Origin of the sequence: Novosphingobium sp. B 225 (assembly GCF_002198665.1) — a bacterium.
Taxonomy (GTDB): Bacteria; Pseudomonadota; Alphaproteobacteria; order Sphingomonadales; family Sphingomonadaceae; genus Novosphingobium.
Genome location: NZ_MWLM01000064.1, coordinates 287,977 through 400,854, shown reverse-complemented (window position 1 = coordinate 400,854; position 112,878 = coordinate 287,977). Strand labels below are relative to the sequence as shown.

The window sequence follows — 112,878 nt, the reverse complement described above, 5'->3', positions numbered from 1 at the left end:
GCCTTATCGATGAGTGGAAGCCACCAGCCTGACATTTATGGGTTCACAACCTAATTCGCATTAAGCATTTTCTGCATCCGTACGCTTAACCATCACCCGATATATCTCGAACAGTAGCGCTGGCGATAACCCCAAAGACGGTTGTTTGAAGCGAGTTGGTGGCTGTCGGGCCGGCAATAGCCAGGTCGCGAAGATGAGCGAGATCGGATTCTGCTGTGACGGTTGGCTCCAGTGCACAACACGCAATGATCGATATTGCAGTTCTTCCGCTTAGTCGCTGCGAAGGACGGTGGGTCGCCGAATGCCTCATCGAGGCTCGCGGAGCTCATCCTGTGCGATCTGGCGCCCGGGTCTCCTCTCTTTCCGCTACAGGCTGTAACGTTCGGCATGAGCAGGTGGCACTCCGCGCTGGCCAGTTTGTCGAGTTACATTTCTCGAATATCGCTGCCGTGTCAGGCTTGGTCAGGTGGTCTCGTGGTCGCAGCATTGGAATCGAATTTCTGCGGTTGATCGATCAGCGGACCTTCAAGCTGCTTGGCAATGCCAGGTGAGAATGTCCTTAGCTCAGGGTCGCAGGTCGCGCGCCATGGCGATACTTTGCCTTCTGCAGGCCCCGCAGGGACGTCCATGCTGAGATGAACGCGCCGTCATCATCGTTCATGTCCCGGTTTTCACGCAGTCCGCCAGCCAGCGGAACGCCGGTCGGCGTCGGCGCGCCCGAGAAAGTTTCGGCGAAATTTTGCCAGGTCTTCGAGAATCTCGCGCTGGGCGGAGTGTGGGTGACGGACGCCGCAGGTCAGGTGACCTACCTGTCGAACCTCATTCAGAAAATTCTGGGCGATGTGCAGCTTGGGCCAGGCATGCATCTGTGCTCCTTGTTCGAGCGGAGCGATCATGAAGGCGACGCGGTTGGCTCGCTTCGCTTGGCGCTGACACGAAGGACGCGCTTCGATCGATTGCCATTGCCAATCACGATTGACGGCGAAACACGCTGGTGCTCGCTTTCCGGAGAGGCGCAGTTCGATGCTACCGGCGAGTTTGAAGGCTTTTTCGGCTTCTGCTCGGACATAACCGACGATCGGCGGGCGGCCGAAGAAACGGCCCAGCTCGCCATGCATGATCCTCTGACTGGCCTGCTCAATCGGCGCCGAATGACTTCGATGCTTGAGCGAACTCTGGCATCGTTTCGCCAACAAAACCGCCCTTGTGCGACCATGCTCATTGACCTCGATCGCTTCAAGCAGGTCAATGACACACTTGGTCATGGCATTGGCGATGCTTTGCTAAAACAGGTCGCCGAGCGCCTCGTCACCATCGTCGGCGATCGCGAAAAAGTGTGCCGACTGGGCGGCGATGAGTTTCAGGTCCTGCTGCCTGGCCAGGAGGACCGCGGTGTCCTCGGGGACTTGGCAAATCGCATTATCGCAATGTTGTCTCAGCCATACACCGTTGAAGGCTCGCGGTGCATCATTGGCGCGTCGGTCGGCATTGCCGTCAGCCCGTTCGATGGGGCAGAGCGGAGCGAGCTGGTCAGAAATGCGGACCTTGCCTTGTATTCCGCCAAGCATGGCGGAAGAGGCAGGTTCTGCTTCTTTTCGCGCGAACTGCTTGAAGCGGCCGAAGAACGACGCCTGCTCGAACAGGATCTCCACGATGCGATCGAGCGCGGAGAGCTGGAACTGTTTTACCAACCGGTCGTTGGTGCCCAGTCTAACAAGGTATCCGGTGCAGAAGCGCTTGTGCGCTGGAACCATCCAACGCGGGGCCGGATATCCCCTTCGACCTTTATCCCGATTGCGGAGGAATCAAGCCTGATTTGCCGAATTGGCGAATGGATCCTGCGCAAGGGCTGCGAAGATGCCGCTAAGTGGAAGACACCGCTGCGCCTAGCGGTGAATGTCTCGCCTGTGCAATTCGTCGATGCAGGATTCCCCACGATCGTGGCCCAGGCGCTTGCCGCAACGGGCCTTTCCCCCGAGCGACTTGAATTGGAAATAACCGAAGGCGTCTTTCTCGCCGATGACGCTTCTACCGATGAAACATTTTCCGCCCTGAAAGGGCTTGGCGTGCGCCTGGCGCTCGATGATTTTGGCACAGGCTATTCATCTTTGGCCTATCTCAAGTCTGCGCCTTTCGACAAGATCAAGATCGACCAGAGCTTCGTGCGGGGGGCGACAGTGGATGGCTCGCGCAACCGGGCCATTATTGCTGCGATCATTGGTCTCGCCACAGCACTCGGCATGGAGACGACCGCCGAAGGCGTCGAGACATTCGATCAGCTCGCCATGGTCAGGGAGCAAGGGGTCAGCCACATTCAGGGTTATATCTATTCGCCCGCGATACCCGATGGAGAGTTTCAGACCCAGGCCTATCACGCCGATTGGGGCATTGAACCGACTGGCTATGCCAAGCAGCGCCATGAGCGCATGACTATGTATCGCAAGATTGGCGCGATCCACGATGACTTCTACTACACGGTGATGCTGCGCAATCTTTCTGCTTCGGGCGCCTTGATCGAGGGGCTGCTGGATGTCCCCATCGGCACTCAATTTGTACTCGATTTTGGCGAAGGACAGTTGGAAGTGGCGACCGTGCGCCGCAGCCGAGGTTCGCAACTGGGCATCGCGTTTGAAAATCACCTCGTCAGCGACGGCAACGGCGGGCTCTGTACGCGCTGCCGGGTAACGCCGTACCTGCTCGCCGCTGCCGGCCTACCGGACTTTTCGAGTTCGACCGGACCAAGGGCGGTTGTCGGGCAGAAAGGCGCAAAGGTCAGTATTCCGAGCTTCGCCTCAGCGATCGAATTGCGCGCACAAAGCAAGAGCCGCGAAGCAACGGCGTAGAATTTGGCGAGCAGCCTGAAGCGCTACCAACCCGATCGCGAAGAAAGACCTTCTGAACCCGACTGACCGGTTGCAGACGGACGGAACCCTCGGCCGCATTGCGCCGGAGCCTGACCAGGTTGAATTCGCTCTGTTATGGATGCGTAACCAGCGGCGCAATGTTGGCATATTTGCGGTGATAGTGGTCAAGGACCGGGCCATATATCGGGCGAGCGAATACCGCGCCAAATTGATTTCCACAGGACCATTGAACCGTTGCTTCAAGGACGCCAAGCCCGTCCGGACTAACCAGGATTCTGGAACCGTTCCTAGGTAACCGACTTTCTACCGCGATAGTGCAGTTATTGGTCGACAAATCGAGCAACCTGCCCGGTATGCGCAAGCCATTTTCAGTGCGGATATGCACAGTCCAATGGTTCGAAAGGCAGGTATGCTTGCTGGGCGACACGCCACCGGGCTATCGAACAAAAATATATCATTGGTTAACATGGTAAGGCTTGATTGGGGTTAGCCAGAAGCTAGCCTTGGCGTGGATTTGCGTCCGTTCTGACTTAAGGGTGGACGCGTTCAAGGCAGTGCAGGTTGCAGTGCTACCGGCTTCGCTGCACAAGACAGCCGCCCGGCACTCGAGCGCTGCAAAGACCAGCTCCAATGCAGTGTTTGTGCGCAGGCTCCCATCTCCATGCTGGCCCAACGATCGATAGGCAGCTTTTCGTTGGTGAGCGAACGGACCAGATGGCGATTGAGCGCAAATGGGCGGCCTTTGCGTCCATGGATTCGGGTGTCTTGTCCTGGGCCAGGTAGGATTGGAAAATTCAACCTGCGGAAAAGAAGCCGTCTATCCTCGCTGCAAAAAGTGAGCATGCATTTACCAAATGGTAACTATCAAACGATATACCGTCCAAATGCTTGGTGCACCCACCTGGCAGGAATCCGGTGGCCGCGCAATCTCACTCCCAGGTCTGATTGCGCGGCCATTGGTCTATGCACCAAGCCTTGCTCGCATCTGTTCGGCCGCACCTATCGCATCAAGCGAGTAAAGCTGGCTTTCCGCAAAGGTCGGCCGGTGCGGGGAGATCACCTTCTTGCAGAGCTTGCTCGACCAGCGGACTGGCCGCACATCCGATGCTTGGTTGTCAGAACTTTCGCCAAGGCAGCAATGCAGGTCGATCGGGCGCGCGCTGTTCAGGCAAGTTCGCTGCGGGCATTGAGGCAACTATCAGCAAGCGCCTTGCTTTCAGGGCGGCGATAGTGAGTTTGTGCGGCGAAAGTGAGTTTGTCGGCTCCGGATTTGCCTTTGGTAGGCACCAAATGGCCGCAAGCTGAGTTGCTGTCCTGATCAGCAAGGGCATCCGGACTCGTAGGGTCGAAACTTCCATGAGCAGCTGCCGAAGCTCTTGCAGACGGCGTGAACCTCCAAGCTGGCGATGTCACACAGAAGGTCGGTACGATGATCTCCTGGTGCCGGTTAACCTGCATGCCGCTTTGCGAAAGACCAGCAATTTTGCGTCAATGCGATGTTCGTTCATGCATGCTCACCTATTGGAGCTTGCGGCCAAACCACAGCACCCTTCCGACGATGTGGACTGCCCTGCGATCAAGGCTATTCCAGCTCGGATATGCCGGGTTATCGCTGACAACTGAAATCTTGCGACCTTGTGGTTCGATCGCTATCCGCTTGACGTTGAGGCTGTCGTCCATCCGCAAGACATAGATCCCGTCGCGCAGCCGACTCTGGTTATCGCCCAGATCGACCAGCACGTCATCACCATCGCTCAGTGTCGGCTCCATCGAGTCCCCTCGCACGCCGATAATCGACAGGCCCGAGGATTTGGTTGCGGTGAGCTTGCGCAGCCAGTTGGGGTCAAACCCGAACTGTGCGCTCTTGGCTTCCATTTCTGCGAGCGCGCCGTGCCCGGCTGAGGCTTCGACCGAAAGCATGGGGACATGAACAAGATCAACCACCGGGCCTGTCTGGCGATTGGGTCCCCCGAGCAAAACTTCTTCGACCCCGAAGAACCGCGCAAGGATCGCGCGATCGCGCTCGTCGAGCTGGCGCGGACTGCCTTTGCGCAGGAACTGCTGGATATAGGTGGTGTTACGGCCAAGCAGGCGTGAGATGCCCGAATACTTGCAACGCCGCTCAGCGATCAGTCGCTCAAGCGTCTCGCGAACTTCGATGTCTCGCGGCCCCAATGCATGTTTCATAGGAATATTTCCTAGACTCTAGGATTTCCATCCTATACGGAACAAAAGAAGAACGCAAGCCTTAAGTGAGTCATGCGATGATGGAACTCCTGGATCAGATCAAGCTCTACCTCGCACAACACCGAATGCCGCCGAGCAAGTTTGGGAGGCTTGCCGTCAGGGACCCGAGATTTGTCGAAGATCTGAAAGGGGGAAGGGTGCCACGGGCCAAGACATGCCGGCGAGTGCAAGCATTTTTGCGACGCGCGGAAAGTCCACCCCCGCAGGAGATGCACTGAAGCACGCTCAAGTATAAACGCCAGGCTTGAATTTCCTCGCAAGACAACTTCGAAGCGGGGTTGCCAGCAAGACCGGCGGTGGGTCAGGCTTCTGATTGCGTCTTGGGCAGGCCAGGTTGCTTGACCAAAGCCGGAATCGACTTTCACGCTGCTCTGCAGGTTGTTCCGCTGTCATGCGCGCGCCAACGACTGGTCGCAGCGGGCGATGCTGAATGCTCAATCTGTAGCAATGCGCAGTGGGCGCTCCGGGGCCTCGTTCGAATGTGCTTGCGATGTCCTTTGTTGGACGATTTGCGCAAATAGGTAGTCACCCGGAGCGTGCAACTGAGTGTTAACTACATTCCCGTATGTGGAAGGCATGACAAGAAAGAATGGCCTTCGATCGCGCATCTGGCTGATCAGCTCAGCAGCAATGCTGGGCTTGGCGCCCCAAGCCGCATCCGCCACGGGCGTAACGGCGGGTACCCTGATCCAGAACACCGCTACAGCGACCTATACCGCTGGTGCTGCCAGCGGATCGGTCACTTCGAACACGGTAACCGTCAAGGTGGACGAGCTGCTCGACGTCGCCGTCGCCGGGCTCACCACCACGCCGCTGGCAATCGGGGCGGCCAATGCCGTGCTGGAATACCGGGTGACCAACACCGGCAACGGCCCTGAAGCTTTCAACCTGACGGTCAACCCGACGGTGGCTGGCAACAATTTTGACGCCGTGGTGCAGTCGATCGTGGTCGATAGCAATGGCAACGGAACCTACGAACCCGGCGTGGATACGATCCTGGCCAGCGGTTCGTCGACGCCATCGATCGCGGCTGACGGTTCGCTCAAAGTCTTCGTCATCGTCTCGCTTCCGGCGGGCGCAACCGATGGCCAGAGCAGCCAGGTCCGCCTGACCGCCGATGCGGTGACCGGCACCGGCACGCCGGGCACGGCCTTCACCGGCCAGGGCGATGGCGGCGGCGATGCCGTGGTTGGCGCCTCGGGTGCCAGCGCCAACGGCCTCGACGCACTGATCGCCAGCCTGGCCAGCGTATCGCTGAGCAAGTCCGCGACGATCCTTGATCCGTTCGGCGGATCCAAGGCCGTTCCCGGCTCTGTCGTCACCTATACCCTGGTCGCGACGATCAGCGGTTCGGGCCAGGTTGGCAGCCTGCACGTCACCGACAGCTATCCGTCGGGAACCACCTATCAGGCCAACACACTCAAGCTTGAAGGCGCTTCTCTGACCGACGTCAGCGACACCGACGAAGGCGTGGCCACCGGCACCGGGATCGATGTGAACCTGGGCAGCGTTGCCGGGGGCACCACCAAGACGATCAAGTTCGACGTCAAGATCAATTGAGGAGCAAGCACATGAAAGCCAGACTGTTAGTCGCGCTGATTGGCGCCATTATCGCAAGCAGCGCCGTTCCGGCCGCCGCCGTACAGGCAGCACAGCCGTTCGAACTGGTCAGCGACGTCAAGGTCGACAAGGTCACCATGGCCGATGGCAAGGAAGTCCACTCGCTGGTTGAACCAGCCGTCGTGGTTCCGGGCGATCGCCTGGTATTCTCGACCCGCTATCGCAACAACGGGGCGGTGAAGGCGGAAAACATCGTCGTCACCAATCCGATCAAGCCGGGTATTGCCCTGGCATCGGACGGTTCGAACAACCTCGATGTCTCGGTTGATGGCGGCAAGACCTGGGGCAAGCTTGCGCTGCTCAAGGTTGCCGATGGGCAAGGGGGCCAACGCGGTGCCCAGGCCACTGATGTCACACATGTTCGCTGGGTACTCGCCTCGGTCGCTCCTGGAGCTTCCGGCACGCTCAGCTTCAACGCCATTGTCCGCTGAACCACGGACTGAACCGCCAAGGCTCGCGGGCGGAAGTGATCACGGGCCACTTGTATGGATAGGGACCAGAAAATGAAAAAGTCAGGCAGACTGCTTGGGACGGTCGGTGCTGCTGCACTTGCCTTCCTGATTGCAGACCCCGCACTGGCGTCGGGTACGACAGCGGGATCGACAATCCAGAACGACGTGACCGTCAGCTTCCAGGTTGGCGGTTTCTCGCAGACGGCTTCGGCCGCGTCGAACACCTTCACGGTTGACCGCAAGATCGCGATCACCGTGGCCGATGCCGATGGGGCCACCACTACCGTTTCGCCGGGGCAAACCTCGGCGGTGACCAAGTACACGGTGACCAACAATTCGAACGCTGCACTGGATTTCGGCCTTGCCGTGACTCAGCAGACCGGGGGGGCGGGTGCCCATTCGAACACCGACAGCTTCGATTCCACCAACGTCACGATCTACCTCGATGACGGTGACGGGGTATTCAACTCTGGAACGGATATGGTCGTAGCCTATCTGGACGAAGTTGCGGCGGATGCGACGAAGACCGTATTTGTCGTTTCGGACATCCCGCTCAGCCTCGCCACCGGTTCGGTCGCGGCGCTGACCCTGACGGCCACTGCCCGTGAAAACGGCGCCAGCGGCACCCAGGGCGCGGTGGTCACCCAGACCAGCGGTGCCAACACTTCGGGCATGGACACGGTGTTTGCCGACGCTGCCGGTGCGACCGATTCCCAGTATGATGGCACCCATTCGGCCAAGGACGACTACACCGTTCTGGCCGCAGCGCTGTCGGTTACCAAGACCAGCACGCTGATCAGCGATCCGGTCAACGGCACCAGCAGTCCCAAGGCGATTCCCGGGGCGACGATCGAATACTGCATCATCGTCTCGAACGCGGCGGGCAGTGCCACGGCGACCGGCATCACGGTAAGCGATCCCTTGCCGTCAACGGTCACCTACGTGACCGGCACGACCTATGTGGATGGTTCGGCAACCAGCGGCGTGTGCAACTCTGACGGTTCGCTTGGGGGCAGCTTTGCCTCTGGCACGGTCAGCGGCACGCTCAGCAATANCTCAGCAATATTGCCGCCAGCCAGACCAAAACGTTGCGCTTCCGCGCAACCATTAACTGAGGATCCGGACGGGCAGCACGGTGCAAGCCGCGCTGCCCGTCCATCCTGTTCCCCCGCTCAGTCCAACAGGCTCCATGGTCGCTCTCAGGAACCTCGGCATCTATCTGGTCGCGCTGCTGCTTGCGGTGCTGCTGATTGCCGTGCCTGGTGCGCAGGCGCAGACCATCACCAATGTCGCCGCAGCCAACTGGACCGATGGCGGCAAGGCCTTTTCGGTCAATTCCAACACCGTCAGCTTTGATCTTCAGCAGCAGCCGATCACCATCGATACCTTTGTCGGCGGGTCGGGCAATGGCAATCAGCTGGCGTTCAATCCCTCTGCTTGCGGAGGCCAGACAATCGTGGTGCCGGGCGGTTTGCCGGGCGGCTCCTCGGTTGCCTCGCTGCAGCAAACCTCCACGATCCGGATCGGCAACACGCTGTTCTTCCGGCTGGTCTCGCCCGGATCGAACGCCGATCCGACCAAGATCGATACGGTCCGCACGATCCTGACCACTACCTCGGGCGACCGGGAAGAAATCACGATCAGCGAAACCGCCGTAAACAGCGGTGTGTTTATCGGCGCGATCCCGACCACGGCGATCCCGCCCAAGCCGGTGCAGGGCGATTGCCGCCTGTCGGTTTCGCCCGGCGATCACATTTCGATCGAATGCCTGCGGACCGGCGGATTCTCGATCCTCGCCACCGCGCAGGTGGAAATCCTGGCCGATCCGTTCGGCCTGTTCTTTGACAGCGAAGATGGCACCCCGATCGATGGGGTAAGGGTAACCCTGGTTGATGCGGCTACCGGCGCGCCCGCGCGGGTCTTTGCCGATGACGGGGTAACTCCCTGGCCATCTACCGTCGTTTCTGGCGCCAGTGTGACCGATGGTGCTGGCAATGTCTGGCCGATGTTGCCCGGCGAATACCGCTTTCCGCTTGCCGCGCTGGGTCAGTACCGCCTGGTAGTGACTCCGCCAGCGCCTTACAGCGCTCCGTCAAAGGCCAGCCCCGGGCAGCTCGCGCTGTTGCGCCGTCCTGATGGAGCCCCGTTGGAAATCGTGCCAGGCTCGTTTGGCGGCACGATCACCCTGAACAGTCCCGCAGCGGTGCGCGTTGACGTTCCGCTCGACCGGCCGGCCGTGGCGGTCTCGCTGACCAAATTCGTCTCGAAGCCAACCGCCCTGCCGGGTGAAGTGGTGTTCTATACCGTCACGGCACGAAATCCTGATTCCGCGCGGACCAAGCGCGCCGTCTCGCTGGTCGATACGCCTTCCGCGCTGCTGCGGCTGCGCAAGGATAGCGTGCGGCTGGATGGTGCGGCCAATCCGGCGGCGGTTCAGGCCAGCGCCGATGGCCGCCAACTGACCGTGGCCCTTGGCGATATTGGCCCGGGCGCAAGCAAGACCGTGACCTATGCCATGACGGTGCGCGCCGATGCGCCGGCCGGGCAGGCTGTTAACAAAGCCGTTGCAACCGATTCCCGCGGCCTTTCTTCCGTCGCCAGTGCCGTGCTGAAGATCAGCCAGGACAATCTGGGCGCCCGGATGACACTGATCGGCCAGATCACCGATGGTGGCTGTGCGATCGAAGGCCAGCATATTGGCATTCCCGGGGTCCGCGTGGTGCTGGAAGACGGCAGTTTTGCGATTACTGACGCCGATGGCCGCTATCACTTTGACGGCCTGACGCCGGGCAGCCACGTCGTTCAGGCTCTGACCAACACTCTGCCCAAGGGCGGACAGTTCGTCGATTGCGCCCGCTCGACCCGCAGCGCGGGCAGCGCCAGTTCGCGCTTCATCATGGGGCAGGGCGGATCGCTGGCGGTCGCTGATTTTTCCGCGACTTTGCCTTATAAGCAGGTCGTAAAGTCATCAGAAGAAATCAAAAAATCGAAAGACGATGCTGACGTTTCAGACAGCCGCATCGCTGCTGGTGCGGAAACCAACTGGCTCACCCAAGGGGACGGTCCGATTGACTTCCTGTTCCCCGCACTTGACCATAACCCGCGCGCTCCGGCCGTGCGCGTGGTGATCCGCCACCGTCCGGGGCAGAAGGTTGAATTGTCGGTCGATGGTAAGCCGGTCGACAAAGTCGCTTTTGACGGGCTCCACACCGCTCCGGCCGGGACCCATGCGGTCAGTGTCTGGCGCGCGATCCCGATCTTCGGTGAAACCACCCACCTTACGGCAGTCGTCCGCAATGCCGATGGCTCGGTCGCGGCGAACCTGACGCGTGACGTTCACTATGCCGATGCTCCCGCTCAGGTTGAGTGGCTTCCCGCCCAGTCCAAGTTGACCGCCGACGGTTCGACCCGCCCGGTGCTGGCAATTCGTGTGCTCGATCGCAACGGCCGCCCGGTTCACGACGGTATCTCGGGCGAGTTCACGCTGGGCGCTCCCTATGAAAGCGCCGAAGCGCAAGACGCCATGCAGTCACGCGCGCTGACCGGGCTGGGCCGCGCCGCGCCGCGCTGGACGGTCAAGGGCGATCAGGGCGTGGCTCTGGTGGAACTGGCGCCGACCATGGTCAGCGGCAAGCTGCACATGGAATTCACTTTTACCCACGACCAGCAGCGTCGCCGCCAGCAGCTCGACGCCTGGGTTGTGCCCGGCGAGCAGCCCTGGACTCTGGTCGGGCTGGCCGAAGGTTCGGTCGGCGCGCGCAGCGTGGCCGACAACATGGAACGCACTGGCCGGCTTGACAGCGATCTGGGCCAGCATGCCCGGGTGGCGTTCTATGCCAAGGGCCGGGTGCTCGGCAAATTCCTGCTGACCGCAGCCTATGACAGCGCCAAGCAGCGCGACGATCAGCGCCTGCTGGGAGCCATCGATCCGCGCGCTTACTACACGGTATTCGCCGATGGTTCGGAACGCCGGTTCGATGCCGCCAGCCGCGAAAAGCTGTATGTCCGGGTTGAAAGCAGCATCTTCTATGCGCTCTACGGCGATTTCGACACCGGCTTCGACCAGACCCAGCTCGCCCGCTATCAGCGCACCGCGACCGGGTTCAAGGGCGAACTCAACACCGGCGGCTTCCATGCCCAGGCTTTCGCCGCCAAGATCGCCGCGAGCCATCGCCGGGACGAGATCCAGGGCGGCGGGATCAGCGGACCCTATCGCCTGTCGAGCCGCGCGATCGTGCCGAACAGCGAACAGGTCAGCATCGAAGTACGCGACCGGTTCCGTTCGGAAGTGCTGGTCGATCGCCGCAGCCTGACCCGCTTCATCGATTACGACATCGATCTGCTTTCCGGCACGATCACCTTCAAGGAACCGGTGCTGAGCCGCGATGTCGATCTCAACCCGCAGTTCATCGTGGTCGACTACGAAATCGATGAAACCGCGCGCGGCGGGGCGATCAATGCCGGGCTGCGGGCGGACTATACCACCGCAAACGGCAAGCTGCGCCTGGGCGCCAGCGCGATCACCGACACCGGATCGGGCGGGGCCGATGCCACCCGTACCAACCTGGGCGCGGTCGATCTGCGGGCCAAGCTGGGTGAGAACACCGAGGTTCGCGCCGAACTGGGCATGAGCTTCAGCAAGGGCGAGCAGGCCAAGGCCTGGCTGATCGAAGCCGAACGCCATGACGGCAAGCTGGACCTGTTGGCCTATGCCCGCTCGGCCGACAAGGACTATGGCGTGGGCCAGCTGTCCGGGGCAGAGCGCGGTCGCCGCAAGTACGGGGTGGATGCCCGCTATCAGCTGAGCGAGCCGGTCTCGCTGACCGCCAGCACCTGGTACGAAGACAGCCTGACCGACACTTCGCACCGCTTTGCCACGCAGGTGGGGGCACTCTATCGCACCCCCAAGACCGACGCGCGGCTGGGCGTGGCGATGATGCGCGATCATCTGGCCGATGGCACCGATGCCAATTCGACCGTGCTCGAAGGCGGGGTGACCCAGCGCATGGCGGGCAACCGGCTGGAACTGGGGATCGCCAGCAGCATCGCCCTGGGCAAGGCTGAATCGGTCGATCTGCCCGAACGCCACCGCCTGACCGCGCGCTATACCCTCAGCCCCGCGGTCAAGCTGGTCGGGACCTATGAGATCGCCAAGGGTGAGAGCATCGATGCCCGCACCGCCCGCGCCGGGCTGGAGCTGACCCCCTGGGACGGCGCCCGCGTGGTGACTGCCGCCGGGCAGCAGCAGATCGGCGAACTCGGCAAGCGCAGCTTCGCCGCTTTTGGTCTGGCCCAGTCGTTCAACGTCACCAAGGACCTGACGATCGACGCTACGCTGGACGGCAGCAAGACCCTGGGCGGGATTGATGCCGCCAAGCTGATCAACCCGCAGCACCCCGCATCGAGCGGCGGCAACCTGGGCGAAGACGGCACTCTGGCCGAAGACTTCACCGCCATGACCCTGGGCGCCACCTGGCGGACCGGTCGCTGGAGCGCGTCGATGCGCGGCGAACTGCGCAATGGCCAGCTGGCCGACCGCAAGGGCTTCACCTTCGGCGCGATCCGCCAGCTGGGCGAAGGCTCGATGGTCGGCTCGGGCTTCACCTGGACCCGCGCGACCGGGGCCAATGGCCTGGCCAGCGAGATCTTCGACGGCGCGATTGCCGCTGCCCATCGCCCTTCGCGTTCGCCGTTCGCGTTCCTGTCCAAGCTGGAGTTCCGCAGCGACAGCGTGAGCCATGCCGTTGCGGGTGAAGCTGGCCCGGCCGGCCGCACCGCGCTGACCGTCGATGGCGATGCCCGCTCGCGCCGCCTGATCGGGGCCGTCTCGGCCAACTGGTCACCGCGCGGCAAGCAGGACGGCCAGTTCGTCCAGCGCACCGAACTGGGCCTGTTCGCCGCGGTGCGCCACAACTTCGATGGCTATCAGGACTTCAATCTGGCCGGAACCACGCTGATCGGCGGGCTCGACGCGCGGCTTGGCCTTGGCGAGCACTTCGATCTGGGTGCGGTTGCCACCGTGCGCCACAACCTGGACGACAAGACCACCAGCTTCGCCTTTGGCCCACAGATCGGGATCAGCCCGGCCAAGGACGTGTTGCTGACCGTGGGCTACAACATCACTGGCTTCCGCGACCGCGATTTCTCCGCCGCGCGCAGCACCGACAAGGGCCTGTTCGCCACGCTGCGGATGAAGGTGGACGCCGATACCTTCGGCTTCCTAGGGCTGCGACGGTAAGGCCCGATCTTCCCCGAAAAGGGGAGGGGCAGGCCTGGCCAATCCGCTCTGGCCAACCCCACCCGTTTAGGCTCTACTCCCCCCGATGCCGGAGCAACCGGCGCTACAGGGGAATGGATGCCATGACTGACCAGACCACGCCGCCCGCCGCTGCGCCGGGGCCGCTTGCGGGCCTTGCGCTGACCGTGATTGTCCTGCTGATCATCATCGCCTGGGTGGCGCTGGGGCTGCAGTTCCTGACCGATACCTCGCTGTTCGGCGGGTTCCTGCTGCTGTGGTTCTGGGCCAACAACGAACAGCTTGAGATCAAGCGCTTGCCCACCGCGATCGTCGGGGCGCTGGTGGGGATCGGCCTCGCCTGGTTCGTGGTCTTTGCCGCGACCAAGTGGGGCGGGGCCGGGCTGGCCGCGGGGCTGGGGCTGATGGTGCTGGCGCTCTATCTGGACGTGATCAAGGCCGTGCCCTTCGCGATCAACGCCTCCACCATGCTGTTCCTCACCGTCGCCGCCGCGCCGTTGATCCAGCTGAAGGTCAACTGGCAGGAACTGGTGCTTTCCACCGTGGTCGGGGGCCTGTTCTTCGGCCTGGTGGTAGAAGCCCTGAAACGCCTCGCCGCCCGGTTCGCCCCGGCTGGTTAGGGGCCGGGTGGTTGACACGCAACAGCGGGAGAAAACGACCTGATTCTGTGCCTGAACTTGATCGGTGAATTATCTGATATAGCGCAATAAATGCGCTTCATTCAAACCCGAAAGGTCACACCGAAGTGTGACCTTTCGTTTCACCAGCGTAACGCTGTTTCCAAGGCCCTTTTCCCTGCGCGCCAGACATCACCCCGGAACCCTGCCAAGCCATCTCGCATCGACGATGTCAAAGAAGCCCCACGGCGATTCGCCGGAGCCGGGGGGAGTGTGACAGGATGGGGGCGTGTAGGAAAATGGTTTGGACATGAGATGGGCTATGCTCAGTTGGAGCATTTCGTAAACTGTCGCCGAAATCGGCCAGCGCAATGCGATTCCGGGGCTCTGCTGTGGCTATCGCGCGCGCTTGTTGCTCCGAACTTGCGAAAGAATATCTTGCATGCCCAACGAACCAGAACGCAAGCTGAGGACAAAGTAATCAGCCCAGGCGCGGTAGTTCGCATATTCCGATGGAGACATAGCAGCGAGGTCACGAAGCAACTCTTTGTCGCCAAGTTCTTGCAATTCCTCAAGTGCAGACTCTTCGTGCGCAATCATTCGCTCAAACTCTGCGTCATCGCGCGCGCGTTCTGCACGCCAGCGCTCATCTTCCCGTCGCATCTCCATTTCAAGCTGAGCCCGAAACTTAGTGAAAGCGGGCAAGCTGCGGGGCCAAGGCACGCGACCCGTAGTCGGACGCATTCGCGTCACCTCGGCAAGTACCAATTCTTCAGTCCGCATCAATGCAGATTCAAGTTCTGCTAACTCCTTAATGCGTTCTTCCCTTCTGCGCTCATGGCACTCATTGCGTTCGCGGTTCGTGGCGAGATTCGCTTGAACCGGATAGCTGTCCCACTCGTGATTTTGATAAAAGCGCGCTGCGAATGCTATCGGATCTTCTTCGTAGGCATCAACCCGCGCCCGGCTCTGCTCATAGTTCTTCTCGGCGTAAACGATCCCAAGACGCTTTTGCCTGACCCGTTCTTGTGCGGCGCGGATGCGAGCGGCCAAACGTTTCGGCAAGTCAGTACGCTTCGCCATAAAATCTCGCAATCTGGCGGACAGGGTGGAGGCAAGGGTATTTGCTCAACCAATTGAACAGACGAGTGATTTCTTTGGGGCTATGGTGCTGTCCCCCACATCTACCCCACCTGATCCACGTCGCACTGGCCGGAAAAAATGAGAGCTTTCTTCTAACCTAGAATCCCTAGCATCCTGGCTCTGGCGACCACTTGCTGGCGGCTGAAGGCATCAAGTTTTCCAAACAGGTTCTTGAGATGCCATTTGATCGTCTGTTCCCCGACATCGAGCGCCAGCGCGATTTGCTTGTTTGATAGATTGGCGGAAAGATGTGCGAGAATTTCGCGTTCTTTTGGTGTCAGCAGCACGCTTGGATGGACCCGTTCGGGCTCAGTGGTTGAAGGTGTTGGGATTCGAGCTGGGGGACTATTGCTTTGGCTGCCTGGCTCGCGTGAATGGGAGGCCAAACCCTGCTTCCATTCGCTCAAGCTGTGATGAGTTTCCAGCAATAGTCCATCGAGACCAATTGTTTCGGCTAGGCTCATGGCTTCAGCAAACACGGTTGCTCCGTCCCGGCCAAGGCGCTGCAATGCTACCGAGTACATCATCCTGAAACTCAGGACGTCTCTGGCCCGCCGCAATTGCCGGGCCAGCGGCTCACCTGCGGCGTAGTGGGTGAGCACGGCATCCCAGTCAAATCGCGCAAGGGCGGTGGTCGCACGGGCTAGTTCGAGCTGTACAGCAATGACCGGCCCTGCATCCCCCCATGTCGCTGACGTTTTATCGGCAAGAGCCTCAAGGCGCCCCATCGCAACGACAGCCGCCTCGCCCTGAAGCCTGGCGGCATGGAGGCGGATTTGTTCGCCCAGCGCCATAACTCCAATCCGGGGGAGCCCGCGCCGTTCGCCCAGGCTGGCAAGGTGAGAGAGCAGGTCGAGCGCTTTGCCATGCTTGCTTTCCGCAGACGCCAGGCGGGCCTGGGTTACACAACCCAGAATGATGGCATCGGGCGGCGCATGCCGTTCGAGCACATCGAGGCGCCCGGCCAGGAGTGCAGCCGCCTCGGTCCGTTTGCCCAGATCCCACAAAGCATTTGCGAGAGTCGCCGCGAGCATGACTGCAATCGGCGAACGGCGGCCCGCGACTTGCTCCGCATGGGTGAGTGCCGGTTGAAGCGCCGCTTCGGCCAGGCGCACCTGTCCCTGCCAGATGTGGCTCAGGCCAAGAATCCAATCGGTCCACCCGGCCGCATAGCCCAGACCCGGCACATCGTGAGCTTGAGGCAGCGCTTCAAGCAAATAGCGCGCGCCTTCCGGGTCGCCCCTCAGCAGCTTTACTACCGCGCGAATATTGGTGCCGACCACCTGCTGGAACAATGGCAGCCCTTCCAGCCGATCCGCCCAGGGCGCAATCAACCGGTCCATCTCTCCCAGATCCTCGGTGAACAGAGCTGCAGTCGCGCATAGTTCCGATGCATCGCAGCGAAGGAGATCGCCTGCATCCGGCTCGGCGATGATCGGCCCGACCAGCGTCGCGGCTTCGGCGTGACGTTCGCTCTGCGCCAATGCCCAGCCGACCGCGAGCCGCAACTGCGGTCGCCGTTCGATCTCTTGAGGAGGAAGGCGCTCGATCCAGTCCTGGATCAGCGCCATGTCGCCGCGTTTGATGGTGTCATAAAGACAGCGCTCAACCAGATCGTAGGCCATGGCGGGCTTACCCGCTTGCAAGGCATGATGGGCGGCCTCTTCCGGCATGTCGTGTTCGGCTAGCCACTGTGCGGCACGGCTGTGGATTCCGGCACGCGCCTCCGCAGGAAGCTGATCGAACCGCCGCAGCAGAAATTCGCGGGCAAGTGGGTGAATTCGCAGCCAATTGCTGGTCACTGCCCCCTGAAAGATCGGCGTGGATGCCAGCAATTGTGCAAGCTGCCCTGCGGCATTCTCCAGCCCTGATACGTGGCGGCACAAGGTGGGCTCGATCATGTCGAGGCAGGAAATGGAAACGAGCAGATCGGTCGCTTCGGCCGAAAGCTGGCGGTCAAGACAGTCTTCGAAATAGCGTTGCAGATCGCCCTGAGTCGAAGACAACCGGGCGATTGCAAGGTTGAGGTCGCTGCTCTTGATCAGGGTGGTTATCGCCAGTTGCAATCCCAGAGGCCAGCCTTCGGTTCGATCATGGATATGCGAACATTGGTCTGCATCGATCCGGTCACCAAACCGCGCAGCCAATGCGGATGCGGTCTCGTCGGGCCGGAACCGCAGTTGCTCGGTATCAAGGATCATCAGCCGCCCGCTGGCCAGCAATTCTGAGAACGCCAGAGGCACCGCACGCCGCATCGCCAAGACGATACGCAGGTTTGGCGGGGCATTGAGCAGCAGATAGGAAAGCGAGTTCTCCAGCGTATCTTCGGGAAGCGCATGGACGTCATCGAGAACCAGCAGGATTTCGACTGCCATTTCGGCCACGCGCGCTAGCCATGCGGTCAAGGCTTCGATGCCTTCATCGGCTAACGCTGATCCGGCTTGGGCGCCGCCGCTACGGCCGCCAGCGATCCGCAGCGCCACATCCAATCCCTGCACAAAGCGCTGTGGATGGTCACGCTTGTCAAGCGTGAGCCAGGCGACGATCCCGCCAGCGGCCAAGGCCTCGCGCCGCCACTGGGCGAGAAGGGTGGTCTTGCCAAACCCTGCCGGTGCCTCGACTGCAATGACCGACATGTCAGCCAGATCGTTACTGCTAAGCCCCAGCCGGACGCGCTGGAGCATCATGCGGGACGCCTTGGGCGCAGTCGCCTTGAGGATCAGGCCAGGATCAGTCATCGCATGGGTTGTCACCTGCTTTGCACGGCAAGTCTATCCTTCAGGCCTAAGCAGGCGGTCAGAAATTACCGCGCAAGGATTGTGATAGCGACGACCGCTTCTTCGATCCCCTGCAACCCGCCGCCATTTTCCTGAACGGCTAACCTTGCGCCTTCAACCTGCCGCACGCCCGCTTCACCGCGCAGCTGGCAGACCAGTTCGTAGAGCTGGCCGATCCCGGTCGCTCCCAGCGGATGCCCCTTGGATTCAAGTCCGCCCGAAGGATTGACCGGAATGCGCCCGCCCAGCGAGAATTCCCCGCGTTCGGCTGCCGGTCCGCCTTCGCCCAGTCCGACAAAGCCCAAGTTCTCAACCTGGATGATCTCACCCATTGCCGAAGCGTCGTGGACTTCGGCGACGCTGATATCTTGCGGTCCGACAGCGGCAATTTCATAGGCCTGCTGTGCGGCAAGGCGCGATACGTGAAGCTCTGGAGCATCGAGTGCGCGCGTGCCGAAGCCCCGGATCACGCTGGCGGCCACCTTGACGCAGCGCGTTCGACTGATCCCCAGCCGCTTGAGTCCGGCTTCGGTGCAGACAATCACGGCCGCGGCTCCATCCGACAGCGGAGCGCACATCGGTAGCGTGAGCGGGTAGGTGATCGGCGGTGCGGCCAATACCTCGTCGATCGTGAACGGCTTGCGGATCTGCGACAGCGGATTGTGAACCGAATGCATGTGGTTCTTGGCGCTGACTGCCGCAATCTGGCGCTGGGTGGTGCCGAAGCGCTTCATGTGGAACCGGCACATCGCCGCATAGATCGCCATGAACTTGCTGTAGGGCTTGTCGGATTCGCTGCCCGGCGGCACTGCAACGCCTTCACCCATCTTGAGCAAGGTCTGGTAGTTTTCCTCGGCGCGCGACACGTCCCAGCCACCTTCGAAAATCGCGAAGGCACGGGTCTTGTCGGGCACGTTCATCTTTTCCGCGCCCAATGCCAGCGCGACATCGGCGGCGCCTGCTTTCAGGGCCTGCACTGCAAGGTGAAAGGCTGAACTGCCCGATGCGCAGGCGTTTTCGACGTTGAATATCGGGATCGAATGCAGGCCAAGCTGGGCGAACACCACTTGTCCAGGGATCGCCACTTGCCCTTGCAAGGGGCCGTTGGTCATTCCGGCATAGAAGGCCGTCTCGACATCACGCGGCTGGCAACCTGCATCCCGGAGTGCGCCGGCGAAGGCCTCTGCGGCCAGGTCAGCCAGATTCCGCTCGGGATGTCGGCCGAACTGGGTCATGGCGATGCCTGCAATGAAGATATCGCCCATGCCTGTTTCCTAGATCTTGCGATCCGCGCCTTGCCAATAGGCTTCGCGCAAATCCTTCTTGAGCACCTTGCCTACTGGGCTGCGCGGCAAGGCATCGATGAAATCGATCGACTTGGGCGCCTTGACCGAGCCAAGCTGGGCCTTGCACAGCGCGATCAGTTCATCGGCTGTCACGGATTGGCCCGGATTGAGTTCGACCACAGCCTTGACCGTTTCACCCCAATCGGGATGCGGCACACCGATCACCGCGCAGTCCTGCACCGCAGGATGGCTCCAGATCACCTGCTCGACCTCGTTGGGATAGACGTTGAACCCGCCCGAGATGATCATGTCCTTGATCCGGTCGGTGATGTGCAGATAGCCCTCGACATCGATATGGCCAACATCGCCGGTGTGCAGCCAGCCGTCGACAATCGCCTCGGCTGTCTTTTCGGGCTGCTTGTAATAGCCCTTCATCACCAGGTCGCCGCGCACGCAGATCTCGCCGGTCTCTCCTTTGCCTAGCACCTGCCCGGCTGCATTGAGGATTTCGACCGCGATCAGGGGATTGGGACGACCCACCGATGAGAGGCGCTGATCGCTGGCCAGCGCGCCGTCAACGAAGTGCTCATCCGGCCGCAGATACGAAATCGATGCCGGTGCTTCGGTCTGGCCATATCCGCCGGTCATCACCGGCCCCAGCACCTCGATCGCCTTCTTGAGCTTGTCGAGCGACATCGGGGCTGCGCCGTACATCAGATAGCGCAGCGAAGAGAAATCGGTGGTTTCAACCCCCGGAGTTTCCAGCAGGCGATAGATCACCGTGGGGGGCAGGAACAGCTCCGTCACCCGGTGCCGTTCGATTGCTTCGAACATGGTCGCCGGGTCAGGCTTGGCCAGGATCACCACAGTCCCGCCGCGCGCCGTGCAGGGCAACGAAAGCAGGCCCGCTGTGTGCGTCATCGGTGCGGCAGCCAGGTTTACTGGCCGGTCATCCGCGCCATAGGTTACCGCGATCAGATAGTGCGCCACGAACGTCTGGATCGATCGGTGGGTATTCATCACGCCCTTGGGCAAGCCGGTCGTGCCGCCGGTCGGCATCACGGCGGCCACCCCGTCCATCGTCAGGTCAAGTGAGGGGGCGCTGTTGTCAGCCGCGCCGCACCAGTTGGCCAGCGATGGCGCGCCCGGCAGGTCCTGGTCGATACAAATCCACCGTCGCACCCGGGGAAGCAGCGGGCGGACCTGTTCGATCGCTGCGGCATAGCCGGATTGGAAAAACATCACCTCGCAATCAAACGCATCGAGGATTGCGGCATTCTGTTCGGGCGGGGCGGCCGGACCAACCGGAATCCAGGCCAGCCCGGCGCGCCACAGCCCCAGCGTGCAGGTCCAGGCAATCGGATCGTTTTGCGACCAGACCCCGCCCTTGGTCTCTGGCGCGAAACCCTCTGCCAGCAACTGGTTTGCGATCTGGCACGAAAGCGCGCGCACTTCGGTGAAGCTGTAGGCAGTCTCACCCATTACATAGGCGGTGCCGCCCGGATTGGCGCGCCAGCCGCGATCGAAGAAGTCGATAATCGCCATGGGGACTAGAGGTCCGTCACGCTCGCCCGGGCCAACCCGCGCTGTTCGAGGAAGCCGAGCAGGTAGTGGTGACCGAACGCCTTGACCGCCGAAGCAAAGCCGACCTTCGCGGTTTCGCCGTCGAGCAACTTGATCACCGCCGCCGTCTGCAAAGCCCCGGTCGCGATGTAAGGCGTGACCCCGTGGATCGTTGCGCGACATGCGGCCAGTTGGCCGCGCCCGATGGCAAAATCGACCGAGCGGTTGATCGTGGTGCGCTCACGCGGCGGCATCGCGGGGGTGGTTGAATCGACCATCTGCCGGATGACTGCGTCCTGCTGTTCGACCGGCAAATTCTGGTATTCCGCCTCCCATTGCTGGGCCAGGCCATGGATCATCCGCAGCATCGGCTGCGCGTCGTAGAAACTAACTGACGAGAGGCAGCTACGGACCCGGGAATCGTCCTGATAGAAGATCGGCAGCGAGGTTCCGCCCCAGGGCAGCGCCAGCATGGTCTGCATGAAGTCGGGCGCGACCAGATCGAACCCGGCATCGGGGCCATGCGGCTGGAGCTGGTTGTCCCACAGGTAGTACGAGGGATTGCGCATCAGTTCGAAGATCGAGGCAGTCGAACCGACTGTAATCCCGGCGCTACGGGCGCGGTCGAGCCGGCAAATGGTCGCGGTTTCGAGCGCGTCGATTCCCGGTGTTTCGAGCACCAGCTCTGCAGCGATCTCGGCGAACGAGAACATGTACGAGGTCGAGGGTGCGACCAGCAGGCCAGCTTCGGCATAGGACGCGCCGAAGCGGTCGCGGACCTGATGTATATAGCTTTGCTCGCCGGTGGTATCGAGGTGATGGCATCCGGCCTTGAGCGCCGCCTCAACCCCGGCAAGGCCATAGTTCACGAACGGACCGACAGTGTTGCAGACCACCTTGGCGCCTTTGAAAGCGCGGGTCAGCGATTCGACATCGTGCTCGGCCTCGATCACTTCGTAGGTCGCGGATTCGAGCCGGACGACGCGCTGGGCCATCATCTCGTGGATCCGCGCTGCGCTGCGGCCAACGGCGGTGAACGGGATGTTCTGGTCGATCAACCAGTCCATGATAAGCATGCCGGTGTAGCCGCTTGCGCCATAAACAACGACGGGATGCTGTGCCATGATCTGCTCCTATTGCTTGATGTTGCAAGACTAGGAACTGGTGCAGATTGTTCGCCCCCCCATTGGAGGGGGGAAACTCGCGCGGCATGAAGTAGCTTTGGGAACCAGAAGACGAGAGGGAATGGCAATGGAAGCGCAGACAGGGCAATTGCAGAAATCAGCCTTGGTCATGAAGTTGGTCGGATGGACCTGCCTGCTGCTGGGCGGAGCCCTGCTGATCTACCCGCCAGGCTTTATCTGGGGTATGCTGCCCGAAGGCGTGCCGCATGTTGGTCCGGCCCATGCAGCGTCGCCCTATGACGGGCTGCATCCCTATCTGTTCATGTTGCTGGCGCTCTACATCGGGTTTGGCCTGTGCCTGGTGCGCGGGGCCAGCGATCCCAAGCGCAACGTGGCGCTGTTCGATTTCGGGATTGTCGGTAATCTGCTGCACGCGCTGGTGATGATCCCGCAATCCTTCCTCTATCCCAACGAGCACGCCCATATGTGGGCCGATATTCCCGCCGCCTTCCTGATCGTCTGGGCGCTGTGGCGTTGGCACCCGGACCGCGTGGCCGCAGCGTGAGCACAGCGCTGGACTTCGATGTCATCGTCATCGGCAGCGGGTTTGGCGGGGCGATTTCGGCTGACTTGCTGAGCGGTCAAGGCCACAAGGTCCTGGTGCTGGAGCGCGGACCGTGGCGCGATACCTTGCCGGTTCGCTCGATGGGGATCGAGGATCGCGCAGCCCTGCCACTGGGCGGGCGGGTTTTCACCCATGCCCTGCGCAGTGTCAGGATCGGCCGGTTCCGGCTCCCACTCAATCGCAAGGGCTTGTTCGAAGTCCAGTCCTTCAAAGGGCTGCACGTTGCTTCTGCCTCATCGGTTGGCGGGGCGACCATCGCCTGGGGGGCGCTGGTTGAACGCCCGGAGGACCCGGCCTTCTGGCAGGACCGTCACCCCGATCTCGATGCCGCTGCGGTCGAGCAGCACTACGCCAAGGTTATCGCCGATCTGGAAGCGGTTGAGCTTACGCCGGACACCCCCATTCCGACTTCAATCTGGGACCAATTGCCCGCGGGTGGCAACCGGGCCTGTGTTGCAGCGCAAGAGCAGCCAAGACTGGCCATGAAATTCGCTGCATCGATCGATCAGGCCGGTGCCAGCGACACCGATGCGCATGGAATTGAACGCCAAAGCTGCACCTTCGATGGCGATGGCTTTCTTGGCTCAGCAGGCGGCGCCAAGGCATCGGTGGATTTCATCTACCTTGCCCGGGCCATGCGGCAGGGTGCAAAAGTGCAGGCACTGTGCGAAGTCAGCGCGATCGTGCCGATCCCGGTTGATGATGGTCCGGCCTATGAAGTGCGGTTCAAGAACTTGCGGACTGGCAAGAACGAGACCTGCAAGGCCCGCCGCGTGGTCCTGGCTGCGGGTACGCTGAACAGTGTTCAGCTTCTGGCGCGGAGCGGCGGGCTTGCGGCTATGCCTGCGTTGGGACAGGGATTTGGGGCTAACGGCGACCTGCTGGGGCTGTGGACCCGCGATGAGGATGCACCCAGCGGGCTGGTTGCACCGCCGTTCATTGGTAACATCAACGCGCCCGAACAGGGCGATGCGGCGCTGGGCATTGCCAGCCTTGCCTGGCTCAAGGATCTTCCGGTGCTGCGCCACTTGCACAAGGCGCTCAGCCGCCGCTTCCTGGTGGTCGGGATGGGGGCAGACAGCGGGTCCGGTCGCATTGGCTTCAAGAATGGACGGCTCACGGTTGACTACGATGCAGCCCGCGAATCGGTCTACTCCCGGATCCGGGGCAGCTTTGCTCGGCTCGGCAAGGAAACCGGATCGAAGGTCTGGCTGATCGGCAAGCCGCTCACCGTCCACCCCTGGGGCGGCGCCCGGATCGGTCCCGATCCCCGACAAGGGGTGATCGACCATCGCGGAGAGGTGTACGGCAATCAGGGGCTATTCGTCGCCGATGGGTCAGCGCTTCCCGCCGCGCCGGGGCGTCCACCCGCACTCGCGATCGCCGCCTGGGCGCACCATGTTGCCGGACAGGTAGCGAGGTCGCTCGAAGTTTAGGCTGACGTCTGACCAAGGCGCTCCACATCGCACGGAAACGATTTGGCTGCGGCGAAGAAGAAGAGCCCGCCAGCCACGGCCAGAACCGGAATAATCCCCAGCGCCAGGCTCAATTCGCTGGCGTCGGCGAGGTAGCCGGTCAGGATCGGTCCGGGCGCAGCGCCCAGCAGCATGTAAGCCAGCGAGATCAGCGCGTAAGTGGTGGCGTGGTTCGCCTCCGGCGTAACGTCCCCCGCCGCAGCGAGGGCAGGCCCAAGGTAGCTGGTGCTGACCGCAAAGCCCAGGGCGATCAGGGCCAGTTGCAGCGGCCCCAGCGGCAACAGGAATGCTGCCAGCATCGCCAGCCCCAGAATCAGTGCGAACAGCCCCGACAGGCGCAGACGGTTGGCCGGGCGCTCGCGCGCGAACCGGTCGACAATCGCTCCGCCCGCAATCGTCCCCAGCGCTCCGCACAGGATAATTGCGCCGGTCCCCAGCGACGCCGTGGCCGGATCGAGCCCGTAGTAGCGATTGAGGTAGCTGGGCATCCAGGCCAGGAAGCTGGTCTGCACGAACATCCCGCAAGCCCCGGCTGCGGCGATCCGGAGCAGCGTCGGTGTGCCAGCCATGCGCTTCAGGACATCGCGGATTGGCAAGACTTGCTTGGGTAGCAGCACGGGCCGCGCGGGCTCGCGGATAACCAGCGGGAACATCACGGCAAGGGCGACCCCGAATACCCCGATCAGGATGAAGGCCATGCCCCAGCCGAGGCTCTGGGCCGCGTAGCCGCCCAGGACGACACCAATTACCGATCCGATCATGCCGGCCGACAGGAACGATCCGATCACGGTGGCATGCATTCGCGCCGGAAAGGACTGGGTCAGGATCGCAGCGCCCGCACTGCCGTATCCGGCTTCGCCCGCGCCGACGAGCGCTCTTGCCGCCAGTAGTTGGTAATAGCCTCCCGACAATCCGCAAGCCACCGTCGCCAGACCCCAGACCAGCGCCATCACGGCCGCACTGCGCACCCGCCCGAAGCGGTCCGCCATGAACGAGATCGGCACCGACAGAACTCCAATCGCCAGCGCAACCACTCCCACCAGCGAACCCAGTTGGCCATCGCTGAGCGACCATTCGGCCTTGAGGAACGGGAACACCGCATTGATGATCTGTCGCGACATGTAGTCGGACAGCATCAGCGCGAAAGTCATCGCAAAGGCCAGCCAGGCATAGGCCCGCGAAACCGGATAGCCTTCATGCGGATCACCGGGACCGGAAGCGGGGGTTGGGGGCAGTGCCATTGCTCTAGCCGCGCGGGTCAGCCACGCTACTTCGCGCCCTCAAGCGGCAGGTTCGCCTTCCACCACGCCAGCATCCCGCCCTGCAATTGGCAGGCATTGGCAAAGCCATGCTTGCGAAGAGTGCGAACCGCCGGGATGCTGCGATGCGCCGAGCGGCAGATCGCAATGATTGGACGCGACGGATCGAGATTAAGCTCACCGATCCGCTCACCAAGCTGGGTGACCGGGATATTGATCGCCCCCGGCACCCGGCCCGCGCGCCATTCCGCGCCCAGCCGCACATCGATCACTTGCGGACGGGTCGTGCCGTCGCTGACCATGGCGTGAAGCTGCGCCGGAGAAACCTCGGGAACCTTGCCGAACGGCAACCACGAAAACATACCCATCGTCTGACCCCCTAGTTTGGCGTGAATGGCATCACGGAATGTAATTAGCGCTGGTATCGTGACCATAGCCGCAGGCCTGATAGGTGCAGCCCAGATCATCACGGATGATCGAGGCCCAGGCATCGCAAGCCATCGTATCAAGCACCAGGTCCTTGTCGAGAAGCTTGGTCTCGAAAGTCCATCCCTCGGGCAGATTCTTCAGCTTGCTGCCGACCTCGTGCAGGTTATCGATGGTCAGAGTGGGATCGGTTGCGGTCGTATATTCCTGCATCACCCAAACCGGCCCGCCCGGTTCGCGCAGGATCTGCACGGTCTTGCCGGCGTGGAAAGTCCACTTGGTGTAGCGCTTGATCAACGAGGGCAGGTAGGGGTTCTGGAATTGCAGGAACAAATCCTCGGCAACCATCTCGCCAACCCAGGTCATCCGCACCCCGTGAAAGTCAGCGATGTAGCCGCCAACCAGCTCGATCTCGTCGATGGTCCAGACCCGGCCGCGGTTGACCGCGCACATGTCGGCGCCCAGTTCGACCGCGAGGCGTTCGGGATCGATCATGTTCGGCGTATCGGCGGTGACTTCGGAGATCCCGGTCGTCGCATGCATTTGCGAACGCGCATTGCGCCCGCTGCCAATGATCACCGCGCAGCCGCAAAACGCCTGCCCGCGCTGATCCTTGACGTGGATCCGGTTGAACAGATCCGGCCCTGGGCGCAGCTTGAACTCTTGCATCTTTCTTCCTCTCCTGATGTCCGATCCATCACCCAATCGGCAAGAATCCTGACCCCCGCTCAACTCGCTCAGCCTGACTGCTTGTCCGGATTGCGAATTCTATGCTGAGCCTATCCGTTTTGTGAAGCAGGTAACCCCCTCTGCTGGGGTAGGGACCCATTGAACAGTCGGACCCGCTCCATGGATTCATCGTTGCGCTGGTTTGAAGGGAACGGACTCTATGATCGCTGATCGGCAGCAGAACCTCGCGGATCAGCAGGCCTTCGATGTCGTTGACCAGACGGTTGCCGAGCAGCGGGAAGGCAAATCGCTCCAGCGTAGTGATCCACTGGTCCTGGTGCTTGCCGTTCTTCCAGCTTGCCTTCTGTTCGGCATGAACGCGCAAGGCTGCCGCTTTGAAGGTCAGGATCTCCAGCTTCCGTCGTTTGCGCTCCGCCACGGGATCGATCCCGCGCTGGATATCTCGGCGCAGCTCGAAAGCCGCATCGCGGGCTTCCTGCAACGAAACCAGCACCAGCGAACCCAATCCTGTATCGCGCCGCCTGCCATTCACAGTGGCGCGGAGCTGCCAGTTGCCTTTGTCGGGTCCCGTCAATTCCAGGTAAAGGCCGTCGCCATCACTATAACGCCCGGGTTCCTTGAGGTTTCGAATCTGCAGTGGCGTGAGCCGGCCCATGACCTTCCATCCTGTTCCGCCCCCACAATCTCCCCCACACNAACAATATAAGAACATAGAAAGCGCAATCAAGTCCGAAGAACCGCAGCAATCTGCGGCTTTCTGGGACCAATCAGCCTTTCCTGGGATGATATAGATGGCGGACAGGGTGGGATTCGAACCCACGGTGAGCTTGCACCCACGGCGGTTTTCAAGACCGCTGCCTTAAACCACTCGGCCACCTGTCCGTTCTGGCGCGGCTAGCGCTCTCGTGGGCGATTGTCACGTGGTTTGGCGTTTCCAAACCGCCAAGCATGTGCAAAACAGGGGTGATGTCGCTGTATCGCAAGCTCAAACTGGCCATGCCGCTGGGTCTGGCCGTGGCCATGCTGTCGCCGCCCGCCGCACCGGTGAGGGCGCAGACGCAGGTTTCGGTGGGGTTTGACGGCTATCTGCAATTGCTGTCCGCGCGGGCTCGGCGTGAAGGGGTGAGCGAAGGGACGATCGCGGCGATGACCGCGGGGCTGACGCCGAACCAGCGGGTGATCGATCTGGACCGGGCGCAGCCGGGGGCCTTGCCGGGGGTCGCGCCCAGCTTTGCGGGCTATTTCCGCAGCCATGTCGATAATGTCCGCATTTCGGGCGGGCGTTCGATGCTGCAACAGACCGCCGGTCTCGCCCCGCAGATTGAGCGGGACTATGGCGTGCCGACCAAGATCGTCCTGGCGATCTGGGGGCATGAAACCAATTACGGGCGCTACAAGGGCGATTTTGATCTGGCGCGCAGCCTCGCCACCTTGGCCTGGGAAGGGCGGCGGCGGGAACTGTTTGCCGATGAATTCATCGCCTTGCTGAAAATGGTCGATCGCGGGGTGCCGCGCAGCCGGCTTTATGGCAGCTGGGCCGGGGCATTCGGCAATCCGCAATTCCTGCCCAGCGTGTACCTGCGGCTGGCGCGCGACGGGGATGGTGACGGCGATGCCGATATCTGGAACGACCGCGCCGATACGCTGGCATCGATTTCCAACTATTTTCGCGATGCGGGCTGGCGAACGGGCGAACCATGGGGTGTGCGGGCCAGCGTTCCGGCCGGATTCGATGCGACTGCGGTGGTCACCCGGCTCGAAGCGCCCAGTTGTCCACGGGTTCACGCCCGGCAATCGGTGTGGAAAACCGTGGCGGAATGGCGCGCTTTGGGAGTGCAGCCGCTGGGCTATCTGCCCGAAAATACGCTGGCCACGCTGATCGAACCCGATGGGCGCGGAACGGGCGCATTCCTGTTAACCGGGAATTACAAGGTTATCCTGCAATATAACTGCTCGAACTACTACGCACTGTCCGTGGGGTTGCTTGCAGATGAGATTGCCCGTTAACAAAAGCCTGCCGCTTGCGGCACTTGTTCTCCTTGCCGCCTGTGGTGGCTCTGGCGGCGGAATCGACGAGATTCCGGTCGCGCCGATGGGGCCTGCGGGGGATTACCCGATGGTTCTGGGCCCGGCCTATAGTGTCGGCGGGGTCAGCTATACCCCGGCCGATGTGATGAATTACGACGCGGTCGGCGTGGCCGTGGTCAGCGGAGAAGGGGGCCCGGCGATTACCGTGGCGCACCACACGCTGCCGCTGCCCAGCTATGTCGAGGTCACCTCGCTCGACAGTGGCCGCACGATTCTGGCGCGGGTGGAGCGGCGCGGACCGATGACAGGGACGCAGCTGGTTCAGCTTTCGCCCGGTGCGGCCGCACAGCTGGGCCTGACCACTCAGCCCAGCGCCGAAGTGCGCGTGCGCCGGGTCAATCCGCCCGAACCCGAACGCGCGATGCTGCGCAGCGGCCAGCCGGTGCCCGCGCGGATGGATACGCCCCGCGCGCTGCTTGACGTGCTGCGCCGCCGCCTGAGCCAGCAGAACACCGAACTGACCCGCGCCGCCGCGCCGGTCCCGCCCGTCGGGGCCGTGTTGCCGCCCAAGCTGGCTCCGGTAAAGCCCGAACCGCAAGTGGCTCCGCCCGCGCCGCCGCCGCCGAAAGTGGCCAGGCCGGTCGCAAAGCCCGAACCGGCCGCCATCCCGCGCGGCAGCCTGATCGTACAGGTCGGCGCGTTCTCCAGCCCGGACCGCGCCAATGCGGTGGCTGGCAAGGTGGGCGCGCAGGTCAGCTCTGGCGGCGGGGTGTACCGCGTGCGGATGGGCCCGTTCCGGACCCAGGCCGAAGCCGATGCCGCGCTGGCGAAGGCCAAGGCAGCGGGCTATAGCGAAGCGCGAATCCAGCACGCCAACTAAGGGACGCTTCCCGGTCGTGCCGGAATACCGGGACGACAGGAACTGCGTTTGAAGCCTTCCCCCTTGCTGCTGCTGCCGCTGACCCTGGCCCTGCCGATCACGGCAGGCGGGGCCGCGCCTGCGCCGGTGCCCGCCGTGGTTGGCAAGGCCCCGGTCGCGCTGCTGGTCGATCTCAGCGCAGGGCAGACGCTCTTTGCGCGCGACGCCGAAAAACGCTTCCTCCCCGCCTCGATGACCAAGGCGATGAGCGCGCTGGTCGCCTTTGACCTGATCAAGGCGGGCAAATTGCGCGAAGATGCCACGTTCACCGTGCGCCCGGAAACCGCGGCCCGGTGGGCGGGGAAGGGGACCACCCTGTCGCTCCGCCCTGCTGAGCAGGTGCTGGTGCGCGACCTGCTCATGGGCGTGACAACCGTTTCCGCCAACGATGCCTCGGTCGCGCTGGCAGAGGGTGCGCTGGGCAGCACCGAGGCGTGGACCGCTGCGATGAATGCGCGGGCGCGCGAACTGGGGATGACCGGCAGCCACTTTGCCACGCCCAGCGGCTATCCCGATCGCGGCGCAACCTATGTCACCGCGCGCGATCTGGTGCGGCTGGCCAAGGCCCTGATCGAGCAGCACCCCCAGCTTTACCGCCGCTATTTCGGCCATCAGGCAATGGACTGGCGCGGTGAACGGCTGGTCAGCCACGATCCCTTTGCCGGGGTCATGCCGGGGGCGGACGGGATCAAGACCGGCCATACCTTTGAAGCCGGGTTCAATTTTCTGGGTGCGGTGGAACGCGGCGGGCGGCGGCTGGTGCTGGTGGTGGCAGGCTCGTGGAGCGAACCCCAGCGCGCCGATGCGGCCAAGGCGCTGGCCGAATGGGGCTATCGCGAATGGGATGCGCGGCCGCTTGGCGCGGCAGGGCAAGTGATCGGCGAAGCGCGGGTTCAGTTGGGCGATGCGCGGCGCGTGCCGCTGGCGCTGGAACGCGGCTTTTCGCTGACCGTGCCCAAAGGAACCACACCGGCGGTGACCACGCGGATCGTCTATACCGGGCCGCTCAAGGCCCCGATCGCCAAAGGCGCACAAGTGGCCGGGCTGGAAGTGACAATCGCCGGGCAGCCGGTCCATTACCTCCCGCTGGTCACCACGCGGCCGGTCAATCCGGCAGGGCCAATCGACAGGCTGGTCAATGGCCTGCTAGGGGCGTTCGAATGACGCGCGGCATGTTCATAGCCTTTGAAGGCGGGGAAGGGGCAGGCAAAAGCACCCAGGCCCGCTTGCTCGCCGAAGCTTTGCGCACGCGCGGGCTGGAAGTGGTTGTAACGCGCGAGCCGGGCGGCACGCCGGGGGCAGAGGCGATCCGCGCCCTGCTGCTGGGCACCGCCGGTGAAGGCTGGCACGCCCGCGCCGAAGCCCTGCTGTTCGCCGCAGCGCGCTCTGACCATGTCGAGCGGCTGATCGTGCCCGCGTTGGAACGCGGCGCCTGGGTGGTGTGTGACCGGTTCGTCGATTCAAGCCGCGCCTATCAGGGCGGGGGGCTGGGATTGTCTGATGCGGAAGTGCGCGAATTGCACCGGATCGGCTCGGGCGGGCTGCTGCCGGACCTGACCTTGCTGGTCGAGGTTTCGCCCGATGTTGCCGCCGCGCGGCTCGACCTGCGCGATGCCGGAAATGCCGATCGGATCGGCGGGCGCGATGCGGCCTTTCACGCCAAAGTCGCCGCCGCCTTTGCCCGCTTTGCCGAGGAAGAGCCCGCGCGCTTTGCCCGGATCGATGGCGATGGTCCGGCGGCGGAAGTCCACGCGGGCGTGATGTCCGCGCTGGGCGGTCTGCTGCCATGACCTTGCTCGGCCACGAGGCGGCCTGGCACGAATGGCGTGAGGCCATGACGTCAGACCGCATGCACCACGCCTGGATCCTTACCGGCCTGCAAGGCCTGGGCAAGGCGCAGTTCGCCAAAGCCGCCGCCGCCGAACTGGTGCGCGAAGCAGGCGTGCCGCAACCGCCCGCCGACCGCCACCCCGACATCCTGATCCCCGAGCATCCGCCCGAGAGCAAGGAAGAAGCCAAGAAGCGCGAGGACGGCCAGCCCTATCGCCGCAAACGCTCGATCCCGATTGACGAAATCCGCACGCTGCAACAGCGGCTTAACACCCGCCCGACGCTGGGTAACCGCCGCGTGGTGATCATCGATCCGGCCGACGATCTGGAAAAGAACGCGGTCAACGCCTTGCTGAAAAGTCTGGAAGAACCTCCGGCCGGGACTTTTTTTCTGCTGGTCACGCACCGGCTAGGGCGGCTTTTGCCGACGATCCGTTCGCGCTGCCGCCTGCTGCGATTTGCGCCGCTGCCCGCTGGTCAGGTCGATGACATCCTGCGCCGCGAAGCACCCCAGGCTGATAGCGCAACCCGCGCCGCAGCAATCGCGGCGGCAGAGGGATCGCCAGGTGCGGCGCTGGCCTTTGTCGAACAGGACCTTGGCGCGCTGCATCAGGTGATGGAGCAGATCCTGGCCGATGGCGACGATGGTTTTGCCCTGCGCGGAGCCCTGGCTGAGGAAATCGGCGCCCGGCCAAGCCGCGAGCGCCAACAGGCCGTCTGCGATCTCGCCCGCGCAGTGGTTGCTGCGCAACTCGCCCGGGGCAGCCGCACCCAGCAGGCCCGCGTCATCGCGGCGCATGGCGATCTGGTGCGGCTGGGCGCGCAGTTGCCCACCTTCAACTTCGATCCCGGTCTGGTGGCGATGGAAATTGGCGGGTTGCTGGCATCGCTTGCCATGCCTAGAGAGGCGGCTCGCTAATTCATTGAAAGATTGCCACGGCCATGGCCGAACCGTTCTATATCACCACCGCAATCAGCTATCCCAACGGCAAGCCGCATATCGGCCACGCCTATGAAGCGATCGCAGCCGATGTCATCGCCCGCCACCAACGCCAGCAAGGCCGCGATGTGCGGTTCCAGACCGGAACGGACGAGCACGGACTGAAAATGGCGCAAAAGGCGCGTGACCTGGGGATAACTCCGGCCGAACTCGCCAACGAAATGTCGCAGCATTTTATCGATATGTGTGACGGACTGAATGTGTCTTATGACGTCTTTCAGCGCACCACCGAGCCGCGCCATCACGCCGCGACGCAGGAATTGTGGCGGCGGATGGAAGCCAATGGCGATCTCTACCTCGATCGCTACGAAGGCTGGTACTCGGTTCGTGACGAGGCCTATTACGACGAGAGCGAGCTGGTCCAGGGGGAAGGGGGGGACAAGCTTTCGCCCCAGGGCACCCCGGTAGAATGGACCGTGGAGGAAAGCTGGTTCTTCCGCCTGTCCAAATATGCCGAACCGCTCCTGAAACTCTACAACGATCAGCCAGACTTCATCCGACCGGACAGCCGCCGCAACGAAATCATGCGCTTCGTCGAAGGCGGGCTGCGCGACCTGTCGGTCTCGCGCACCAGTTTTGACTGGGGGGTGAAGGTTCCCGGCAACGAAAACCACGTCATGTACGTGTGGGTCGATGCTCTGACCAATTACCTGACCGGGCTCGGTTTTCCGGAAGAAACCGCCGAATTTCAAAAGTGGTGGCCCGCGAACCTCCACCTGATTGGCAAGGACATCACCCGGTTTCACACGGTCTACTGGCCGGCCTTTCTGATGAGCGCCGGGATCGATCTGCCGCGCCACGTGTTCAGCCACGGTTTCCTGCTCAACCGGGGGCAGAAGGAATCGAAGTCGCTGGGCAATGTCACCGATCCGATGGAACTGGCCGATCGGTTCGGCGTGGATGTGCTGCGTTTCTTCCTGATGCGCGAAGTCGCATTCGGGCAGGACGGCAGCTATTCACCCGAAGCCATTGTGATGCGCGGCAATACCGAACTGGGTAACGCATTCGGTAACCTGGCGCAGCGCACGCTGAGCTTTATCGCCAAGAACCTGGAATGGCTCCCGCAAATCCGGGGCCATGACGCCGCCGATGCCGAGCTGTTCGAAGCAGTCGGCAAGGCGGTGCAGCAACAGATCCCGGCGGCGTTTGACGATCTGGCGTTGCAACAGGGGATCGATGCCTGGCTGCAGGCCGTATTTGCCTGCAATGCCTATATCGATGTTCAGGCCCCGTGGAGCCTGCGCAAGACCGATCCGGAGCGGATGGAGACCGTGCTGGCCACGCTGTACATCTGCATCGCCCAGCTTGCCGTTGGCATTCGCGCAGTGATCCCGGTCAAGGCCGACGCGCTGCTCGACGTGATGGGAATTCCGGCGGAAAACCGCACCTATCAAGCGATTGGTGCACACTGGTATTCGCCGCTGGCGGAAAGTGATTTCAAGCTGGCGGCGCCGAGCCCGCTGTTTCCCCGGCTTGAGCTGCCCGCCGAAGACGCCTGATGCTGATCGATTCCCACTGCCATCTGGAATACAAAGGTCTGGTCGAGGATCAGGCCGGGGTGCTGGAGCGCGCGCGGGCGGCGGGGGTGACGGGGTTCCTTTCGATTTCTACCCGTCAGCGCGAATGGGATCAGGTGATTGCCACGGCGGAGCGCCACAGCGATGTCTGGGCCAGTGTCGGCATCCACCCGCACGAAGCGGACGGCCATGCCGATCTGGGCGAAGCCGCGCTGCTGGCAGCAACCGCCCATCACAAAGTCATCGCGATTGGCGAGACCGGGCTGGACTATTACTACGATCATTCCGATCGCGACATGCAGAAGGCCCTGTTTCGCAGGCATATTTCCGTCTCACGCCAAACCGGGCTGCCCTTGATCATCCACACCCGCGATGCCGAGGATGATACGGCTGCAATCCTGACCGAGGAAATGGAGCAGGGGGCCTTTCCCGCCTTGATTCACTGCTTTACGGCCTCTGCAGATTTTGCTGCGAAAATGCTCGATCTGGGGCTGACAATCTCCTTGTCAGGCATCGTAACTTTCAAGAATGCCAAAGACTTGCAAGAGATTGCGGCCGGGCTGCCTGAAGATCGCCTGCTGGTGGAAACCGATGCCCCGTTCCTGGCCCCGGTGCCGCATCGCGGGCGGCCGTGCGAGCCTGCGTTCACTGCTGATACCGCGCGCTTCGTGGCGGCGCTGCGCGGGGTAACGCCAGAGCATCTGGCCGAAGTGACGACGGCGAATTTCCGGCGGCTGTTCGGGAAAGCCGGGCTGTGAAAGTTACGATCCTCGGTTCCGGGACATCAACCGGGGTGCCCAGGATCGGTAACGATTGGGGCGACTGCGATCCCGCCGAGCCGCGCAACCGGCGCACCCGGGTTTCGATCCTGCTGGAAAGCAACGCGGGCCAGCGGATCCTGGTCGATACGTCAACCGATTGCCGCGCGCAGCTGCTCGCCAACAATGTGCCGGGCATCGACGCGGTGTTCTGGACCCACGATCACGCCGATCATTGCCACGGGATCGATGATCTGCGCCCGTTCCGCTATGGTCGCGGCGGGCCGATCCCGGGCTATGGCTCAACCGAAACCGTGCGGCGGCTGCGCAACCGCTTCAGCTATGTCTTCGCCGGGGAATTCGGCTACGCGACGATCATCGACATCGAACCGCTTGACCGGCTGCGGATGTGCGTCGGCTTTGGCGTGGCCTGGTGCCAGATGCCGCATGGCCCGGCGCAAAGCACCGGCTACCGGTTTGATTGTGACGGTAAATCCATCGGTTACGCGACAGACTTCAGCGCGATTACGCGGGAAATGGTCGAACTGTTCGACGGCGTGGACCTGCTGGTGGTCGATTGCCTGCGCCGCGAACCGCACCCGACCCACGCGCATCTGGGCATGGCGCTGGAACTGACCGAGGCGGTCCGCGCCGGACAGGCCGTGCTGACGCATCTCGACAAGAGCATGGATTACCGCACATTGTGCGCCGAAGTGCCGCCGCACGTGGTGGTCGGCTATGACGGACTGGAGATCGCACCATGAGCAATACTGCGATGATCGTTTCGATCGTGTCGGTGCTTGGCTGGCTGCTGCTCAGCCTGGGTACGGTTGGAGACGTGGTGGAACGATACGGCCGCGTCGGAACCATCAAGATGGTGCTGGCCTGGGCCGCGATCATCGGCCTGGTCGCCTGGGCTGCGGGGCGCATTCCCGCGTGAGAGGGGGCTTTGGCTCCATCTATAATTTAACATAATATATATTATCATTCCAAGATAGCCGGATCAGCCATGCCCCCCTTAGACCGCCTCCTCTCGATCATGGCCCGCTTGCGCGACCCGCAGCGCGGCTGCGAATGGGATTTGGCACAAAGCTTCGCCACGATTGCGCCGTACACGATCGAGGAAGCCTATGAGGTTGCCGACGCGATCGAGCGTGACGACATGGCCGCGCTCAAGGACGAGCTTGGCGATCTGTTGCTCCAGGTCGTGTTTCACGCGCGCATGGCCGAGGAACGCGGCTTGTTTGATTTCGCCGCCGTGGCTGACGCGATCAGCACCAAGATGGAAGCGCGCCATCCGCACATTTTTGGCGACGCGCCTGATCAGGGCCAAAGCCGCGAGGAACGCTGGGAACGGCTCAAGGCCGAGGAACGCGCTGCCAAAGGCGCCAGCAGCGCGATGGACGGCGTCGCCCTCGCCCTGCCCGCGCTGATGCGCGCCGAAAAACTGCAAAAGCGTGCGGCGCGGCAGGGGTTTGACTGGCCCGATCCGAGTGGCTCTGCGGCCAAGGTGTTTGAAGAACTGGACGAATTGGCTGCTGCCGGAACAGATGCGGAACGCACAGAAGAGGCCGGTGACCTGCTGTTCGCCGCCGTCAATGCCGTACGGGCCTATGGCGTGGCCCCGGAAGAGGCCCTGCGCGCGGCCAATGCCAAGTTCGAAACGCGGTTTCGCGGGATGGAGGCTCTGGCGCAGGCGCGCGGGGCAGATTTCACCGCGCTCTCGCTCGATCAGCAGGAAGAACTGTGGGTCGCGGTGAAACGGTCAGAGCCGGGTAAACCGGCCTAGCTCGCGCGGTTCCAGCCGCACTTCCAGGTGCCGCAGCGGGCCGCGTTCATCCTCGCCCGCATCCTCATCGACCAGCACTTCGCCGTGGGCGTGCAGCCAGGCGAGCCGCTGGCCGTCGCTGGCCGGGAGCGTGAACAGGTGGACCCGGGCGGCGGAGGTCAGCAGACGGCTGACCGCCGCGAGCAATTCGTCACACCCCTCTCCGGTCACGGCGGACATCGGCACGATCACTTCATCCGGGTGATGCGCGATCTGTTCGGTCAGGTCTGCGGCGCGTTCGGCGTCGAGCAGGTCCCATTTGTTCCACGCCTCGACAATCGGAACGGTCGGCGCCCCGCCGTCTTCCGCGATAAGGCCCAGGTCTTCTAGCACGCCCAGCACTTCACGCTTTTGCGCCAGGCTGTCCGGATTGGCCACGTCGCGCACATGAACGATCACGTCCGCTGCGGTCACTTCCTCCAGCGTCGCGCGAAAAGCGGCGACAAGCTGGGTCGGCAGGTCGGAAATGAACCCCACCGTGTCCGACAGGATCGCCTTGTCCACGCCGGGCAGGCGGATCCGGCGCATGGTGGGGTCCAGCGTGGCGAACAGCAAGTCTTCCGCCATCACTCCTGCCCCGGTCAGGCGGTTGAACAGCGTTGATTTGCCGGCATTGGTATAGCCGACCAGCGCGATCACCGGCCAGGGCGCTTTCTCGCGGCGGCTGCGGTGGAGCCCGCGGGTGCGGCGGACCTGTTCCAGCTCGCGGCGCAGGCGGGCCATCCGGTCGCGGATCATCCGCCTATCGGCCTCGATCTGGGTTTCGCCGGGGCCACCGAGGAAGCCAAAGCCGCCGCGTTGCCGCTCAAGGTGGGTCCAGCTGCGCACCAGCCGCCCGGCCTGATAATCGAGGTGGGCCAGTTCCACCTGCAACCGCCCTTCGGCAGTCGCCGCGCGCTCACCGAATATCTCCAGGATCAGCCCGGTGCGGTCGATCACCTTGCGCTTCAGCTTTTCCTCAAGGTTGCGCTGCTGGATCGCGGTGAGCGAACCATCGACGATCACCAGTTCGGCATCGCCCAGGTTGCAGGCAACATCGATGTTCTGGATCTGCCCTTCCCCGAACAGCGTGCCCGCGCGGGCTTCGCGGATCGGGATCGCCAAGGCTTCGACCACGTCGAGCCCGATCGCAAGGGCAAGGCCCTTGGCCTCCTCGATCCGCGCGGTGGTGTCGATCGCGCCGCCGCCGCGCACCCGGAATTCCGGGTACACGACCACGGCCCGTGCCCCGCGGGTTACCTCTTCACGATTGTCTTCAAGAAAGCTCAGGCGTCCTCGCCTTCTTCGCCTTCCCAGCCATCGCCGGTCAGATCGACCGGACCGAGGGGCTGGATGGTTGATACGGCATGCTTGTAGGCCAGCTGCACATAACCTTCGCGTTCCAGCAGCATGCAGAACAGGTCATAGGCCGCGACCCGGCCCTGCAGCATCACGCCGTTGACCAGGAACATGGTGACCTGCACCCCGGCGCCGCGGACGCTGGACAGGAACACATCCTGCAACAGTCGCACCTTCTTGCCCCCTTCCCCGCCGCTGCCGAACTGACCGGCATCGATCGGCTGGCTGGGCATGATGGTGGAAACGGCGTGCTTGTAGACCAGTTGTGACTGGCCATCGCGGCGCAGCAGGATCGAAAAATTGTCAAACCAGGTGACGATCCCTTGCAACTTCACGCCCTTCACCAGGAACATGGTGACCGGCACCTTGTGCTTGCGCAGCAGGTTGAGGAACTGGTCCTGCAGGTTCTGGCCCTTGGCGCTTCCACCGTTCAGCGGTGCGGCGGCTGCGCCGGTTTCACCGGCTTCAGCTTCGGCTTCGGCCTTTGCCGAACGCGGGCGGGCGGTGAGAGTGCGGGAGGTCATCACTTGGCTCCTTGTTGTTGGCGGCCGCTTCTGCGGTCCGCATTCTGGCCGCCCCGCAAGGAGGCAAGCCGCAATCAGTCTCGAAAGCTACCCCGATCAGGCCTATGCTGCAATGCAGAAATGCCCGCTCAGGCGCTTTCCTCCTCTTCCTCATCCTCGCGCCGGTCAACCATGCCCAGCAGCTTGAGCTTGCGGTGCAGCGCCGAACGCTCCATCCCGATAAAGCTGGCGGTGCGGCTGATATTGCCGGAAAAGCGCCGGATCTGGACCCGCAGATACTCCCGCTCAAAACTCTCCCGCGCCTCGCGCAGCGGCACGCCCATCAGCGCCGAAATGCCCGAATCCCCGGTCATCCGCCCGTTAAGCACTTCGCCCGGAAGCATGTCCGCCTCGATCCGGGCGATCCGTTCACGCGGGGTCAGGATGATCGTGCGTTCGACCACATTGCGCAGCTGGCGTACATTGCCCGGCCACTCATAGCTTTGCAGCGCGGCCATCGCCTCCATGCTGACTTCCGGCGGCGGCACGCCCTGATCGGTGGCGAAGCGGGCGAAGAAATGATCGACCAGCATCGGAATGTCGTCGCGCCGCTCGGCCAGCGAGGGGATCGTCACCGGCACCACGTTGAGCCGGTAGAACAGATCCTCGCGAAATCGGCGTTCGGCGATTTCCTTCTCCAGTTCGCGTGCAGTCGAGGAGACGACCCGCACATCAACCCGGATCTGGCGGTGCCCGCCGACGCGGACGAAGGCCTGCTCGGTCAGCACCCGCAGGATCCGCGCCTGGGTGGACAGCGGCATGTCGGCCACCTCGTCCAGATAGAGCGTCCCGCCATCGGCCATTTCGAGCAGTCCGGCTCGCACCAGCTTGCCGTTCGATTCCTCGCCGAACAGTTCCTGTTCGAACCGTTCGGGGGTGATCCGGGCCGAATTGACCGTGACAAAAGCGCCGCCCGCGCGCGGACTCCAGCTGTGCAGCAGCCGTGCGGCCACTTCCTTGCCTGCCCCGGCCGGGCCGGAAATCAACAAACGGCTGCCGGTGTTGGCGACCCGCTTCAACGTGGCACGGACCTGGTTGATCGCGCTGGAATTGCCGGTGAATTCATCCGAAGTGACGAACCCTTCGCGCAGCCGGGCGTTCTCGCGCCGCAGCCGCTCGGTCTCGGTCGCGCGGGCGACCAGCAGCAGGAGGCGTTCGGCCTCGAACGGCTTTTCGATGAAGTCCATCGCCCCGCGCCCGATCGCGGAAACGGCAGTATCGATATTGCCGTGACCGGAAAAGATGATCACCGGCAATTCCGGCTCGCGGCTTTTGATGGCGTCGAGCACTTCAAGCCCGTCCATCGGGCTGCCGTGCAGCCACACGTCCAGCAGCACCAGGCTGGGGCGGCGCTGGTCGATCATGTCGAGCGCGGTGGTGCTGTCTCCGGCGGTGCGGCATTCATAGCCTTCATCGCTCAGCACGCCGGCCACGAGTTCGCGAATGTCGCGTTCGTCATCGACGATCAGAATATCGAGCGCCATCTTGGTGTTCCCGTACGTTATTCGGCTGCTTCGCTGGCCCGCTCGTTGCCGAGCGGGTCACGGGCAAAGCGCATGGTGACAATGGTTCCATCGGGGTCCCCGGCAGCGAAGCTCATTTCGCCGCCGTGTTCCTCGACAATCTTGTTGACGATCGCGAGCCCCAGCCCGGTCCCCTTCTCGCGCGTGGTAACATAGGGTTCGATAATCCGGTCACGGTCCTGGGGCAGTCCCACGCCGTTGTCCGCAATCACGACCAGAATGTCCTCATCCTGCTTCTTGAGGGTCAGGGTAATCCGCCCGCGGTAATCGGCATCGGCTGATTTCTGCCGCGTCTCGACCGCCTCGACCGCGTTTTTGAGCACATTGGTCATCGCCTGACCGAACTGGTGGCGATCGCAGGCAACAATCCCGATGTCAGCATCGGCGGCGAAGGCAAAATTGATGTCGCTGCGCGATACTTCCTGCAGAAACAGTGCCTGCCGCGCCAGATCGACCGGATCCTCGCCCCGGAACACGGGCTTGGGCAACCGCGCAAAGCTGGAGAATTCGTCGACCATTTTGCGCAAGTCACCGACCTGACGAATGATCGTGCTGGTCAGTTCATCGAACAGTTCGGCATCGGCGGTGATCAGTTTGCGGTAACGCCGCTTGAGCCGCTCGGTTGCGAGCTGGATCGGGGTCAGGGGGTTCTTGATTTCGTGCGCGATGCGCCGGGCCACATCGGACCAGGCGGCCTGACGTTGATCAACCAGCTGGCGGGTGATGTCTTCAAAGGTCACCACATGCCCGCCGCCTTCGCGGCCAACCCGGACCGCCAGAGTCAGCAGATCGGTGCCCTTGGCATATTGCACAATCCCGCCATCCTTGCCCTCTGCCGTCAGTGCCGCGATCGCCGGGGCCACATCGGCGAGCCGCGCGCCGGGTTCCAGCTGAACATCCATATCCAGCAGCAATTTGTGCGCCGAACCGTTCATCAACTGGATCACGCCGTCATCGGCGGTGGAAATCACCCCGGCTGTCACCGATTCGAGCACCGCCTCGATAAAGGCCCGGCGCTCATCAAGCTGCTGGTTCGCCCCGACCAGCGCCTGGGTCTGGCGTTCCAGTTGCTGGGTCATCCGGTTGAACGCGCGGTTGAGCAGACCGATTTCGTCGGCCCCGGTGCGCCCTTCGACCCGCATCGAAAAATTGCCCGCCCCCACTTGCCGCGCCGCATCAACCAGATCGTACAGCGGCTTCACTTGCCGGTCGGCAAAGCGCAGCGCGAACCAGATCGACAGTCCGACCAGCGCCAGCGAGGCGACAAACAGCGCGACATTGACCTGCAGCTGCTGAATTCGCGCCCGTTTGGTCAGCTGATCATAGGCGCGCACGATATTCTGCGCGCGCTGCCCCTGGCTGAGACTGAGCAAGTCAGACTTGCGTGCGGTATAGAGGTAGATCCCGCTGCGCCGGTCAATCGGGGTCACAGCTTCGATCTTGTCAGGCTTGGCATCGATCACGATGTCCGCGCCGCGATCCAGCTGGCGCACCACATCGATCGAAACCTGTTCGGCCAGCGGATTGTCCCCCCGGGCAAAGGCCGCCCGGCTGAGCGAGCCATCGGGCAACTTTTGCAGGATGGTCGATTCGTTGATGTTCCGGTTGGTGATCTGGAACTGATAGTAATTGAGGAATTCCTGGCTGACCGGCGCCTTGCGGCTAAGGAAGTCCCCCAGATCCGCCGCCATCGCCAGCGAGGAGTACTTCATGTCGTTCTGGGTCTGCTCGTAATAACCGCGCGCCAGCTTGTTGGCGTTTTCGAGCATCCCGCGCGAACGGTCCGAGAACCAGAATTCAACCCCGGTCTGGAACAGCACCGAAGCAAAGATCACCACCAGCAAGGTCGGGATTGCGGAAATCAGCGAGAAGAAGAACACCAGCCGGACGTGCAGCTGCCCGCCCCCGCCCGCGTGCTCCGCCGCGCGTTGCAGCGCCAGGCGGCGGCCCAGCAAGACCAGGATCGCCATGGCCGGAACCAGCGTGCCGACCAGCAGACTGGCCGTCAGATTGGTCGGCATGACCTGGTTGCGTTGCGCCGGAGAGGCCAGGACATACCAGGTCAGTCCGGTCATCAGCAGGAAGCTGGCCACCGAGACCACTTCCATGATCGCAAAGAAATTGGCCCGCCGCGCGGCAATCTGCACGCGCCTCCACCAACGTGGTGGGGCCTTGGTCCTGTCGATCAGCATCGTTGCATCGTTACAACACTACTGTTGCAACTTTGCAAGGGGCAATCAGCCGGGCTGGTGCAGTTCGGCCGGATCAATACCCAGATCGCTGAGCCGCTTGCGCAGCGTGTTGCGGTTGATCCCCAGCATTTGCGCGGCGCGCAGCTGGTTGCCCTGCGTTTCGCGCAGCACCGCGGTAAACAGCGGGCGCTCGAAAGCGGCCAGTGCAGCATCATAGACGGTGCCGGGAGCAGGACGGTTGATTACCAGCCATTCGGCCACCGATCCGGCCAGATCACCGGCACTCCCCGCTTCCGCATCGGCCCGGGCGGTCTGCTGGATCAGGCTGGCCGTGCTTTCCGCGTCGATCGCATCTTCGCGCGCCAACAGCGCGAGGCGGTAGATGAAATTGCGCAGTTCACGGACATTGCCGCGCCAGGGCTGACGGCTGAGCAAGGCTGCAGCTTCATCCGACAGCTGATGCCGAGGCAGCCCTTCAACCGCAGCGAGCTGGAGGAAATGGCGGGCCAGTGCCGGAATATCGTCTGCCCGTTCGCGCAGCGGCGGCAGTGTGATCGGCACCACGTTGAGCCGATAGAACAGGTCTTCGCGGAACTGCCCCGCCGCGATCATCGGTTCGAGATCGCGATTGGTCGCGGCGACAATCCGCACATCGACCTTGATTTCCTCACGCCCGCCCACGCGCCGGACCGAGCCCGATTGCAGCGCGCGCAGCAGCCGGGTCTGGGCCTGCATCGGCATGTCACCGATCTCGTCAAGGAACAGCGTGCCGCCATTGGCCTGCTCAAACTTGCCGATATGCCGCGCGACGGCGCCTGTGAAAGCGCCCTTTTCATGCCCGAACAGCTCGCTTTCGATCAGTTCGGCGGGGATGGCCGCAGTGTTGACTGCCACAAACGGGCCGTCCTTGCGCTGGCCCAGCTGGTGGATCGCTTCGGCCACCAGTTCCTTGCCGGTGCCGCTTTCGCCCAGCACCAGCACGGTGAGATCGTTGCGCAGCACGCGGGTGATCATGCGGTAAACCGCCTGCATCGGCGCAGAACGGCCAACCAGCGGCAAACCCGCAACGGGCGCATCCTCTTCCGTCCCGCCTTTTGCACTCGCCGCGCCAACTGCCTGGCGGACGGTGCGGGCCAGTTCATCAATGTCGAACGGCTTGGGGAAGTATTCAAACGCGCCGGTATCACTCGCCCGCACAGCGGTATCGAGTGTGTTTTGGGCCGAAAGGATGATGATCGGCATGTCCGGCGCCATGGCCCGGACCTGACCGATCGTTTCGATCCCGTCCCCATCGGTCAGCATCACATCGGTAACCAGCGCGGCAAAGCGGTGCAGTGCCAGCAGCCGGTCACGCTCGGCAATCGAATCGCAGTGGGTGACGCCAAAGCCCTCTGCTTCGAGCGCGGCGGTGATCACCAGCGCGATCGAGGCGTCATCTTCGACCAGCAGCACGTTCATGGCAGATCCTCGCGGTTGGTCTGGCGGCGTTCGGCGGCCATCGGCAGATGAACCCGGAAATGGGTCCAGCCGGCAGCCTCCTCGCGGTCATGGCCGATCCGCCCGTTCATGTCGCGGACCAGACGGCGGACCAGCGCCAGGCCCAGGCCCTGCCCGCTCTTCTTGGTAGTGACGAAAGGTTCAAACACATGATCGCGCATTGCGGGATCGATCCCCGGCCCGTTGTCGCTAACCCGCAGTTCGATTGGTAGGCGCACCGGCAGGCCATCTGCCCCGCGGTGGGTCTGCAGCCCGCTGGCAAAACGGGTGCGAACCGCGATCCGGGGGGCGGCCGTATCGCGGCAGGCGTCGGCGGCATTGGCAATCAGATTAAGCACCACCTGTACCAGCGCATCGGCATTGCCGAGCACCAGCGGCAGTGAGGGATCGAACTCCTCGACAATCGGCGGCGCATTGCCGGTGGCTTCCAGCACTGCAATCGCCCGGCGCACCGCTTCGTGCAGATTGCACGGAGCAAGCGTTTGGGGCGTTCGGCGCGAGAGTGACTGCATCTGGTCGATCAGCTTGGCGATCCGGTCCACCTCATCGGCGATCAGCCCGGTCATGGCCAGGTCATTGCCTTGCAGCTTGCGCCCCAGCAGCTGCGCCGCGCCGCGAATGCCCGCCAGCGGATTTTTGATCTCATGCGCCAGAATGTCGGGCGCGCGCAGGATGTTGTCGTCGGCGGAAGCAGAGTTGTCGCTCATCGCTTCGGCCCCGGAAATGTCGTGCAGGGTCAGCACTTGCCAGCCCGGCTGATCGATCAGCGGTGCGGCGGTGACGTCAAGCCGCCGCGGGCCTTGCCCGATCACATGGACATTGGTGGCCCGCGCCGAAACGTGCGCATCGCTTTCGGTTAGCCGTGCGGCAAGGCGGGGTTCCTCGAACCGCACCAGATCGGTCAGGCAACGATCCTGCAAACGCCGAAAGCTTTGCCCCAGGAACTGCTCCGCCGCCGGATTGGCCGCCGCGATCCGCTGTCCCGGAGCCAGCAGCACCACGGCCAGCGACAGGCTGGACAGCTGCCGCTGCGGATCGATCATGCCTAGGCCGCCTGGCGCGAAAGGAACGGATCGTAGAATTCGCGCAGCGCCTGCATCACGGCCTGCGGATCATCGACGAAGTTCACCGTATTGCGGAAATGCGCCGACCCGTGCAGCCCGCGCGTGTACCAGCCGAGGTGTTTGCGGGCGAGCTTGACCCCGGTATCCTCGCCATAAAGGTCCAGCATCCACTGGTAATGCTCAAGGATCAGCGCAAGTTGATCATCCAGTGAAGGATCGGCCAGTTGCTGCCCGGTCCCCAGCCAGTGCATCACCTGCGCCAGCAGCCACGGCTTGCCATAGGCCCCGCGCCCGATCATCACCCCGTCCGCGCCGCTTTGATCCAGCGCCGTGGCAACATCGTCGATCCCGCAAATGTCGCCGTTGACGATCACCGGGATGCTGACTGCATCCTTGACCTTGCGGACAAAGGCCCAGTCGGCACTGCCCTTGTACATCTGGTTGCGGGTGCGGCCGTGGACGGTGACCAGCTTCGCGCCCAGATCCTCGGCCCGGCGGGCGAGTTCGGGGGCGTTGAGGCTGTCATGGCACCAGCCCATCCGCATCTTGACCGTAACCGGCACCTTGACCGCCTTGACCGTCGCTTCGATCAGCGCGGTGGCCAGCGGCAAGTCACGCATCAGCGCCGACCCGGCATCGCCATTGACCACCTTGCGCACCGGGCAGCCCATGTTGATATCGATGATTGCCGCACCACGATCCTGAACCAAACGCGCGGCGTCAGCCATCTGCGCCGGATCGCACCCGACCAGCTGCATCGACACCGGTTCTTCCGCCGCATCCCACATCGCTTTTTGCTGCGATTGCCGCGTTTCGCGGATTGCCGCCGGGCTGGCGATCATTTCGGTGACGTTGAGGCCCGATCCGAACCGCCGCACCATCCGCCGGAACGGCAGATCGGTTACGCCGGTCATCGGCGCCAGGATCACCGGGCAGTCGATCCGTTCGGGCCCGACCATGATCGGGGCCAGCGCAGGAGGAGAGGGAAGCGGGTTCATTGCGATGTGCCTAAAATTTGGGCAGCACATAGGGAATTGCCGAGCCGAGAGCAAGGCACTACCGCAGACCGCGCAATGAGCGTGCCCTCCCCTTCTGTCGCTGCCGTGATCGTCGCCGCCGGGCAAGGCCTGCGTGCGGGCCAGCCTTTGCCCAAGCAATTCGCCCTGTGGCGTGGCAAGCCGGTGGTCCGGCATTCGGCAGAAGTGCTGGCCGCGGCGGGGATCGCCCCAATCGTCGTCGCAATCCCCGATGGCGCGGACACGGCAGCAGCGGCGGCACTGGCAGGCATCCCTGGCGTGCGGCTGGTAACTGGCGGCGCAACCCGGCAAGGGTCTGTACGCAGGGCGCTGGAAGCCCTTGCAAAGGATGCCCCCGATCTGGTCCTGATCCACGATGCTGCACGCCCTGGCCTGACTGCGCCAGTGATCGCGCGCCTGCTCGCCGCGCTGACGCAGCACCCCGGTGCGATCCCCGTCCTGCCCGTGGTAGACAGCCTGACCCAGGCCGACGGCCCCCTGATGGGTGAACCCGCCCGGCGCGAGGAGCTGCGCCGGGTGCAGACACCGCAAGCGTTCCGCTTTGCCGGGATCCTGGCCGCGCACCGCAGCTGGGACGGCGCGATTGAGGCCGGCGATGATGCCCAGGTCGCACGGGCCGCTGGCCTTGCCGTGGCGCTGGTCGATGGAGACGAAGCCTTGCACAAGTTGACCTTTGCCAGCGATTTCGATGCCGCCGCCCTGCCCGCTTTGCGGGTCGGCACCGGCTATGACGTTCACCGTCTGGCCGATGGTGAGGAACTGTGGCTGTGCGGGATCAGGATCGATCATCCACGCGGTCTGGCCGGACACAGTGATGCCGATGTCGCGATCCACGCGCTGGTCGATGCCGTGCTGGGTGCAATTGCCGATGGCGATATCGGCAGCCACTTTCCGCCCAGCGATCCGCAATGGAAAGGCGCGAGCAGCGATCGGTTCCTGGCCCACGCGGTTTCACTGGCGGCGGCGCAGGGCTACCGGATCGGCAATGTCGATCTGACGATTATCTGCGAAGCCCCCAAGATCGGCCCGCACCGTCAGGCGATGCGTGAACGGCTGGCCGAAGTGCTGGGCGCGCCGCTCGCCACGATCAGCGTCAAGGCAACTACCACCGAACGGCTCGGCTTTACCGGGCGCGGCGAAGGGATTGCTGCGCAGGCTGTCGCCACGCTGGTGCGGGGCTGACATGCTGCGGCTGGTGTTTTGCTCGGCAATGCTCGCCCTGCCCGGCCTGGCCCAGGCTGCCGCCCCGCCACCGCCGTGCCTGACCGCGCAGGAATTTTCCGCCATGTCGATTTACACGCTGCCTGCGATGGTGCGCGGCGCGGCGCAGCGCTGCGGGGATGTCTTGCCGCCCAAGGCCTATCTGCGCACCGACGGCGAAAAGCTGGCCCAGCGTTATACCAAGGGGCGCGACCGGCAGTGGCCGATGGCCCGCAAGGCGGTGATCAAGGCCGGCGGCACGCTTGATCCGCAGGCCGGACCGGTGTTGGGCCAATTACCCGATGAAACGATGAAGCCGATGCTGGATGACATGGTAATTGCCATGGTCGATCAGCAGTTTCCGGTCGAACGCTGCAAAAGCCTTGATCGGCTTTTGCTGCTGCTGTCACCCCTGCCCGCCCCGCTGGCGGCAGAGACGATTGCCCTGACCACCGGCCTGGCCGCACGTAGCGGAGCGAATCGGGTTGGCGCACTGCGCATCTGTCGTGCTTGACCTTGGCGACAGACAGGTGAAAGGCGCGTCCGCGTCCGCGAATCGGACCTGACAGGATTACTATGTCGCTTCTTCCCGCCGATATTGTCGAACTGGCTGCCCGGGTCGTGGCCGAAAACAAGGCCGCAGGCCGGGTTGTCGCGCTGGCAGAAAGCTGCACCGCAGGGTTGGTCAGTGCCGCGTTGACCGAGATCGGCGGATCATCAGCCGTGCTCGATCGCGGCTATGTGACCTATTCCAACGAAGCCAAGCACGAGATGCTGGGCGTGTCGAAAGACATCATCGAAACCTTTGGCGCAGTTTCGATCGCCTGTGCCTGGGCGATGGCGCAAGGCGCATTGAAGCGCAGCAAGGCCGACGTTGCGGTGGCGATCAGCGGGATTGCCGGGCCCGATGGCGGCAGCGAACAAAAGCCGGTTGGCACCGTGGTGTTCGCCCGCGCAATTCGCGGCCAGAATGAGGAAGACGCCCTGGCCGAAGAGCGCTTGCTTGACGGATCAAGCCGCGAAAGCGTGCGCCATCAGGCGGCGCTGGTCGCGCTGGAACTGCTGCTGCCGTAAAGCTGGTCTGCGCGGTCTTCAAAGGCCTGGACCATCTTGCGGAACGCACGGTCAAAATACTGCCCGGCCAGCTTTTCGAACATGGCGTTGCGGAACGTGAATTTCACGTCAAATTCCACCTCGCAGCCGTTTTCCACGTCGCGGAACAGCCAGACATTGTCGAGATCGCGCATCGGCCCGTCGATATAGTGGACCTTGATCCGGCCTGGCCGCTGCTTTTCCACGCGTGAAGTAAACTTTTCGCGCAGCGCGTTAAAGCCGACCAGCATATCCGCGATCATTTCATGTTCGCTGTCGCTCTTGACCCGCGTTGCTACGACCCACGGCAGAAATTCGCCATAGCGTGCCACATCGGCCACCAGATCAAACATCTGGGTGGCGCTGTATGGCAGGCGCCGCACTTCGTGGACGCCTGGCATCAGCTTTTGCGCGCCAGCCCGACCTGCGCCTGCCGCGCAGCGCGCATTTCCTTGAAATCGTCGCCCGCGTGATAGCTCGACCGGGTCAAGGGGCTGGCCGCGACCTGCAGGAAGCCCTTGGAACGGGCAATAGCGGCATAGCTCTTGAACGTATCAGGCTCGACAAATTCGCTGACCGCGACGTGTTTCGGGGTGGGCTGCAAATATTGCCCCATGGTCATGAAATCGATGCCTGCACAACGCATGTCATCCATCACCTGATGCACTTCCAGCCGTTCCTCGCCCAGCCCCAGCATGATCCCGCTTTTGGTGAAGACCAGCGGATCGTGGTGCTTGACCTCTTCCAGCAACCGCAGCGAGGCATAGTACCGCGCGCCGGGGCGGATCGTGGGGTAAAGCCGGGGGACGGTTTCCAGGTTGTGATTGTACACATCCGGCCCGGCCATGACGATTGCTTCCACCGACTCGCGCATCTTGCCGCGGAAATCGGGGGTCAGGATTTCGATCGTGGTGTCCGGGGTTTCGCGGCGCAGCGCCTTGATTACCTTGACGAACTGGCTGGCCCCGCCATCGGGCAAGTCATCACGGTCAACCGAAGTGATGACGATGTGTTCCAGTCCCATCTTCGCGGCGGCCACGGCAACGTGATCGGGTTCCAGCGGATCGACCGCGCGCGGCATGCCGGTCTTGACGTTGCAAAAGGCGCAGGCACGGGTGCAGATATCGCCCAGGATCATCACCGTGGCGTGCTTCTTGGTCCAGCATTCGCCGATGTTCGGACAGGCCGCTTCCTCGCACACAGTATGCAGTTTCAGATCGCGCATCAGCTGGCGGGTTTCGCCATAGCCCTTGCTGGTCGGGGCCTTGACGCGGATCCAGTCAGGCTTGCGTTGACGCTGCGGCTTGGGCTCGGAAGCGATATCGTTCATGGCTGCCAGATAGGCGCTTGCCTTGCCCCTTGCCAGAGGCAATTTCCATCCCCATGTGCGGGCCCATGAGCGACCCATTCTCCCCTGAACTCGGCCGGCTCGTCGCCGGATACCGCCGCTTCCGCGCCAATGGCTGGGCTTCGAATCGCGAACGCTGGGCGGATTTGCGCGAAAGCCAGGAACCGCAAGTGATGGTGATCGCCTGCAGTGACAGCCGGGTCGATCCATCGCAGATCTTCGACGTCGATCCGGGCGAGATCTTTGTGGTCCGCAATGTCGCGGCGATGGTCCCGCCTTATGAAACCACCCCCGGCCACCACGGCGTTTCCGCCGCGCTGGAATTTGCGGTGCAGTTCCTCAAGGTCAAGGAAGTGGTGGTCATGGGCCACGGCATGTGCGGCGGGTGCAAGGCCGCGCTGACCCGGCAGATGGAAGGGGCCGAGCATGGTTCCGGCGGGTTTGTGGCGGACTGGATTGCACTGCTGGACGAAGCGCGCGACGAGGTTACCGCCACCCACGGCACCGAAGGGCGCCCGGCCGAGCGCGCGATGGAGCAGGCCGGAGTCAGGGCCAGCCTCAAGAACCTGCGCACGTTCCCCTATATAGCTGCCAAGGAGCAGAGCGGGGAACTGCGGCTGTCAGGCGCCTTTTTCGCGATCAGCGACGGCGTGCTGCACGTGCTGGACGAAGCCGAAGGGCATTTTCATCCGGTCGAATAGAAAAGGGCGGAGGTTGCCCCCCGCCCTTCGCTGTTTTCCAGGCGATCGCAGCCTTAGCCGCCCTTGGCCTTGATCCCGGCCTGCACGGCCCAGACCTGCGCCACCGGAGCGCGCGCGCCGGTGACCTTGGCAAAGCTGGCCTCGGCTTCGGCGAACTTGCCCTGATCATACTGGGCAATCCCCATGCGGCTGAAGACCAGACCCTGATCGGCCCCCGGCATGGCACTGGCCAGCTTGTAGAATTCTTCCGCCTTGGCCGGCTGGCCATAGGACAGGAACGAATCGCCTGCACCAACCACCGTGGCAACCTTGGCCGTGGGCAGACGCCCATCGCGATCATAACCGCCCAGCAGGTTCTGCGCCGTATCGGTCTTGATGCGGGCATTGGCCACGTTGATGGCATCAGCCACGGCAATATCGCCGCGGTTGAGCTTGCCTGCGGCCACTCCGGCTTCGACCGCCTTCAGCACTTCCTTGGGCAGGCCCAGGTTGGTGCCGATCTGGACCATTTCCATATAGTCCGAACCATTGGCGTAGCTGGCAGTGCGGTCCGCCAGGCGGGCGATGTCCAGCAGGACGTATTTGTCATACTTGCCCGCGCGGCGCAGCGCTGCCAGCGCATCGCCCCAGTTTTCGGTGTTCGGCTGTGCCTTGATCAGTTCGCTGCCGAAGTAGCCAACGTTGGTCACGTCGAGCACGTCATTTGCAACCTTGAGCCCACGACGCAGCCCTTCGGTCGAAGCGGCGCGGCCCTGGGTTCTGGCCAGTTCGTTGGCATCGCGCAGGATCTTCATCCCGCCGGGGCCATCGTTCTGCGCGAAATAGGTTTCGGCGAGATAACGGTCTGCTTCACCATCGTGATAGCCGCCAGCGGTTGCAGCCTGCAGCGCGGTGCGTGCGGCCATATAGTCCTTGGCACCATAGGCGAACTTGCCGACATAATAGTTGAACAGCGGCACCTTGTCCGCCGGGACGAAGCCGCTCTGCAACTGCAGATCCAGCCCCTTGCGCTGCAAGCCCTGGCTGCTGGTGAACAGCCCCATGTCGAGCGCGATCGCGCCGGCCTGGTACTTGTCATCATTGCCGACAACCTTGGTCATCGCACCGTCAAGCGCATCGGTATCCGGCTTGACCAGGGCAACCAGTTCGGCCGCCTTGGCATCATAGACCTTTTGCGCTTCGGTCTGGGCACGGCGGGTGGTTGCCGCCATCAGGGTGCTTTCCGCAGCCTTCAGTTCGGCCTGCTTGGCCAGCACATCGGGGCGCTTCTTGGTGTTCGTCCAGGCAGCCAGCACCGCGTTGGACGCGACCTGGAATTCCTTCGACAGTTTGAGCTTGAGAGCCGCAGGGGCCTTCTGCTTTTCGGCGGCGATGGCCGGGCTGGCGATCAGGCTCGCCCCGGAAACGGCAGCAAGTGCAAGCGCGATGCCCAGCGCCGGGCGCGAAAGAAACGTGGCGCGGATCATGGACCTTATTCTCCTTGGCAACCGGCGTTGCGGACCCGTTTCCGCCTTGCGCCGGGGCAAAACTTCCATCCCTGCCAATGGCGCGAAATCGCCGGTTTGGCAACTGGTGCGCTAACTGCATTACCAGCGTTTAACCTTGATTGAACGCAACTTGGCCAATCCGTTCATAAACGGCGTGAAGAGTGTGGAAAAACCCGCCCTGAACCGGGCTTGCAGTGGCCTTGCGGCAGCCATTCGCCTAGGGCCTGAGCACTCGCAAATTTCCCGACAACAATTGATCGAACAGCCGCGTGAGCGAAGACCAGACCACTCCCGAATCCCCGAACCCGATGGGCGAATTCACCCGCGTTGACATCGTCGACGAGATGAAGACCAGCTACCTCGATTACGCGATGAGCGTGATCGTAAGCCGCGCGCTGCCCGATGTGCGCGACGGGTTGAAGCCGGTCCACCGCCGTATCCTGTTCGCCGCCCAGGAAGGCGGGATGGTCGCCGGGCGGCCCTATCGCAAGAGCGCGAAGATCGTTGGCGACGTGATGGGCAACTATCACCCGCACGGTGACAGCGCGATCTATGACGCGCTGGCGCGTATGACGCAGGACTGGTCGATGCGGCTGCCGCTGATCGACGGTCAGGGCAATTTCGGCTCGATGGACCCCGATCCACCAGCTTCGATGCGTTACACCGAAGCGCGGCTGGCGCGGGTGGCCAATGCCCTGCTCGATGATCTCGACAAGGATACGGTCGATTTCACCGACAACTATGACGGTTCGCGGCAGGAACCGACCGTTCTGCCCGCACGCTTTCCCAACCTGCTGGTCAACGGCGCGGGCGGGATCGCAGTGGGCATGGCGACCAACATTCCGCCGCACAATCTGGGCGAAGTGATCGACGGCTGTCTGGCCTATATGGACAATCCGGAGATCACTTCGGAAGAACTCGTCCAGATCATCCCGGGGCCGGATTTCCCCACAGCCCCGCTGATTCTGGGCACCCACGGCGCCCGCTCGGCGTACCTGACAGGCCGGGGCAGCGTGATCATGCGCTGCCGCCACGAGATTGAGGAAGGCCGGGGCGATCGCCGTTCGATCGTGCTGACTTCGATCCCCTATCAGGTCGGCAAGAACAGCCTGGTCGAAAAGATTGCCGAAGCCGCCAAGGACAAGCGGATCGAAGGCATTTCCGACATCCGCGACGAATCAAGCCGGCTTGGCGTGCGCGTGGTGATCGACCTGAAGCGCGATGCCACGCCCGAGGTGGTGCTCAACCAGCTGTGGCGCAACACGCCCGCGCAGTCGAACTTCCCCGCCAACATGCTGGCGATCCGCGGTGGCCGCCCGGAAACGCTGATGCTGCGCGATTTCATCAGCGCTTTCATCACCTTCCGCGAAGAAGTCATCACCCGGCGCACCAAGTTCGAACTGAACAAGGCGCGTGACCGGGCGCATATCTTGCTGGGTCTGGTCGTCGCGGTCACCAACCTTGACGAAGTGGTCAAGATCATCCGCGGGTCGCGCAATCCGGCCCAGGCGCGCGAAGCCTTGCTGACCCGCGAATGGCCGATTGGTGAAATCGCGCCCTATATCCGGCTGGTCGAAGCGATCGAACCCAGTGCTGAGGAAAGCGGCGGAACCTATCGCCTGTCCGAAGTGCAGGTGAAGGCGATCCTCGACCTGCGCCTCCACCGACTGACCGCGCTGGGCCGCGACGAGATTGGTGACGAGCTCAAGGAACTGGCGATCGCGATCGAGGAATACCTCTCGATCCTGGCCGACCGGGCCAAGCTCTACGGCGTGATGCGCGATGAGCTTTCGGCAATTCGCGCCGCATATGCCACGCCGCGCCTGTCTGAAATCACCGCCGCCGCCGACGGGATCGATGATGAGGACCTGATCGAGCGCGACGACATGGTCGTCACCGTCACTATGGACGGTTATATCAAGCGCACCCCGCTCTCCACCTTTCGCGCCCAAAACCGCGGCGGCAAGGGCCGGGCCGGCATGGCGACCAAGGACGAGGACGTGGTCACCACCATGTTCGTCACCAGCACCCACAATCCGGTGCTGTTCTTCTCGACCGCGGGCAAAGTCTATCGGCTCAAGGTGTGGAAGCTGCCCGAAGGCGGCCCGGCCACGCGCGGCCGCCCGATCGTCAATCTGCTGCCCGCGCTGGACAAGGACGAAACGATCCAGACCGTGCTGCCCCTGCCCGAGGATGAGGCGGAATGGGGCCAGCTCTCGGTCGTGTTCGCCACGGCCAAGGGCAATGTCCGCCGCAACGCGATGGACGCCTTCGCCAACATCCCCAGCAACGGCAAGTTCGCGATGCGGTTTGACGAGGACAGCACCGACCGGCTGATCGGCGTCGCCCTGCTCGAAGCCAGCGATGATGTGCTGCTCGCCACCCGCAGCGGCAAGGCGATCCGCTTTGCCGGGGACGAAGTGCGCGAATTCACCAGCCGCACCTCTACCGGGGTGCGCGGGATGACGCTGAAGGGCGATGACGAGGTGATCAGCCTGTCGATCCTCCACCGTGTCGGAACCACCAGCGAAGAGCGTGAGGAATACGTCAAGTTCGCGCCATGGAAGGGCGAGAAGGACGGCGAACCCGCGATGAGCGCGGAACGCATGGCCGAACTGCGCGAACGCGAACAGTTCATCCTGACGGTCTGCGCCAATGGCTATGGCAAGATGAGCTCGGCCTACGAATACCGCCGCACCGGGCGCGGCGGCCAGGGCATCACCAATATCGATAACATCGGCCGCAACGGCCCGGTGGTGGCGAGCTTCCCGGCGGTGCAGGCCGATCAGCTGATGCTGGTCACCGATCAGGCCAAGCTGATCCGCTTGCCGCTGGAAAGCCTGCGGGTGATCGGGCGCGGCTCGGCCGGGGTGCGGCTGTTCAACGTGTCGGATAACGAACACGTGGTCAGCGCGGTGCGGCTGGCCGAGGCCGAAGGCGATGAGGAAGTTGAAGGCATTGCGCCGGATGCTCCCGCAGCACCTGCTGACGAAGGCGGCACGGACTGATGCCGCTGCGGGTCGAACCATCCGGCGGGGCGTGCGGGGCGCGCGTCACCGGGCTCGACCTGAAGCAGGTGCCTGATGCCGAGACCATGGCCGCGATCCGCGCGGCCTGGCTGCAGCATCATGTGCTGGCCTTCCCCGATCAGGGGCTGGATGACGACCAGCTTGAGCGTTTCACGCTGGCCATGGGCGGGTTTGGCGAGGATCCGTTTTTCGCCCCGATCCCCGGCCGCCAGCACATCGCCGCGATCCGGCGCGAAGCGGATGAGCAGAGCCCGCTGTTTGCTGAAAACTGGCATTCTGACTGGAGCTTTCAGGCCCGTCCGCCTTCGGGCACCTGCCTCAACGCGGTCGATATTCCGCCGGTGGGCGGCGATACCCTGTTCGCCAACCAGCATCTGGCGTGGGAGGCCCTGAGCGCGGAACAGCAGGCCCGGTATGCCGATCTGATCGCGGTCCATTCGGCCAAGCTGCCCTATGCGCCCGACGGCACCTATGGCGCGAAAGACAAGGGCCGCAGCATGGACATCCGCCCGAGCGAGGCGGCGCTGGCCACGCAGACTCATCCCTTGGTGCCCGCCCACCCCGAAACCGGGCGGCGCGGCTTCTATTCCACGCTGGGCTATATCATCGGGATCGAAGGCATGGCGCAGGACGCAGCGATCGCCCTGCTGATGGAACTGCAGCACTGGCAGGGCGATGAACGCTTCGTCTTCGCGCAAAAGTGGGAACCGGGCATGCTGGTGATGTGGGACAACCGCAGCGTCCTGCACCGCGCCACCGGCGGCTATGCAGGCTATCGCCGCGAGCTCCACCGCACCACGATTGCCGCCTGGGCAGGCTGAGCGCGGGAACGTTTTCCTACAAGCTGCGCATTTGCTATGATTCGGCGATGCGGTGCATTTTCAGCCTGCATAGGTAACGAAGGTCACAAAGGTCACACTGAAAAACCGCGATTCCGCGTGACCTTTGTGACCTTTGTGACCTTCGTGACCTATGCANGAAAAACCGCGATTCCGCGTGACCTTTGTGACCTTTGTGACCTTCGTGACCTTTGTGACCTTCGTGACCTTTTTGACCTTTGTCACCCCGGCGCGCGGGACTTGTGCAGCTCTCCGATCACGCCGGTGCAGATCAGGAACTGGCCAAAGTAATAGAGCGGCCAGATCAGCAGGCCCGGCAGCGCGCTGTGCGCCAGCGGGCCGATCCGGGCAAAGATCAGCAGGTCAGACACCACGAACAGTATCGCCCCCAACCCTACGCGGTAGCGCGGAAAGCTGCTGGTCCAGGCCATCGCGGCCATGATCGCAAGGCCGGTGGCATAAAGCGCCACGCCCGGTCGCTCCATCGGGTTTGCCGGCAAGGACCACGCGATCAGCACCACCAGCGGCACCAGCACTATGGCCAGCAAGCGCTGACTGGGGGTCAGCGCGGCCCGGCGGTGACGTGCATAGAGCCAGATCGCCAGAATGTGCCCCGCCAGGAACGCCAGCGCGCCATAGATCAGGTCGATCTCAATCAGCACATCGCCCAGCGCGCCCAGCGCCATCACGCCAGCAATCTGCCGCGAATCCGCGCCGTGGTGGCGCAGCAAGGCATAGACCGCCAGCAAGGCCACCCCTGCCCCCTTCCACGCCATCTGGTACAGCCCGGCCAAGTGGCTGTCCTTGACGAAGTAAAAGCTGATCCCGGCGGCCAGACTGGCCAGCAACCACGGGCGTTTCTCGATCAAGGCACGTTTCGGCATAGCGACTTCCCCTTCACCCAATCCCTATCCGTTCGTGTCGAGCGAAGTCGAGACACTTTTGCGCGACGTGTCTCGACTTCGCCGGGCACGAACGGCATGGGGGCAAAATGACTTATGACGTCCACATCATCGGCGGCGGCATGGCCGGGAGCGAGGCCGCGTGGCAGCTTGCCCGGCGCGGCCTCAAAGTACGCCTGTCCGAAATGCGCGGCGGCGGAGACAGCACTGCGGCGCACCAGGGCACCGGGCTGGCCGAACTGGTCTGCTCCAACTCGTTCCGCTCCGACGATCACGAAAAGAACGCGGTCGGCCTGCTCCACCACGAAATGCGGCAACTCGATTCGCTGCTGATGGCCGCCGCCGCCAAGGCGCAAGTGCCCGCCGGATCGGCGCTGGCAGTGGACCGCGATGTCTTTTCGGCCGAGGTCGAGGCGGCGCTGGCCGCGCAGCCGACACTGACCGTGGTGCGCGAACGGATTGATCGTTTGCCCGACGCCGGACTGACCATCATTGCCACCGGCCCGCTCACCGCCGGAGCGCTGGCCCAGAGCATTGGCGCGGCGACGGGGGCGGAAAGTCTGGCCTTCTTCGATGCGATCGCCCCGATCGTCTATCACGACAGCATCAATATGGACGTCTGCTGGATGGCCAGCCGCTGGGACAAGGGTGAAACCAAGGACTATATCAACTGCCCGATGACCCGCGAGGAATACCAGGCCTTCCACGCCGGGCTGCTGGCGGGCGAAAAGACCGAATTCCGCGAATGGGAGGCCAATACCCCCTATTTCGATGGCTGCATGCCGATCGAGGTCATGGCCGCGCGGGGCGAGGATACCTTGCGGTTCGGGCCGATGAAGCCGGTCGGGCTCGACAACCCGCACAGCGCCACGCCCGAATTCCCCAAGGGGCGCTGGCCCTATGCCGTGGTCCAGCTGCGGCAGGACAACAAGCTGGGTACGCTGTGGAACATGGTCGGGTTCCAGACCAAGCTGAAGCACGCCGAACAGGTCCGCCTGTTCCGCACCATCCCTGGGCTGGAGCAGGCTGAATTCGCCCGGCTGGGCGGGCTGCACCGCAACACCTTCCTCAATTCACCCGAATTGCTGGACCGGCAATTGCGCCTGAAAAGCGCCCCGCACATTCGCTTTGCCGGGCAGATTACCGGCTGCGAAGGTTATGTCGAAAGCGGCGCGGTCGGCCTGCTGGCGGGTCTGATGACCGCTGCCGAACTGACCGGCCGCGATTGGACGCCCCCGCCCCGCACCACCGCGCTCGGCGCGCTGCTCTCACACATCACGGGCGATGCTGAGGCCGCGACCTATCAGCCGATGAACATCAACTTCGGCCTGTTCCCGATGCCGCCGGAAGAGGTCAAGAAGAAGCAGCGCAAGGAAGCCTACACCGCCCGCGCCAAGGCGGATCTGGCGCAGTGGTTGGCTTCAGCCTAGCACTTGCAGCCCGGCTTCTTCGCCGGCTTGGGCTTGGTCGTGGCAAATTCCGGCCGGGTCAGCTGGCCATCGCCATTGGCATCGGCGCCCTTGAACCGGTTAGAGGTCAGCACCGCCCATTCCTCAAAGCTCAGCAGATTGTTGTGGTCGGTATCAAGCTTGCGAAATGCCGCAACGCGGGGGGCCAGCACCTCGACCCGGCTGATCTGGTTGTCGCGGTTCTTGTCGAGCCGGTTGAAGCGCTTCTCCTCACGCGTGGCCTCATTCGCCTGGGGCAGACTGCCGCCCATCAGGCCTTCGCCATCTTCGGTCGGGATCTCGTCAGGCACTTCGCCCGCGTCGCTTTCCGCCGCAGTGGGCGGCGGCGGGGCCTGAGCTTCGGTGGCGGCGCGGCCCTGCCACCAGAACAGGCCAGATGCGACCAGCAACAAGGCCGAAACCGCGCCCAGGATCGTCCGGTTCATAGCGTGCTCTCCATCCAGCCCAGCATAGCCTAGCGCCCGGTCAAGCCAAGCCTGATTGCGCAAAGCAGGCTGACCGGCCCTTCGATCAAGGGCCTTGCCCCGCGCTGCCGCCGGGCAAGGCCATGGAGCACCGCAAGCGGCCGCATGCTGCGCGGCAAAGCCGGCCTGCCCCAGTCCTGGGTGGCGATCAGATCCAGCACCACGGCCCGCTCTGCCGGGTTCGAAACGCGCGCGGCCAGATCGGCCAGGGCCCAGTTGCGCCCGGCCCGCTCGGCCTCTGCCGCAGGGCAGCCCAGTGCCTGCGCCATGGCGGCCATACCCGCCGCACGGCCCGCCGCGAAGGTTTCTGCCGCAGCGTGGTTCAGCGTCTCACCCAGCAAGGCTTCCCAGCCATCAGCCGCTGCGACCAGTGCAGGGCCTTGCTGCAACACCGGGGCCAGCGCGATCAGCACCGGATCGGCCCCGCCGCCGCCCTCCCCCAGCCGGTCGCGCCACCAGGCCAGTCGCAGCTGCGCCAGCATCGGCTCCCGCGCGGCGCGGACGATACCCGCCAGGCGCGTATCAAGCGCGAACAGCCCCGCAAACAGCCCCCGCGCCGCCACCGGAGCATAGGCCAGGGCCAGGCGCTGTTCGACTGGAAGGCCATCAAGAAGCGGGGAATCGGGCGTCATCCGGGATGGTCAATAGCCCGCCGCCGCGCGCCGCGCAAAGCATTGGCTGTCCACGCCGATTTGTCAGCCTCTACCGGATGTTAACCAGTTTGCTTGAAAGTCCGCTCACCAGTCACGCTTATGGGATGATCGATTCCATAGCTTTAGGGTGCAACATGTTCGCCACGCTACGTCGAAAACTCACCGAGTTGCGAACCAACACCAGCGGCAACGCGACCATGCTGGTGGCGCTGGGCCTGCCGGTGCTGATGGGCGGTTCGGGCCTCGCGGTTGATACCGCGCAGTGGTACATGTGGCGCAATGAATTGCAGTTCGCGACCGATCAGGCCGCCCTTGCTGCCGCTTGGGCGCGGACGAGTTCGGACTCGACCGTGCAGGCCACCTACAAGACCCGCGCAGAGCAGGAATATTCAGCCAACCTTTCGATGGTTGCCGATTTCGACAGCTTTGACAGCTCCACCAATGTGAACCTGGCCAAATACAAGGGATCGAGCACCAACAACAGCGTGATCGTCACCGCCTCGGCCACCAAGGCGCTGCCGTTCTCAAGCTTCATGACCGGCAGTCAGGCGACTGTGAAAGTCATTTCCCAGGCCAGCTTTACAGTCGGCACGACTTACGAAGCCTGCATGCTGGCGGTCCACCCATCGGCGGATTCGGCCTTCAAATTCGGCGGCAGCGTTGGCGGGACATCGACCTGCGGCGCCGGATCGCTGTCCAACGATTCGAACGCGGCGATGAAAGAGGTTGGCAACACCTCGGTTCCGCTGGGCAAGCTGATCGCGACGGGCGGGATTGACCAGGGCTTTGCCAATAACGGCACGATTTATGAAAACCAGTCGGGCCTGTCCGATCCCTATGCCAGCCTCGAACCACCCAGCGCGAGCACATCGAGCAACAAGGAATACTCCTGCCCGACCCCGCAAGAGGGGGGCACCACCTATACCGCCACCTATTACACGCGCACCTACAACTCGTACAAGTACTACAAGGGGTCCAATTCCAACAGCTGGACCGAGCAAAGCCCTTATACCGGTGATGGTTACATTGCCGATGGGTATGAGGATTCAAGCTCAAGCACCAAAACAGTCACCAGCAGCGCGGTGACCGGATGGCAGACGCCAAGTTCAACGACGACTGAAGGTGCTGTAGACATTGGCGGCAAGGGCACCAAAAAGATGTGGCGCGTAAAATCCTACTATACCAGGGACAATTACACCAAGATCGATCAGCGCGAAACGCTGGCCGTCGATGGCACCGCCCGCCCGGAGCCCGGGATTTATGGTTCGATCGAAATCCAATGCAAGACCGAGTTCTCGGCCGGGGTCTACTTCATCAGTGGCGGCATCGATTTCGGACAGAACCAGACTGTCACTGCTGCGGGCACATTGTTTGTGATGACCGGCAACAGCGGGTCGATCAAGATCAACTCGAACTCGGTGCTGGACCTCAAGGGCATTTCCGCGACCACACTGAAGGACAATTACAGCTATGATCCCGCCGCTGCGGACAAGTTGGCGGGCATGCTGTTCTGGGACGAGAATTCCACCAGCGCATTCAGCATGGAAGGCAATGCTTCGGTCAAGATCGATGGCACCATGTACATGCCCAATCGCGACGCGACCTTTAACGGAAACGTCAATGCCGCCACCGGGGGCTGCATGATGGTTGCGTCGCGGACGCTGTTCATCAGCGGCAACTTCAACATCACGAACTTCTGCAAGCCTTCCGGGTCAAGCGCAATGTCGCTCGGCGGCGGTGCGCCGACGGTCAAGCTGGTGGGATAACGATGTTCGGACGGCTCCTTCAACGCCTGCGCACCGATCAGCGCGGCACCATGGCGATCGAAACGGCGCTGGTGGCGCCCATGCTGATGGCGCTCAGCATGGGGGCCTATGAGGCGAGCCGGATCTATGCCCGCCAGACAGAGCTGCAAACCGCCATCGCCGAAGCGGGCGACGTGGCCATCGCGATCAAGGTCGATACCGATCTGGAACGCAGCAAGCTGCGTGCGCGGATCAAATCATCAACCGGGCTAAGCGATGCCGACGTCACCATTGCCAACAGCTATCGCTGCGGCACCACTGCCACGACGGTGAGCCAGGCATCAACCTGCGGCAGTGCGGCAGTGACGACCTATCTGGAAATCCATGTGACCGACACGCTGACGCCGATGTGGACCAACCTGGGTTTCGGCAGCACGATCAATTTCAACCTGCGCCGGTTGCTGCTGGTGTCATGAGCAAGCTGAGCCGCCTTTTGCTGGCGCTGCGCCAGGACCGTTCGGGTTCGGTTGCGATCGAATTCGGGCTGATCGGGCCGTTGTTCCTGGCGATGTTCCTGGGTGTGCTGCAGATCGGCATCGCCATGCAGAACCAGAACGCGCTTCGTTCAATCTCTGCCGATGTCGCGCGCCATGCGGCGGTTATGTACCAGCAGGGCACCAAGCCCGATGACGACAGTATCGAAACCTATGCCTACCAGATCGCCGAGGCACCGCCTTACGGTCTGCGTTCAACCGGGCTGACGATTACCGCTGACACTTCGGATTCGCCGCAGTTCACCGGGGCGAAGGAAATCTCGCTGACGATCGAATATGCCGTGCCCAGCTTCCTGGAATTCATCGGGGTGGGTGAATTGCCGCTTACTTACAAACGGCCGATCTTCGTGATGCCCTGATCGCGGTTGTTGCCGGATCGGGACTTACACGGTGAAGAAATTAACCATCGATCTTTATCAGCCACTTACGTCTGGGTGTTAAGCCCGCAGGCGTGGGATTGTTTTCAACGGGCGCAAAGTTCATGGCCGCAGAACGTGACATTGCCGGAAAGGAAGCGCCAGCCGGTCTGTTGACCCGGCTGATGCAGGACCGCGCCGGCAACACGCTGGCCATGATCGCGGCAGGCATCTTCCCGCTGCTGGCCATGGTAGGCGGCGGCGTGGACATGGGCCGCACCTATCTTTCGCAAAGCCGTCTGCAACAGGCCTGCGATTCGGGCGTGCTCGCCGCGCGCAAAAAGCTTGGCTCTGCAGTTGTCCTTGATGGCGAAGTTCCAGGCGACGTTTCAAAGATCGGCGAACGTTTCTTCTCGCTCAACTTCGGCGATGGTGCCTATGGCACGATCAACCGTTCGTTCGAAATGACGCTGGAAAGCGACTACGCCATCTCTGGCGAGGCGCATGTCGATGTGCCGACTTCGATCATGAACCTGTTCGGCTATGATGAGATCGCCGTCGATGTCGCCTGTTCGGCCAAGCTGAACTTTTCGAACATGGACGTGATGTTCGTGCTCGATACCACCGGTTCGATGCTCGACAAGGCCACGTCCGGTGACCCCAAGAACAAGATCGATACGCTGCGCGATGTCGTCAAAAGCTTTCACACCCAGATCGAAGCCAGCAAGACCCCCGGCACCCGGGTGCGTTATGGCTTTCTGCCCTATTCCACCAACGTCAATGTTGGCACACTGCTGAAAAGCGACTGGGTGGTGGCCGATTGGGACTATCACGGCCGCCAAGCCAAATCGACCGGCGTGACTTACCCGGTCGATCAGTACCAGACGGACTACACCTATATCAGCGGTACACAGGTAGTGATCCCGAGCTATACCACAACCGGTGCATGCCCCCCTTATTCGGTCGTCTGGACCAGTCTGGCCTCTGGCACGAACCCGGATGGCAGCACTTATGGGACAAACCAGCTGAATGGCGACGATGTCTGGTGCAATGTCAGCGCGGATGGGGCCAGCAGGACCGTTTCGGGATGGCGTTACACCAATTACACCTATTCCTGGGTGACCAAGAAGACCGGCACTGTGATGTACGATGAGTACAAGTGGCAGTACAAGCTGGTCAACCAGAGCACCACTCCGTTCAAGGGCGCGACCGGCAACGATGTGCTCAAGACCGGGATGATCCAGCTGCCGATGTACGGCTATCCCTCGCCCACTCCGGCCAATCTGGACATCTGGTTCAACGGCTGCATCGAAGAACGCGACACGTATGAGATCGACGATTACAGCGCGGTCGATCTGACCAAGGCGATCGATCTCGACATCGATCTGGTGCCGAGCCCGGGCAACACGCCCGAAGCCCGCAAGACCCAGTGGCGGCCCCTGCTGGGCGAAATCTCGTTCGAACCGGAAATCTGGTGGGATGGCACCGGCACTTTCTCCAAGGTCGCTGCCGCGACTACCAATGACTATCTGATGGCCCGCTGGGCCGGCACGTCGGCCTGCCCTTCCCCGGCGCAAAAGCTGCAGGAAATGGATGCCAGTGCGGTTTCCGGATATGTCGACAGCCTGGTTGCCGAAGGCAGCACCTATCACGACATCGGGATGATCTGGGGTGGACGGCTGCTGTCCCCGACCGGTATCTTCGCTGGCGAAAACGCCGATGTTGCGGGCAAGCCGACCAGCCGCCACATGATCTTCCTGACCGACGGGGAAACGGCTCCGCTTGACCTGTCGTACGGCACTTACGGGATCGAGCCGCTGGATACCCGGCGCTGGGATCCAAAGAAGCCGGAAGGCAATCTGACACTGGCGGAAGTGGTCGAAAAGCGCTTTGGCGTGGCGTGTTCGGAAGTGAAAAAGCGCAACATCACCGTCTGGGTGATTGGCTTCGGGGTTTCGCTCAACCCGGTGATGACCGATTGCGCCGGCCCCGGTCATTCGTTCGAAGCCACCAATGCGGCCGAACTGGAAGACGTCTTCGCCAAGATCGCGACCCAGCTTGGCGATCTGCGGATTTCGAAGTGATGCGGGCCGCCCTCAACCGGCTGCGCCGCGCGGAAGACGGCGCTACGATCGTCGAATTCGCGCTGATCACGCCGCCGTTTCTCGTCATGATGATGGGGCTCTTCGACCTGGCCTTTAACATGTACGCCAACCAGATGCTGAACGGCGCGATCCAGAAGGCAGCGCGCGATTCCACCATCGAGGCCGCGTCCGGGGCAGAGGCTGCGATTGATGCGAATGTTTCCAAGGCGGTGAAGGCAATTTCTGCCAATGCCCTGGTCCAGTTCGAGCGCCAGTCCTACAGCGACTTTTCCAACGTCAACCGGGGCGAGGATTTCAACGATCTCGACAGCAGCGGCCTGTGTGACAACGGCGAACCGTACGAGGATCTTAACGGCAACAACAAATGGGATGCCGATGTTGGCGCAGGCGGCTTTGGCGGGGCCCGCGATGCGGTGCTCTACACTGTCACCGTCACCTATCGGCGCGCCTTTCCGATCTTTGCCATGATGCCGGGGCAAGGTGAGAACTTTACCCTGCGATCCAACACTGTGCTGCGCAACCAGCCTTATGGCGGCAACAGCAGCGCTGTTGTCCCCACAACCGGGAACTGCACATGAACCTGCTTTCCGCCTTTCGCCGCCTGCTGCGTAATCGTTCCGGCGTGGCGATGACAGAATTCGCGCTGGGCGCGCCGTTGTTGCTGACTGCGGGGCTGTGGGGCACGGAAGAAGCCAACTATGCGCTCGTCAATCTCAAGATTTCGCAGCTGGCCGTGCATATGGCGGACAACGCATCGCGCGTGGGGGACACCAGCACGCTGCAGAACCGCAAGGTCTATGAAGGCGATATCAACGACGTGATCTATGGCGCCGAACTGCAGGCCGGACCGCTTGAGCTGTTCGAGCATGGCCGGGTGACCATCAGCAGTCTTGAAGTCACCACACCGCCAGCGGGCGGCGAAGGTAACCAGTACATTCACTGGCAGCGTTGCCGCGGTGCAGCCAAGTACGATTCCAGCTTTGGCAAAGAAGGTGACGGCCTGGTCAAGGCAATCGACGGCATGGGCCAGCCGGGTCAAGAGGTCTATGCCCAGCCGGGCGAGGCCGTGATCTTCGTCGAACTGGTTTACGACTACCAGCCGATGATCTCAGCGCGGTTCATTCCGGTTCATTCGATCCACGCCATCGCCGCCTTCACTGTGCGTGACAAGCGTGACCTTGCCCAGCTGTATCAGCGTGATCCCGCTGATCCCGATCAGGTCCAGTCCTGCTCCAGCTATCGCGGCACGCCCGAAGTCAGCTCGACCGGCAAGATCACCTAACGATAGCAGACCTTGCGCACGGCAGCCGCGATCTTCGCAGCGTCGATCAGCGCGGCTTTTTCCAGATTGGCAGCATAGGGCAGCGGTACGTCTTCATCGCAGACCCGCAGCACCGGCGCATCGAGGTGGTCGAAGCCGTCCTCCATGCAGATCGCCATCACTTCCGACGCGATCGAGCACTGCGGCCAGCCTTCCTCTGCCACGACCAGTCGGTTGGTCTTGGCCAGCGAAGTCAGCACCGCCTCGCGGTCAAGCGGGCGCAGGGTGCGCAGATCGAGCACTTCGGCATCGATCCCCTCACCCGCGAGCAGTTCCGCCGCTTCCAGCGCCAGGCCGACGCCGATTGAATAGCTGACGATCGTGACGTCCTTGCCTTCCCGCATGATCCGCGCCTTGCCGATCGGCAGGACGTGGTCATCCAGTTCCGGCAGTTCGAAGCTGCGGCCATAGATCAGTTCGTTTTCCAGGAATACGACCGGATCGTCGCTGCGGATCGCGGCCTTGAGCAGGCCCTTGGCATCAGCCGCATCATAGGGCGCAATCACCACCAGGCCAGGGACATTGGCGTACCACGGGCCATAGTTCTGGCTGTGCTGCGCGCCAACCCGGCTGGCCGCGCCGTTGGGGCCGCGGAACACCACCGGGCAGCGCATCTGCCCGCCCGACATGTAATTGGTCTTGGCGGCAGAATTGATCACGTGGTCAATCGCCTGCATGGCGAAGTTGAAGGTCATGAATTCAACGATCGGACGCAGCCCGCCCATCGCCGCCCCGGTGCCGATCCCGGCAAAGCCGTATTCGGTGATCGGAGTGTCGATCACGCGCTTGGGGCCGAATTCGTCGAGCAGGCCCTGGGTAACCTTGTAGGCCCCCTGGTACTGCGCCACTTCCTCACCCATCACGAACACGCGCGGATCACGGCGCATTTCCTCGGCCATGGCATCGCGCAAGGCTTCGCGCACGGTGGAGGTCTTCATGTTGGTGCCGGCGGGCACTTCGGGATCGGCAGGCCGCGCGGCGGCTGCCGGACGCTCAGGAGCAGCAGCCGGAGCCGCTGCAGCGACAGGCGCAGCAGCAGGAGCCGGAGCCGCTGCCCCGCCCTCACCACCGATCACCGCGATCACGGTGCCGACTTTGACCCCTTCGGTGCCTTCAGCAACCAGGATCTGGCCGATCACGCCTTCGTCAACGGCTTCGAATTCCATCGTCGCCTTGTCGGTCTCGATCTCGGCCAGGATGTCCCCGCTTTTGACCTCGTCACCTTCCTTGACCAGCCATTTGGCCAGCGTCCCTTCCTCCATGGTCGGGGACAGCGCGGGCATCTTGAGTTCGATAGCCATCAGTAGCTCTCCACCAGAACGTCGGTGTAGAGATCGTGCATTTCGGGCTCCGGTGAATTTTCAGCGAAATCGGCGCTTTCGGACACTTGCGCACGGATGCGCTTGTCGATGTCCTTGAGCTTGTCCTCGGCCACGCCGCGCGACAGTAGTTCGGCCTTGGCGGCATCGATCGGATCGTGCTTGTCGCGCATTTCCTGCACTTCCTCGCGGCTGCGGTACTTGGCCGGGTCCGACATCGAATGGCCGCGATAGCGATAGGTCTGCAGTTCCATCAGCACCGGCCCGTTGCCCGCACGGACATAGTCCAGCGCGACATTGGCGGCGGCGCGCACTTCCAGCACGTCCATGCCGTTGACGCTCATCCCCGGAATGCGGAACGCGGTGCCGCGGCGGTAGAAATGGGTTTCGGCACTGCCCCGGGTCACGGCGGTGCCCATCGCATAGCCGTTGTTTTCGACCACGAAGACCACCGGCAACTGCCACAGCGCCGCCATGTTGAACGCTTCGTAGACCTGCCCCTGATTGGCCGCGCCATCGCCGAAATAGGCCATGCAGACGCCGCCGTCCTCGTTGTACTTGTGGGCAAAGGCCAGCCCTGCCCCCAGCGGCACTTGCGCACCGACGATGCCGTGGCCGCCGTAGAATTTGTGTTCGGTGCTGAACATGTGCATCGAACCGCCCTTGCCGCGCGAGATCCCCGCGCCGCGGCCAGTCAGTTCGGCCATGATCACTTTGGGATCGATCCCATAGGCCAGCATGTGGCCGTGATCGCGGTAACCGGTGATCACGCTGTCCTTGCCCGGGGCCAGCGCCGATTGCAGCCCCACGGCCACCGCTTCCTGACCGATATAAAGATGGCAGAAGCCGCCGATCAGGCCCAGGCCGTAAAGCTGGCCTGCGCGTTCTTCAAACCGGCGGATCAGCACCATCTGTTCGTAGAACTGCAGCAGCTCTTCGTCACTGGCGGCATAGCGCATGTTCGCCTCGAACGCTTCCTGGAGGCTGCGCAGCGCGAAATTTTCGTCGCCGGCAGCGGCCTTGGCAGGCGTCTTGCGGCTCGGGGCGGACTTGGCCAATTGCATCTCCCTGGGGACTGGACTGCTGATCCGGCCTATAGGGCGTAGCAGCCGTAAGGGAAACTCTCCCATACGTATTTTGTGATTGGCGCGGCAAACAAGTGTTGCCGCCGCCCGCAGCGATCAATGCAGCAGCATGACCATTTCATCGGGGTGGACCACATTCAGGTCCTTGCGCAGCAGTTCCCCTGCCATGTCAGGATCGACCCCGCGCGGATTGAGCAGTGCAACCCGGTTTTTCAGGTCACTGCGCTCAAGCGAGAGCTGCTGCAATTCCTTCTGGCGCTGCGCCAGCAAGCGGTTGTTCTCGCTCCAGGCGAGCAATCCGCTGGGACCGAACAGCGCCATCCCGGCCATCAGCAGCAGGGCTGTCAACGCCAGGGCCTGGGTCACCCTTTCACGCTGAATTCTGTGTTCGATTTTTCCGCCCTGCATTCAGCCTTAGAATCACAAGTGATTCAGCGGATCAAGCGCTATTTTTAACCATATTGCAGAAATGTGACGCCGGGTTTTCGTGGGATCGCAAACTGGCCGGGGAAGCGCTTGAATTCGCCGTATAAATGGTGCGCCCGACGGGATTCGAACCCATGGCCCCCAGATTAGGAATCTGGTGCTCTATCCTGCTGAGCTACGGGCGCGCCGACAGGGCCTGTAACGCGCACGGGTCCGGGCGGCAAGGATCGGGATGGTTCAGTTGAGTTCTTCAGGGGGGGCAACCGGGAATGGCAAGGGCATAACCGGCACGCCTTCCTCCAGCAATTCCTTGGCCTGCTGCGCGGTGGCCTGCCCGTGGACCACTTCATGATCCTGATCGCCATAGTGGATCGCGCGGCTGACATCGGCAAATTTGTCCCCCACCCAGCGCGATTGCTTGAGTGCTTCGGATTGCACTTCCGCCAGCTTTTGCAGCATCTGCACGGCTTCGGGGGGAAGCTTGCCTCCCGCCATTGGCAAGGCCGGTGCATCGCTGCGCTGATTGCCCTTGCGCGGGACCGCGGGTGCCATCGGCGCCTTGATCACATCGCCGCTGCCGCACTGCGGACAGCTGACCAGTCCGCGTGCCTGCTGCGCGGCAAAGTCCTCCGAACTGGCGAACCAGCCTTCGAAACGGTGGCCAAGGTTTTGGCATTGCAGGTCAAACACGATCATCGCATCGCCCTATGTGGTGATCGGGCGCTTGTTGGCAAGGCTGGGCAACTGTGCACGCACGGCGGCGGTCCGCGCGGGATCGAGTTCGGCAAAGCCGAGGCCGCTTTCAGCGCCGCCCATGTCGAGCACTACATCTCCCCACGGATCCACCACCAGACTGTGGCCATAGGTTTCGCGCCCGTCCTGATGCTTGCCGACTTGCGCGGCGGCGACCACAAAGGCGCTGGCCTCAACCGCGCGGGCACGCTGCATCAGATGCCAATGCGCCGCGCCGGTCGGCACCGTAAAGGCCGCGGGGATCGAGATCAGGTCGCACTTCGCCCGCCCCAGCGCCTCGAACAGTGCCGGAAAGCGAAGATCATAGCAGATCGCAAGCCCGAGCAGGCCCGCCGGGGTTTCCACGGTGACCACGTGCTCACCCGGCGCATAGGCATTGGATTCGCGCCAGCTCTCTCCGGTGGCGAGATCGACATCGAACATGTGGATCTTGTCATAACGCGCCGCAACTTCGCCCTGGGCATCGATCACAAAGCAGCGGTTGGCCCAGCGGCCATCCTCGCGCAGCACTGGCAAGCTGCCCAGCACAACCCAGATCCCCGCACCGGCCGCCGCCTCGCAAACCTTGGCCAGTACGATGCTCTGCGCTTCCGGCACGACATGCGGCGTGGCGCGGGAACGATCACGGTCGATCAGGCCGGACATTTCGGGCGTGAACAGCATCTTCGCCCCGCCCATCGCCGCTCCGCCAACCGCGCCGACGATCGCTTCGGCATTGCCTTCGGGATCAATTCCCGAGGTCATCTGGAACAGGGCAATCCTCGTCACAAGCCCAGCATCGGATCAAGCTTACCCGCGCGCTCCAGTGCGTGGAGTTCATCGCAGCCACCCACGGCTTGATCGGCAATCAGGATCTGCGGCACGGTCATCGCGCCGGGCACGCGGTCTTGCATCTCAGCCTTTTTCGGGCCGCCCAGTGTAATGTCATACTCATCGTACTGCACGCCCTTGGCGTCGAGCAGCGCCTTGGCGCGGACGCAATAGGGGCAGCCCCATTTGGTGTAGATTTCAACCTTGGGCGCAGTCATGCAAATTCCTTTCGGGTCGTCCCCACCCCTTGAAACGCGATCCGGCTACCATATCTCTGCCGTGGTGTCATGGTCCGCATGTGGGGATGGCACCACCACGAAGCGCCGGTTTCGGGCTTCGTACCAGTCAAACTCGCTCATAAGAGGATTTTGCCATGAACCGTTTCGATTTTACCCCCTATCGCCGCACCATGGTTGGCTTTGACCGGCTGTTCGATCTGCTGGAAAACCACAACCGGCTGAACAGTGGCGATAATTACCCCCCCTTCAACATCGAGCGCCGCGGCGATGAAGCCTATCGCATCACGCTGGCCGTGGCCGGGTTCAAGCCCGCCGATATCGAGATCACCGCCCAGCAGAACCTGCTGGTGGTCCAGGGCAAGAAGGGCGAGGAAGCGGCCGGCGCACAGTACCTGCATGTTGGCATTGCCCAGCGCGGATTTGAACGCCGCTTCGAACTGGCCGACTATGTCCGGGTTGACGATGCCAATCTCGAAGACGGCCTGTTGACCATCGATCTGGTGCGCGAAGTGCCCGAAGCGATGAAGCCCAAGACCATTCCGGTCGGCACGCAAAAGTCGCTGTCGGTGGTCCAGACTGACAAGGGCAGCGCTGCGGCCTGATCCGCAGCCCGGCACCCGATAAAGTTCGGGGGTGAGGCCCGAAAGCCCCACCCCCACGGTGCTTGCGCACCGCCTTGTCAGCGGATTGATCGTCCGGGTCGCAGAAGACGATCAGCGCTCAACAAGTCTGTTGGCAGGAATAGCCCCACCGAATTCATTTGTCACCCGATGGCATGCATCGAGGGAAGGAAACCGCAACGGATTAGGTTAGGATTGCGTAACCGGTCATTCCGCTGGCTGATGCCCAACCGATCTTCTTTCGCAATCTGCACCTGGCACAAATCATGCCCCGCCGCAGCGTGCTACCCTGTTCCGCAATCTCCATCACGACCCGCTGGCGACCGCTTTGTTGCGATTCGCTTTCAGTTGCGTGTCGCTATGGGATTGCTGGGCGGCAATGCAAGCCAATCTTGTCCCGAGGGCCAAGAAATTCACAGATCCACTGCCCGCGCCGCCATCGGGCCAATGGCCATCAAACCAGCCGGGCCTGCTGCAATGCGGCGGCGATGAACCCGGAAAACAGCGGGTGGGGATCGAACGGGCGGCTTTTCAATTCCGGATGGAACTGAACGCCGACAAACCAGGGATGGTCCGGCCGTTCGACGATTTCGGGCAGCAGGCCATCGGGCGACATCCCCGAAAAGACCAGCCCCCCGGCCTCCAGCCGGTCACGGTAGGCCCCGTTGACTTCATAGCGATGGCGGTGACGCTCGCTGATGGTCGTCGCGCCGCCATAGATCGCGGAAACGTGGCTGTTGCCGGCCAGCCTGGCCTCATAAGCGCCGAGCCGCATGGTTCCGCCCAGGTCCGTGTCTGCACCGCGCTGTTGCAGGCCTTCAGGGCTCATCCATTCGGTGATGATCCCCACCACCGGTTCGTCCGTTGGGCCGAATTCGGTTGAACTGGCGGCAGCAATCCCGGCCGTGTTGCGCGCCCCTTCGATGCAGGCCATCTGCATGCCAAGGCAGATCCCGAAGAACGGCACCTTGCGCTCGCGGGCAAAGCGGACCGAGGCGATCTTGCCCTCGGTCCCGCGAACACCAAACCCGCCGGGGACGAGAATGCCGTGGAGCGGTTCGAGCCGGGCGACGATCTCGCTGTCATCCTCTTCAAACAGTTCGGCATCGATCCAGCGGATGTTGACCTTGACCCGGTTGGCCATGCCGCCATGGACCAGCGCCTCGTTCAGGCTCTTGTAGGCATCGGGCAGGCCGACATATTTGCCGACCACGCCGATGTTCACTTCGCCTTCGGGATGCTGATAGCGATCAACAATATCGACCCAGCGCGCCAGGTCCGGCCTGGGTGCGGTCAGGCCGAAATGGTGCAGCACTTCGTCATCCAACCCTTCGGCATGGTACTGGATCGGCACGGAATAGATGCTGCTGGCGTCCAGGGCCGGAATCACGGCCTGCTTGCGGACGTTGCAGAACAGCGCGATCTTGGCGCGCTCGTTCTCGGGCAAGGGATGCTCACAACGGCACAGCAAGATGTCGGGCTGGATCCCCAGGCTGGTCAGTTCGCGAACCGAATGCTGGGTCGGCTTGGTTTTGAGCTCACCGGCCGCAGAAACATAGGGAACCAGCGTGACATGGACCGAACAGGTCGCCTCGCGGCCCAGTTCGTTGCGCAGCTGGCGCAGGGCTTCGATAAAGGGCAGGCCTTCAATATCGCCCACGGTTCCGCCGATTTCGCACAGCACGAAATCGAGATCGTCGGTATCCGCCTTGGCAAATTCCTTGATCGCATCGGTCACGTGCGGAATCACCTGGACTGTGGCACCGAGATAGTCCCCACGCCGTTCCTTGGCGATGATGTCGCGATAGATCCGGCCCGAAGTGATATTGTCCGCCTGCCGGGCTGAAACGCCGGTAAAGCGTTCATAGTGCCCCAGATCCAGGTCGGTTTCGGCCCCGTCATCCGTCACATAGACTTCGCCATGCTGATAGGGGCTCATCGTCCCGGGGTCGACGTTGAGATAGGGGTCAAACTTGCGAATGCGGACCTTGTAGCCACGCGCCTGCAGCAGCGCCGCGAGGCTTGCCGCCATGAGACCTTTGCCGAGCGAGGAGACCACGCCGCCGGTGATGAAAATGAACCGCGCCATGGGATTCGGGCCTTAATCCGGTATGCGGGATTCGGGCAAGCGTTGCCTGCCGCAATCCACAGATGAGATAGAATTCACGCACGCCATGGGTCCGCGCAGGACCGATCCGGTCCGTTGCGGCCGACCTGGCCGGGCGTGGCTTATTGCTTGGTCGCGCCGCCCAGGGGATCGGGCGCGGCAGCAGGCGATGCGGCCGGGTTGGCCGGAGCAGCGGCCGGGGCCTCGATCGGGGTCTGGGTGCGCTGCAGGCTGGTGTCGATCGTCCGGCCCGAAGTGGACCGAACCGCCAGCACCGCCAGCACAATGCTGAGCACCACGAACATGATTGCCAGCACCGCCGTCGCGCGGGTCAGAAAGTCTGCCGCGCCGCGGGCAGACATCAGCCCGCCGGGGCTGCCGCCCACGCCCAGCCCGCCGCCTTCCGATTTCTGCATCAGAATGACGGTGACCAGCAGGGCGGCGACAATCGCCTGAACGACGGTGATGAATATGAACATGGGCTATCCGCGAGAAAGATCTGTTGCCGCGCATCTAGGCGCGGTTGGGGCATAGCGCAAGGCGTGGCGGCCTGCCGCCCGCCTCAATCCTCGGCCGGGCCGGCTGCAGCGACGATCTGGAGGAAGCTGTCCGCAGTCAGGCTTGCCCCGCCAACCAGTGCTCCGCCCACTTCGGCAACCGCCAGCAATTCGTTCGCATTGCCCGCATTGACCGAGCCGCCGTACAGAATCCGCACCGCAGCGCCGCCATCGCCATAGATCGCCAGCAAATGGGCACGGATCGCAGCGTGCATGGCCGCAACATCATCCACCGAAGGAACCCGTCCGGTACCGATCGCCCAGACCGGCTCATAAGCCACGGTGACCCGGGCTGCATCGCCCTCACCGCGCGGAAGCGAGCCTTCCAGCTGAGCATCGACCACGGCTTCGGCACGGCCGGCATCACGCTCGGCCTCAGTTTCGCCCACACAGACGATCACGTCCAGTCCGGCAGCAATGGCCGCATCAGCCTTGGCCTGAACCATCGCGTCGCTTTCGCCGTGCATGGCCCGTCGTTCGCTGTGCCCGACGATGACGAAGACCGCGCCAGCATCCTTGAGCATCGGTGCCGAGACTTCACCCGTAAAGGCTCCGCTGGGCTGGGCGTGGCAATCCTGCCCGCCGACGAACAGGTTTTGCCCGGTTTCGGCCATGGCATGAACCAGCGTAAAGGGCGGCGCGATGCCAACCCGGACGCCGGGATGACGCTGGGCCCCGCGATCGATCGACCGGGCCTCGCTCATCGCGGCGCGCAGGCCGTTCATCTTCCAGTTGCCGACAATGTAAGGTCGGTGCGGCATATGTTCCCCTGCATCGATTACCACCGCGCGGTTTGCCCCGCAGCGAATCCTCCTTGCGCCTAGGCCACCACGGCGCGGCTTGTCAAAAGCCAAGCACGGCCAATGCGACGAGCCGTGGGTTGCGCCGCGCCGCCCATTGCGGGATGGCCAATTGCCGCCTAAAGCCGCCCGACCGGCCCGCATTTCGCGGGCATAGCTGTTTGGCGAAGGTGCGATGCTGCAGTTTTTCCGCAATTTCTTCAGTTCAAAAGTGGGCGTGGTCATCACCCTGTCGTTTGTAGGGTTGATGGCCCTGGCCTTTGCTGGCGGGGATATCGCCTCCAGCGGCGCCTTTGGCGGCGTCGCGGGGGGAGACCGGATCGCCACAGTTGGCAATGACCGGGTCAGCACTTCGGAACTTGAACGCGCTGCGACCCGATCGGTTGAACAGCTGCGTCAGGAAGATCCGACGCTGAACATGAAGAGCTTTCTGGCCCAGGGCGGGCTGGACCGGGTGATCGGACAGCTGGTCGATCTGACCGCCTTGCGCAATTTCGGGGAAAAATACGGCATCCATATCGGTGACCGCCTGATTGACAGCGAAGTGGGCAAATTTGCCGAGGTCAAAGGGCTGGATGGCAAGTTCAGCGACCAGGCCTATCGCGGGTTCCTGAACCAGCGCGGCCTGACCGATGAACAATTCCGCAGCCAGGTGGCGGCCACATTGATGGCGCGTCAGCTGCTGACCAGCGCCGACATGGGCATTTCGGTGCCGACCGGACTTAGCCAGCGTTATGCCGGGATCGTCACCGAACGGCGCGTTGGACAGATCGCCATGCTGCCTTCCGCCGCCTTCGCTCCCAGGACCGCGCCCGACGATGCCGAACTGGGCGCGTGGTACCGGGCCAACCAGGCCGATTATCAGCGCCCTGAACGCCGCGTGCTGCGCTATGCCAGCTTCACCGACGCAGTGATCAAGGGGCTGGCCGCCCCCACCGATGCTGAAGTTGCGGCACGCTACAACGCCAACAAGGCGCAGTATGCTGCCAGCGAAGGCCGCAAGTTCAGCCAGTTGATCCTGCCGACCGAAGCCGCCGCCAAAGCGGTCGCAGGCGAAATCGCTGCGGGCAAATCGATGGAACAGGCCGCCCAGCCCAAGGGCCTGAGCGTGGCCGTGCTCGACAAGCAGACCCCTGCCAGCCTCTCTGGGCAGGCCTCTGCCGCAATTGCCGATGCCGCGTTCAAGGCAAGCAAGGGCGCGGTGGTGGGCCCGCTGAAGGGGCCGATCGGCTGGGTCTTGCTGCGGGTCGATGCAATCGAAGGGAAGGCTGGAAAAAGCCTGGATCAGGCCCGGCCAGAGATTGTCGCCGCACTCACCACGGAAAAACGCCGCGCCGCGCTGACCGACTATTCGGCGCGGATCGAGGAAGAGTTCGACAATGGCGCGACCCTGGCCGATGTTGCCAAGGAACTGGGCCTGACGCTCAGCAACACGCCGCCGCTGACCGCCGACGGGCAGGTCTTTGGCCAGCCGGGCACCACTGCGCCCGCGCTGCTGGCGCGGGTCATCCCCACGGCCTTTGCGATGGAAGGCGAAGGCCAGCCGCAGCTGGCAGAAGTTGAGCCGGGCAAGACGTTCCTGGTCTATGATGCCGCCGCAATCCAGCCCGCCGCCGCGCCGCCGCTGGCCGAGATCAAGGCCCAGGTGCTGACCGACTTCCAGCTCGCCAAGGGCGCCGAAGCAGCCCATGCCGCCGCCAAGAAGGTTGAAGCCGCGATGCGCAAGGGTGCTGACATGCAAACCGCCGTCGCCGCGCTGGGCATGGCCCTGCCCCCGGTCGACAAGCTTGATCTGCCCCGCCAGCAGGTTCAGGCCATGGCTGACAAGGCCCCGCCGCCGGTTTCAATGCTGTTCGCGATCGCCAAGGGGTCGGTCAAGCTGATGGCTGCTCCGCAGCACCGTGGATGGTACGTGGTCAAGGCGGTGGACGTGATCCCCGGCCAGATCGCCGCCAACGATCCCCGCCTGGGCGAGGTAAAGCAGCAGTTCGTCCGGGTGCTCAGCCAGGAATACTACGAACAGCTGATCGCCGCGATGCGCAAGGACGTGGGCGTGAAGCGCAATGAAACTGCGATCAAGGCGGTGGAGACCCGGCTGAAGGGCGGCAACTGATCCGATGATCGGGGCGGGACTGGAAAACGGCGAAGCGGCGCGCGTAGCTCTTGCGGCGGGGCGCTCCGGGATCGTCTGGCGGCGGCTGATTGCCGACACCGAAAGCCCGGTCGGTGCAGCGCTCAAGCTGATCGAGCCGGGACGCGGCGATTTCCTGCTCGAATCGGTTCAGGGCGGCGAAGTGCGCGGGCGTTACAGCCTGCTCGGGCTCGATCCCGATCTGGTGTTCCGCGCGACCGGCGCAGCTTGTGAAATCAACCGCGAATGGCAGCATGACAAGGCAGCCTTCGTCTCCCTTCCCCGGGACAGCCTGACCGAACTGCGCGCGCTGGTTGAACTGTGCAAGATCGACGTTCCCGCCGCGCTGCCCCCGGTGCTGGCCTGTCTGGTCGGCTACTTTGGCTATGAAACCTATGGCCTGATCGAAAGGTTGCCGCGTCCGCCGCAAAGCGCACTGGAACTGCCCGACATGCTGTTCGTGCGCCCGACGCTGATTCTGGTGTTCGACCGGCTGAGCGACGAGCTTTACTGCGTTGCCCCGCTCTGGCCCTCTCCCGCAAGCCCGGAACAGACGCTCAGTCAGGCGTCTGACCGGATCGACGCCGCGCTGCGCCGCCTTTCGCAGCCCGCCGCCGAACCGCTGCTTGATGCGGGCCTGCCCGAACCGGTGCTGACCCCGACCCTGCCCGAAGGTGCCTATGGCAAAATGGTCGCGCGGGCGAAGGACTATATCGAGGCCGGGGACATTTTCCAGGTGGTGCTGGCCCAGCGCTTCACCTGCCCCTTCCCGCTGCCCCCGCTGGCGCTGTACCGCGCGCTGCGGCGGGTGAACCCCTCACCATTCCTCTATTTCCTCGATTTTCCCGGCTTTGCGCTCACCGGCTCGAGCCCGGAAATCCTCGTCCGCGTCCGGGATGGCGAAGTTACGATCCGCCCGATCGCGGGAACCCGCCCACGCGGCAAGACGGCAGAGGAAGATCGCGCCAACGAGATCAGCCTGCTGGCCGATCCCAAGGAACGCGCCGAACACCTGATGCTGCTCGATCTGGGTCGTAACGATGTCGGCCGAGTGGCGCAGACCGGAACAGTCAAAGTCACCGAGAGTTACACGGTGGAGCGTTACAGCCACGTGATGCACATCGTCAGCAATGTGGTCGGCCAGCTGGATGCGGCGCACCACGATGCAATCGATGCGGTATTCGCGGGCTTCCCGGCCGGTACCGTCAGCGGCGCTCCCAAAGTCCGCGCCTGCCAGATCATCGCCGAACTCGAACCCGAAACCCGCGGCGCTTACGCCGGCGGCGTCGGCTATTTCGCGCCCGACGGCAACCTCGACAGCTGCATCGTCCTGCGCACCGGAGTGGTCAAGGACGGCATGTTGCATGTCCAGGCCGGAGCAGGCATCGTCGCCGACAGCGACCCCGCCTATGAACAGCGCGAATGCGAGGCCAAGGCCGGGGCCTTGATCGCTGCGGCGAAGGAAGCGGTCCGGGTGGCCGGATTGGCCGGGTTCGGACAATAGGGAGACAGGCAATGGCTGACAGGCAAGTGACGCTGGTTACGGGATGTTCAACCGGCGTCGGCCTGCACACCGCCGTGCGTCTGGCTGAAGCTGGCTGGCAGGTGGTCGCGACGATGCGCGATACCGGCAAGAGTGCGGCTTTGCTGGACGAAGCCGCCAAGGCGGGCGTCGCAGTTGAAGTCACCGAACTTGATGTCTGCTCACAAGGTTCGATCGATGCCGCTGTGGCCGAAGTGCTGGCACGGCATGGGCAGATCGACCTTTTGGTCAACAACGCGGGCGCAGGCTTTCTGGGCAGTGTTGAGCAGACCAGCGATGCCGATCTGCGCCGGACGATGGAAGTCAACTTCTTCGGCGTCTGGAACATGACCAAGGCAGTGGTGCCGCAGATGCGCCAGCAGGGCAGCGGGCGGATCATCAGCGTCACCAGCGTCGGCGGGCTGCTCGGCCAACCCTTCAACGAGGCCTATTGCGCCGCGAAGTTTGCGGTTGAGGGGATGATGGAGGGCTTTGCCCCGCTCGCCCGGCAGATGGGGATCAAGGTCAGTCTGGTTGAACCCGGCCCGATCAACACCGAATTCGTCGCCTCCGTGCGCAGCACCTCTGCCGCCGCAATCGCCGCAATGGCGCAGCCCTATGCCGGGATGGTCGCCAATTACATGGGCGCGACGGGCAATGTCTTTGCCACCTATGGCCAGACCGGGGACGACATCGCCCGGATCATCACCCAGATTGCGGCGCAGGACAGCCCGGACTTCCGCAACATCACGTCAGACTTTGCCAAGGCCATGGTCGCACCCAAAGTGGTGGACCAGACCGGCAACAACGTGGTCGACCTGTTCGCAGGCCGGCTTTCAGGGAACGCCTGATGCGCAAACTGCTCTTCGCCCTCCTCACCCTCATCGCCGCCCCGCTCCACGCCGAGGATTGGCAGTCCAAAGCCACCGAACGCGACGTGGTGCTGCATGACTTTCATTTCGGCACGGGCGAGACGATGGATGTGGCGATGCACGTCACCACGTTGGGCACCCCGCACCGGGGCGCTGACGGCAGAATCGACAACGCGGTGATGGTGCTGCACGGCACCGGGGGCACCGGCAAACAGTTCTTCCGCCCGCAGTTCGCTGACGAGCTTTATGGCCCGGGCCAGCCGTTTGACCTCGCCAAAACCTATGTGATCCTGCCCGACAACCTCGGCCACGGCGGATCGAGCAAGCCCAGCATGGGCATGCGAATGAAGTTCCCGCGCTATGACTATGCCGATATGGTCGCGGCGCAGCACCGGCTGCTGACTGAAGGGCTGGGCGTGACCAAACTCAAGCTCATCCTCGGCACCTCGATGGGCTGTATGCACGCCTTCGTCTGGGGCACCACTCGCCCCGGCTTTGCGCAGCGGCTCGCCCCGTTTGCCTGCAACGCGGTCGAGATCGCGGGGCGGAACCGGATCTGGCGCAAGATGTCGATCGACGCGATTGAGGCTGATCCGGTGTGGAACGGCGGCAATTACACCAGCCCGCCGATGCAGGGCCTGCGCACCGCCGCCGACCTTTCCTTGATCGCCGGTGCCAATCCGGTGGCGCTGCAAGACCAGCTCCCAACCCGCGCCGCAGCGGAGAAATTCCTGGCCGAGCGTGAGGCTGCGGCGGCGAAAGAGCCGGGCGACGCCAACGACCAGATCTATCAGCTCGATTCCTCGCGCACTTACAACCCGGCGCCGCTGCTTTCGAACATCACGGTTCCGGTGCTGTGGATCAACAGCGCGGACGATTTCATCAACCCGCCCGAACTGGGAATCGCCCAGCGACAGGCCAAACAGATGCCGCGCGCCCGCTTCATCCTGATCCCGGCGAGCAAGGAGACCAAGGGCCACGGCACCCACACCTGGGCCAAATTCTGGAAAGCTGACCTGCTCAAGCTGCTGGCAACCAAGCCATGAGCGAGCGCCGCACGCTTTACCCGCCGGTCGAACCCTTTGCCTCGGGCATGCTCGACGTCGGTGACGGGCACAGCATATACTGGGAGCGCTGCGGCACGCCGGGCGGCAAACCGGCGGTGTTCCTGCACGGTGGCCCCGGCAGCGGGATCAGCGCCAAGCAGCGCCAGCAATTCGACCCGGCACTGTATGACGTGCTGCTGTTCGACCAGCGCGGCTGCGGCAAGTCCACACCGTTTGCGGGACTGGACCACAACACCACCTGGCACCTCGTCGCCGATATCGAGCGGCTGCGGGTGATGGCGGGGCATGACAAGTGGCTGGTGTTCGGCGGGTCATGGGGTTCCACCCTCAGCCTCGCCTACGCCCAGACCCACCCGGAGCGGGTCAACGAACTGGTGCTGCGCGGAATTTTTCTGGCCAGCCAGCAGGAATATGACTGGCTCTACACCTATGGTGCAAGCCAGCTTTACCCTGAGGCATGGGCAGAATTTTCTGGCCACGTCCCGCCCGAAGAACGCGGAGATTTGCTCGCAGCCTATCACCGCCGCCTGACCAGCGATGATGCCGCAGTGCGGCTCGCTGCCGCCAAGGTCTGGTCGATGTGGGAGGGCGTGACCGTGACCCTGCTGCCCGACCCGGAAATGCTCGCTGATTTCACCGCCGACGATCATGCCGTGGCGGTCGCGCGGATTGAATGTCACTATTTCCGCCATAACTGCTGGCTCGAACCCGGCCAGCTGCTGCGCGATGCCCACAAGCTGCGCTATATCCCCGGCGTGATTGTGCAAGGCCGCCACGATTGCTGCACGCCCCCGGCCGCCGCCTGGGCGCTCAAGCAGGCATGGCCTGAAGTGGACTTGCAGATTGTCCCCGATGGGGGGCATCTGTTCACCGAACCCGGCATCACTGATGGCCTGGTGCGGGCGGCGGACCGGTTTGCGGGGAAGCCCGGCAGAACCGAACCTTTACTTCCAAATTAGCCCGACCCGCTCTATGGCGCGGCCATGATCCTCGTCATCGACAATTATGACAGCTTTACCTGGAACCTGGTCCATTATCTGATGGAACTGGGTGCCGAGGTGGAAGTGGTGCGCAATGATGCCATGTCCGCCGGGCAGGCGCTGTCCACCGGGGCGCAGGGCTATCTGATCTCGCCCGGCCCCTGCACGCCCAACGAAGCCGGGGTCAGCCTTGATCTGGTCGGGGCCTGCGCCGATGCGGGCAAGCCGCTGCTTGGCGTGTGCCTGGGCCACCAGTCGATCGGCCAGTATTTCGGCGGTAGCGTGGTTCGCGGCGGGCTTATGCATGGCAAGGTTTCGCCGGTCAGCCATGACGGCACCGGCCTGTTCAAAGGCCTGCCCAGCCCGTTCATCGCCACCCGCTATCACTCGCTGATCGTCCAAGATATTCCCGACAGTCTGGTGGTCAACGCCACCAGCGATGACGAACACGTCATGGGCGTGCGCCATGCAACGCTGCCGATCCACGGAGTCCAGTTCCATCCGGAAAGCATCGCCACCGAACACGGCCATGCGATGCTGGCCAACTTCCTCGAGATTTGCGGGATCGAGGCAAGGGAAATCGCGTGAGCACGGGCACGTCCAATCCTCCCCCCTTGGGGGAGGTGGCAGCCCTGCAAGGGCTGACGGAGGGGGTATGATCGCCTCTCCGCATGCCCCCTCCGTCAGCGCTGCGCGCTGCCACCTCCTCCAGCGGGGGAGGATTTCCAGATGACCCTGTCCCTGTCCGAATCCGAACACCTCTTCGCCCGGATGCTGGACGGCGAGATGGCCGATGACGCTATCGCCGCCACCCTGATCGAACTCGCCGACCGCGGCGAAACCGCCGCCGAAGTGGCCGGAGCGGTGCGGGCGATGCGCGCCCGAATGAAGCGGGTGAGCGCGCCCCACGGCGCAATCGACGTTTGCGGTACCGGGGGTGACGGCCAACACAGCCTCAACGTCTCGACCGCTGTCGCGCTGGTGGTTGCAGCCTGCGATGTGCCGGTGGCCAAGCACGGCAACCGCGCGGCCAGCAGCAAGGCGGGCGGCGCGGATACGCTGGAAGCGCTGGGGCTCAACCTTGCCCGCGCCTCCGAAATGGCCGAGACGACGCTGTCGGACCTTGGCATCGCATTCCTGTTCGCACAGGCCCACCATCCCGCGCTTGGCCGGATCGCGCCGATCCGCAAGACGCTGGGGCGCCGCACGATCTTCAACCTGCTTGGACCGCTGGCCAATCCTGCCGGGGTAACGCGCCAGCTGGTCGGCGTCTCACACCCCGGTCTGATCGCGCTCTACCGCGAAGCGATGCTGCTGCTTGATACCGAAGCCGCGCTGATCGTCTCGGGCGCGGAAGGGCTCGACGAATTGTCGATCGCAGGGACCAGCTATGTCGCGGGGATCGGCCTGCCCGGTTTCCTGACCGAAGTGCGCCCCGAAGACGCCGGGCTGCCCTCGCACGATCTGGCCGATCTGCGCGGCGGCGATGCGGCGTTCAATGCCGATGCTTTGCGCCGCTTGCTCCAGGGCGAAACTGGCGCTTACCGCGATGCCGTCCTGCTCAATTCCGCCGCTGCCTTGCTGGTGGCGGGGCAAGTAGAGGACTGGCTGGAAGGCGTCGAGGAAGCTGCCGAAGCGCTCGACAAGGGGCTGGCCAAGGCGCTGCTGGATTGCTGGATCGAGACTACGAAATGACCGACAAACTCGCCGAAATCTGCGATACCAAGCGTCAGGAAGTGGCGCAGCGCAAGCCGCTCGCCAGCCTGGCCGATCTCGATGCCCGCGCCGCCGCGCAAAGCGCCCCGCGGGGCTTCCGCCGCGCGCTTGAGGCCAAGGTCGCCACCGGCTTTGGCCTGATTGCCGAAATCAAGAAGGCCAGCCCCAGCAAGGGCCTGATCCGCCCTGATTTCCACCCGGCCGATCACGCCCGCGCCTATCAGGCCGGCGGCGCGGCCTGCCTCTCGGTGCTGACCGACGCGCCTTATTTCCAGGGGCACGAGGACTATCTGATCGAAGCCCGCGCCGCCTGTGACCTGCCGGTGCTGCGCAAGGACTTCATGGTCGATCCCTGGCAAGTCGCCGAAGCCCGCGCAATCGGGGCCGATGCGATCCTGATCATCGTTGCCGCGCTGGAAGATGGCGTCATGGCCGAAATCGAAGCCGCCGCGATCGAACGCGGGATGGACGTGCTGGTCGAAGTTCACAACGAGGCCGAGATGGAGCGCGCCGCGCGGCTGAGCAGCCGCCTGATCGGGGTCAACAACCGCGATCTCAAGCGCTTTGTCACCGATCTTGGCACGACCGAACGGCTGGTCGGCCTTGCGCCGGAAGGCACTCTGCTGGTCAGCGAAAGCGGGTTGGGCAGCCATGCTGACCTGCTCCGGCTGGAACAGGAGGGTGTGCGCTGCTTCCTCGTCGGGGAAAGCCTGATGCGACAAGGCGATGTTGAGGCTGCTACGCGGGCCTTGCTTAACGGCTGAACCTGCCGCGTTCGTCCAAGCCTGGCGCGGCCTGATCCGCTAAGGCTCCATCACAACGATGGGGTGGTAACATTATGGTCCGGTTCGCGCTTGGTTTCACGCTGTCCACTCTCGCCCTGATCAGCGCCGTACCGATTCAGGCCAAAACAGCCTCGGAACACCAGCTCAGCGTGTTCTGCCCGGGTAAAAAGACGCGCAATCCTGACAAGACGGTGCGGTACAGCCAGCTGGACCTGACGCTCGACACTATCAGTGTCCGCTATAATCCCAAGAACGACATGACCCTGCAGGACATCCAGGCGGGCAAGAAGCCCCCGGTGATTACCCCGGCCATGATCAAGGCGCGGCGCGACAAGGCCTATGCCGAATTCGGCAAAGTGCTGTCCGAATGCCAGACGCAGCATGACTGGACCGATGAGGAACGCAGCGAGATCGGTGAGTTCACGGTGGCCTGGGCAAGCATATCGGAAGTCAAATTCGCGCTGTTCTCACCGCCGGAGGACGTGCTGTTCAACCAGTACAGCCACCACATGCAGCAGCCTGATTTTCAGGCCCTGGCCGACAACAAGTTCAAGGGTTCGCCGCTGCACAAGGCCGTGGTCGCGGATCTGAAAGCGACCGACTGGTACAAGCAGAACAAGCGCAACCTCAACCTCGACGATGCCTATTTCCAGGGGCTGATCGTCGATGCCTACTACAACAAGCTGGTTGCCGAAGTGATGCGGGGGCGGTTTGATGCGAGCGCGCAAAAGCGCTTTCCCGGCTAGCTCCAGCCCGCATCGAATTGCCTCTGTCCTACATTGCCGACATCTGGCAAAAGGGGCGCATGACCCTGATTTCCGCGCTTTTCCCGCCTGCTGCCTGCACCCTTGAAACAGCTTTGAAACCGGGTCCGAACTTTGCGCTTTGGACAGTGTCAACCGTGTCAACCTGTACAGCTTTCGGGGGCACAAGATGAATGAACTGACTCACCTCGATTCGCAGGGCCACGCCCGGATGGTCGATGTCGGCGGCAAGGCTGAAACACAGCGCGTCGCCATTGCCAGCGGGCAGATTGCCATGTCGGAACAGGCCCTGGCAGCGGTGCGCGATGGCGCGGTGCCCAAAGGCGACGTCCTTGCCGCTGCCCGGATCGCCGGGATCATGGCGGCGAAGAAGACCGCCGAGCTGATCCCGCTGTGCCATCCGCTCGCGCTCGATGCGGTGACGCTCGATTTCACCCTGACCGATGCCGGTGTTGAAGTGCGCGCCACCGCCAGCCTGACCGGGCGGACCGGGGTGGAAATGGAAGCCATGACCGCCGTCTCGATCGCGCTGCTGACGATTTATGACATGGCCAAGGCGGTGGACAAGGGCATGGTGATCGGCGGCGTCAGACTGCTTGAAAAGCGCGGAGGCAAATCCGGACACTGGCAGGCCCCAGCCTGATGGCCGCGCCGCTTCCACTGGAAGAAGCCCAGGCCCGCCTGCTCGCCATGGCAAGGCCGCTGCCGATTGAACGGGTGCCGGTTGGCGAAGCGCTTGGCCGGTACCTTGCGGAACCGCTGGTAGCCCGGCGCACGCAGCCTGCGGCCGACCTTTCGGCAATGGATGGCTATGCCTTGCGCGGTGCCGACTTGCCCGGGCCGTGGCAAGTAATCGGCGAAAGCGCGGCCGGGCACCCTTATGCGGGCCTGGTCGGTCCGGGTCAGGCAGTGCGGATTTCCACCGGAGCACTGATGCCAGGCGGCGCCGACATGGTGCTGATGCAAGAGGATGCGGCGCGAGCTGGTGAGCTGCTGACCCTCACCGGCTCTCCGCCCGTTCCGCTCGGCAAACATATCCGCCACTGCGGCAATGACTTTGCCGAAGGTGCCGAATTGCTTCCCATCGGCGCACGGATCGGCCCGGCGCAGGTCGCTCTGGTGCTGTCTGCCGGTCAGCAACTGGCGCCGGTCCGCCGCAAGGTCAGATTAGCGGTAATTGACAGCGGCGATGAACTGGCCGCCGATCCGGGGCGGTGCGGATTGCATCAGATCCCGGCAAGCAATGGCGCAATGCTCGCCGCCATGACCGCACCCTGGTGCGGTGAAGTGCGGCGGATCGGGCCTGTACCGGATAGTCTCGGCGCGCTTGTCGAAGCTCTGGACGCCTTTGAGGACGCCGATGTGATCGTCACCAGCGGCGGCGCATCAGTTGGCGATCATGACCTGATTCGTCCCGCACTGGAAAGCTGGGGCGCGACACTCGAATTCTGGAAAGTCGCGATCAAGCCGGGAAAGCCACTGCTGATTGCGCGCAAAGGGCAGAAGCTGGTGGTGGGCCTCCCAGGCAACCCGGTATCAAGCCATGTCACGGCATTCCTGTTCTTGTTGCCCCTGCTCAAGGCCCTGTTGGGCGCAGCGGAACCCCTGCCCCGCGCCGCCCTTATTCCAAGCGCCGAAAACCTCGCCGCAGGCGGGGACAGGCGCGAGTTTGCCAGAGCCTGCTGGGATGGCCGAACGGTCACAACCCGGCTTAACCAGGACAGCGGTGCGCTTTCCACCCTCGCCCACAGCAATGCCCTGATCGATCGCCCGGCCAGGGCGCCGGAATTGGCCGCCGGAACGCCTGTGCCGGTTTATCTGATCGAAAATGGCGGAATTGCTTGACGCGATTCGAAAGGTTGCTTAATTGTTCCGCATTCGTTCACTGAACGGCACAGGAACATCGTTCGGTTGTTCCTGTGACCTTTGGTAGGGAGTGACCCCGGCATGCTGACCCGCAAACAGCACGAATTGATCCGCTTCATCCAGACCCGCCTTGAAGATTCGGGGGTCAGTCCCTCGTTTGAGGAAATGAAGGAGGCATTGGATCTCAAATCGAAGTCGGGCGTTCACCGCTTGATCTCCGCGCTGGAGGAACGCGGTTTCATCCGCCGCCTGCCCAACCGCGCCCGCGCACTGGAAGTGCTGCGCCAGCCTGAAGATGTCGGAACCAAGGCCCCGGTCCGCGCCGCCAATGCCAACAGCGCTGCTGCCGCCGTGGTCCGCCCGCCGGAAGCCAAGCCTGCTCCGGCCAATGACGTGATCGAAATCCCGCTCCACGGCCGCATCGCCGCCGGTGTCCCGATTGAGGCGCTGGAAACGGGTGCCACGCTCCCCGTCCCTGCCGCGCTGCTTGGCGCGGGCGAACACTATGCGCTGGAAGTATCCGGGGATTCGATGATCGAAGCCGGAATCCTCGATGGCGACTATGCCCTGATCCGCCGCACCGACAGCGCCCGCGACGGCGAAATCGTGGTCGCGCTGGTTCGGGGTGAGGAAGCGACGCTCAAGTACCTGCGCCGTGAAAGCGGGCGGGTCCGGCTCGATCCGGCCAACTCGGCCTACGAACCGCAAATCTATGATCCGCGCGAAGTGGTGGTTCAGGGCAAGCTGGCCGGGCTGCTACGGCGCTATCACTGATCCGGTTTGCGCCGATCTGGCGCGTTGACAATCGCAGCGTCCGCAGCCTCGGTTGCGGACGCTGCGTTGTTTCTTGAGCCAAGGCTGCGCTGCTTGAAGGGGCGAGGTTCAGGCCGCTTCCACCAGCCGTGCTCGCCCTGACCTTGCGCTACGCTTGTCAGCTTGCCGTGTTCCAGATCGATCGCCAGCCCGCCACTGCGCTCAAGATAGCGGCGATCCGCCTTGAGCCAGCGCGGGCGGCAAGACCGCGGCAAGAAACGGTCAGAGATCACCAGATCGGCTCGCTCACAAGCCGCCGCCAGATCCCGTTCGGGGATCAAGTCCGAGCCACGCGACAGCAGCAATTGCCAGTCCCGCTCGCCGCGACGCAGCCGGATCGCGCAGAAATCGTGATTACACTGGGCCCCGGGCCATTCATCCAGCACCCGCACACCCCCGCTCATGCCTGCAAGTTCGGTCAGACTTTCGAGTGCAAAACCCGCGCGCGCCGGGCGCAGGACCAGCAGTTCCTGCCCCTCGCCCCCGATCCCGACATGCCGTCCATCGCCCGAAATCAACAGATCCGGCGCTCGCAAGCTGGCGAGTGAAGCCGCACCGATCAGCGCCGGGGCAAGTCCCAGCAAGCGGACCCGGCCAGACCACAGCGCCAGCCATAGCCCACCGGACACGAACAGCAGGAACGCCCCCTGCCCCATGGCCGGCATGGTTGTAACGGCGCCCGGCATCGCCGCCGTCCAATGCGCAAGTGCGAGCAGCAGTTCGAGCGACTTGCCCGCGAGCCACCAGAACGGTGCCCCGATCCCGGCCAGGTCAAACAGCAAGGCCAGAGCAATCAGCGGCATCGATGCCACCGTTGTCAGCGGGATTGCAATCACGTTGGCGAGCGCGCCATAGACCCCAGCCTGATGAAAATGGAACAGGCCGATCGGCATCAGTGCCAGTTCGATCACCACTCCGGTCAGCAGCAGCATGGCCAGATTGCGTCCCTGTCGCACAAGCCAGCCTTCCTCTCGCGGGGCCAGGAACGCACGGACCGGCCCTGATCCGTGGACAGCGATGATTGCGATCACTGCGGCGAAGCTCATCTGAAAACTTGGCCCGACCAGCGCTTCGGGCCAGAACACCAGAACCAGGAAGGCTCCGGTCGCCACCATCCGCATGCTCAATGCCTCCCGCCCCAGCACCAGCGCCAGCAAGACCAGCATGGCGCCGATGCAGGACCGCACCGTCGGCACTTCGGCCCCGGTGAGCAGGGTATAACCAATCCCCGCCAGTGCCCCCGTCGCGGCCGCCAGCAACGGCACCCGCACGCGCAAGGCGAGCCACGGCCACAAGGCGAACAACCGCCCCGCCAGCGCATAGACCGCCGCAATCACCGCGCTGACATGCAAGCCGCTGATCGACAACAGATGCGTCAGGCCGGCATTGCGCATCGCTTCCTCATCCGCAGGGGCAATCGCGCCGCGGTCACCGCTGGCAAAGGCAGCCGCCAGCGTGCCGGGCGATCCATCCAGATTGGCCCGGACATGCCGCGACAGCGCACGCTGCGCTTGCCCCAAGCTGCCTCCATCCTCGCCAGGGCGCACCAAGGTAACCTTGCCCAGCACGGATCCAGTCGCCGCTATCCCGCCAAACCAGGCGACTCGGGCAAAGTCATAACCTCCCGGCAGCATTGGCGCGGCGGGCGGCATCAACCGCACACGCAATCGCACTTCGGCACCTTCGACCAGACCAATCAGATCATCATCGACATCGAGATTGACCCGCGCGCGGATCGCCCGCCCGCTCACCGGTTCACGCGTGGCCAGCAACAGTCGCACCCGGTGATCGGCGGGCTGATCGACCCGTTCCAGCACCTTACCATTGATCATGGCCACCAGGGGCCGATCAATGGAGCGGACGCCGACCAGCGCGGACTTGGTCCAGACCAGCCCGCAGCCCAGCAATGCAGCCAGGGACAGTGCTGCGCAGGCCTGGCGCAGATAGGGAAACCGGCCTTGTTCGCGCAGCAGAACCAGGCTCAGTCCGGCCAGTCCGCCCGCCCCGGTCAGGAAGAATATCCACTGTCCCGGATTGTCCAGCGTGAACCAGGCGGCGATCCCGGCGGCAAAGGCCACCACCAGCCAGGGGGCCCGGTCAAACCCGGCGTGTTCAAGGAAGTGTTCCAACCGCGCAAGGCCGCTTGCCAACAGCCTGCGGTTGCGCCAATGGCCATGTTGCAGTGCAGCGCCAGACAGCGAGGTACTGTCCATGGGCACGGGCGGTGGCGCGCTGTTGGCCATGGCGACACAAGAACAGGATGGATCGGCGAATGGCAAGTGGCAGCGTGACAGGCGGAGCAGCGGCAACGGGCCGCGACGTCGTAACGCGCTTTGCCCCATCGCCGACCGGCTTTCTCCACATCGGCGGCGCGCGCACCGCACTGTTCAACTGGCTCTATGCCCGCCACCACGGCGGCAAGTACCTGCTGCGGATCGAAGATACGGACCGCGCGCGTTCGACCGAACCGGCAATTGCGGCGATCTTTGACGGGCTGGAATGGCTTGGCCTGATGGGCGATGAACCCGCAACATTTCAGTTTGCCCGGTCCGATCGGCACGCCGAAGTGGCGCACAAATTGCTGGATTCCGGTCACGCCTATCGCTGTTACCTGACCAGCGAGGAACTGCAGACCCGCCGCGAAGCTGCCCAGGCAGAACGCCGGACCTTCCGGCTCGACAGCGAATGGCGCGAAGCCGATCCTGCGACCTGGCCCGAAGGCCAGCCCTATGTAGTGCGGATCAAGGCCCCGCGCGAAGGCGAAACCACGATCCAGGACGAAGTCCAGGGAGAGGTTACGGTGAACCATGCGGAGCTTGATGATTTCGTCCTGCTCCGTTCAGACGGCACGCCGACCTATATGCTGGCCGTGGTGGTGGACGATCACGATATGGGCGTGACCCACGTGATCCGCGGCGACGACCACCTCAACAACGCCTTCCGCCAATTGGTGATTATCCGCGCCATGCATGGGGTTGAGGGTGGCTGGCCCGATCCGGTTTATGCCCACGTGCCGCTGATCCACGGGCATGACGGGGCCAAGCTGTCCAAACGCCATGGTGCCTTGGGGGTTGATGCCTATCGCGACGAACTTGGCCTGCTCCCGGAAGCGATGTTCAACTACCTCCTCAGGCTCGGCTGGGGCCACGGCGATGACGAGATCATCAGCCGCGAACAGGCGACTCAGTGGTTCGACATTGCCCATGTCGGGAAAAGCCCGTCGCGGTTTGACCTGGCCAAGCTGCTGAACCTGAACGGGCACTATTTGCGCGAGGCGGATGATGCGCGGCTGGCAGTGCTCGTCGCGGTGCGGATGGCCGGATCGGTCGATCTGGACCTGCTGACCCGCGCCATGCCCGTCATGAAAGTCCGCGCCAAGGATCTGGACGAACTCGCCGCCGGGGCAGCGTTCCTGTTCGCACAGCGACCGCTGACGATCGAACCCAAGGCCGAAGCTCTGCTGACCGACGATGCGCGGGCGCTGCTTTCGCAAATTCACGCCCGGATCGGTGCCGAAACCGGCTGGACAAGCGACGGACTGGAAGTAAGTCTCAAATCAATGGCGGAAGAGCTCGGACTCGGGCTTGGAAAGCTTGCGCAACCCCTTAGGGCCGCGCTAACCGGGCAAACAACTTCCCCGGGTATATTCGATGTGCTGGTTCTGCTGGGGCGGGACGAAAGCCTCGCGCGGATTGCCGCGCAGGCGCGTTCCGCTTGAAGGCAGACTCTTTGTCAGGAGTAAGTAGGGTGGGCAATCAGGTTAAGGTGAGCACCGGAAGCGGTGAATTCGGCTATCCCGTGCTGTCGGGCAGCGTCGGCCCCGATGTGGTCGACATCCGCAAGCTCTATGCCGAAACCGGCATGTTCACGTATGATCCGGGCTTTACCAGCACCGCCAGCTGCGAAAGCGCGCTGACCTATATCGATGGCGATGAAGGCGTGCTGCTCCACCGCGGTTATCCGATCGGACAGCTGGCAGAAAATTCCAGCTTCATGGAAGTCAGCTATCTGCTGCTCAACGGCGAATTGCCGAGCAAAGATGAACTGGCCGATTTCAGCCGCACCATCACTCGCCACACCATGGTGCACGAACAGCTGACCACGTTCTACCGCGGGTTCCGCCGCGATGCTCACCCGATGGCGATCATGTGCGGTGTGGTTGGCGCGCTTTCGGCGTTCTATCACGATTCGACCGACATTTCCGATCCGCTGCAGCGCAAGATTGCCAGCCACCGCCTGGTCGCCAAGATGCCGACGATTGCGGCGATGGCCTACAAGTATTCGGTCGGTCAGCCATTCGTCTATCCGGACAACAAGCTCAGCTACACCGGCAACTTCCTCAAGATGACCTTCGGCGTCCCAGCCGAGGAATATGAAGTCGTTCCGGCCGTGGAAAAGGCGATGGACCGGATCTTCATCCTCCACGCCGATCACGAACAAAACGCCTCGACCAGCACCGTGCGCCTGGCCGGTTCTTCGGGCGCGAACCCGTTTGCCTGCATCGCGGCGGGGATCGCCTGTCTGTGGGGTCCGGCGCATGGCGGCGCGAACGAAGCTGCGCTCAACATGCTCAAGGAAATCGGCACGCCGGACAAGATTCCGCACTACATCGCGCGCGCCAAGGACAAGAATGATCCGTTCCGCCTGATGGGCTTTGGTCATCGCGTCTACAAAAACTACGATCCCCGCGCGACCGTGATGCAGCAGACCGTGCGCGAAGTGTTCGATGCGCTGAAAGTCAACGACCCGCTGTTCGAGACCGCGCTGGAGCTGGAACATCTGGCGCTCAACGATCCGTATTTCATCGACAAGAAGCTGTTCCCCAACGTCGATTTCTATTCGGGAATCATCCTGTCGGCGATCGGTTTCCCGACCGACATGTTCACCGTGCTGTTCGCCCTTGCCCGCACTGTCGGCTGGGTGGCGCAGTGGAACGAGATGATCAGCGATCCTGGCCAGAAGATCGGCCGTCCGCGCCAGCTCTACACCGGGCCAACGCAGCGCAATTACGTCAGCATCGACAAGCGCTGAATTTGAACGATCCGCCTGTCCGGCCCAAAGCCGGCGGGCGGGCCGTTGTGCAATTCAGCTTTCGGGCTGATCGGGCTCTGCCTGCTGAGCGGTGGTTGGCCGGGAGGCCAGCAGGTCTGCCGGGACATCCAGGATAAAGCGCGCGCCTTGTCCCGGTGCGCTTTCGATCGACAGATCGCCCCCCATCGCGCGTGCCAGCCGCCGCGAAATGTAAAGCCCCAGCCCCGATCCACCGTCTTCGCCGCTGCGGCCCAGCCGCTCGAATTTTTCGAACACCTTGGCTTGTTGCTCCAGCGAGAGCCCAGGCCCCTGATCGGCCACGACCAGTCGGGCGCGGGTGCCGGCATCTTCCAGCCGGATCCAGACCTGCGAATTGTCCGGCGCATAGCGAATAGCGTTGCCAACCAGATTCAGCAGAATCTGCAGCACTCGGCGGAATTCCGCGATTGCGGGCAAATGCTCACCCGGTTTCGGAGCATCTATCCCGATCCCGCGTTCCTGTGCCCGAACCCCCAGAATTCCGGCAGCGCGGCGGGCCACATCGGCAAGGTCGATGCGATCGGGCGCGGTATTGAACTCTTCGGATTCGACCACTTCCAGATCGGCCAGATCCTCAACCAGCGAAAGCAGGTGCTGCCCCGCTGCGGCAATATCGGCAGCGTACTGGCTGTATTCATCAGCCAGTGGCCCGGCCAATCGGGTGCGGATCGTTTCAGCGTTGGCGATAATCCGGGCGATCGGTTGGCGCAGGACCGGCGCAATATCGCGCCCGACCAGGCCAGGGCCGTTCTGGGGCATGACATTGGCGGGAAGCACTGCGCTTGCGGGGGTTTCACGCGCTGCCAGCGGCGTGTCTGCAGTCAGGCACAGCTCAAACCCGGCAGGTTCAGCGCCCGGCACGATCTGGGGGAACAGGCTGGCCCGCCAGGATCGGTCTGAACCGGCAATCCTGACCACTGCTCCATCAAGCAGCCGCCAGTGCAATGGCTGGCGGTGAGCGTTGCCTTCGATCGTCACGAAGTCAGTCCAGGGTTGGCCCAGCCCGGCACGCATCCGGGCAGCGGCATCCTGCAGGTCAGCTGCCGAGCAATCGACTGACAACAGCAGTTGCGCAGCATCCAGCCGGGCAGTCAGTTCAGCCAGAGTGCGGTCAATCGCGGCGCGGCGTTCACCGATTGCGGCGACATCTTCGGGTGGCAGCGGCGCGGCCTGCCAGCTGCGCAAGGTAACCTGACAGGCCCCATCTGCCTGCGGCTCGATTTCCAGCCAGGCCGTAATCGCATCCTGCCCGTCGCTCGCGCGCATGGCCCGCCCCAATTTGAGACCATAGCTGCGCGCCTTACGCACCAGATCAAGCAAAGCGGGCGTCGCAATCACGCCCGGAATTTCTCCCCCACAGCGCAATTGCAGGCCCGACAGCGGCTCCTCCGCGCTGACCATGCGGTCAGCCGCGTCGATTTCGGCGCGGGCCAGGGGGGAACCTTGTGTGGTCATGCCTTAAGCGCCGACGACTGCCGCCGATCGGGCCAGCAGTGCCGCGGCGTGATCCGAACCGAGCTGTTCGAACCCTTCGGGCAATGCGACATCGGGATGGAGCGCGACGAATTGTTCTTCCACGCCCTGCGGCTTCATGCCGGACGCGCGCAATGCCAGGGCCAATCGGGCCAACTGGCCTTCGTTGGTCGCCAGCACGGCCAGATCGCGTTCCTGCCCGGACGCAAGCGCCATGGCGGAAAGGAACATCGCTACCCCGCCATGGGTTACTGCCAGTGCCGCCGTGGCCCCGCCACCCATTCCGGTGATCAGCCGAGCGATCAACCCCAACCGTCCGCGTGCCTCGGCATAGTTCGCGCGAATCGCGGTTTCGGCTGCGGAGGCCAGATCATCCCGACCAGCCGCCGCAGCATAGAGCGTGCGCAGCGCGGCGTGGAGCAGGTCGCCCGGCAATTCCGCGAGCGGCAACTGCATGCGACGCTGGCACTGGACATAACGCGCCTGCGCCGCCAGCAGCGCCATTGCCGTCGCCGCCATCCCTGCGTCAGGCGATGCAATCAGCGCCTGAAGCAGCGGTGAAAGGACCGGATCCAGGCTGAGCCGAGCCTCAAGCCGTTCGGTCAACTGCCATTCCAACGCCAGAGCGTGGGCATGGGCCAGCAGGCCGGGATGGGCCACGAAAGCCTCAATCAGCGCCTCGCGCTGCTCTGCGGGATATTGGCCATCACCGTCCAGTCCGCCCGCGACAGCCAGCGCATCGAGCAACTGGCGCGCAAGATCGTCCATCATACCGCGCACGCGGGCAATGATCTCGTCGCTAAACAGCGAATGATCGTCATTGGCAAGCAAGTGACGCAGGATCGGCGCGATCGTGCCAAGCAAGGCATCGCCATGCGCAAGTTCATCGCGCATGACCGTTTCGACCGGAACCTGTGTCAGGGCCTGGGCAGCATTCTCGTTCATGGGAGGCAGCCTTACGCCTGCTTGGTTAAGGTCGCGTTAGTCGAAATTCACGGCCCGGCAGAACAATTCCGGCCAGCGCCAATAACAGCGCGCCCGCCAGTGCCGCTTCGCGGCCCAGGCCCGCCAGCATCGCAATCAGCATCAGCACGGCCAGCAAAGCACGGTCTTCCAGCCATGCCCCCCATTGCGCGCCCAGATTGCGCGGCAGAATCCGCAGCAAAGCGACCAGCATCAGCGCCGGGAAGTAACGTTCATAGCTGATCAGCGGAATTGCCCCGCCAGCACCCCAGCCGATCAGGATTACCATGATGGCATCCAGCATCCAGCCATAGGCCGTTTCACTGCGCAGAAAATGCCGCAATCCGCGCACATCGTCGCTTTCGATCAGCGACAGGAAAGCGGCCGATTGCCGCATCACCCAACCAAAAGCGCAGAAGCCCAGCCCCAGTGCCGTGGCTTCAAACCAGCCGGAGCCGATCCCCAGCAAGGCCAGCAAGGCCGCGCCAATCGCCAGGATGGTGCTGCCGCTGCCGGCGTGGAGCAACGCCGGGCCGAATTGTCGGACCCCGGCCAGAGCAAGCCAGCGCGACGGACCAATCGGCCGATCCTGCCTGGTGCGCAGGCGAATCCACAAGGGCTCAAGCGACTGCGCATCAGCTTCCTGCCGGATCAGCGCCCACACCGGGCCGCGCTGTCCGGGGCCAGGGATAGGCCGCTGGCTGACCCCGGCTTGCAAGGCAATGCGCTGGAGGGCGGAAATCGTATCGCAATCCGGCGGAAGTTCGGCCAACCGTTCCACCAACCGCCCCGGAATGCGCATTGCCCCGGCGCTGGCGTGGTTCAGATCGATCCGTTCAAACCCTGCTTCCAGTCCTTGCTCGATCGGCTGGACCAGCACTCCCTGCCCTTGCCCCAACAGTGTCGCCAGTTCCGACGGCAAGGCCAGCAAGCCATCGTCGAGGGCAATGACCTCGTCGGTCGCGGTCACCAGTCCGCCCAATGCACGTGGTCCGGCAATCAGGTGAAAGCTGGCTCCGGCCGTTTCGGCCTGGTGCTGCATGGCGAGCAGTTCAGGTGTGATGGCATTGCCCAGGCAGATGACCCGTTCGCAATCCAGCGCCAGCGCCAGTCGCAGTTGCTGCGAAAGCACGCTAATCCCGCCGACGCGCAGCAGCGCGCGCGGCGCGGAACTGCCGGGAACAGTTTCAAGCGTGGATAACAGGGCGACCCGCAGCGTCTTTCTCCGCGCGCGTGGGATGGGCCGCAGGTTCTAGAGCAGCAGCGCGTCGCTGCCAAGCAGCCGCGCGGCAAAACGGCCTAAACGGCGAGAAACTCGTCGAGGTAAAGTTGGATCCGGCGCATCACCGATGGATCCCCCGGCGCGCCATCAAGCGCCTCATCAGCCAGCAGCATCAAAGGTTCCGCATGAAAGCTTGCCGCCAAGCCTTTGAGCCGCAAGGCGGACATCTGCCAATTGGCATCGCAGCGTGACCGCCGCAGCAGGTCCAGTTGGCGCAGCGCACTTTCCCCAAACGCCTGACGCAGTTCGGAAAACAGCGCGGGGTCCTCGCCCGCCGCAGCGGCCAGAGTCGCGTCGAGAGCTCCTGCTTCATATGCCATGAATCAATCCCTTAGGACGATTTGGTTAACTGGGGGTTTATCCACAGGCATCCCCCGTGTTATCCACACCGCATGACCAGGGGAACCCGCATCGTCGCCGTAACCGAAGAAACGGAAAATCCCGTTTCGGAAGAACAGCTTGCCGCCTTGGAAGAGGATGGCGCGCTGGAACTGGATGAAGTGTGGGACGAACCGGCCGTCACGCCGCGTCGGCCTTGGGCGCTGATTGCAGGCGCAACTGCGGCGATCCTGGCGGTAATCGGGTGGAGTGCACTGTTCATCTCGGTCAATCTGGTGGACATGTCGACCGGCGGTACACCTGCACAATGGACTGTGTGGATCCGCGACTGGTCGATGCCGGTGCTTCTGGTCTGCGTGCTGTGGCAACTCATCCTGCGCAACAGCCGCCGCGAGGCGCAGCGCTTTGGTGAAACAGCACGCCTGCTGGGCGATGAAAGCGCCCGGCTGGAAACCCGGCTGACCACCGTTAACCAGGAACTCAGCCTGGCGCGCGAATTCATCTCTGCCCAGTCCCGCGATCTCGAAGCATTGGGCCGGGTCGCCAGCGAACGGCTGAGCGAGAACGCGGACCGGCTTGCCAGTCTGGTGCGTGACAACGGCCTGCGGATCGATGCGATCGGCGATGTCAGCACTGCTGCATTGGAAAACATGGAAAAGCTGCGTGGACAGCTGCCGGTGATCGCCAATTCGGCCAAGGACGTCACCAACAATATCGCCACCGCCGGTCGCACCGCCCATGCCCAACTGGAAGACATGATCCAGGGCTTCAACAAGCTCAACGAATTTGGCCAGGCGAGCGAGCGGCAAGTCTTGTCGCTCAAGGGGTTGGTCGAAAACACGCTTGGTGAATTCACCCGCCAGACCGAGCAGCTCGATGGGATAGCAACTGCGCGCTTTGCCGCGCTCGCGGATCAGGGTGAACAGTTCCGCACCCGCCTGGACAGCGATGAAGTGGCCGTGCTGGCCGCAATCCGCGCCCGCGCCGCTGCTCTGGGCGAAGAGCTGAACACGGCCCGTGAACAGCTTGATGGCAACGAAGCCGAAAGCCTCACTTCGCTGCGCGCGCGGCTTTCCGCTGTGCGGGATGAAGGCGCCACCATCGGCCGCGCGCTGCGTGAAGCCGAAGAAGGCGCGCTGACCGCCTGGCGCGGGTCGATCGGGCGGCTGGAAGAACAGCTGCGCGATGCCATCGCCAAGGTTGGCGAAATTGACGAGAAGGCGCTTGAATCCGCGCGCAACCGCTTGTCCGCACTGGCTCAGGAGGCGGAGGACGTTGACAGCCGGATGATCGAGCGCGACCGCCTGTTTGCCGAGGAAATGAACCGCCGCCGCGATGAAATCGCCGCGCAGCACACCGCTTTCGCAGAGCGGCTGGCCGGGCAGATGACCGAACTCGACGCAGCGATTGCCGAGCGGCGCGAAGCGCATGAAGCGCAGTCTCGTCAAATTGCCGGGCAAAGCGAAACCATCGCAGAGCAGCTTGGCCAATTTGCCACCCGGATGGCAGAAAGCGCTGATCACGCCACAGCAGTCGAGCAAGGCGTCGCCCGCAGTCTGGCGCAATTGACCGAGAAGCTGACACTCAGCCGCGGTGCGCTGGCGGGAACTGACACGGCGGTCAACGAACTGACTGACAATAGCGTCCGTCTGCTCGAACTGATCCAGGCCAGTGTCCAGCATTCGACCCAGGACCTGCCCCAGGCCATGGCCGTGAGTGAAGCCAAGCTGGCCGAAATCGAAGCCCGTACCGCAGAATTAAAGCAGGCGATGGTCGATGCCGAAGGCAAGGGTGCCAGCCTGACTGCGCATCTTGATCAGGGACAGGCCCTGCTAACCGGGGCATTGGGCGATCTTGCGATTTTGCATGAACGCTTGGGCGGCCAGTTGGGCGAACATGGCGGCGAACTGGAACGGTTGCGGACCGAACTGGAGAGCGTCCGCACCAACAGTGAAGAACTCGCCGAACATGCGCAGGGCGCGCTGAAAGCGGCGATAGTATCGCTGACCGGGGCGGCCAGCGCCGCCGTGAGCGATCTGGAAGCGATGAGTGCCAACTCGATCACCGCGCTTGCCGAGCGGATTGGTGAGGCGAGCGGCGCGGCGATCGACAAGGCGATGCACGCCCGCGCCGCAGAAGCGGCCGGGCAACTCGAACAGGCGGCGGCCCATGCCTCTGGCGTCAGCCGCGAAGCCGCGATCCAGCTGCGTGACCAGTTGGCCAAAGTCAGCGAACTGGCCGGGCACCTCGAACGGCGGGTCGAACACGCCCGCAGCCGTGCCGAGGAACAGGTCGACAATGATTTCGCCCGCCGCGTCGCTCTGATCACCGAATCGCTCAATTCGAACGCCATCGATATTGCCCGAGCGATGGACAGCGAGGTTTCAGACACTGCCTGGGCCAGCTATCTGCGTGGTGATCGCGGGGTCTTCACACGCCGTGCGGTCAAGCTGCTCGAGGCGCCAGAGGCCAGGTCGGTCTCCCAGCTTTATGAGAACGACGCCGATTTCCGCGAACATGTCAGCCGCTATATTCACGATTTCGAAGCGATGCTGCGTCAGCTGCTGTCCACACGCGATGGCCATGCCCTGGGGGTCACGCTGCTATCGTCGGATATGGGCAAGCTCTATGTCGCACTGGCCCAGGCGATCGAGCGGCTGCGCAGCTAGAACCTGATGGCATTAGATTGGCCCGCCCCGCAGGGGTTGGATCAATCTCATCTCATCAGGCTCTAAGCTACTTTCCGAGCAGGCCAGGAAACCACGCCGTCACGTCAAGATCTTCGGTCGTGATCCAGCCATTGATGTAGTTCGCGTAATAGAGCGCGAAGAACACCAGCCCCAGAACAGTCGCGCGGCGGGCAATGCGGCGCGGATTGAAGTTGATCGGGGCGCTGCTGGCATGGCCGCGTTGCGGCTCTTCTCCAACTTCGTGCGGTGTGCGCAAGCCGAAGGGCAGCAGGAAAATCGCCGCCATTACCCAGAACAGGGCATAGATCGCGATCATCGACGTCAGTTTCATCGCAGCTCAAACCTCTGGCAGGATCACGCGGACCTGCGGCTTCTTGCCTGACCAGCGACTGGCGGCGCGCCGCGCGGCCAGCCGGGCGGCTTCGGTAATCGCCTCGCGGTCATGGCGCTGGCCGCCTTTCAGCTTGGCAAGCGCCGCCGCAACATCCTCGCGCGCTTCGGCGGCGAAATCGTCATAGTCCTCGTCCAGCGGCAGGCCGATCCCTTCAACCTGAACCCGGCCCTTGCCATCCAGCACCACCACGACAAAACCGTTGTGAGCCAGACGGCGGCGCATCACCATCGCTTCGCCATCGGCGGGCACGATGATGTCGCCATCAAGCACCAGGCGTCCGGCCCGCACTTCACTGATCTTGCCAGGCTTGCCCGGCGCCAGTCGCACCAGATCGCCGTTCTGCTGGACCACCACCTGTTTGATCCCGCTGGCCTTGCCGAGCCGGCCCTGCTCTTTCATATGCCGCACTTCGCCGTGGACCGGCATCAGGATCTGCGGGCGAATCCAGCTGTAGAGCGCCTGCAATTCGGGACGCCCGGGGTGGCCCGAGACATGGATTTCTGCCTGCCGATCAGTCACGATCACCACATCTTGCCCGGCGAGTCGGTTCTGGATCCGCCCGATGGCGACTTCATTGCCGGGGATCTGACGGCTGGAGAACAGCACAACGTCGCCCGATTCCAGCGCGATCTGGTGATTGCCTTCGGCAATCCGGGCCAGCGCCGCGCGCGGTTCGCCCTGCCCGCCGGTGGCAACGATCAGCACTTCGCCGCGCGGCAGGTTCATCGCCGTGTCGAAATCAACCGTCTGCGGCAGATCCTTGAGATAGCCCGAGGCCTGGCCCGCGCGAATGATCCGGTCAAGCGAGCGGCCTGCTATGCAAAGCCGCCGATGTGTCGCCTCGGCCACTTCGGCCAGAGTCTGCAACCGTGCAACGTTGGAAGCGAACGTGGTGATCAGCACCCGGCGTCCATGGTGACGGCGCACTTCTTCGAGCAAGGCATCGCGCACCGCGCCTTCCGATCCGGACGCGGCGGGATTGAACACATTGGTCGAATCGCAGACGAGCGCGAGCACCCCCTGATCCCCGATCGCGGTCAGTTCCTCGGTGGTTGCAGGCGTGCCCACCAGCGGCCGGTCATCAAGCTTCCAATCGCCGGTATGGAAGATCCGGCCATAAGGTGTTTCGATCACCAGCGCATTACCCTCGGCAATCGAGTGCGCCAGCGGGACATAACGGATGCCGAACGGTCCCAGCTGGAAACTGTCGAGGTGATCGATGACTTTCAGCTCAACCTCGCCCGCGATCCCTGCCTCGACCAGCTTTTCACTGACCAGCCTGGCTGTGAACGGGGTGGCATAAAGCGGTACGCCCAGTTCCTTGGCAAAATAGGGAACAGCACCGATGTGATCCTCGTGCCCGTGGGTCAGCACGATCCCGATCAAGTCCTTGACGCGCTCCTCAATGAAATCGAGATCGGCGAAGACCAGTTCAGTGCCGGGGTATTCGTTGGCGCCAAAGGTCATCCCCAGATCGACCATCAGCCACTTGCCTTCGCAGCCGTAGAGATTGACATTCATGCCAATCTCGCCCGAGCCGCCGAGCGCGCAAAACAATAATTCCTTGCCGGGTTTCGTCATGTCAGGCCCTGTGGGCCTTCTCCGCCAGGATAGCCATCCCTTCCAGCGTCAAATCGGCATCAACCGCGTCGAACAGGCTGGTGTGCTTCTGGAACAGAATGGCAAGTCCGCCGGTGGCGATCACTTTGGCCGGGCGGCCGATCTCGGCCCGCATCCGCGCGATCAGGCCTTCCATCATCGCAACATAGCCCCAAAATACCCCGATCAGCATCTGATCTTCGGTGTTGCGGCCAATCACGCTGTCGGTACGCGGACTTTCAATCGCGATGCGGGGCAGCTTGGCAGTGTTGCCGACCAGCGCGTCGAGCGAGAGGTTGAGCCCTGGGGCAATCGATCCGCCTTTGTAGGCACCGTTGAAATCGATCACGTCAAAGGTAGTGGCCGTGCCGAAATCGACCACGATCAGGTCGCCCGGATACTTGGCATGAGCTGCAATCGCATTGACCGCGCGGTCCGCACCCAGCGAGCGCGGCTCGTCCACGTCAATTTCCATGCCGTAGTCGACCGGAGCGATCCCCGCGACCAAGGCAGGCACCTTGAAATATTTGTCCGCCAGCACTTCCAGATTGTGCAGCGCGCGCGGGACGACGGTGGAAATGATGATCTGGTCCACCACGTCGCGGCTGAAGCCTTCGATTTCGAGCAACTGCATCAGCCACACGGCGTATTCATCGCCGGTGCGACGCGGATCGGTGGCGATCCGCCAGCGCGCCTTGATCGTGCGGCCTTCGAACAGCGCGAAGACGACGTTGGTGTTCCCCACATCGACGGCGAGCAGCATGGTGTGATCCTCAATTATCAGCAGCGAGGCGGACTTCGCCTGCGTGGATGGCAAGGGTGGTGCCGTCAGTCAGGCGCAGTTGCAAGGCCCCATCTGATGCTAGCCCGGCAAATGTGCCCCGCAGCGGTTCATCCCCGGGCTCTCCAACCTGCAGCGGCGTGCCTTCGGGATGGCCGGCAGCCGTCCAGCGCCGCACCAGTGGTTCAAGCCCGAACGTGCGCCAGCGTTCCAGTTCCAGTTCGAACTGACGGGCCAGCACTGCGGCAAACGCATCGCGATCGGGCGCGGGACCATAGGCGGACAGTGCGGTCGTCTCTCGCCCTTCGACTTGCGGCGCCCGGGCAAGGTTGACCCCGATCCCGACTACCACGCCCTGCCCCGTGCCTTCGAGCAGAATTCCGCAGAGCTTGGCCCCGCCAACCAGCACATCGTTGGGCCATTTCAGCATAGCGCGCTGTGGCGGAGGAATCAGCGGTGTGACCGCCTCAAAAACCGCGAGACCCGCGACCAGAGCCAGCGTTCCGGGCATCGGATCGCCCGCGCAGCGCTCTACCCAGGTCGAACCCATGAAATTGCCCGAACTGTCAAACCAGGCGCGACCTTGCCGTCCTCGCCCGGCGCTCTGGCGATCTGCAACCAGCCAGTCGCCTTCGCGCAAGGCCTCTCTGGCAGCCGCGCGGGCGGCCAGGTCGGCATTGGTCGATCCGGTTGCGGCGACGTATTGGATCAAGCGGCGTGTAACAGCGCAGCAACAGCCGCAGCCGCCAGTCCGCCCAGACACTTCGTCAGCAGGTAGCCCGCCGGCGAGATGAACAGCGCCGACGCGGCGAGCAGGGCCTGATGGATCCAGTTGCTCTGCCCGGTCACCTTCATCACCGGTTCGTCAAAGTACATCACCTTGACCACCTTGAGGTAATAGAACGCACCGATCACGCTGGCGGCAATGCCGATCACTGCGAGCGGAAGCAGCCCCGCATCGACCGCAGCCTGGAACACCACGAATTTGCCCCAGAAACCGAACAGCGGAGGGATCCCGGCAAGGCTGAACATGATCATGGCAAGACATGCAGACAGGACCTTGCGGTGGCTGGACAGTCCGGCAATGTCGGCGATCTGCTCAACCTGATTGCCCGCCGCATCTTTCAGCATCAGCACGGCAACGAAACCGCCCACCGTCATTGCGACATAGATCGCCAGGTAAACCAGCATGCCCGCCGCACCCGCCGGGGTTGCGGCAGCCAGGCCAATCAGCAGGAAGCCGACGTTGTTGATCGAGGAATAGGCCAGCAGCCGCTTGATATTGGTCTGCCCGATCGCGCCCAGCGCGCCGACCACGATCGAAGCCAGCGCGGCGACGATCACGATCTGCTGCCACGCCGCAACCTGCGATCCAAAGGCATCAAGCGTGACCCGCATGGTCAGCGCCAGCGCCGCCACTTTGGGGGCAGAGGCGAAGAACAGGGTAACCGGGGTCGGTGCGCCTTCATAGACGTCTGGCGTCCACATGTGGAACGGCACGGCGCTGATCTTGAAGGCCAGACCCGCCATCACGAAGGTTACGCCAAACAGCGCCCCGGTTGAAACCCCGCCTTGCAGCGCGGCTGCAATTCCGGTGAAACTGGTGGTGCCGGTGAAACCATAGGTCAGGCTCATCCCGAACAGCAGTATCCCGCTGGCGAGCGCCCCGAGCACAAAGTATTTGAGGCCCGCTTCGGCCGACCGATCATCGTCCTTGAGGAACGCGGCGAGGACATAGGCGGCCAGCGAATTTAGCTCCAAGCCGATGTACAACGTTAGCAGGTTGGTGGCCGAAACCATGATGCCCATGCCCGCAACCGCCAACAGCACCAGCACCGGATATTCCGGCCGGTAGGCGCGCAGCTTTTCAAAAAAGGCCGGGGCGACCAGCAGCGATGCACCCGCCGCGGCATAGATCAGCAACTTGGCATAAGCCGCAAAGGCATCTGCCGCGAACAGCCCGCCAAAAGCCAGCACTTCCGGCCCACGCGCCGCAGTAAATGCAGTTGGTGCCACCATCACGGCGCAAGCCGCCAGAGTGGCAACCGCGAGCCAGGTAATCGCCCGGGCATCGCGGGCGCACCTGGCCCAGGCCGCGCCAAGCAGCAGCACCAGGCTGGCCACACTCAGCAGTTCTTCAGGCGCAACGAGGCGCAGGGAATGGGACCAATCCATCAGTGCGCCCCCCCATGTTGCGCAGGTTCTTCATGGGCGGCGGCAGCCTTGGGCTTGCCCGCCGTCAATTTTGCATCGCCTTCAGGCTTGGCCTGCGACAGCCGCGCATCGAGCGTGGCAATGTCCTGGCGCATCGGGGCGAGAAAGCTTTCAGGATAGACGCCCATCCACAGCACTACCGCTGCAATCGGCGCGAGCATCAGCACTTCACGCGCAGACAGATCAGTCATGGCGGCGGCATCGGCGTTCTTTTGCTCTCCAAACGCGACGCGGCGATAGAGGTAAAGCATATAGGCCGCGCCCAGGATCACCCCGGTGCCAGCGACGAATGCCACCCAGCTCGATACCTGGTAAATGCCCGCCAGGCTGAGGAATTCGCCCACGAATCCACTGGTGCCGGGCAGGCCGACCGAAGCCATGGTGAACAGCATGAACAGCAGCGCATACTTGGGCATGTTGATCGACAGGCCGCCGTAGCGATCGATCTCACGCGTGTGCAGCCGGTCGTAAATCACGCCCACGCACAGGAACAGCGCGCCCGAGACCAGCCCGTGGCTGAGCATCACGATCATCGAGCCTTCAAGGCCCTGCACGTTGAACGCGAACAGGCCGACCGTAACGATCGCCATATGCGCGACCGAGGAATAGGCGATCAGTTTCTTCATGTCGTGCTGGACCAGCGCGATCAGCGAAGTGACCACCACCGCAATCATCGACAGCGCGAACACCAGCCAGGCGAAGTGCGCGCTTGCCTCAGGAAACATCGGCAGGCTGAAGCGGATGAAGCCATAACCGCCCATCTTCAGCAGCACCCCCGCCAGAATCACCGAACCTGCCGTGGGTGCCTGCACGTGGGCATCGGGCAGCCAGGTGTGGACCGGCCACATCGGCATCTTCACCGCAAAGCTGGCGAAGAAGGCGAGCCACAGCCATTTCTGCGCTTCGACCGGGAAATTGTATTCCATCAGGGTCGGGATGTCGGTCGTCCCGGCTTCATGCACCATCCACAGCATCGCGATCAGCATCAGCACCGAACCGAGCAGGGTGTAGAGGAAAAATTTGTAGCTGGCGTAGATCCGGTCCGCGCCGCCCCAGATGCCGATGATCAGGTACATCGGGATCAGGCCAGCTTCGAACATGATGTAGAACAGGTACAGGTCCTGCGCCGAAAACACACCGATCATCAGCGTTTCCATCAGCAGGAACGCCGCCATGTATTCGCCCACACGCTTTTTGATCGAGGCACTGGCAAGGATGCAGATCGGCATCAGGAACACCGACAGCTCGATCAGCATCAGCGCGATGCCATCGATCCCCAGCTTCCACGAAAAGCCCGCGAACAGTTCCGCGCTTTCCTGAAACTGCCAGCGCGGGCCGCCCACTTCATACTGGTTCCACAGCACGATCCCGAGCGCGAAATCGATCAGCGTAGCCGCCAGCGCAACCGTGCGCGCCGCCTTGGCATCAACGAACAGACAGATGGCCGCGCCCAGCAGGGGCACCAGCAGCATCAGCGAGAGGATGTGATTCAACATATCAGTGCACCATCACCCAGCTGATTGCCGCCGTTAGGCCGAGCAGCATGACCAGCGCATAGCTGTAAAGATAACCCGATTGCACGACCTTGGCCGCGCGGCTGCCCTGGGCAACCACCCAGGCTGCGCCGTTGGGACCAAACCGGTCAATCAGGCCGATGTCGCCCCACTTCCAGAACTTGTCCCCCAGCCAGAAAGCGGGACGCACGAACAGGAAGTTGTAGAGCTCGTCGAAGTACCATTTGTTGAACACAAATTGGTGGACCACACCGAACTGCTCGACGAACGCGGCAGGCAGCCTGGGGTTGCGGATATAGGCATACCAGGCAGTGAACAGCCCAAGCGCCATGACACCGAAAGGCGCCCACTTCACCCAGGTCGGTACGGCGTGCATGTGGTGGATCAGTTCTTCGCTGAACGCGATCGAACCCTTCCAGAATTCACCGCCGCCTTCGCTGATGAAGCTGTGGCTGAAGACCCAGCCCGCAAACACCGCACCAAGGCTCAGCACTACCAGCGGGATCAGCATTGGCAGCGGGCTTTCGTGCGGGTGATAGCCGGCAGTGCCGTCATCGTGGTGCGCGTGGCCGTGGCCGTGATCGTCATGCCCATGGCCGTGCGCGTCGTGGACGGCGTGCTGCACATGCTCGCTCTGCGCCCAGCGCGGTTTGCCGTGGAATGTCAGGAAGATCAGCCGCCACGAATAGAAGCTGGTCAGCAACGCGGCGGTAATCCCCATCCAGAACCCGAACCGCCCGCTGTCGCTGGCCGAGGCATAGGCAGCCTCGAGGATCGAATCCTTTGAATAGAAGCCCGCAAAGCCGAACACATCGACAATCCCCAGCCCGGTGATTGCCAGCGTGCCCGCCATCATCGCGGCATAGGTCAGCGGGATCTTCCTGGCGAGACCGCCATAGTACCGCATGTCCTGTTCATGGTGCATGGCATGGATCACACTGCCCGCGCCCAGGAACAGCAGCGCCTTGAAGAAGGCGTGAGTGAACAGGTGGAACATCGCCGCACCCGGTGCGCCAACGCCTGCCGCGACGAACATATAGCCGAGCTGCGAACAGGTCGAATAGGCGATCACCCGCTTTATATCCCACTGCGTCGTGCCGATCGTCGCCGCGAAGAACAGCGTTGCCGCGCCCACATAGGTCACCACGTTCATCGCCGTTTCGCTGACTGCGAACATCGGTGAAAGGCGGCAAACCATGAACACGCCCGCGGTCACCATGGTCGCCGCGTGGATCAGCGCGGAAACCGGAGTTGGCCCTTCCATCGCGTCAGGCAACCAGGTGTGGAGCCCCAGCTGCGCCGACTTGCCCATCGCGCCGATGAACAGCAGCACGCACAGGATCGTCATCGTATCCCACTGCATGCCCAGGAAATGGATTGTTGAACCCGCCATGCTGGGCGCGCGGACCAGGATTTCGGGGATCGAGACGGTGTTGAACACCAGATAGGTGCCGAAAATCCCCAGCATGAAGCCCAGATCGCCCACGCGGTTGACCACGAAGGCCTTGATCGCGGCGGCGCTGGCGCTCGGTTTGCGGAACCAGAACCCGATCAGCAGGTACGAGGCGAGCCCCACCCCTTCCCAGCCGAAGAACATCTGGACCAGGTTGTCGGCGGTCACCAGCATCAGCATGGCGAAAGTGAACAGGCTGAGATAGGCGAAGAACCGCGGCTGATCCGGGTCTTCGTCCATGTAGCCCCAGCTATACAGGTGGACCAGTGCCGACACGGTCGTCACCACCACCAGCATCACCGCGGTCATGGTATCAACCCGCAGCGCCCAATCGAACGACAGGCTGCCCGAGCGGACCCAGTGCAGCACCTGCACCACATGTGGTTCGGCGTGGCCCGAAACGAAGCTGATAAAAATCGGCCAGCTGAGCGCGCAAGCGGCGAACAGCGCCAGCGTGGTCACCGCCTTGGCCGGAACATTGCCCAGCGCGCGGTTGCCCAGCCCGGCGATCGCCGCCGCGAGCAGCGGCAGGAACACGATGAGGAGGATCGGATCCACGACTGTCTTACCCCTTCATCTGGTTGACATCGTCAACCGCAATGGTCCCGCGATCGCGGAAATAGATCACCAGGATCGCCAGCCCCACAGCGGCTTCACCGGCCGCCACAGTCAGCACGAACATGGCGAAAATCTGACCGGTCAGGTCATGCAAAAAGCTGCTGAACGCGACCAGGTTGAGGTTCACCGCCAGCAGGATCAGTTCGATCGCCATCAGGATGACGATCACGTTCTTGCGGTTGAGGAAGATCCCCAGCACGCCCAGCACGAACAGCACCGAGCTGACGATGACGTAATGTTCGATGCCGATCACAGCTGGACCCCCTTGCCCACTTCGGGCGATGCATTGAACGTTGCCTCATCCGGACGCCGCGCGTTCTGCTTGGCCACGTTCTGGCCGCGCACACCGCTGCGCTGGCGGTGGGTCAGCACAATCGCGCCGACCATGGCCACCAGCAGGACCAGCCCGGCCGCTTCGAACAGGAACAGGTACTTGCTGTAAAGCAGCGCCCCGATTGCCTCGATGTTGCTTGCCCCGGCCAGCGGCGCGGCGCTGCCATCAGGCGTGCCCAGCTTGATTCCGCCCGCACCCAGCGCGCCAAGGCCGATCAGTACCTCGGCCAGCAGCACCACGGCCAGCACCAGCCCCAAGGGCATGTTGCGGATGAAACCGGCGCGCAGCGTGGCGAAATCGATGTCGAGCATCATCACCACGAACAGGAACAACACCGCGACCGCGCCGACATAGACAATCACCAGCAGCATCGCGATGAATTCCGCGCCGCACAGCACCATCAGCCCGGCGGCGTTGAAGAAGGCCACGATCAGCCACAGCACCGAATGAACCGGGTTGCGCGACAGGATCGTGAAGGCCCCGGCGGCAATCGTCAGGGCGGCGAACAGATAGAAGGCAAGAACCTGGATCATCACGCCGACCTTACCAAAAACTCACCCGGTCCCGTTCGTGTCGAGCGAAGTCGAGACACGCTGGCGCTGTGGGTGGTGTCTCGACTACGCTCGACACGAACGGACATAGGGAGAAGGTTCATCGCGGGCCCCCTATCGATACGGCGCATCGGCTTCAAGGTTCGCGGCGATTGCCCGCTCCCACTTGTCCCCGTTCGCCAGCAGTTTGGCCTTGTCGTAAAGCAGTTCTTCGTGCGTCTCGGTCGCATATTCGAAGTTCGGCCCTTCGACGATGGCATCGACCGGGCAGGCTTCCTGGCAAAAGCCGCAGAAGATGCATTTGGTCATGTCGATGTCGTACCGCGTGGTGCGGCGGCTGCCGTCCTCACGCGGTTCGGCTTCGATCGTGATCGCCTGCGCCGGGCAAGTCGCCTCGCACAGCTTGCAGGCAATGCAGCGTTCCTCGCCGTTGGGATACCGGCGCAGCGCATGCTCACCGCGGAAACGCGGCGAAAGCGGGTTCTTCTCGAAGGGATAGTTGATCGTCGCCTTGGGCTTGAAGAAATACTTCAAGGTCAGCCAATGCGCCTTCACGAACTCCCACAGGGTGAAGCTCTTGATGAGCTGTGCGACGCTCATGAGAAGTGTCCTGTGTACATGAGGTAACCGCTGACCAGGAACACCCAGAACAGCGAAACGGGGAGGAAGACCTTCCAGCCCAGCCGCATCAGCTGGTCATAGCGATAGCGCGGGACCGTGGCCTTGACCCACGAGAACACGAAGAAGAAGAACAGGATCTTGCCGAACAGCCAGATCCAGCCCGGCACCAGATAGAGCACCGGCAGGTCCAGCGGCGGCAGGTAGCCACCCCAGAACAGCACGGCGTTGAGCGCGCACATCAGCAGGACGTTCGCGTACTCACCCAGCCAGTAGAGCGCGAAGCTCATCGAGGAGTATTCGGTCTGATACCCGGCGACCAATTCGCTTTCCGCTTCGGTCAGGTCGAACGGCGCACGCTGAGTTTCGGCCATGCCCGAAATCAGGAACATCACCCACATCGGGAACAGCAGCGGATTGGCGACGAAGCCGTTGATCAGGCCGAACACGTGGCCCTTTTGCGCCATGACGATGCCGTTCATGTTGAACGTGCCGGCCCACAGCACCACGCAGATCAGGATGAACCCGATCGACACTTCGTAGGAGATCATCTGCGCCGAAGCGCGCATGGCCGAGAAGAACGGGTACTTCGAATTCGACGACCAGCCCGCGATCACCGTGCCGTAAACGCCGAGCGAACTGACCGCGAGGACATAGAGCAGCCCGACATTGATATCGGCCAGGATCGCGCCCGAATTGAACGGGATCACCGCCCAGGCCATCAACGCGACGGTAAAGGTGATGATCGGCGCGAGCAGGAACAGCGCCTTGTTCGACGCGCTGGGAATGATGGTTTCCTGCAGGAACACCTTCAGCCCGTCGGCGAACGACTGCAGCAGCCCAAGCGGCCCAACCACGTTCGGCCCGCGCCGCAGCGCCATCGCCGCCCAGATCTTGCGATCGGCATAGATGATCATCGCCACGCTGAGCATCAGCGGCAACGCGATCAGCAGGATGCCGAGGATGGTTGCCGAAGCCCAGGCAACTTCGTGCGACCAGCCAAACCAGGACTGGAAATTGGCCGTCATACCGCGATCAAGCCAGCTCATGACATAACCCCAAGTTCGTCACCCTGAACTTGTTTCAGGGTCCATCGTGCCATCCGCCCAAAAGACGCAGTGGCAAGACCACCGAGCCGCAAGGTCGCTCTCATCCATCTACCACCGGCCGTGCCGAGCGATGGACCCTGAAACAAGTTCAGGGTGACGGATTTGTGGGAAATGGCGCGTTTCATTCCGCCGCCTCCGCAAAGCTTTCCCCGTGGAGCAGTTCTGCCGAACAGCGCTGCATCGTCTCGCTGGCGCGGGCGATCGGGTTGGTGAGGTAGAAGTCCTTGATCGGATAAGCGTCGATCACGCCGCTCGCCCCGGCCTTGCCCTTGGGCAGCGCGCCGTAATCGGCAAGACCTTCGCGGCCGAGCGCCGGAACCGCTTTGGCCATCGCCGCGCGCAATTCGTCAAAGCTGTCGAACCCGACCGAGACGCCCATCGCATCGGCCAAGGCGCGCAGCACGGTCCAGTCCTCACGCGCGTCGCCCGGTGCGAACACGGCCTTGTCGGCCAGCTGCACCCGGCCTTCGGTGTTGACATAGGTGCCCGGCTTTTCGGTGAAGGCCGCGCCCGGCAGCACTACGTCAGCCGCATGCGCGCCCTTGTCGCCGTGATGGCCGATATAGACCACGGTCGAACCGGCGAACTTCGTATAGTCCACCTCGTCCGCGCCTAGCGAGAGCACCAGCTTGGGCTTGGCGGCAACCAGATCGGCGATCCCGCCCGTTTGCGCATAGCCCAGCATCAGCCCGCCCATGCGGCTGGCCGCCATGTGCAGCGCGTTGAAGCCGTTCCATGCCCCAGAGTCAGTGGCGCGCACCAGCTTGTACTTTTCAGCCAGCGCGAGGCACGCATCGAGCGCGCCCTTGCCCAGCCCGGCCCCGCCGATGATCAGCGCCGGACGCTGCGCGCTCTTGAACACTTCGTCGGCATCCTTGGGCAGCTTGCCCAGCACCGCAAGATCGTTGCCGAGGTTGGTAACCGGATAGGTCGCGTCCCAATGCGGGCCGACCACGTAGACCTTGGCCCCGCGCATCGCCGCCTTGCGCAGTCGCGGATTAAGCACCGGGGCTTCCCAGCGCACATGGCTGCCCACGATCAGCAGCGCGTCGGCATCCTCGATCCCGGCCAGGCCCGAATTGAAGTTGACCGCCGCGAGGTTCGAGCAATCGTAGCTCAGGCCCGTCTGCCGCCCTTCAAGCAGGCTGGAGCCGAGCGCCCCGGCCAGTGCCTTGGCCGCAAACATCGTTTCGCAATCGACCAGATCGCCCGCGATCACCGCGACCGACTTGCCCGGATTGACGCTGGCGACGGCGGCAAACGCCTCGTCCCAGCTCGCGGGAACGAGCTTGCCGTCACGGCGGACATAGGGCCGGTCAAGCCGGCGTTTCATCAGGCCATCGACCTGATAGCGGCCCTTGTCGGACAGCCATTCCTCGTTCACGTCATCGTTGACGCGCGGCAGGATGCGCAGCACTTCGCGGCCGCGACTGTCGAGCCGCACGTTGCTGCCCAGTGCGTCGGATACGTCGATCGACAGGGTCTTCTTCAGTTCCCACGGGCGGGCTTCGAACGCATAAGGCCCGCTGGTCAGCGCGCCGACCGGGCACAGGTCGATCACATTGGCCGAAAGCTCATGCGTCGCGGCCTTTTCCAGATAGGTCGTGATCTGCATGTTTTCGCCACGATAGAGCGCGCCGATTTCATCGACCCCGGCGATCTCTTCGGAAAAGCGCACGCAGCGGGTGCACTGGATGCACCGCGTCATGGTGGTCTTGATCAGCGGGCCCATGTACTTTTCAGTCACGGCGCGCTTGTGCTCGTGGAACCGGCTGGACCCGCGCCCATAGGCGACCGACTGGTCCTGCAGATCGCATTCGCCGCCCTGGTCGCAGATCGGGCAATCGAGCGGGTGGTTGATGAGCAGGAACTCCATCACCCCTTCGCGCGCCCTCTTGACCATCGGGCTGTCGGTCTTGATCACCTGCCCTTCGGCGGCAGGCAGCGCACAGCTCGCCTGCGGCTTGGGCGGCCCGGGCGCGACTTCGACCAGACACATCCGGCAATTGCCGGCGATGGACAGCCGCTCATGATAGCAAAAGCGCGGAATTTCTTTCCCCGCCAGCTCGCACGCTTGCAGGACCGTAGCGCCCTGCGGGACTTCGAGTTCGATGCCGTCGACGGTTACTTTAGGCATTAGTGGGAACCTCCACCGTCGCCTGCTCCTGAAGCATCCGACATTCCCTCACCACTTGACTTGTCATTGGGGAATGTCCCGCTCACTAGCATGCTGATGAATTTGCCCATAACGATGAGCACGATAGCGCCGCCCAAAATTGCGAAGTATTGCTCAACGGTACTCACTCCGCCGCCTCCCGCACATTCTCCGCGATCCGGCGCTCCAGCTCGGGGCGGAAGTGGCGGATCAGGCCCTGGATCGGCCAGGCGGCCGCGTCGCCCAGGGCGCAGATGGTGTGGCCTTCGACCTGTTTGGTCACATCGTGCAGCATGTCGATTTCCGCCACGTCGGCATCGCCGGTGCGCAGGCGTTCCATCACGCGGTACATCCAGCCGGTGCCTTCGCGGCAGGGCGTACACTGGCCGCAGCTTTCGTGCATGTAGAAGTGCGACAGGCGGCTGATCGCGCGGACGATGTCGGTGCTCTTGTCCATCACGATCACGGCGGCGGTGCCAAGGCCCGAGCCGACCGCGCGAAGGCCATCAAAGTCCATCGGCGCGTCCCAGATCTCGGCCGCCGGAACCAGCGGGACCGAGCTGCCGCCCGGGATCACCGCGAGCAGATTGTCCCGCCCGCCGCGAATGCCGCCGCAGTGCTTTTCGATCAGTTCGCTGAACGGGATCGACATGGCTTCTTCGACCACGCAGGGCTTGTTCACGTGCCCGCTGATCTGGAACAGCTTGGTGCCCTTGTTGTTATCCCGCCCAAAGCTGGAGAACCAGGCCGCGCCGCGCCGCAGGATTGTGGGGGCAACCGCGATCGATTCGACATTGTTGACCGTGGTCGGGCAGCCATAGAGCCCAGCGCCGGCCGGGAACGGCGGCTTGAGCCGGGGCTGGCCTTTCTTGCCCTCGATGCTTTCGATCATCGCGGTTTCTTCACCGCAGATATAGGCGCCCGCGCCGCGGTGGACGAAGACGTCGAAATCATAGCCGCTCTTGGCCGCGTTCTTGCCCAGCAGCCCGGCGTCATAGGCTTCCTGCACGGCGGCGACGAGCACTTCGGCCTCACGGATATATTCGCCGCGAATGTAGATATAGGCGGCGCGCGCGCGCATCGCGAAACCAGCGACCAGCGCGCCTTCGATCAGCTTGTGCGGATCGTGGCGGATGATTTCGCGGTCCTTGCAGCTGCCGGGTTCGGACTCGTCGGCGTTGATGACGAGGAAGCTGGGACGGCCGTCCTTCGATTCCTTGGGCATGAACGACCACTTGAGCCCGGTCGGGAACCCGGCCCCGCCGCGCCCGCGCAGGCCGCTGGCCTTCATCTCATCAATGATCTTGTCCTGGCCGAGCGCCAGCAGGGCCTTGGTATTGTCCCAATCCCCGCGCGCCTGCGCAGCCTTCAGGTTCCACGGCTGATAGCCGTAGACGTTGGTGAAGATGCGGTCCTTGTCCTCAAGTGACATGGCTTACCACTCCTTCCGATAGTCGTGGTTGGCCGAAACCATCGCCGTCAGCGTGGTCGGCCCACCCAGCGGCTCGACCGTGTGGCGGCCGGGTTCCTGCGTTCCGGCCTTGGGGCTTTCGCCCTTGGCCAGCGCATCGAGCACGGTGTTCAGCCGGTCAGCGGTCAGGTCTTCGAAATTGTCGTCGTTGATCTGGACCATCGGCGCGGAGGCGCAATTGCCCATGCATTCGACTTCGGTCAGAGTCCACATCCCGTCATCGGTGGTGTGGCCC

The 112,878-nt window shown here is 63.2% G+C and carries 98 protein-coding genes, 2 tRNA genes and 1 pseudogene (1 of these 101 only partly in view); 48 read left to right on the top strand and 53 right to left on the bottom strand.

Going from position 1 to position 112,878, the window contains the following annotated elements; translation table 11 throughout:
* Positions 1-245: 245 nt before the first annotated feature.
* Positions 246-551, top strand: a complete 306-nt coding sequence (locus MNBBLIKP_RS18405; RefSeq protein ID WP_088310912.1) for a PilZ domain-containing protein — start codon at positions 246-248, stop codon at positions 549-551.
* An 84-nt stretch (positions 552-635) separates the two neighbouring features.
* Complete coding sequence (locus MNBBLIKP_RS14255) at positions 636-2,843, top strand: EAL domain-containing protein (protein WP_088310911.1); 2,208 nt, start codon at positions 636-638, stop codon at positions 2,841-2,843.
* 1,539 nt (positions 2,844-4,382) lie between these two features.
* Here the strand turns inward: MNBBLIKP_RS14255 and MNBBLIKP_RS14250 are convergent.
* The gene (locus MNBBLIKP_RS14250; protein WP_088310910.1) at positions 4,383-5,051 is read right to left on the bottom strand and encodes a S24 family peptidase; all 669 of its coding nucleotides are present in this window, start codon (positions 5,049-5,051) and stop codon (positions 4,383-4,385) included.
* A 690-nt stretch (positions 5,052-5,741) separates the two neighbouring features.
* Here MNBBLIKP_RS14250 and MNBBLIKP_RS14240 point away from each other — a divergent pair.
* The 5 genes and pseudogenes from MNBBLIKP_RS14240 to MNBBLIKP_RS14220 all read left to right on the top strand — a co-directional run bounded on the left by MNBBLIKP_RS14240 (position 5,742) and on the right by MNBBLIKP_RS14220 (position 14,059).
* Positions 5,742-6,671, top strand: coding sequence for a hypothetical protein (locus MNBBLIKP_RS14240; protein ID WP_254913060.1), 930 nt, complete (start codon positions 5,742-5,744; stop codon positions 6,669-6,671).
* 11 nt (positions 6,672-6,682) lie between these two features.
* Positions 6,683-7,162 carry a hypothetical protein gene (locus MNBBLIKP_RS14235; protein WP_088310908.1) on the top strand — a complete coding sequence of 160 codons (480 nt, stop codon included), beginning with the start codon at positions 6,683-6,685 and terminating at the stop codon, positions 7,160-7,162.
* A gap of 54 nt (positions 7,163-7,216) precedes the next feature.
* Positions 7,217-8,237: pseudogene (locus tag MNBBLIKP_RS18400) on the top strand (hypothetical protein); the annotation flags it as partial.
* A gap of 135 nt (positions 8,238-8,372) precedes the next feature.
* The gene (locus MNBBLIKP_RS14225; RefSeq protein WP_088310907.1) at positions 8,373-13,421 is read left to right on the top strand and encodes a DUF11 domain-containing protein; all 5,049 of its coding nucleotides are present in this window, start codon (positions 8,373-8,375) and stop codon (positions 13,419-13,421) included.
* A gap of 122 nt (positions 13,422-13,543) precedes the next feature.
* Entirely contained in the window at positions 13,544-14,059 is a 516-nt protein-coding gene (locus tag MNBBLIKP_RS14220; RefSeq protein WP_140420610.1) for a hypothetical protein, read from the top strand.
* 393 nt (positions 14,060-14,452) lie between these two features.
* Here the strand turns inward: MNBBLIKP_RS14220 and MNBBLIKP_RS14215 are convergent, their stop codons facing one another.
* From MNBBLIKP_RS14215 to MNBBLIKP_RS14195, 5 genes are all read right to left on the bottom strand, one after another.
* Positions 14,453-15,139 carry a hypothetical protein gene (locus MNBBLIKP_RS14215; RefSeq protein ID WP_088310905.1) on the bottom strand — a complete coding sequence of 229 codons (687 nt, stop codon included), beginning with the start codon at positions 15,137-15,139 and terminating at the stop codon, positions 14,453-14,455.
* A 152-nt stretch (positions 15,140-15,291) separates the two neighbouring features.
* Entirely contained in the window at positions 15,292-17,937 is a 2,646-nt protein-coding gene (locus MNBBLIKP_RS14210; protein ID WP_088310904.1) for a LuxR C-terminal-related transcriptional regulator, read from the bottom strand.
* A 65-nt stretch (positions 17,938-18,002) separates the two neighbouring features.
* A complete protein-coding gene (locus MNBBLIKP_RS14205; RefSeq protein WP_088310903.1) occupies positions 18,003-19,241 on the bottom strand; it encodes a thiolase family protein in 1,239 nt (412 codons plus the stop codon).
* A 9-nt stretch (positions 19,242-19,250) separates the two neighbouring features.
* Entirely contained in the window at positions 19,251-20,807 is a 1,557-nt protein-coding gene (locus MNBBLIKP_RS14200) for a class I adenylate-forming enzyme family protein (protein ID WP_088310902.1), read from the bottom strand.
* Positions 20,808-20,812: 5 nt separating this feature from the next.
* On the bottom strand, positions 20,813-21,949 hold the full coding sequence (locus MNBBLIKP_RS14195) for a saccharopine dehydrogenase family protein (protein WP_088310901.1): 1,137 nt from the start codon (positions 21,947-21,949) through the stop codon (positions 20,813-20,815).
* A 169-nt stretch (positions 21,950-22,118) separates the two neighbouring features.
* On the opposite strand from MNBBLIKP_RS14195, the gene MNBBLIKP_RS14190 reads away from it, so the two are divergent.
* Both MNBBLIKP_RS14190 and MNBBLIKP_RS14185 read left to right on the top strand, forming a co-directional pair.
* Positions 22,119-22,514: a DUF6632 domain-containing protein gene (locus MNBBLIKP_RS14190; RefSeq protein ID WP_140420609.1), complete on the top strand. Its 396-nt coding sequence runs from the start codon at positions 22,119-22,121 to the stop codon at positions 22,512-22,514.
* Entirely contained in the window at positions 22,511-24,010 is a 1,500-nt protein-coding gene (locus MNBBLIKP_RS14185) for a GMC oxidoreductase (protein ID WP_140420608.1), read from the top strand. Before MNBBLIKP_RS14190 ends, MNBBLIKP_RS14185 begins: the two co-directional genes overlap by 4 nt.
* On the opposite strand, the gene MNBBLIKP_RS14180 is transcribed toward MNBBLIKP_RS14185, so the two are convergent.
* From MNBBLIKP_RS14180 to MNBBLIKP_RS14160, 5 genes are all read right to left on the bottom strand, one after another.
* Positions 24,007-25,290: an MFS transporter gene (locus MNBBLIKP_RS14180; RefSeq protein ID WP_088310898.1), complete on the bottom strand. Its 1,284-nt coding sequence runs from the start codon at positions 25,288-25,290 to the stop codon at positions 24,007-24,009. The genes MNBBLIKP_RS14185 and MNBBLIKP_RS14180 overlap by 4 nt on opposite strands.
* 26 nt (positions 25,291-25,316) lie before the next feature.
* Entirely contained in the window at positions 25,317-25,676 is a 360-nt protein-coding gene (locus MNBBLIKP_RS14175) for a rhodanese-like domain-containing protein (protein ID WP_088310897.1), read from the bottom strand.
* Between the two features lie 31 nt (positions 25,677-25,707).
* Entirely contained in the window at positions 25,708-26,403 is a 696-nt protein-coding gene (locus tag MNBBLIKP_RS14170) for a hypothetical protein (protein WP_088310896.1), read from the bottom strand.
* Between the two features lie 28 nt (positions 26,404-26,431).
* Entirely contained in the window at positions 26,432-27,079 is a 648-nt protein-coding gene (locus MNBBLIKP_RS14165; protein WP_088310895.1) for a tyrosine-type recombinase/integrase, read from the bottom strand.
* 137 nt (positions 27,080-27,216) lie between these two features.
* Positions 27,217-27,306 (bottom strand) — tRNA-Ser (locus MNBBLIKP_RS14160).
* Between the two features lie 84 nt (positions 27,307-27,390).
* Here MNBBLIKP_RS14160 and MNBBLIKP_RS14155 point away from each other — a divergent pair.
* The 10 genes from MNBBLIKP_RS14155 (at position 27,391) to mazG (ending at position 36,265) form a co-directional block, all read left to right on the top strand.
* A complete protein-coding gene (locus tag MNBBLIKP_RS14155) occupies positions 27,391-28,431 on the top strand; it encodes a lytic murein transglycosylase (protein ID WP_088310894.1) in 1,041 nt (346 codons plus the stop codon).
* Positions 28,415-29,332, top strand: coding sequence for a septal ring lytic transglycosylase RlpA family protein (locus MNBBLIKP_RS14150; RefSeq protein WP_088310893.1), 918 nt, complete (start codon positions 28,415-28,417; stop codon positions 29,330-29,332). The genes MNBBLIKP_RS14155 and MNBBLIKP_RS14150 overlap by 17 nt, the downstream gene beginning before the upstream one ends.
* Before the next feature lie 48 nt (positions 29,333-29,380).
* On the top strand, positions 29,381-30,535 hold the full coding sequence (locus MNBBLIKP_RS14145; protein WP_088310892.1) for a D-alanyl-D-alanine carboxypeptidase family protein: 1,155 nt from the start codon (positions 29,381-29,383) through the stop codon (positions 30,533-30,535).
* Positions 30,532-31,161, top strand: coding sequence for a dTMP kinase (gene tmk / locus MNBBLIKP_RS14140; protein ID WP_088310891.1), 630 nt, complete (start codon positions 30,532-30,534; stop codon positions 31,159-31,161). The genes MNBBLIKP_RS14145 and tmk overlap by 4 nt, the downstream gene beginning before the upstream one ends.
* Complete coding sequence (locus MNBBLIKP_RS14135) at positions 31,158-32,120, top strand: hypothetical protein (RefSeq protein ID WP_088310890.1); 963 nt, start codon at positions 31,158-31,160, stop codon at positions 32,118-32,120. Before tmk ends, MNBBLIKP_RS14135 begins: the two co-directional genes overlap by 4 nt.
* Positions 32,121-32,143: 23 nt before the next feature.
* A complete protein-coding gene (gene metG / locus MNBBLIKP_RS14130; protein WP_088310889.1) occupies positions 32,144-33,700 on the top strand; it encodes a methionine--tRNA ligase in 1,557 nt (518 codons plus the stop codon).
* Entirely contained in the window at positions 33,700-34,476 is a 777-nt protein-coding gene (locus MNBBLIKP_RS14125; RefSeq protein ID WP_088310888.1) for a TatD family hydrolase, read from the top strand. The genes metG and MNBBLIKP_RS14125 overlap by 1 nt, the downstream gene beginning before the upstream one ends.
* Positions 34,473-35,240 carry an MBL fold metallo-hydrolase gene (locus tag MNBBLIKP_RS14120; protein WP_088310887.1) on the top strand — a complete coding sequence of 256 codons (768 nt, stop codon included), beginning with the start codon at positions 34,473-34,475 and terminating at the stop codon, positions 35,238-35,240. Before MNBBLIKP_RS14125 ends, MNBBLIKP_RS14120 begins: the two co-directional genes overlap by 4 nt.
* Positions 35,237-35,416: a hypothetical protein gene (locus MNBBLIKP_RS14115; protein ID WP_088310886.1), complete on the top strand. Its 180-nt coding sequence runs from the start codon at positions 35,237-35,239 to the stop codon at positions 35,414-35,416. Before MNBBLIKP_RS14120 ends, MNBBLIKP_RS14115 begins: the two co-directional genes overlap by 4 nt.
* Before the next feature lie 69 nt (positions 35,417-35,485).
* Entirely contained in the window at positions 35,486-36,265 is a 780-nt protein-coding gene (gene mazG, locus MNBBLIKP_RS14110) for a nucleoside triphosphate pyrophosphohydrolase (protein ID WP_088310885.1), read from the top strand.
* Here the strand turns inward: mazG and hflX are convergent.
* The 7 genes from hflX to dusB form a co-directional block, all read right to left on the bottom strand.
* A complete protein-coding gene (gene hflX, locus MNBBLIKP_RS14105; RefSeq protein ID WP_254913059.1) occupies positions 36,242-37,522 on the bottom strand; it encodes a GTPase HflX in 1,281 nt (426 codons plus the stop codon). The two genes, mazG and hflX, sit on opposite strands and share 24 nt — an antisense overlap.
* Positions 37,523-37,569: 47 nt before the next feature.
* Positions 37,570-38,166 carry an RNA chaperone Hfq gene (hfq, locus tag MNBBLIKP_RS14100; protein WP_088310883.1) on the bottom strand — a complete coding sequence of 199 codons (597 nt, stop codon included), beginning with the start codon at positions 38,164-38,166 and terminating at the stop codon, positions 37,570-37,572.
* Positions 38,167-38,294: 128 nt separating this feature from the next.
* The gene (ntrX, locus tag MNBBLIKP_RS14095; protein WP_088310882.1) at positions 38,295-39,689 is read right to left on the bottom strand and encodes a nitrogen assimilation response regulator NtrX; all 1,395 of its coding nucleotides are present in this window, start codon (positions 39,687-39,689) and stop codon (positions 38,295-38,297) included.
* Between the two features lie 17 nt (positions 39,690-39,706).
* Positions 39,707-41,920 (bottom strand): sensor histidine kinase, encoded by a 2,214-nt coding sequence (locus MNBBLIKP_RS14090; RefSeq protein ID WP_254913058.1) that lies wholly within the window; start codon positions 41,918-41,920, stop codon positions 39,707-39,709.
* Positions 41,921-41,965: 45 nt separating this feature from the next.
* Positions 41,966-43,378 (bottom strand): sigma-54-dependent transcriptional regulator, encoded by a 1,413-nt coding sequence (locus MNBBLIKP_RS14085; RefSeq protein ID WP_088310880.1) that lies wholly within the window; start codon positions 43,376-43,378, stop codon positions 41,966-41,968.
* Positions 43,375-44,460, bottom strand: coding sequence for a two-component system sensor histidine kinase NtrB (locus MNBBLIKP_RS14080; protein ID WP_088310879.1), 1,086 nt, complete (start codon positions 44,458-44,460; stop codon positions 43,375-43,377). The genes MNBBLIKP_RS14085 and MNBBLIKP_RS14080 overlap by 4 nt, the downstream gene beginning before the upstream one ends.
* A gap of 2 nt (positions 44,461-44,462) precedes the next feature.
* Entirely contained in the window at positions 44,463-45,479 is a 1,017-nt protein-coding gene (gene dusB / locus MNBBLIKP_RS14075) for a tRNA dihydrouridine synthase DusB (RefSeq protein ID WP_088310878.1), read from the bottom strand.
* A gap of 75 nt (positions 45,480-45,554) precedes the next feature.
* Here dusB and MNBBLIKP_RS14070 point away from each other — a divergent pair, with 75 nt between their 5' ends.
* The 3 genes from MNBBLIKP_RS14070 (at position 45,555) to MNBBLIKP_RS14060 (ending at position 47,792) form a co-directional block, all read left to right on the top strand.
* Positions 45,555-46,700, top strand: a complete 1,146-nt coding sequence (locus tag MNBBLIKP_RS14070) for a bifunctional 2-C-methyl-D-erythritol 4-phosphate cytidylyltransferase/2-C-methyl-D-erythritol 2,4-cyclodiphosphate synthase (protein WP_088310877.1) — start codon at positions 45,555-45,557, stop codon at positions 46,698-46,700.
* 1 nt (position 46,701) lies between these two features.
* The gene (locus tag MNBBLIKP_RS14065; protein ID WP_088310876.1) at positions 46,702-47,232 is read left to right on the top strand and encodes a hypothetical protein; all 531 of its coding nucleotides are present in this window, start codon (positions 46,702-46,704) and stop codon (positions 47,230-47,232) included.
* 62 nt (positions 47,233-47,294) lie between these two features.
* Positions 47,295-47,792: a CinA family protein gene (locus MNBBLIKP_RS14060; protein WP_088310875.1), complete on the top strand. Its 498-nt coding sequence runs from the start codon at positions 47,295-47,297 to the stop codon at positions 47,790-47,792.
* On the opposite strand, the gene MNBBLIKP_RS14055 is transcribed toward MNBBLIKP_RS14060, so the two are convergent.
* Together MNBBLIKP_RS14055 and lipA are read right to left on the bottom strand one after the other, a co-directional pair.
* Entirely contained in the window at positions 47,753-48,211 is a 459-nt protein-coding gene (locus MNBBLIKP_RS14055) for a type II toxin-antitoxin system RatA family toxin (RefSeq protein ID WP_088310874.1), read from the bottom strand. The genes MNBBLIKP_RS14060 and MNBBLIKP_RS14055 overlap by 40 nt on opposite strands.
* Positions 48,211-49,140 (bottom strand): lipoyl synthase, encoded by a 930-nt coding sequence (lipA, locus tag MNBBLIKP_RS14050; protein WP_088310873.1) that lies wholly within the window; start codon positions 49,138-49,140, stop codon positions 48,211-48,213. The genes MNBBLIKP_RS14055 and lipA overlap by 1 nt, the downstream gene beginning before the upstream one ends.
* A 65-nt stretch (positions 49,141-49,205) precedes the next feature.
* On the opposite strand from lipA, the gene MNBBLIKP_RS14045 reads away from it, so the two are divergent.
* The gene (locus MNBBLIKP_RS14045; RefSeq protein ID WP_088310872.1) at positions 49,206-49,859 is read left to right on the top strand and encodes a carbonic anhydrase; all 654 of its coding nucleotides are present in this window, start codon (positions 49,206-49,208) and stop codon (positions 49,857-49,859) included.
* A gap of 53 nt (positions 49,860-49,912) precedes the next feature.
* On the opposite strand, the gene MNBBLIKP_RS14040 is transcribed toward MNBBLIKP_RS14045, so the two are convergent.
* Positions 49,913-51,325, bottom strand: coding sequence for a hypothetical protein (locus tag MNBBLIKP_RS14040; RefSeq protein ID WP_088310871.1), 1,413 nt, complete (start codon positions 51,323-51,325; stop codon positions 49,913-49,915).
* A gap of 329 nt (positions 51,326-51,654) precedes the next feature.
* Between MNBBLIKP_RS14040 and gyrA the strand changes: the two genes are divergently transcribed.
* Both gyrA and MNBBLIKP_RS14030 read left to right on the top strand, forming a co-directional pair.
* A complete protein-coding gene (gyrA, locus tag MNBBLIKP_RS14035) occupies positions 51,655-54,354 on the top strand; it encodes a DNA gyrase subunit A (protein ID WP_088310939.1) in 2,700 nt (899 codons plus the stop codon).
* A complete protein-coding gene (locus tag MNBBLIKP_RS14030; protein WP_088310870.1) occupies positions 54,354-55,196 on the top strand; it encodes a TauD/TfdA dioxygenase family protein in 843 nt (280 codons plus the stop codon). Before gyrA ends, MNBBLIKP_RS14030 begins: the two co-directional genes overlap by 1 nt.
* Before the next feature lie 239 nt (positions 55,197-55,435).
* On the opposite strand, the gene MNBBLIKP_RS14020 is transcribed toward MNBBLIKP_RS14030, so the two are convergent.
* Positions 55,436-56,098, bottom strand: a complete 663-nt coding sequence (locus MNBBLIKP_RS14020) for a lysoplasmalogenase (RefSeq protein WP_088310869.1) — start codon at positions 56,096-56,098, stop codon at positions 55,436-55,438.
* Between the two features lie 107 nt (positions 56,099-56,205).
* On the opposite strand from MNBBLIKP_RS14020, the gene trmFO reads away from it, so the two are divergent.
* The gene (trmFO, locus tag MNBBLIKP_RS14015; RefSeq protein ID WP_088310868.1) at positions 56,206-57,546 is read left to right on the top strand and encodes a methylenetetrahydrofolate--tRNA-(uracil(54)-C(5))-methyltransferase (FADH(2)-oxidizing) TrmFO; all 1,341 of its coding nucleotides are present in this window, start codon (positions 56,206-56,208) and stop codon (positions 57,544-57,546) included.
* Here the strand turns inward: trmFO and MNBBLIKP_RS14010 are convergent.
* Both MNBBLIKP_RS14010 and MNBBLIKP_RS14005 read right to left on the bottom strand, forming a co-directional pair.
* Positions 57,543-58,010 (bottom strand): EF-hand domain-containing protein, encoded by a 468-nt coding sequence (locus MNBBLIKP_RS14010; RefSeq protein ID WP_088310867.1) that lies wholly within the window; start codon positions 58,008-58,010, stop codon positions 57,543-57,545. The two genes, trmFO and MNBBLIKP_RS14010, sit on opposite strands and share 4 nt — an antisense overlap.
* 29 nt (positions 58,011-58,039) lie before the next feature.
* Positions 58,040-58,681 (bottom strand): hypothetical protein, encoded by a 642-nt coding sequence (locus tag MNBBLIKP_RS14005; RefSeq protein ID WP_088310866.1) that lies wholly within the window; start codon positions 58,679-58,681, stop codon positions 58,040-58,042.
* Positions 58,682-58,806: 125 nt separating this feature from the next.
* On the opposite strand from MNBBLIKP_RS14005, the gene MNBBLIKP_RS14000 reads away from it, so the two are divergent.
* From MNBBLIKP_RS14000 to MNBBLIKP_RS13975, 6 genes are all read left to right on the top strand, one after another.
* Complete coding sequence (locus MNBBLIKP_RS14000) at positions 58,807-60,468, top strand: TadE/TadG family type IV pilus assembly protein (RefSeq protein ID WP_176399780.1); 1,662 nt, start codon at positions 58,807-58,809, stop codon at positions 60,466-60,468.
* A 2-nt stretch (positions 60,469-60,470) separates the two neighbouring features.
* On the top strand, positions 60,471-60,923 hold the full coding sequence (locus tag MNBBLIKP_RS13995) for a TadE/TadG family type IV pilus assembly protein (RefSeq protein ID WP_088310864.1): 453 nt from the start codon (positions 60,471-60,473) through the stop codon (positions 60,921-60,923).
* Positions 60,920-61,360, top strand: a complete 441-nt coding sequence (locus tag MNBBLIKP_RS13990) for a TadE/TadG family type IV pilus assembly protein (RefSeq protein ID WP_088310863.1) — start codon at positions 60,920-60,922, stop codon at positions 61,358-61,360. Before MNBBLIKP_RS13995 ends, MNBBLIKP_RS13990 begins: the two co-directional genes overlap by 4 nt.
* A gap of 122 nt (positions 61,361-61,482) precedes the next feature.
* On the top strand, positions 61,483-63,441 hold the full coding sequence (locus MNBBLIKP_RS13985) for a VWA domain-containing protein (RefSeq protein WP_088310862.1): 1,959 nt from the start codon (positions 61,483-61,485) through the stop codon (positions 63,439-63,441).
* Positions 63,441-64,040: a TadE/TadG family type IV pilus assembly protein gene (locus MNBBLIKP_RS13980; RefSeq protein WP_254913063.1), complete on the top strand. Its 600-nt coding sequence runs from the start codon at positions 63,441-63,443 to the stop codon at positions 64,038-64,040. Before MNBBLIKP_RS13985 ends, MNBBLIKP_RS13980 begins: the two co-directional genes overlap by 1 nt.
* Positions 64,037-64,744: a TadE/TadG family type IV pilus assembly protein gene (locus tag MNBBLIKP_RS13975; RefSeq protein WP_088310860.1), complete on the top strand. Its 708-nt coding sequence runs from the start codon at positions 64,037-64,039 to the stop codon at positions 64,742-64,744. Before MNBBLIKP_RS13980 ends, MNBBLIKP_RS13975 begins: the two co-directional genes overlap by 4 nt.
* Here the strand turns inward: MNBBLIKP_RS13975 and MNBBLIKP_RS13970 are convergent.
* The 7 genes from MNBBLIKP_RS13970 to grxC all read right to left on the bottom strand — a co-directional run bounded on the left by MNBBLIKP_RS13970 (position 64,741) and on the right by grxC (position 69,394).
* Entirely contained in the window at positions 64,741-66,084 is a 1,344-nt protein-coding gene (locus MNBBLIKP_RS13970; protein WP_088310859.1) for a pyruvate dehydrogenase complex E1 component subunit beta, read from the bottom strand. The two genes, MNBBLIKP_RS13975 and MNBBLIKP_RS13970, sit on opposite strands and share 4 nt — an antisense overlap.
* Complete coding sequence (gene pdhA, locus MNBBLIKP_RS13965; RefSeq protein WP_088310858.1) at positions 66,084-67,166, bottom strand: pyruvate dehydrogenase (acetyl-transferring) E1 component subunit alpha; 1,083 nt, start codon at positions 67,164-67,166, stop codon at positions 66,084-66,086. The genes MNBBLIKP_RS13970 and pdhA overlap by 1 nt, the downstream gene beginning before the upstream one ends.
* A 117-nt stretch (positions 67,167-67,283) precedes the next feature.
* Entirely contained in the window at positions 67,284-67,595 is a 312-nt protein-coding gene (locus MNBBLIKP_RS13960; RefSeq protein ID WP_088310857.1) for an FtsB family cell division protein, read from the bottom strand.
* 126 nt (positions 67,596-67,721) lie between these two features.
* Positions 67,722-67,798 (bottom strand) — tRNA-Arg (locus tag MNBBLIKP_RS13955).
* A 52-nt stretch (positions 67,799-67,850) separates the two neighbouring features.
* The gene (locus MNBBLIKP_RS13950) at positions 67,851-68,309 is read right to left on the bottom strand and encodes a DUF1178 family protein (RefSeq protein WP_088310856.1); all 459 of its coding nucleotides are present in this window, start codon (positions 68,307-68,309) and stop codon (positions 67,851-67,853) included.
* A 9-nt stretch (positions 68,310-68,318) separates the two neighbouring features.
* Positions 68,319-69,134: a carbon-nitrogen hydrolase family protein gene (locus MNBBLIKP_RS13945; protein ID WP_088310855.1), complete on the bottom strand. Its 816-nt coding sequence runs from the start codon at positions 69,132-69,134 to the stop codon at positions 68,319-68,321.
* The gene (grxC, locus tag MNBBLIKP_RS13940; protein ID WP_088310854.1) at positions 69,131-69,394 is read right to left on the bottom strand and encodes a glutaredoxin 3; all 264 of its coding nucleotides are present in this window, start codon (positions 69,392-69,394) and stop codon (positions 69,131-69,133) included. The genes MNBBLIKP_RS13945 and grxC overlap by 4 nt, the downstream gene beginning before the upstream one ends.
* Before the next feature lie 155 nt (positions 69,395-69,549).
* Between grxC and MNBBLIKP_RS13935 the strand changes: the two genes are divergently transcribed.
* The gene (locus MNBBLIKP_RS13935; protein WP_088310853.1) at positions 69,550-70,017 is read left to right on the top strand and encodes an Hsp20 family protein; all 468 of its coding nucleotides are present in this window, start codon (positions 69,550-69,552) and stop codon (positions 70,015-70,017) included.
* Between the two features lie 472 nt (positions 70,018-70,489).
* Here the strand turns inward: MNBBLIKP_RS13935 and MNBBLIKP_RS13930 are convergent, their stop codons facing one another.
* From MNBBLIKP_RS13930 to tpiA, 3 genes are all read right to left on the bottom strand, one after another.
* Positions 70,490-72,124, bottom strand: a complete 1,635-nt coding sequence (locus MNBBLIKP_RS13930) for a CTP synthase (RefSeq protein ID WP_088310852.1) — start codon at positions 72,122-72,124, stop codon at positions 70,490-70,492.
* Positions 72,125-72,264: 140 nt separating this feature from the next.
* Positions 72,265-72,621, bottom strand: coding sequence for a preprotein translocase subunit SecG (gene secG / locus MNBBLIKP_RS13925; protein WP_088310851.1), 357 nt, complete (start codon positions 72,619-72,621; stop codon positions 72,265-72,267).
* An 83-nt stretch (positions 72,622-72,704) separates the two neighbouring features.
* Positions 72,705-73,460, bottom strand: coding sequence for a triose-phosphate isomerase (tpiA, locus tag MNBBLIKP_RS13920; RefSeq protein ID WP_088310938.1), 756 nt, complete (start codon positions 73,458-73,460; stop codon positions 72,705-72,707).
* A gap of 214 nt (positions 73,461-73,674) precedes the next feature.
* Between tpiA and MNBBLIKP_RS13915 the strand changes: the two genes are divergently transcribed.
* The 12 genes from MNBBLIKP_RS13915 (at position 73,675) to lexA (ending at position 85,976) form a co-directional block, all read left to right on the top strand.
* Positions 73,675-75,612 (top strand): peptidylprolyl isomerase, encoded by a 1,938-nt coding sequence (locus tag MNBBLIKP_RS13915; protein ID WP_088310850.1) that lies wholly within the window; start codon positions 73,675-73,677, stop codon positions 75,610-75,612.
* A gap of 4 nt (positions 75,613-75,616) precedes the next feature.
* Positions 75,617-77,134 carry an anthranilate synthase component I family protein gene (locus tag MNBBLIKP_RS13910; RefSeq protein WP_088310849.1) on the top strand — a complete coding sequence of 506 codons (1,518 nt, stop codon included), beginning with the start codon at positions 75,617-75,619 and terminating at the stop codon, positions 77,132-77,134.
* Between the two features lie 11 nt (positions 77,135-77,145).
* Complete coding sequence (locus tag MNBBLIKP_RS13905) at positions 77,146-78,003, top strand: SDR family oxidoreductase (RefSeq protein WP_088310848.1); 858 nt, start codon at positions 77,146-77,148, stop codon at positions 78,001-78,003.
* The gene (locus tag MNBBLIKP_RS13900; protein ID WP_088310847.1) at positions 78,003-79,070 is read left to right on the top strand and encodes an alpha/beta fold hydrolase; all 1,068 of its coding nucleotides are present in this window, start codon (positions 78,003-78,005) and stop codon (positions 79,068-79,070) included. Before MNBBLIKP_RS13905 ends, MNBBLIKP_RS13900 begins: the two co-directional genes overlap by 1 nt.
* Positions 79,067-80,050, top strand: a complete 984-nt coding sequence (pip, locus tag MNBBLIKP_RS13895; protein WP_088310846.1) for a prolyl aminopeptidase — start codon at positions 79,067-79,069, stop codon at positions 80,048-80,050. Before MNBBLIKP_RS13900 ends, pip begins: the two co-directional genes overlap by 4 nt.
* A gap of 24 nt (positions 80,051-80,074) precedes the next feature.
* Positions 80,075-80,659, top strand: coding sequence for an anthranilate synthase component II (locus MNBBLIKP_RS13890; protein ID WP_088310845.1), 585 nt, complete (start codon positions 80,075-80,077; stop codon positions 80,657-80,659).
* Between the two features lie 141 nt (positions 80,660-80,800).
* Complete coding sequence (gene trpD, locus MNBBLIKP_RS13885) at positions 80,801-81,766, top strand: anthranilate phosphoribosyltransferase (protein ID WP_088310844.1); 966 nt, start codon at positions 80,801-80,803, stop codon at positions 81,764-81,766.
* Positions 81,763-82,551, top strand: a complete 789-nt coding sequence (trpC, locus tag MNBBLIKP_RS13880; protein WP_088310843.1) for an indole-3-glycerol phosphate synthase TrpC — start codon at positions 81,763-81,765, stop codon at positions 82,549-82,551. The genes trpD and trpC overlap by 4 nt, the downstream gene beginning before the upstream one ends.
* A gap of 74 nt (positions 82,552-82,625) precedes the next feature.
* Positions 82,626-83,318: a hypothetical protein gene (locus MNBBLIKP_RS13875; RefSeq protein ID WP_088310842.1), complete on the top strand. Its 693-nt coding sequence runs from the start codon at positions 82,626-82,628 to the stop codon at positions 83,316-83,318.
* A 187-nt stretch (positions 83,319-83,505) separates the two neighbouring features.
* Positions 83,506-83,979: a cyclic pyranopterin monophosphate synthase MoaC gene (gene moaC, locus MNBBLIKP_RS13870; protein WP_088310937.1), complete on the top strand. Its 474-nt coding sequence runs from the start codon at positions 83,506-83,508 to the stop codon at positions 83,977-83,979.
* Complete coding sequence (locus MNBBLIKP_RS13865; RefSeq protein WP_176399779.1) at positions 83,979-85,181, top strand: molybdopterin molybdotransferase MoeA; 1,203 nt, start codon at positions 83,979-83,981, stop codon at positions 85,179-85,181. Before moaC ends, MNBBLIKP_RS13865 begins: the two co-directional genes overlap by 1 nt.
* A gap of 102 nt (positions 85,182-85,283) precedes the next feature.
* Positions 85,284-85,976: a transcriptional repressor LexA gene (gene lexA / locus MNBBLIKP_RS13860; RefSeq protein ID WP_088310840.1), complete on the top strand. Its 693-nt coding sequence runs from the start codon at positions 85,284-85,286 to the stop codon at positions 85,974-85,976.
* On the opposite strand, the gene MNBBLIKP_RS13855 is transcribed toward lexA, so the two are convergent.
* The gene (locus tag MNBBLIKP_RS13855; protein ID WP_088310839.1) at positions 85,970-88,258 is read right to left on the bottom strand and encodes a ComEC/Rec2 family competence protein; all 2,289 of its coding nucleotides are present in this window, start codon (positions 88,256-88,258) and stop codon (positions 85,970-85,972) included. The two genes, lexA and MNBBLIKP_RS13855, sit on opposite strands and share 7 nt — an antisense overlap.
* Before the next feature lie 29 nt (positions 88,259-88,287).
* On the opposite strand from MNBBLIKP_RS13855, the gene gltX reads away from it, so the two are divergent.
* Both gltX and MNBBLIKP_RS13845 read left to right on the top strand, forming a co-directional pair.
* Positions 88,288-89,733 carry a glutamate--tRNA ligase gene (gene gltX, locus MNBBLIKP_RS13850; RefSeq protein ID WP_088310838.1) on the top strand — a complete coding sequence of 482 codons (1,446 nt, stop codon included), beginning with the start codon at positions 88,288-88,290 and terminating at the stop codon, positions 89,731-89,733.
* Positions 89,734-89,762: 29 nt separating this feature from the next.
* Positions 89,763-91,046, top strand: coding sequence for a citrate synthase (locus MNBBLIKP_RS13845; RefSeq protein ID WP_088310837.1), 1,284 nt, complete (start codon positions 89,763-89,765; stop codon positions 91,044-91,046).
* Between the two features lie 54 nt (positions 91,047-91,100).
* Here MNBBLIKP_RS13845 and MNBBLIKP_RS13840 read toward each other — a convergent pair whose 3' ends face one another.
* From MNBBLIKP_RS13840 to MNBBLIKP_RS13825, 4 genes are all read right to left on the bottom strand, one after another.
* Positions 91,101-92,540, bottom strand: a complete 1,440-nt coding sequence (locus MNBBLIKP_RS13840; protein WP_088310836.1) for a sensor histidine kinase — start codon at positions 92,538-92,540, stop codon at positions 91,101-91,103.
* A 3-nt stretch (positions 92,541-92,543) separates the two neighbouring features.
* Positions 92,544-93,503 carry a hypothetical protein gene (locus MNBBLIKP_RS13835; protein WP_088310835.1) on the bottom strand — a complete coding sequence of 320 codons (960 nt, stop codon included), beginning with the start codon at positions 93,501-93,503 and terminating at the stop codon, positions 92,544-92,546.
* Between the two features lie 25 nt (positions 93,504-93,528).
* Positions 93,529-94,653: a hypothetical protein gene (locus MNBBLIKP_RS13830; protein ID WP_088310834.1), complete on the bottom strand. Its 1,125-nt coding sequence runs from the start codon at positions 94,651-94,653 to the stop codon at positions 93,529-93,531.
* 167 nt (positions 94,654-94,820) lie between these two features.
* On the bottom strand, positions 94,821-95,123 hold the full coding sequence (locus MNBBLIKP_RS13825; protein WP_088310833.1) for an Hpt domain-containing protein: 303 nt from the start codon (positions 95,121-95,123) through the stop codon (positions 94,821-94,823).
* A 72-nt stretch (positions 95,124-95,195) separates the two neighbouring features.
* On the opposite strand from MNBBLIKP_RS13825, the gene MNBBLIKP_RS13820 reads away from it, so the two are divergent.
* Positions 95,196-97,811, top strand: coding sequence for an ATPase (locus MNBBLIKP_RS13820; RefSeq protein WP_088310832.1), 2,616 nt, complete (start codon positions 95,196-95,198; stop codon positions 97,809-97,811).
* Positions 97,812-97,878: 67 nt separating this feature from the next.
* On the opposite strand, the gene MNBBLIKP_RS13815 is transcribed toward MNBBLIKP_RS13820, so the two are convergent.
* The 14 genes from MNBBLIKP_RS13815 to MNBBLIKP_RS13750 all read right to left on the bottom strand — a co-directional run.
* A complete protein-coding gene (locus MNBBLIKP_RS13815) occupies positions 97,879-98,163 on the bottom strand; it encodes a DUF1467 family protein (protein ID WP_088310831.1) in 285 nt (94 codons plus the stop codon).
* 6 nt (positions 98,164-98,169) lie between these two features.
* A complete protein-coding gene (locus MNBBLIKP_RS13810) occupies positions 98,170-99,807 on the bottom strand; it encodes a ribonuclease J (protein ID WP_088310830.1) in 1,638 nt (545 codons plus the stop codon).
* A gap of 1 nt (position 99,808) precedes the next feature.
* The gene (locus MNBBLIKP_RS13805; protein ID WP_088310829.1) at positions 99,809-100,588 is read right to left on the bottom strand and encodes a type III pantothenate kinase; all 780 of its coding nucleotides are present in this window, start codon (positions 100,586-100,588) and stop codon (positions 99,809-99,811) included.
* A 10-nt stretch (positions 100,589-100,598) separates the two neighbouring features.
* Positions 100,599-101,318 (bottom strand): biotin--[acetyl-CoA-carboxylase] ligase, encoded by a 720-nt coding sequence (locus tag MNBBLIKP_RS13800; protein ID WP_088310828.1) that lies wholly within the window; start codon positions 101,316-101,318, stop codon positions 100,599-100,601.
* Complete coding sequence (gene nuoN / locus MNBBLIKP_RS13795) at positions 101,315-102,781, bottom strand: NADH-quinone oxidoreductase subunit NuoN (protein ID WP_088310827.1); 1,467 nt, start codon at positions 102,779-102,781, stop codon at positions 101,315-101,317. The genes MNBBLIKP_RS13800 and nuoN overlap by 4 nt, the downstream gene beginning before the upstream one ends.
* A complete protein-coding gene (locus MNBBLIKP_RS13790) occupies positions 102,781-104,316 on the bottom strand; it encodes an NADH-quinone oxidoreductase subunit M (protein WP_088310826.1) in 1,536 nt (511 codons plus the stop codon). The genes nuoN and MNBBLIKP_RS13790 overlap by 1 nt, the downstream gene beginning before the upstream one ends.
* Position 104,317: 1 nt before the next feature.
* Positions 104,318-106,345 (bottom strand): NADH-quinone oxidoreductase subunit L, encoded by a 2,028-nt coding sequence (gene nuoL / locus MNBBLIKP_RS13785; protein ID WP_088310825.1) that lies wholly within the window; start codon positions 106,343-106,345, stop codon positions 104,318-104,320.
* A gap of 7 nt (positions 106,346-106,352) precedes the next feature.
* Positions 106,353-106,658, bottom strand: coding sequence for an NADH-quinone oxidoreductase subunit NuoK (gene nuoK / locus MNBBLIKP_RS13780; protein ID WP_088310824.1), 306 nt, complete (start codon positions 106,656-106,658; stop codon positions 106,353-106,355).
* A complete protein-coding gene (locus MNBBLIKP_RS13775) occupies positions 106,655-107,272 on the bottom strand; it encodes an NADH-quinone oxidoreductase subunit J (protein ID WP_088310823.1) in 618 nt (205 codons plus the stop codon). The genes nuoK and MNBBLIKP_RS13775 overlap by 4 nt, the downstream gene beginning before the upstream one ends.
* 132 nt (positions 107,273-107,404) lie before the next feature.
* Positions 107,405-107,890: an NADH-quinone oxidoreductase subunit NuoI gene (gene nuoI, locus MNBBLIKP_RS13770; protein ID WP_088310822.1), complete on the bottom strand. Its 486-nt coding sequence runs from the start codon at positions 107,888-107,890 to the stop codon at positions 107,405-107,407.
* Positions 107,887-108,936, bottom strand: coding sequence for an NADH-quinone oxidoreductase subunit NuoH (gene nuoH, locus MNBBLIKP_RS13765; RefSeq protein WP_088310936.1), 1,050 nt, complete (start codon positions 108,934-108,936; stop codon positions 107,887-107,889). The genes nuoI and nuoH overlap by 4 nt, the downstream gene beginning before the upstream one ends.
* A gap of 202 nt (positions 108,937-109,138) precedes the next feature.
* On the bottom strand, positions 109,139-111,154 hold the full coding sequence (gene nuoG / locus MNBBLIKP_RS13760) for an NADH-quinone oxidoreductase subunit NuoG (protein ID WP_088310821.1): 2,016 nt from the start codon (positions 111,152-111,154) through the stop codon (positions 109,139-109,141).
* A gap of 163 nt (positions 111,155-111,317) precedes the next feature.
* Positions 111,318-112,604, bottom strand: coding sequence for an NADH-quinone oxidoreductase subunit NuoF (gene nuoF / locus MNBBLIKP_RS13755; RefSeq protein WP_088310820.1), 1,287 nt, complete (start codon positions 112,602-112,604; stop codon positions 111,318-111,320).
* Between the two features lie 3 nt (positions 112,605-112,607).
* On the bottom strand, positions 112,608-112,878 hold the final stretch of the coding sequence (locus tag MNBBLIKP_RS13750; protein WP_088310819.1) for a complex I 24 kDa subunit family protein. 398 nt of this gene lie beyond the right edge of the window; the window shows 271 of its 669 coding nt (coding positions 399-669); its start codon lies off the right edge, out of view; its stop codon occupies positions 112,608-112,610.

What these genes read in the sequence shown, in the direction of transcription:
- MNBBLIKP_RS14200 (WP_088310902.1), bottom strand. Translation starts at nt 20,807, where the DNA reads ATGGCGATTATCGACTTCTTCGATCGCGGCTGGCGCGCCAATCCGGGC.
- MNBBLIKP_RS13875 (WP_088310842.1), top strand. Translation starts at nt 82,626, where the DNA reads ATGGTCCGGTTCGCGCTTGGTTTCACGCTGTCCACTCTCGCCCTGATC.
- MNBBLIKP_RS14225 (WP_088310907.1), top strand. Translation starts at nt 8,373, where the DNA reads ATGGTCGCTCTCAGGAACCTCGGCATCTATCTGGTCGCGCTGCTGCTT.
- MNBBLIKP_RS14250 (WP_088310910.1), bottom strand. Translation starts at nt 5,051, where the DNA reads ATGAAACATGCATTGGGGCCGCGAGACATCGAAGTTCGCGAGACGCTT.
- MNBBLIKP_RS13900 (WP_088310847.1), top strand. Translation starts at nt 78,003, where the DNA reads ATGCGCAAACTGCTCTTCGCCCTCCTCACCCTCATCGCCGCCCCGCTC.
- MNBBLIKP_RS14115 (WP_088310886.1), top strand. Translation starts at nt 35,237, where the DNA reads ATGAGCAATACTGCGATGATCGTTTCGATCGTGTCGGTGCTTGGCTGG.
- MNBBLIKP_RS14170 (WP_088310896.1), bottom strand. Translation starts at nt 26,403, where the DNA reads ATGCAAGAGTTCAAGCTGCGCCCAGGGCCGGATCTGTTCAACCGGATC.
- nuoI (WP_088310822.1), bottom strand. Translation starts at nt 107,890, where the DNA reads ATGAGCGTCGCACAGCTCATCAAGAGCTTCACCCTGTGGGAGTTCGTG.
- MNBBLIKP_RS13835 (WP_088310835.1), bottom strand. Translation starts at nt 93,503, where the DNA reads ATGAACGAGAATGCTGCCCAGGCCCTGACACAGGTTCCGGTCGAAACG.
- MNBBLIKP_RS14005 (WP_088310866.1), bottom strand. Translation starts at nt 58,681, where the DNA reads ATGACGCCCGATTCCCCGCTTCTTGATGGCCTTCCAGTCGAACAGCGC.
- MNBBLIKP_RS13980 (WP_254913063.1), top strand. Translation starts at nt 63,441, where the DNA reads ATGCGGGCCGCCCTCAACCGGCTGCGCCGCGCGGAAGACGGCGCTACG.
- lexA (WP_088310840.1), top strand. Translation starts at nt 85,284, where the DNA reads ATGCTGACCCGCAAACAGCACGAATTGATCCGCTTCATCCAGACCCGC.
- MNBBLIKP_RS14210 (WP_088310904.1), bottom strand. Translation starts at nt 17,937, where the DNA reads ATGACTGATCCTGGCCTGATCCTCAAGGCGACTGCGCCCAAGGCGTCC.
- MNBBLIKP_RS14090 (WP_254913058.1), bottom strand. Translation starts at nt 41,920, where the DNA reads ATGCTGATCGACAGGACCAAGGCCCCACCACGTTGGTGGAGGCGCGTG.
- MNBBLIKP_RS14055 (WP_088310874.1), bottom strand. Translation starts at nt 48,211, where the DNA reads ATGCCAGGCGTCCACGAAGTGCGGCGCCTGCCATACAGCGCCACCCAG.
- trpC (WP_088310843.1), top strand. Translation starts at nt 81,763, where the DNA reads ATGACCGACAAACTCGCCGAAATCTGCGATACCAAGCGTCAGGAAGTG.
- tpiA (WP_088310938.1), bottom strand. Translation starts at nt 73,460, where the DNA reads ATGCCGCACCGACCTTACATTGTCGGCAACTGGAAGATGAACGGCCTG.
- trpD (WP_088310844.1), top strand. Translation starts at nt 80,801, where the DNA reads ATGACCCTGTCCCTGTCCGAATCCGAACACCTCTTCGCCCGGATGCTG.
- MNBBLIKP_RS14045 (WP_088310872.1), top strand. Translation starts at nt 49,206, where the DNA reads ATGAGCGACCCATTCTCCCCTGAACTCGGCCGGCTCGTCGCCGGATAC.
- MNBBLIKP_RS14060 (WP_088310875.1), top strand. Translation starts at nt 47,295, where the DNA reads ATGTCGCTTCTTCCCGCCGATATTGTCGAACTGGCTGCCCGGGTCGTG.
- MNBBLIKP_RS14150 (WP_088310893.1), top strand. Translation starts at nt 28,415, where the DNA reads ATGAGATTGCCCGTTAACAAAAGCCTGCCGCTTGCGGCACTTGTTCTC.
- MNBBLIKP_RS14080 (WP_088310879.1), bottom strand. Translation starts at nt 44,460, where the DNA reads ATGATCGATCCGCAGCGGCAGCTGTCCAGCCTGTCGCTGGCCGTGGTG.
- MNBBLIKP_RS14205 (WP_088310903.1), bottom strand. Translation starts at nt 19,241, where the DNA reads ATGGGCGATATCTTCATTGCAGGCATCGCCATGACCCAGTTCGGCCGA.
- MNBBLIKP_RS14215 (WP_088310905.1), bottom strand. Translation starts at nt 15,139, where the DNA reads ATGGCGAAGCGTACTGACTTGCCGAAACGTTTGGCCGCTCGCATCCGC.
- MNBBLIKP_RS13840 (WP_088310836.1), bottom strand. Translation starts at nt 92,540, where the DNA reads ATGACCACACAAGGTTCCCCCCTGGCCCGCGCCGAAATCGACGCGGCT.
- MNBBLIKP_RS14165 (WP_088310895.1), bottom strand. Translation starts at nt 27,079, where the DNA reads ATGGGCCGGCTCACGCCACTGCAGATTCGAAACCTCAAGGAACCCGGG.
- MNBBLIKP_RS14070 (WP_088310877.1), top strand. Translation starts at nt 45,555, where the DNA reads ATGAGCGTGCCCTCCCCTTCTGTCGCTGCCGTGATCGTCGCCGCCGGG.
- MNBBLIKP_RS13995 (WP_088310864.1), top strand. Translation starts at nt 60,471, where the DNA reads ATGTTCGGACGGCTCCTTCAACGCCTGCGCACCGATCAGCGCGGCACC.
- MNBBLIKP_RS18405 (WP_088310912.1), top strand. Translation starts at nt 246, where the DNA reads ATGATCGATATTGCAGTTCTTCCGCTTAGTCGCTGCGAAGGACGGTGG.
- MNBBLIKP_RS13905 (WP_088310848.1), top strand. Translation starts at nt 77,146, where the DNA reads ATGGCTGACAGGCAAGTGACGCTGGTTACGGGATGTTCAACCGGCGTC.
- MNBBLIKP_RS14240 (WP_254913060.1), top strand. Translation starts at nt 5,742, where the DNA reads ATGCTGGGCTTGGCGCCCCAAGCCGCATCCGCCACGGGCGTAACGGCG.
- moaC (WP_088310937.1), top strand. Translation starts at nt 83,506, where the DNA reads ATGAATGAACTGACTCACCTCGATTCGCAGGGCCACGCCCGGATGGTC.
- trmFO (WP_088310868.1), top strand. Translation starts at nt 56,206, where the DNA reads ATGACTTATGACGTCCACATCATCGGCGGCGGCATGGCCGGGAGCGAG.
- MNBBLIKP_RS13820 (WP_088310832.1), top strand. Translation starts at nt 95,196, where the DNA reads ATGACCAGGGGAACCCGCATCGTCGCCGTAACCGAAGAAACGGAAAAT.
- MNBBLIKP_RS14195 (WP_088310901.1), bottom strand. Translation starts at nt 21,949, where the DNA reads ATGGCACAGCATCCCGTCGTTGTTTATGGCGCAAGCGGCTACACCGGC.
- nuoG (WP_088310821.1), bottom strand. Translation starts at nt 111,154, where the DNA reads ATGCCTAAAGTAACCGTCGACGGCATCGAACTCGAAGTCCCGCAGGGC.
- MNBBLIKP_RS14000 (WP_176399780.1), top strand. Translation starts at nt 58,807, where the DNA reads ATGATCGATTCCATAGCTTTAGGGTGCAACATGTTCGCCACGCTACGT.
- grxC (WP_088310854.1), bottom strand. Translation starts at nt 69,394, where the DNA reads ATGACTGCGCCCAAGGTTGAAATCTACACCAAATGGGGCTGCCCCTAT.
- MNBBLIKP_RS13930 (WP_088310852.1), bottom strand. Translation starts at nt 72,124, where the DNA reads ATGGCGCGGTTCATTTTCATCACCGGCGGCGTGGTCTCCTCGCTCGGC.
- MNBBLIKP_RS13960 (WP_088310857.1), bottom strand. Translation starts at nt 67,595, where the DNA reads ATGCAGGGCGGAAAAATCGAACACAGAATTCAGCGTGAAAGGGTGACC.
- MNBBLIKP_RS14155 (WP_088310894.1), top strand. Translation starts at nt 27,391, where the DNA reads ATGTCGCTGTATCGCAAGCTCAAACTGGCCATGCCGCTGGGTCTGGCC.
- MNBBLIKP_RS13890 (WP_088310845.1), top strand. Translation starts at nt 80,075, where the DNA reads ATGATCCTCGTCATCGACAATTATGACAGCTTTACCTGGAACCTGGTC.
- MNBBLIKP_RS14135 (WP_088310890.1), top strand. Translation starts at nt 31,158, where the DNA reads ATGACCTTGCTCGGCCACGAGGCGGCCTGGCACGAATGGCGTGAGGCC.
- pip (WP_088310846.1), top strand. Translation starts at nt 79,067, where the DNA reads ATGAGCGAGCGCCGCACGCTTTACCCGCCGGTCGAACCCTTTGCCTCG.
- MNBBLIKP_RS13790 (WP_088310826.1), bottom strand. Translation starts at nt 104,316, where the DNA reads ATGTTGAATCACATCCTCTCGCTGATGCTGCTGGTGCCCCTGCTGGGC.
- MNBBLIKP_RS14190 (WP_140420609.1), top strand. Translation starts at nt 22,119, where the DNA reads ATGAAGTTGGTCGGATGGACCTGCCTGCTGCTGGGCGGAGCCCTGCTG.
- hfq (WP_088310883.1), bottom strand. Translation starts at nt 38,166, where the DNA reads ATGACCTCCCGCACTCTCACCGCCCGCCCGCGTTCGGCAAAGGCCGAA.
- MNBBLIKP_RS13865 (WP_176399779.1), top strand. Translation starts at nt 83,979, where the DNA reads ATGGCCGCGCCGCTTCCACTGGAAGAAGCCCAGGCCCGCCTGCTCGCC.
- MNBBLIKP_RS13815 (WP_088310831.1), bottom strand. Translation starts at nt 98,163, where the DNA reads ATGAAACTGACGTCGATGATCGCGATCTATGCCCTGTTCTGGGTAATG.
- MNBBLIKP_RS14175 (WP_088310897.1), bottom strand. Translation starts at nt 25,676, where the DNA reads ATGGGTATGTTTTCGTGGTTGCCGTTCGGCAAGGTTCCCGAGGTTTCT.
- ntrX (WP_088310882.1), bottom strand. Translation starts at nt 39,689, where the DNA reads ATGGCGCTCGATATTCTGATCGTCGATGACGAACGCGACATTCGCGAA.
- MNBBLIKP_RS14125 (WP_088310888.1), top strand. Translation starts at nt 33,700, where the DNA reads ATGCTGATCGATTCCCACTGCCATCTGGAATACAAAGGTCTGGTCGAG.
- MNBBLIKP_RS14065 (WP_088310876.1), top strand. Translation starts at nt 46,702, where the DNA reads ATGCTGCGGCTGGTGTTTTGCTCGGCAATGCTCGCCCTGCCCGGCCTG.
- MNBBLIKP_RS13950 (WP_088310856.1), bottom strand. Translation starts at nt 68,309, where the DNA reads ATGATCGTGTTTGACCTGCAATGCCAAAACCTTGGCCACCGTTTCGAA.
- mazG (WP_088310885.1), top strand. Translation starts at nt 35,486, where the DNA reads ATGCCCCCCTTAGACCGCCTCCTCTCGATCATGGCCCGCTTGCGCGAC.
- MNBBLIKP_RS13805 (WP_088310829.1), bottom strand. Translation starts at nt 100,588, where the DNA reads ATGCTGCTCGCCGTCGATGTGGGGAACACCAACGTCGTCTTCGCGCTG.
- MNBBLIKP_RS13775 (WP_088310823.1), bottom strand. Translation starts at nt 107,272, where the DNA reads ATGATCCAGGTTCTTGCCTTCTATCTGTTCGCCGCCCTGACGATTGCC.
- gltX (WP_088310838.1), top strand. Translation starts at nt 88,288, where the DNA reads ATGGCAAGTGGCAGCGTGACAGGCGGAGCAGCGGCAACGGGCCGCGAC.
- MNBBLIKP_RS13985 (WP_088310862.1), top strand. Translation starts at nt 61,483, where the DNA reads ATGGCCGCAGAACGTGACATTGCCGGAAAGGAAGCGCCAGCCGGTCTG.
- MNBBLIKP_RS14010 (WP_088310867.1), bottom strand. Translation starts at nt 58,010, where the DNA reads ATGAACCGGACGATCCTGGGCGCGGTTTCGGCCTTGTTGCTGGTCGCA.
- MNBBLIKP_RS13855 (WP_088310839.1), bottom strand. Translation starts at nt 88,258, where the DNA reads ATGGCCAACAGCGCGCCACCGCCCGTGCCCATGGACAGTACCTCGCTG.
- MNBBLIKP_RS14085 (WP_088310880.1), bottom strand. Translation starts at nt 43,378, where the DNA reads ATGAACGTGCTGCTGGTCGAAGATGACGCCTCGATCGCGCTGGTGATC.
- MNBBLIKP_RS13935 (WP_088310853.1), top strand. Translation starts at nt 69,550, where the DNA reads ATGAACCGTTTCGATTTTACCCCCTATCGCCGCACCATGGTTGGCTTT.
- MNBBLIKP_RS14180 (WP_088310898.1), bottom strand. Translation starts at nt 25,290, where the DNA reads ATGGCACTGCCCCCAACCCCCGCTTCCGGTCCCGGTGATCCGCATGAA.
- gyrA (WP_088310939.1), top strand. Translation starts at nt 51,655, where the DNA reads ATGGGCGAATTCACCCGCGTTGACATCGTCGACGAGATGAAGACCAGC.
- MNBBLIKP_RS14040 (WP_088310871.1), bottom strand. Translation starts at nt 51,325, where the DNA reads ATGATCCGCGCCACGTTTCTTTCGCGCCCGGCGCTGGGCATCGCGCTT.
- nuoF (WP_088310820.1), bottom strand. Translation starts at nt 112,604, where the DNA reads ATGTCACTTGAGGACAAGGACCGCATCTTCACCAACGTCTACGGCTAT.
- lipA (WP_088310873.1), bottom strand. Translation starts at nt 49,140, where the DNA reads ATGAACGATATCGCTTCCGAGCCCAAGCCGCAGCGTCAACGCAAGCCT.
- MNBBLIKP_RS14235 (WP_088310908.1), top strand. Translation starts at nt 6,683, where the DNA reads ATGAAAGCCAGACTGTTAGTCGCGCTGATTGGCGCCATTATCGCAAGC.
- MNBBLIKP_RS13810 (WP_088310830.1), bottom strand. Translation starts at nt 99,807, where the DNA reads ATGACGAAACCCGGCAAGGAATTATTGTTTTGCGCGCTCGGCGGCTCG.
- MNBBLIKP_RS14030 (WP_088310870.1), top strand. Translation starts at nt 54,354, where the DNA reads ATGCCGCTGCGGGTCGAACCATCCGGCGGGGCGTGCGGGGCGCGCGTC.
- pdhA (WP_088310858.1), bottom strand. Translation starts at nt 67,166, where the DNA reads ATGCAATTGGCCAAGTCCGCCCCGAGCCGCAAGACGCCTGCCAAGGCC.
- MNBBLIKP_RS14220 (WP_140420610.1), top strand. Translation starts at nt 13,544, where the DNA reads ATGACTGACCAGACCACGCCGCCCGCCGCTGCGCCGGGGCCGCTTGCG.
- MNBBLIKP_RS13970 (WP_088310859.1), bottom strand. Translation starts at nt 66,084, where the DNA reads ATGGCTATCGAACTCAAGATGCCCGCGCTGTCCCCGACCATGGAGGAA.
- secG (WP_088310851.1), bottom strand. Translation starts at nt 72,621, where the DNA reads ATGTTCATATTCATCACCGTCGTTCAGGCGATTGTCGCCGCCCTGCTG.
- tmk (WP_088310891.1), top strand. Translation starts at nt 30,532, where the DNA reads ATGACGCGCGGCATGTTCATAGCCTTTGAAGGCGGGGAAGGGGCAGGC.
- MNBBLIKP_RS13825 (WP_088310833.1), bottom strand. Translation starts at nt 95,123, where the DNA reads ATGGCATATGAAGCAGGAGCTCTCGACGCGACTCTGGCCGCTGCGGCG.
- dusB (WP_088310878.1), bottom strand. Translation starts at nt 45,479, where the DNA reads ATGAACCCGCTTCCCTCTCCTCCTGCGCTGGCCCCGATCATGGTCGGG.
- MNBBLIKP_RS13990 (WP_088310863.1), top strand. Translation starts at nt 60,920, where the DNA reads ATGAGCAAGCTGAGCCGCCTTTTGCTGGCGCTGCGCCAGGACCGTTCG.
- MNBBLIKP_RS14020 (WP_088310869.1), bottom strand. Translation starts at nt 56,098, where the DNA reads ATGCCGAAACGTGCCTTGATCGAGAAACGCCCGTGGTTGCTGGCCAGT.
- MNBBLIKP_RS13910 (WP_088310849.1), top strand. Translation starts at nt 75,617, where the DNA reads ATGATCGGGGCGGGACTGGAAAACGGCGAAGCGGCGCGCGTAGCTCTT.
- MNBBLIKP_RS13915 (WP_088310850.1), top strand. Translation starts at nt 73,675, where the DNA reads ATGCTGCAGTTTTTCCGCAATTTCTTCAGTTCAAAAGTGGGCGTGGTC.
- metG (WP_088310889.1), top strand. Translation starts at nt 32,144, where the DNA reads ATGGCCGAACCGTTCTATATCACCACCGCAATCAGCTATCCCAACGGC.
- MNBBLIKP_RS13975 (WP_088310860.1), top strand. Translation starts at nt 64,037, where the DNA reads ATGAACCTGCTTTCCGCCTTTCGCCGCCTGCTGCGTAATCGTTCCGGC.
- nuoH (WP_088310936.1), bottom strand. Translation starts at nt 108,936, where the DNA reads ATGACGGCCAATTTCCAGTCCTGGTTTGGCTGGTCGCACGAAGTTGCC.
- nuoN (WP_088310827.1), bottom strand. Translation starts at nt 102,781, where the DNA reads ATGGATTGGTCCCATTCCCTGCGCCTCGTTGCGCCTGAAGAACTGCTG.
- MNBBLIKP_RS14255 (WP_088310911.1), top strand. Translation starts at nt 636, where the DNA reads ATGAACGCGCCGTCATCATCGTTCATGTCCCGGTTTTCACGCAGTCCG.